Origin of the sequence: Burkholderia sp. Bp9016 (assembly GCF_003857765.1) — a bacterium.
Classification (GTDB): domain Bacteria; phylum Pseudomonadota; class Gammaproteobacteria; order Burkholderiales; family Burkholderiaceae; genus Burkholderia.
Window position 1 is genome coordinate 1 of record NZ_QTPY01000024.1, and the last position, 93,710, is coordinate 93,710.

General features: G+C 69.0%; 89 protein-coding genes and 1 pseudogene. 37 read left to right on the top strand and 53 right to left on the bottom strand.

Annotation, left to right across the window (positions count from 1 at the left end):
• Positions 1-201 precede the first annotated feature (201 nt).
• From DIE13_RS25410 to DIE13_RS25430, 5 genes are all read right to left on the bottom strand, one after another.
• Positions 202-924 (bottom strand): HAD family hydrolase, encoded by a 723-nt coding sequence (locus DIE13_RS25410; protein ID WP_124829849.1) that lies wholly within the window; start codon positions 922-924, stop codon positions 202-204.
• A 29-nt stretch (positions 925-953) separates the two neighbouring features.
• Positions 954-1,925 (bottom strand): ornithine cyclodeaminase family protein, encoded by a 972-nt coding sequence (locus DIE13_RS25415; RefSeq protein ID WP_124829933.1) that lies wholly within the window; start codon positions 1,923-1,925, stop codon positions 954-956.
• A 155-nt stretch (positions 1,926-2,080) separates the two neighbouring features.
• Positions 2,081-3,211 carry a DSD1 family PLP-dependent enzyme gene (locus tag DIE13_RS25420; RefSeq protein ID WP_124829850.1) on the bottom strand — a complete coding sequence of 377 codons (1,131 nt, stop codon included), beginning with the start codon at positions 3,209-3,211 and terminating at the stop codon, positions 2,081-2,083.
• A gap of 111 nt (positions 3,212-3,322) precedes the next feature.
• Positions 3,323-4,282, bottom strand: coding sequence for a LysR family transcriptional regulator (locus tag DIE13_RS25425; protein WP_124829851.1), 960 nt, complete (start codon positions 4,280-4,282; stop codon positions 3,323-3,325).
• 142 nt (positions 4,283-4,424) lie between these two features.
• Positions 4,425-5,348, bottom strand: a complete 924-nt coding sequence (locus DIE13_RS25430; protein ID WP_124829852.1) for an NAD(P)/FAD-dependent oxidoreductase — start codon at positions 5,346-5,348, stop codon at positions 4,425-4,427.
• A 149-nt stretch (positions 5,349-5,497) separates the two neighbouring features.
• Here DIE13_RS25430 and DIE13_RS25435 point away from each other — a divergent pair, with 149 nt between their 5' ends.
• The 4 genes from DIE13_RS25435 to DIE13_RS25450 all read left to right on the top strand — a co-directional run bounded on the left by DIE13_RS25435 (position 5,498) and on the right by DIE13_RS25450 (position 11,391).
• Positions 5,498-5,938, top strand: coding sequence for an Rrf2 family transcriptional regulator (locus tag DIE13_RS25435; RefSeq protein ID WP_124829853.1), 441 nt, complete (start codon positions 5,498-5,500; stop codon positions 5,936-5,938).
• Positions 5,939-6,197: 259 nt separating this feature from the next.
• A complete protein-coding gene (locus DIE13_RS25440; RefSeq protein ID WP_124829854.1) occupies positions 6,198-6,791 on the top strand; it encodes a DUF2760 domain-containing protein in 594 nt (197 codons plus the stop codon).
• Positions 6,788-8,629 (top strand): Hsp70 family protein, encoded by a 1,842-nt coding sequence (locus DIE13_RS25445; protein ID WP_124829855.1) that lies wholly within the window; start codon positions 6,788-6,790, stop codon positions 8,627-8,629. Before DIE13_RS25440 ends, DIE13_RS25445 begins: the two co-directional genes overlap by 4 nt.
• Positions 8,630-8,634: 5 nt before the next feature.
• Positions 8,635-11,391, top strand: coding sequence for an Hsp70 family protein (locus DIE13_RS25450; RefSeq protein ID WP_124829856.1), 2,757 nt, complete (start codon positions 8,635-8,637; stop codon positions 11,389-11,391).
• A gap of 87 nt (positions 11,392-11,478) precedes the next feature.
• Here DIE13_RS25450 and ctlX read toward each other — a convergent pair whose 3' ends face one another.
• Together ctlX and DIE13_RS25460 are read right to left on the bottom strand one after the other, a co-directional pair.
• Entirely contained in the window at positions 11,479-12,486 is a 1,008-nt protein-coding gene (gene ctlX / locus DIE13_RS25455; protein WP_124829857.1) for a citrulline utilization hydrolase CtlX, read from the bottom strand.
• A 59-nt stretch (positions 12,487-12,545) separates the two neighbouring features.
• Positions 12,546-13,625: an ornithine cyclodeaminase gene (locus DIE13_RS25460; protein WP_124829858.1), complete on the bottom strand. Its 1,080-nt coding sequence runs from the start codon at positions 13,623-13,625 to the stop codon at positions 12,546-12,548.
• 295 nt (positions 13,626-13,920) lie between these two features.
• Here DIE13_RS25460 and DIE13_RS25465 point away from each other — a divergent pair, with 295 nt between their 5' ends.
• Positions 13,921-14,352, top strand: coding sequence for an Lrp/AsnC family transcriptional regulator (locus tag DIE13_RS25465; protein ID WP_059237585.1), 432 nt, complete (start codon positions 13,921-13,923; stop codon positions 14,350-14,352).
• Positions 14,353-14,523: 171 nt separating this feature from the next.
• Here DIE13_RS25465 and DIE13_RS25470 read toward each other — a convergent pair whose 3' ends face one another.
• The 7 genes from DIE13_RS25470 to DIE13_RS25500 all read right to left on the bottom strand — a co-directional run bounded on the left by DIE13_RS25470 (position 14,524) and on the right by DIE13_RS25500 (position 20,981).
• Positions 14,524-15,405: an NAD(P)-dependent oxidoreductase gene (locus tag DIE13_RS25470; protein ID WP_124829859.1), complete on the bottom strand. Its 882-nt coding sequence runs from the start codon at positions 15,403-15,405 to the stop codon at positions 14,524-14,526.
• Entirely contained in the window at positions 15,402-16,628 is a 1,227-nt protein-coding gene (locus DIE13_RS25475; RefSeq protein WP_124829860.1) for an MFS transporter, read from the bottom strand. The genes DIE13_RS25470 and DIE13_RS25475 overlap by 4 nt, the downstream gene beginning before the upstream one ends.
• A 52-nt stretch (positions 16,629-16,680) precedes the next feature.
• Entirely contained in the window at positions 16,681-17,265 is a 585-nt protein-coding gene (locus DIE13_RS25480; protein ID WP_175752039.1) for a TetR/AcrR family transcriptional regulator, read from the bottom strand.
• A 117-nt stretch (positions 17,266-17,382) separates the two neighbouring features.
• Positions 17,383-17,979, bottom strand: a complete 597-nt coding sequence (locus DIE13_RS25485; protein WP_124829862.1) for a peroxidase-related enzyme — start codon at positions 17,977-17,979, stop codon at positions 17,383-17,385.
• Positions 17,976-18,506, bottom strand: coding sequence for a CMD domain-containing protein (locus DIE13_RS25490; RefSeq protein WP_124829863.1), 531 nt, complete (start codon positions 18,504-18,506; stop codon positions 17,976-17,978). Before DIE13_RS25490 ends, DIE13_RS25485 begins: the two co-directional genes overlap by 4 nt.
• A 43-nt stretch (positions 18,507-18,549) precedes the next feature.
• Positions 18,550-19,980 carry an NAD(P)-binding domain-containing protein gene (locus DIE13_RS25495; RefSeq protein WP_124829864.1) on the bottom strand — a complete coding sequence of 477 codons (1,431 nt, stop codon included), beginning with the start codon at positions 19,978-19,980 and terminating at the stop codon, positions 18,550-18,552.
• Positions 19,977-20,981, bottom strand: coding sequence for a LysR family transcriptional regulator (locus DIE13_RS25500; RefSeq protein WP_124829865.1), 1,005 nt, complete (start codon positions 20,979-20,981; stop codon positions 19,977-19,979). Before DIE13_RS25500 ends, DIE13_RS25495 begins: the two co-directional genes overlap by 4 nt.
• A gap of 354 nt (positions 20,982-21,335) precedes the next feature.
• Between DIE13_RS25500 and DIE13_RS25510 the strand changes: the two genes are divergently transcribed.
• From DIE13_RS25510 to DIE13_RS25530, 5 genes are all read left to right on the top strand, one after another.
• On the top strand, positions 21,336-22,529 hold the full coding sequence (locus DIE13_RS25510) for an ABC transporter substrate-binding protein (RefSeq protein WP_124829866.1): 1,194 nt from the start codon (positions 21,336-21,338) through the stop codon (positions 22,527-22,529).
• Positions 22,530-22,581: 52 nt separating this feature from the next.
• A complete protein-coding gene (locus DIE13_RS25515; protein WP_124829867.1) occupies positions 22,582-24,393 on the top strand; it encodes an ABC transporter permease in 1,812 nt (603 codons plus the stop codon).
• Positions 24,394-24,403: 10 nt separating this feature from the next.
• Entirely contained in the window at positions 24,404-25,261 is an 858-nt protein-coding gene (locus DIE13_RS25520; protein WP_124829868.1) for an ABC transporter ATP-binding protein, read from the top strand.
• Positions 25,258-26,022 carry an ABC transporter ATP-binding protein gene (locus DIE13_RS25525; RefSeq protein ID WP_124829869.1) on the top strand — a complete coding sequence of 255 codons (765 nt, stop codon included), beginning with the start codon at positions 25,258-25,260 and terminating at the stop codon, positions 26,020-26,022. Before DIE13_RS25520 ends, DIE13_RS25525 begins: the two co-directional genes overlap by 4 nt.
• An 87-nt stretch (positions 26,023-26,109) precedes the next feature.
• Entirely contained in the window at positions 26,110-26,556 is a 447-nt protein-coding gene (locus tag DIE13_RS25530; protein WP_124829870.1) for a hypothetical protein, read from the top strand.
• Between the two features lie 36 nt (positions 26,557-26,592).
• Here the strand turns inward: DIE13_RS25530 and DIE13_RS25535 are convergent, their stop codons facing one another.
• Together DIE13_RS25535 and DIE13_RS25540 are read right to left on the bottom strand one after the other, a co-directional pair.
• Positions 26,593-28,032, bottom strand: coding sequence for a sensor histidine kinase (locus DIE13_RS25535; RefSeq protein ID WP_124829871.1), 1,440 nt, complete (start codon positions 28,030-28,032; stop codon positions 26,593-26,595).
• Positions 28,019-28,684: a response regulator transcription factor gene (locus DIE13_RS25540; protein WP_059532061.1), complete on the bottom strand. Its 666-nt coding sequence runs from the start codon at positions 28,682-28,684 to the stop codon at positions 28,019-28,021. Before DIE13_RS25540 ends, DIE13_RS25535 begins: the two co-directional genes overlap by 14 nt.
• Before the next feature lie 237 nt (positions 28,685-28,921).
• Between DIE13_RS25540 and DIE13_RS25545 the strand changes: the two genes are divergently transcribed.
• The 4 genes and pseudogenes from DIE13_RS25545 (at position 28,922) to DIE13_RS25560 (ending at position 32,035) form a co-directional block, all read left to right on the top strand.
• Complete coding sequence (locus DIE13_RS25545) at positions 28,922-29,938, top strand: ABC transporter substrate-binding protein (protein WP_124829872.1); 1,017 nt, start codon at positions 28,922-28,924, stop codon at positions 29,936-29,938.
• Between the two features lie 119 nt (positions 29,939-30,057).
• Positions 30,058-31,368 (top strand): MFS transporter, encoded by a 1,311-nt coding sequence (locus DIE13_RS25550; protein WP_124829873.1) that lies wholly within the window; start codon positions 30,058-30,060, stop codon positions 31,366-31,368.
• 97 nt (positions 31,369-31,465) lie between these two features.
• Positions 31,466-31,741 (top strand): YlcI/YnfO family protein, encoded by a 276-nt coding sequence (locus DIE13_RS25555; RefSeq protein WP_124829874.1) that lies wholly within the window; start codon positions 31,466-31,468, stop codon positions 31,739-31,741.
• Positions 31,738-32,035 (top strand): annotated as a pseudogene (locus DIE13_RS25560) (type II toxin-antitoxin system RelE/ParE family toxin). The gene DIE13_RS25555 and the pseudogene DIE13_RS25560 overlap by 4 nt, the downstream one beginning before the upstream one ends.
• Positions 32,036-32,079: 44 nt before the next feature.
• On the opposite strand, the gene DIE13_RS25565 reads toward DIE13_RS25560, so the two are convergent.
• Positions 32,080-33,879, bottom strand: coding sequence for a sensor histidine kinase (locus DIE13_RS25565; RefSeq protein WP_124829876.1), 1,800 nt, complete (start codon positions 33,877-33,879; stop codon positions 32,080-32,082).
• Complete coding sequence (locus DIE13_RS25570; RefSeq protein ID WP_124829877.1) at positions 33,876-34,523, bottom strand: response regulator transcription factor; 648 nt, start codon at positions 34,521-34,523, stop codon at positions 33,876-33,878. Before DIE13_RS25570 ends, DIE13_RS25565 begins: the two co-directional genes overlap by 4 nt.
• Positions 34,524-34,829: 306 nt before the next feature.
• On the opposite strand from DIE13_RS25570, the gene DIE13_RS25575 reads away from it, so the two are divergent.
• Both DIE13_RS25575 and DIE13_RS25580 read left to right on the top strand, forming a co-directional pair.
• Positions 34,830-35,282, top strand: coding sequence for a hypothetical protein (locus DIE13_RS25575; protein WP_124829878.1), 453 nt, complete (start codon positions 34,830-34,832; stop codon positions 35,280-35,282).
• Positions 35,283-35,383: 101 nt separating this feature from the next.
• On the top strand, positions 35,384-37,399 hold the full coding sequence (locus tag DIE13_RS25580) for a VTT domain-containing protein (RefSeq protein WP_124829879.1): 2,016 nt from the start codon (positions 35,384-35,386) through the stop codon (positions 37,397-37,399).
• Positions 37,400-37,414: 15 nt separating this feature from the next.
• Here DIE13_RS25580 and DIE13_RS25585 read toward each other — a convergent pair whose 3' ends face one another.
• From DIE13_RS25585 to DIE13_RS25595, 3 genes are all read right to left on the bottom strand, one after another.
• On the bottom strand, positions 37,415-37,744 hold the full coding sequence (locus tag DIE13_RS25585) for a DNA-binding protein (RefSeq protein WP_124829880.1): 330 nt from the start codon (positions 37,742-37,744) through the stop codon (positions 37,415-37,417).
• Entirely contained in the window at positions 37,741-38,073 is a 333-nt protein-coding gene (locus tag DIE13_RS25590) for a type II toxin-antitoxin system RelE/ParE family toxin (RefSeq protein ID WP_124829881.1), read from the bottom strand. Before DIE13_RS25590 ends, DIE13_RS25585 begins: the two co-directional genes overlap by 4 nt.
• Positions 38,074-38,444: 371 nt before the next feature.
• A complete protein-coding gene (locus DIE13_RS25595) occupies positions 38,445-38,999 on the bottom strand; it encodes a protein tyrosine phosphatase (RefSeq protein WP_124829882.1) in 555 nt (184 codons plus the stop codon).
• Between the two features lie 598 nt (positions 39,000-39,597).
• On the opposite strand from DIE13_RS25595, the gene DIE13_RS25605 reads away from it, so the two are divergent.
• Positions 39,598-40,848, top strand: a complete 1,251-nt coding sequence (locus DIE13_RS25605; protein ID WP_124829883.1) for a YbfB/YjiJ family MFS transporter — start codon at positions 39,598-39,600, stop codon at positions 40,846-40,848.
• Positions 40,849-40,890: 42 nt separating this feature from the next.
• Here the strand turns inward: DIE13_RS25605 and hpaC are convergent, their stop codons facing one another.
• The gene (hpaC, locus tag DIE13_RS25610) at positions 40,891-41,436 is read right to left on the bottom strand and encodes a 4-hydroxyphenylacetate 3-monooxygenase, reductase component (RefSeq protein WP_124829884.1); all 546 of its coding nucleotides are present in this window, start codon (positions 41,434-41,436) and stop codon (positions 40,891-40,893) included.
• 332 nt (positions 41,437-41,768) lie between these two features.
• Here hpaC and DIE13_RS25615 point away from each other — a divergent pair, with 332 nt between their 5' ends.
• A complete protein-coding gene (locus DIE13_RS25615) occupies positions 41,769-42,401 on the top strand; it encodes a response regulator transcription factor (RefSeq protein ID WP_124829885.1) in 633 nt (210 codons plus the stop codon).
• Between the two features lie 69 nt (positions 42,402-42,470).
• Here the strand turns inward: DIE13_RS25615 and DIE13_RS25620 are convergent, their stop codons facing one another.
• The 5 genes from DIE13_RS25620 to DIE13_RS25640 are packed head-to-tail and all read right to left on the bottom strand — an operon-like array spanning position 42,471 to position 46,597.
• Positions 42,471-43,214 carry an SDR family NAD(P)-dependent oxidoreductase gene (locus DIE13_RS25620; RefSeq protein ID WP_124829886.1) on the bottom strand — a complete coding sequence of 248 codons (744 nt, stop codon included), beginning with the start codon at positions 43,212-43,214 and terminating at the stop codon, positions 42,471-42,473.
• A gap of 56 nt (positions 43,215-43,270) precedes the next feature.
• Complete coding sequence (locus DIE13_RS25625; protein ID WP_124829887.1) at positions 43,271-44,395, bottom strand: amidase; 1,125 nt, start codon at positions 44,393-44,395, stop codon at positions 43,271-43,273.
• Positions 44,396-44,427: 32 nt separating this feature from the next.
• Entirely contained in the window at positions 44,428-44,961 is a 534-nt protein-coding gene (locus tag DIE13_RS25630; protein WP_124829888.1) for a nuclear transport factor 2 family protein, read from the bottom strand.
• Positions 44,962-44,969: 8 nt separating this feature from the next.
• Positions 44,970-45,347, bottom strand: a complete 378-nt coding sequence (locus DIE13_RS25635; RefSeq protein WP_124829889.1) for a hypothetical protein — start codon at positions 45,345-45,347, stop codon at positions 44,970-44,972.
• 56 nt (positions 45,348-45,403) lie between these two features.
• Positions 45,404-46,597, bottom strand: a complete 1,194-nt coding sequence (locus DIE13_RS25640) for an acyl-CoA dehydrogenase family protein (protein WP_124829890.1) — start codon at positions 46,595-46,597, stop codon at positions 45,404-45,406.
• 136 nt (positions 46,598-46,733) lie between these two features.
• Here DIE13_RS25640 and DIE13_RS25645 point away from each other — a divergent pair, with 136 nt between their 5' ends.
• The gene (locus DIE13_RS25645) at positions 46,734-48,290 is read left to right on the top strand and encodes an ATP-binding protein (RefSeq protein WP_124829891.1); all 1,557 of its coding nucleotides are present in this window, start codon (positions 46,734-46,736) and stop codon (positions 48,288-48,290) included.
• Between the two features lie 86 nt (positions 48,291-48,376).
• Here the strand turns inward: DIE13_RS25645 and DIE13_RS25650 are convergent, their stop codons facing one another.
• The 3 genes from DIE13_RS25650 to DIE13_RS25660 all read right to left on the bottom strand — a co-directional run bounded on the left by DIE13_RS25650 (position 48,377) and on the right by DIE13_RS25660 (position 50,612).
• Positions 48,377-48,763, bottom strand: coding sequence for a tautomerase family protein (locus DIE13_RS25650; protein WP_124829892.1), 387 nt, complete (start codon positions 48,761-48,763; stop codon positions 48,377-48,379).
• A gap of 65 nt (positions 48,764-48,828) precedes the next feature.
• Positions 48,829-49,332, bottom strand: a complete 504-nt coding sequence (locus tag DIE13_RS25655) for an aromatic-ring-hydroxylating dioxygenase subunit beta (RefSeq protein WP_124829934.1) — start codon at positions 49,330-49,332, stop codon at positions 48,829-48,831.
• Complete coding sequence (locus tag DIE13_RS25660; RefSeq protein WP_124829893.1) at positions 49,329-50,612, bottom strand: Rieske 2Fe-2S domain-containing protein; 1,284 nt, start codon at positions 50,610-50,612, stop codon at positions 49,329-49,331. The genes DIE13_RS25655 and DIE13_RS25660 overlap by 4 nt, the downstream gene beginning before the upstream one ends.
• A gap of 139 nt (positions 50,613-50,751) precedes the next feature.
• Here DIE13_RS25660 and DIE13_RS25665 point away from each other — a divergent pair, with 139 nt between their 5' ends.
• On the top strand, positions 50,752-51,669 hold the full coding sequence (locus tag DIE13_RS25665) for a LysR family transcriptional regulator (RefSeq protein WP_124829894.1): 918 nt from the start codon (positions 50,752-50,754) through the stop codon (positions 51,667-51,669).
• Positions 51,670-51,772: 103 nt separating this feature from the next.
• On the opposite strand, the gene DIE13_RS25670 is transcribed toward DIE13_RS25665, so the two are convergent.
• Both DIE13_RS25670 and DIE13_RS25675 read right to left on the bottom strand, forming a co-directional pair.
• Complete coding sequence (locus tag DIE13_RS25670; protein ID WP_124829895.1) at positions 51,773-52,753, bottom strand: PDR/VanB family oxidoreductase; 981 nt, start codon at positions 52,751-52,753, stop codon at positions 51,773-51,775.
• 155 nt (positions 52,754-52,908) lie between these two features.
• Complete coding sequence (locus tag DIE13_RS25675) at positions 52,909-54,306, bottom strand: MFS transporter (protein ID WP_124829896.1); 1,398 nt, start codon at positions 54,304-54,306, stop codon at positions 52,909-52,911.
• A gap of 406 nt (positions 54,307-54,712) precedes the next feature.
• On the opposite strand from DIE13_RS25675, the gene DIE13_RS25680 reads away from it, so the two are divergent.
• The gene (locus DIE13_RS25680; RefSeq protein ID WP_124829897.1) at positions 54,713-55,843 is read left to right on the top strand and encodes a porin; all 1,131 of its coding nucleotides are present in this window, start codon (positions 54,713-54,715) and stop codon (positions 55,841-55,843) included.
• A 32-nt stretch (positions 55,844-55,875) separates the two neighbouring features.
• Here DIE13_RS25680 and DIE13_RS25685 read toward each other — a convergent pair whose 3' ends face one another.
• Both DIE13_RS25685 and DIE13_RS25690 read right to left on the bottom strand, forming a co-directional pair.
• Positions 55,876-56,907 carry a LysR family transcriptional regulator gene (locus tag DIE13_RS25685; protein ID WP_124829898.1) on the bottom strand — a complete coding sequence of 344 codons (1,032 nt, stop codon included), beginning with the start codon at positions 56,905-56,907 and terminating at the stop codon, positions 55,876-55,878.
• On the bottom strand, positions 56,904-57,878 hold the full coding sequence (locus DIE13_RS25690) for an AraC family transcriptional regulator (RefSeq protein WP_124829899.1): 975 nt from the start codon (positions 57,876-57,878) through the stop codon (positions 56,904-56,906). The genes DIE13_RS25685 and DIE13_RS25690 overlap by 4 nt, the downstream gene beginning before the upstream one ends.
• Positions 57,879-58,027: 149 nt before the next feature.
• Between DIE13_RS25690 and DIE13_RS25695 the strand changes: the two genes are divergently transcribed.
• Together DIE13_RS25695 and DIE13_RS25700 are read left to right on the top strand one after the other, a co-directional pair.
• Complete coding sequence (locus DIE13_RS25695) at positions 58,028-59,134, top strand: NAD/NADP-dependent octopine/nopaline dehydrogenase family protein (protein WP_124829900.1); 1,107 nt, start codon at positions 58,028-58,030, stop codon at positions 59,132-59,134.
• Positions 59,131-60,144 (top strand): 3-hydroxybutyryl-CoA dehydrogenase, encoded by a 1,014-nt coding sequence (locus DIE13_RS25700; RefSeq protein ID WP_124829901.1) that lies wholly within the window; start codon positions 59,131-59,133, stop codon positions 60,142-60,144. Before DIE13_RS25695 ends, DIE13_RS25700 begins: the two co-directional genes overlap by 4 nt.
• A 101-nt stretch (positions 60,145-60,245) precedes the next feature.
• On the opposite strand, the gene DIE13_RS25705 is transcribed toward DIE13_RS25700, so the two are convergent.
• The 8 genes from DIE13_RS25705 to DIE13_RS25740 all read right to left on the bottom strand — a co-directional run bounded on the left by DIE13_RS25705 (position 60,246) and on the right by DIE13_RS25740 (position 68,573).
• Positions 60,246-61,583 carry an MFS transporter gene (locus DIE13_RS25705; RefSeq protein ID WP_124829902.1) on the bottom strand — a complete coding sequence of 446 codons (1,338 nt, stop codon included), beginning with the start codon at positions 61,581-61,583 and terminating at the stop codon, positions 60,246-60,248.
• A gap of 174 nt (positions 61,584-61,757) precedes the next feature.
• Positions 61,758-62,804, bottom strand: a complete 1,047-nt coding sequence (locus DIE13_RS25710) for an ABC transporter substrate-binding protein (RefSeq protein ID WP_124829903.1) — start codon at positions 62,802-62,804, stop codon at positions 61,758-61,760.
• Positions 62,801-63,952, bottom strand: a complete 1,152-nt coding sequence (locus DIE13_RS25715) for an FAD-binding oxidoreductase (protein ID WP_124829904.1) — start codon at positions 63,950-63,952, stop codon at positions 62,801-62,803. Before DIE13_RS25715 ends, DIE13_RS25710 begins: the two co-directional genes overlap by 4 nt.
• On the bottom strand, positions 63,945-65,378 hold the full coding sequence (locus tag DIE13_RS25720; protein WP_124829905.1) for an NAD(P)/FAD-dependent oxidoreductase: 1,434 nt from the start codon (positions 65,376-65,378) through the stop codon (positions 63,945-63,947). Before DIE13_RS25720 ends, DIE13_RS25715 begins: the two co-directional genes overlap by 8 nt.
• On the bottom strand, positions 65,375-65,719 hold the full coding sequence (locus DIE13_RS25725) for a (2Fe-2S)-binding protein (protein WP_124829906.1): 345 nt from the start codon (positions 65,717-65,719) through the stop codon (positions 65,375-65,377). Before DIE13_RS25725 ends, DIE13_RS25720 begins: the two co-directional genes overlap by 4 nt.
• A 2-nt stretch (positions 65,720-65,721) precedes the next feature.
• Positions 65,722-66,516: an ABC transporter permease gene (locus DIE13_RS25730; RefSeq protein ID WP_124829907.1), complete on the bottom strand. Its 795-nt coding sequence runs from the start codon at positions 66,514-66,516 to the stop codon at positions 65,722-65,724.
• Positions 66,513-67,490 (bottom strand): ABC transporter permease, encoded by a 978-nt coding sequence (locus DIE13_RS25735; protein WP_124829908.1) that lies wholly within the window; start codon positions 67,488-67,490, stop codon positions 66,513-66,515. The genes DIE13_RS25730 and DIE13_RS25735 overlap by 4 nt, the downstream gene beginning before the upstream one ends.
• Entirely contained in the window at positions 67,491-68,573 is a 1,083-nt protein-coding gene (locus tag DIE13_RS25740; protein ID WP_124829909.1) for an ABC transporter ATP-binding protein, read from the bottom strand.
• Positions 68,574-68,867: 294 nt separating this feature from the next.
• Here DIE13_RS25740 and DIE13_RS25750 point away from each other — a divergent pair, with 294 nt between their 5' ends.
• The 5 genes from DIE13_RS25750 to DIE13_RS25770 all read left to right on the top strand — a co-directional run bounded on the left by DIE13_RS25750 (position 68,868) and on the right by DIE13_RS25770 (position 74,491).
• Positions 68,868-69,755 carry an IclR family transcriptional regulator gene (locus tag DIE13_RS25750; RefSeq protein ID WP_124829911.1) on the top strand — a complete coding sequence of 296 codons (888 nt, stop codon included), beginning with the start codon at positions 68,868-68,870 and terminating at the stop codon, positions 69,753-69,755.
• A gap of 317 nt (positions 69,756-70,072) precedes the next feature.
• Positions 70,073-71,200: a porin gene (locus DIE13_RS25755; RefSeq protein WP_124829912.1), complete on the top strand. Its 1,128-nt coding sequence runs from the start codon at positions 70,073-70,075 to the stop codon at positions 71,198-71,200.
• A gap of 39 nt (positions 71,201-71,239) precedes the next feature.
• Positions 71,240-71,452 (top strand): DUF3311 domain-containing protein, encoded by a 213-nt coding sequence (locus tag DIE13_RS25760; protein ID WP_124829913.1) that lies wholly within the window; start codon positions 71,240-71,242, stop codon positions 71,450-71,452.
• Entirely contained in the window at positions 71,449-72,927 is a 1,479-nt protein-coding gene (locus DIE13_RS25765; protein ID WP_124829914.1) for a sodium:solute symporter, read from the top strand. Before DIE13_RS25760 ends, DIE13_RS25765 begins: the two co-directional genes overlap by 4 nt.
• 103 nt (positions 72,928-73,030) lie before the next feature.
• Entirely contained in the window at positions 73,031-74,491 is a 1,461-nt protein-coding gene (locus DIE13_RS25770) for an amidohydrolase family protein (protein ID WP_124829915.1), read from the top strand.
• Between the two features lie 356 nt (positions 74,492-74,847).
• On the opposite strand, the gene DIE13_RS25775 is transcribed toward DIE13_RS25770, so the two are convergent.
• Positions 74,848-75,123 (bottom strand): hypothetical protein, encoded by a 276-nt coding sequence (locus DIE13_RS25775; protein ID WP_175752004.1) that lies wholly within the window; start codon positions 75,121-75,123, stop codon positions 74,848-74,850.
• Between DIE13_RS25775 and DIE13_RS25780 the strand changes: the two genes are divergently transcribed.
• Positions 75,116-75,667: a GNAT family N-acetyltransferase gene (locus DIE13_RS25780; RefSeq protein WP_175752003.1), complete on the top strand. Its 552-nt coding sequence runs from the start codon at positions 75,116-75,118 to the stop codon at positions 75,665-75,667. The genes DIE13_RS25775 and DIE13_RS25780 overlap by 8 nt on opposite strands.
• 57 nt (positions 75,668-75,724) lie before the next feature.
• On the opposite strand, the gene DIE13_RS25785 is transcribed toward DIE13_RS25780, so the two are convergent.
• Positions 75,725-76,135, bottom strand: coding sequence for a VOC family protein (locus tag DIE13_RS25785; RefSeq protein WP_124829918.1), 411 nt, complete (start codon positions 76,133-76,135; stop codon positions 75,725-75,727).
• A gap of 150 nt (positions 76,136-76,285) precedes the next feature.
• On the opposite strand from DIE13_RS25785, the gene DIE13_RS33030 reads away from it, so the two are divergent.
• Together DIE13_RS33030 and DIE13_RS25790 are read left to right on the top strand one after the other, a co-directional pair.
• Complete coding sequence (locus DIE13_RS33030; RefSeq protein WP_175751999.1) at positions 76,286-76,453, top strand: hypothetical protein; 168 nt, start codon at positions 76,286-76,288, stop codon at positions 76,451-76,453.
• Positions 76,454-76,614: 161 nt separating this feature from the next.
• Positions 76,615-76,998 (top strand): hypothetical protein, encoded by a 384-nt coding sequence (locus tag DIE13_RS25790; RefSeq protein ID WP_124829919.1) that lies wholly within the window; start codon positions 76,615-76,617, stop codon positions 76,996-76,998.
• 106 nt (positions 76,999-77,104) lie between these two features.
• Here DIE13_RS25790 and DIE13_RS25795 read toward each other — a convergent pair whose 3' ends face one another.
• From DIE13_RS25795 to DIE13_RS25805, 3 genes are all read right to left on the bottom strand, one after another.
• Positions 77,105-77,875 (bottom strand): ABC transporter substrate-binding protein, encoded by a 771-nt coding sequence (locus DIE13_RS25795; protein ID WP_124829920.1) that lies wholly within the window; start codon positions 77,873-77,875, stop codon positions 77,105-77,107.
• A 143-nt stretch (positions 77,876-78,018) separates the two neighbouring features.
• Positions 78,019-79,248 carry a cyanate transporter gene (locus tag DIE13_RS25800; protein ID WP_124829921.1) on the bottom strand — a complete coding sequence of 410 codons (1,230 nt, stop codon included), beginning with the start codon at positions 79,246-79,248 and terminating at the stop codon, positions 78,019-78,021.
• A 176-nt stretch (positions 79,249-79,424) separates the two neighbouring features.
• Positions 79,425-80,267: a helix-turn-helix transcriptional regulator gene (locus tag DIE13_RS25805; protein ID WP_124829922.1), complete on the bottom strand. Its 843-nt coding sequence runs from the start codon at positions 80,265-80,267 to the stop codon at positions 79,425-79,427.
• Between the two features lie 96 nt (positions 80,268-80,363).
• Here DIE13_RS25805 and DIE13_RS25810 point away from each other — a divergent pair, with 96 nt between their 5' ends.
• Positions 80,364-81,257 carry an SDR family oxidoreductase gene (locus DIE13_RS25810; RefSeq protein WP_124829923.1) on the top strand — a complete coding sequence of 298 codons (894 nt, stop codon included), beginning with the start codon at positions 80,364-80,366 and terminating at the stop codon, positions 81,255-81,257.
• 31 nt (positions 81,258-81,288) lie between these two features.
• Here the strand turns inward: DIE13_RS25810 and DIE13_RS25815 are convergent, their stop codons facing one another.
• The 3 genes from DIE13_RS25815 to DIE13_RS25825 all read right to left on the bottom strand — a co-directional run bounded on the left by DIE13_RS25815 (position 81,289) and on the right by DIE13_RS25825 (position 83,913).
• The gene (locus DIE13_RS25815; RefSeq protein ID WP_124829924.1) at positions 81,289-82,665 is read right to left on the bottom strand and encodes an FAD-containing oxidoreductase; all 1,377 of its coding nucleotides are present in this window, start codon (positions 82,663-82,665) and stop codon (positions 81,289-81,291) included.
• 184 nt (positions 82,666-82,849) lie between these two features.
• Entirely contained in the window at positions 82,850-83,449 is a 600-nt protein-coding gene (locus tag DIE13_RS25820; protein WP_261323825.1) for a hypothetical protein, read from the bottom strand.
• Positions 83,449-83,913 (bottom strand): GNAT family N-acetyltransferase, encoded by a 465-nt coding sequence (locus tag DIE13_RS25825; protein WP_124829925.1) that lies wholly within the window; start codon positions 83,911-83,913, stop codon positions 83,449-83,451. The genes DIE13_RS25820 and DIE13_RS25825 overlap by 1 nt, the downstream gene beginning before the upstream one ends.
• A 152-nt stretch (positions 83,914-84,065) precedes the next feature.
• Here DIE13_RS25825 and DIE13_RS25830 point away from each other — a divergent pair, with 152 nt between their 5' ends.
• The 5 genes from DIE13_RS25830 (at position 84,066) to DIE13_RS25850 (ending at position 89,965) form a co-directional block, all read left to right on the top strand.
• Positions 84,066-84,704 (top strand): LysE family translocator, encoded by a 639-nt coding sequence (locus tag DIE13_RS25830; RefSeq protein ID WP_096500028.1) that lies wholly within the window; start codon positions 84,066-84,068, stop codon positions 84,702-84,704.
• A 398-nt stretch (positions 84,705-85,102) separates the two neighbouring features.
• Positions 85,103-85,858, top strand: coding sequence for a DUF3348 domain-containing protein (locus tag DIE13_RS25835; protein ID WP_124829926.1), 756 nt, complete (start codon positions 85,103-85,105; stop codon positions 85,856-85,858).
• 10 nt (positions 85,859-85,868) lie between these two features.
• A complete protein-coding gene (locus tag DIE13_RS25840; protein ID WP_124829927.1) occupies positions 85,869-88,676 on the top strand; it encodes a DUF802 domain-containing protein in 2,808 nt (935 codons plus the stop codon).
• A 3-nt stretch (positions 88,677-88,679) separates the two neighbouring features.
• Positions 88,680-89,324 carry an OmpA family protein gene (locus DIE13_RS25845; protein ID WP_124829928.1) on the top strand — a complete coding sequence of 215 codons (645 nt, stop codon included), beginning with the start codon at positions 88,680-88,682 and terminating at the stop codon, positions 89,322-89,324.
• The gene (locus tag DIE13_RS25850) at positions 89,321-89,965 is read left to right on the top strand and encodes a DUF2894 domain-containing protein (RefSeq protein ID WP_124829929.1); all 645 of its coding nucleotides are present in this window, start codon (positions 89,321-89,323) and stop codon (positions 89,963-89,965) included. Before DIE13_RS25845 ends, DIE13_RS25850 begins: the two co-directional genes overlap by 4 nt.
• Positions 89,966-89,974: 9 nt before the next feature.
• On the opposite strand, the gene DIE13_RS25855 is transcribed toward DIE13_RS25850, so the two are convergent.
• The 3 genes from DIE13_RS25855 to DIE13_RS25865 form a co-directional block, all read right to left on the bottom strand.
• Positions 89,975-90,547: an NADPH-dependent FMN reductase gene (locus tag DIE13_RS25855; protein WP_124829930.1), complete on the bottom strand. Its 573-nt coding sequence runs from the start codon at positions 90,545-90,547 to the stop codon at positions 89,975-89,977.
• 284 nt (positions 90,548-90,831) lie between these two features.
• Positions 90,832-92,115, bottom strand: coding sequence for an isoprenylcysteine carboxylmethyltransferase family protein (locus DIE13_RS25860; protein WP_124829931.1), 1,284 nt, complete (start codon positions 92,113-92,115; stop codon positions 90,832-90,834).
• 123 nt (positions 92,116-92,238) lie between these two features.
• Positions 92,239-93,450, bottom strand: a complete 1,212-nt coding sequence (locus DIE13_RS25865) for a collagen-like triple helix repeat-containing protein (protein ID WP_124829932.1) — start codon at positions 93,448-93,450, stop codon at positions 92,239-92,241.
• Positions 93,451-93,710 lie beyond the last annotated feature (260 nt).

Here is a 93,710-nt window from a genome sequence, read left to right on the forward strand (position 1 = left end):
TCCCGGCACGATTGGAAGAGCGCGATGACCCAGTTTGCGCTGCTTTACCCGGAACGATTCAACATTGGAGTCTGAATCTCAACCCGCCTCACACACTAAATTCCGGATACCTCCACGTCCTCGGCCGCGTCAGGTTGTCGGCCCGGATTAAATATGCGTCGGCCTACGGCCGATCGACCACGCAATCTCGCCGGCCTGCGGCTACGCCCCCCCGACAGGCCCACCCAGCACACGACACAGCGCCGACAAGTCGTGAATCGTCAGATGCCGAGACGGGGTGCGATGCGCGGCGTGCTCCGCTCCCGGACGTTCATCGCGCACGATCCAGGCCGCCTGCAACCCCGCATCCAACGCACCGACGATATCGAGGTGAAAGTCGTCGCCGACGTGCAGCAGTTCCGCCGCATGCACGCCGAGCGCCGCGGCGGCCGCATGAAAGATCTCCGGCTCCGGTTTCGCGAACCCGAACGCCCGCGCGCTGAGCGTCTCACGAAAGAACTCGCCGCCGCCGGTCAGCCGCAAATCGGCATTGCCGTTGGTCACCGCGATCAACGGAAACCGCGCGCTCAACCATGCAAGCGCCGGCAACGCATCTTCGAAGAACTCGACCTGGTTCCGCGCGGAATAGAACACGTCGTATGCGCGGTCGGTCAGCGTGACGTCTTCGTTCGCGCGTTCCAGCGCAAGCCGGATCGATCCGATTCGCAACGCACGATAGTCGCTGACGAGATCCGGCCGCAGGCGCTCGTATTCGTCGCGCAACGCGCTCAACGCGTGCGACGTCGGCAGCACGCTCGCGGTGTTGGGCGCATGTTCGGTCAGCCACGCATGCAGCGACGCTTCGGCCCGTTGGACGGAAGGTCCGAACGGCCACAGCGTGTCATCGAGATCGAACGAGATGGCGGAAACGTTGGTGAGGCGCATGACGACGGAAGATACCACGCAACTGCCGCTCACCACGGCCATGGAATCGAGCGTCCCGTACCGTTGTCGACGGCCTGCCGATACAGGAAACGCGCAACGGTCAGATCCTGTAGCGCGAGGCCCGTCATGTCGAATACGGTGATGTCGTCAGGCGAGCGATCGACCGATACGGTCCCGGCGAGCACGTCGCCGATCTCGGTGCGCGGCAGTCCGGGCGCCCACTGGCACTCGCCGATACTGCGCGCCTGCTCGTGATCGTCCACGAAAATGCGCGCCCGTTCCAGTACGCCTTCCGGCAACTCGCGCTTGCCCGCGGTATCGGCGCCTACGCAGGTCAGATGCGTGCCGGGCCGAATCGCGTCGGCGTCGAACAGCGGGCCGCCGCCCGGCGTCGCCGTGATGACTATGTCGCTGTCGGTCACCGCATCGTTGCGGTCACGGGCGACGCGGATGTCGCAGCGTTCGCGCAACGCCGATTCGAACCCCGGATCCGTCTCGCCGCTGACACTCACGTACTGCACCGTGCACCTTTGCGGCAGCATCCTGATCGCATGGTCGAGCTGGGCGCGTGCCTGCACGCCGGTGCCGAACACGCAGATGCGCGAGCTGTCGGGCCGGGCGAGCGCCTGCAGCCCGAGGCCGCCCGCCGCGCCGGTGCGGGCGGTGGTGATCGCATTGCCGTCCATGATGCAGAGCGGGCGGCCGGTGGCGGGGTCGAACAGCGCGATCGTCGCCTGATGCGGCTCGCCGCCCCGGCTTCGATTGCCGGGCCAGAAGCCGGCCGCCTTGAAACCGAGCAGATCCTGGCGCGCGACATCGCCCGACTTGATGCCGAACACGCCGCCGGTATGCAGCTTCTCGCGCACGACCGGAAACACGCGTCCGGCACGTTGACTGTGCAGCACGAAGGCATCGCGGACCGCCGTCATCACTTGCTCGGCTTGAAGGGCCGGTGCGATCGCATCCCGATCGAGAAGAAGGAGCTGGGCGTCTGTCGGCATGGCGAGGAACCTGTCGTGTGCAATCCGGATCGCGGATTTTATGGGTTGTACAGATGTAGACAAACGGTCAATAACTATGGGGCGGCGATGCAGCGGCAGGTTTGACCGGGGAAACCGGCGCATCGCATCCGCGCGCCGGTCACCCCGCGCGATCCTTACCACCCATAGAAGCGCGGCCAGGTCTGTACGGCACCGTCGTCGCTCAGCGCGTGGTATTCCGGATGCTGCGCGCCGGTCGCGCACGCGTGGTTCGGCAGGATCCGCAACCGGGTACCGATCGGAAACCGCTGCGCGATGTTCGTATCGGGCGCACCGAGGCGAGACACGATGCCGTGTTCCTGATTGGCTGCGCTTACCACGTACTCGCCGAGCACGTCGCCCGCTTCGGTACACACCTGGCCGTAGCCGAAATCCCGCGCCTGCCGCTGCGTGCCGCGATCGCGGCTCATCGCCATCCAGCCCGCGTCGACGATCGCCCAGCCTTTCTCTTCCTGGTGCCCGATGACGGTGGTCAGTACCGACAGCGCGATGTCTGACAGTGCGCACACGCCGATGTTGTGCATCACGAGGTCGAACATCACGTACACGCCTGCGCGGACTTCCGTCACGCCGTCGAGGTTTTCTGCCGACAGCGCGGTCGGCGTCGATCCGATACTCACGACCGGGCACGGCAGCCCGGCTGCCCGAAGTCGCTCGGCGGCGCGCACGGTGCGGCTGCGCTCCTGTTCCGCGATCGCGGCCAGCGCGTCGCGTGTGTCGTATTCGTAGCTGGAGCCGGCATGCGCGAGCACGCCGCCGAGCGTCATGCCGCCGTCGACCAGCGCGCAGCCGACGGCGATCAGCAGGTCGTCGTCGGGCACGATCCCCGAGCGGTGGCCGTCGACGTCGACTTCGATCCAGACTTCGAAGCGTTCGCCATGCTCGCGTCCGAATTCAGCGATGGCACGTGCGGTCTGTACGGTGTCGGCGACGATCTTCAGGTCGCAGCCCCGCCGGCGCAGCGCGAGCGCCTGACCGAGCTTCGCGGGGATCATCCCGACCGCGTAGACGATGTCGCGCACGCCGCCCTCGAAGAACTGTTCGGCTTCCTTCAGTGTGGACACCGTGATGCCTTGCGCGCCCGCCGCGATTTGCGCGTCGACGACCTGCCGGCACTTGGTGGTCTTCACGTGCGGCCGGAACGTGACGCCGAGCGCATCCAGATGCGCCTGCATGCGCGCGATGTTGTCACGCATGCGATCGACGTCGATCAATGCGGCGGGGGTGTTCAGGAGGGGGATGCCCATGATGCGTTGCCTCGAGGGTGACCGATGCGAGCACTGTAGGGCGTCTGGCATGCCGCGTGTTTAATGGGCGGAAAATCATCCATTAAGCAAGATTTAATGGCAGGACGGCGCTCAGGCCGGGCTGCGCCAGGGCGGCGGGTCGAGGAATTGCGTGGCGGCTTCGAGAAACACCCGTTGCCGCGCGGAGCGGCCGGTGCGCGAGGGCAGCAGCGCGGTAACGGGGGCTGGCGGGAGATGCCAGTCGGGCAGCAGCCTGACGAGCTTGCCGCTCGCGAGCTGCGGCGCGACGTCCCACTCCGAGCGCTCCACGATGCCGAGCCCTGCGAGCGCCCAGTCGGTGATGACGGTGCCGTCGTTCGACGACAGCGCGCCCGTGACGCGGATCACCGCGGATCGTCGGGATTCGCCTTTGCCGTCGCCGGGCTGCGAGAAGCGCCAGCGCGTAATGTCCTCGTCGTTCTCGCGCAGGCACAGGCAGTCGTAGTGCGCCAGGTCGGACGGATGGTTCAGCGCCTTGATGCGACGCGCGTAACCGGGGCTTGCGCACAGGAAGCGCTCGTTGGGCGCGAGCGGATAGCCTATCCACGACGACGATTTCAGGCTGCCGACGTGGATGACCACGTCCGCGCCGGCCGCGCTGGTCAGCGGACTCTCCGACAGATGCAGCGAGATGTCGAGCTTCGGATGCGCGCGCTGCACGTCGCGCACGATCCGCGCGACGTACTTACGTCCGAAGCCGAACGGCGCAACGACGCGCAGCGAGCCCTGCACGTCGCCGTGACCGCCCGCAATGCTGCCGGGCAGCGCGTCCACACGCTGGAGAATCTCGACGGCTTCCTGATAGAGCCGCTGCCCTTCGTCGGTCAGCTCGATCCCTTTCGGCTGCCGCACGGCGAGCCTGACGTCGAGTCGCGATTCCATCCGCTGCAGGCGGATCGTGACGGCGGGCGGCGTGAGATCGAGCAGCCGCGCTGCGGATGCCAGCGAGCGCGACGCGCCGATCGCGCGAACGAGTCGAAGGTCTTCAAGGTCGAGCATGGGATGTCTCTTGATGCCGGTGTGGCCGAGCATTGATTAAACATCACATCGCTCGTCGAATCCATCGATGCGGCCATGGATTCCGCGAGCACGCGCGCAGCTCGACGTGAGCGCGTGCGTTGCAGGTTCCACGAGCATGGCCCTTCGTCGTGTGACGGCCATGCCGCGCGCGGCTTCATCCATTGCACGCGTCGAGCCCGAAAATCAACGACCGATGCGCACCGACCCCGGCCGCGACGCCCGACGCCGACGCGAACGTCGCATTCGTCATCAGGCTCGAGGCATCGCCGGCCGCGAACACGCCGGGCACGCTCGTCTGCTTCCACGTATCGACGCGAATCGCCGCACCGAGCGGCCCTTCGTCGAACGCGCAGCCAAGCTGTTGCGCGAGATCGCTGGCCATCTCCGTACGCGCGCCGATGAACAACGCATCGATGGACACGACTCGCCCGTCCGCGAGCCGCAACGCTTCGATTCGCGGCGCCTCGCCCAGAATTTCGACGACAGGCGAGCGCTCGATGCGCACGCCGCGCGCGCCGAGCAGCGCCGCCTCCTGCTCATTCGCTTCGACCACGCCCTGCGTGAACCACGTCGTCGGCCCCCAGTCCGGAATCAGGATCGCCTGATGCACGGACAGCGGATGCGTCGCCAGCACGCCGAGTTGCCGGCCCGCCACCTCGTAGCCATGGCAATACGGACAGTGCAGCACGCTGATGCCCCAGCGTTGCGCGAGCCCCGGCAACGCGGGCAGTTCGTCGCGAATGCCGGTTGCGAGGATCAGCCGGTCGGCGCTCGCACGGCTGCCGTCCGAGAGCGTTACGTGAAAGCCGCCGCTCGCGTCGCGCTCGGCGGTGCGCGCTTCGCCCGCGATCCGCCGCACGGTCGGATAGGCCGCCAGTTGCGCGGCGGCTTGCGCGACGATCTCCGCAGGCGGCTTGCCGTCCTGCCCGAAAAAACCGTGCGCATGTTCGGCGAATCGATTGCGCGGCCGGCCCACGTCGATCACGAGCACGCGGCGTCGCGCCCGCGCGAGCTGCATTGCGGCCGACAGCCCGGCGAAGCTGCCGCCGACCACGATCACGTCATGATGCATCTGCATGTGTCCACTCCTTTCCCGATTCCTGAGTTCATACGAGCGAAAGACGTGCTTCGATGGCGGCCAACTCATGAAACACGAGAAGTTGCATGATAGGCTGGTGATATCATTCATGCAACTTCAGAAGTTTCGAGAGTGGGAGCCGCCCGTCCGTGAGAACCGATAGCCGTTTATCGCGCATGCTGCATGCGCTGATCCACATGGACCAGGCCGATGGCCCGCTGACGTCGGAGGCGATCGCGACGATGCTGTGCACGAACCCGGTCGTCGTGCGACGCCTGCTCGGCGGGCTGCGCGACTGCGGCTACGTGCAGTCGGAGAAAGGCCACGGCGGCGGCTGGGCGCTCAGCGTCCCGCTCGACGGCATCACGCTGCTCGACGTCTATCGCGCGGTGGGCGAGCCGCCGGTGTTTTCCGATCTGGTGACCGAGGACACGCCCGAATGCCTGGTCGAACAGGCGGTCAACGCGCATCTGTCGGCGGCGCTGAAGGAGGCCGAGACGGCGCTGCTCGCCCGCTTCGGCGAAGTCACGCTCGGCATGCTGTCGCGCGAATTCGAAGCGAAGGCGGCGCGCCGCCGCAAGCCGCGCTGATGCGCCGCAACATCGCCTTCGACCCGCGATAACGTGTAGTCCGACGCAATCCGGCGCGGCGCGAAATGCGTGCGCCGCCGTGATCTGTCCCCCAACTTCTGCCCGGTTTGCCCGTCACAGGGCAAAATACGGGTTTTCCGCACCCGCGAGGGTGCGTCCGAATCACGCGTCGGGCGGCGGCAGTGCGCAATCGCACGCCGCCGCCCGGCGCTCAAGCAAGATGCTCGCCGTGTCGCGAGCCCACAGGAGTCCAGACCCCATGCCCGAATCGAATCTGTCCTTCTTCGGCCGGCTATCGCTGGCCGTCGGCACATTCTTCTCCGTGATCGGCAACCGCGAATTCGCGGCCGGCGTGCTGCGCGTGCGCGACGGCGCCCCGGCACCCGCGCCGGTTGCACCCGCACCCGCTCCGGCCCCCGCCGCGGCCCCGGCGCCTGAGCCCGTGAAGGCGCCGGCCCCCGAACTGCGCGAAGCGAGCCCGCAAGCGGCGCTGCAACTGCTCGGCCTGCTGCAGCGTGACGCCCGCTTCATCGACTTCGTCGAGGAAGACATCGCCGGCTACGGCGACGCCGACATCGGCGCCGCCGCACGCCTCGTGCACGACGGCTGCCGCGCCGCGCTGCGCGAACACTTCACGATCGTGCCGGTGCGCGACGAAGCCGAAGGCAGCCGCGTGACGCTGCCGGCGGGCTTCGACGCGACGGCCGTGCGCGTGACGGGCAACGTGGTCGGCGCCGCGCCGTTCACCGGCACGGTCAGCCATCGCGGCTGGCGGGTTGCCGACGTGCGCCTGCCGAAGCTGACGGGCAGCCACGACGCATCGGTCATCGCACCGGCGGAGGTGGAACTGTGAGCGATCCGCGCTATTCGATCGGTATCGACCTCGGGACGACCCACTGCGCGTTGTCGTACGTCGACAGCGCCGCGAGCGACGGCGAAAAAATCACGCAGCAGGTGCTGCCGATCGCGCAGCTGACCGCGCCGGGCGCGCTGGAGTCGCGCGACCTGCTGCCGTCGTTCCTTTATCTTCCGCATGAAAGCGAGCTGACGCAGGGCGACCTGACGCTGCCGTGGACGGCCTCGCGCGGCTTCGCGGTCGGCGAGATGGCGCGCACCCGCGGCGCGGGCACGCCGATCCGCCTCGTGTCGAGCGCGAAGAGCTGGCTGTGCCACCCGGGCGTCGATCGCCGCGCGGCGATCCTGCCGAGCGATGCGCCGCCCGAAGTGTCGCGCGTGTCGCCGCTGGAAAGCTCGATCCGCTACCTGACGCACCTGCGCGAAGCGTGGGACCACACCCATCCCGATGCGCCGTTCGCGGACCAGGACGTGACGGTCACGATCCCCGCGTCGTTCGACCCGGCCGCGCGCGAACTGACGGCGGAAGCCGCCCGCGCCGCCGGCTACTCGCGGATGACGCTGCTCGAGGAGCCGCAAGCGGCGCTCTACAGCTGGATCCAGAAGAGCGAAGGGGGCTGGCGCAAGCAGGTGCGGGTCGGCGACCTGATCCTGTGCGTCGACGTCGGCGGCGGCACGACCGACCTGTCGCTGATCGCGGTGGTCGAGCGCGACGGCAATCTCGAACTGCATCGCGTGGCGGTCGGCGAGCACATCCTGCTCGGCGGCGACAACATGGACCTCGCGCTCGCGCACGTGGTCGCGCGCAAGCTCGCGCAGCAGGGTACGCAGGCCGATCCGTGGCAACTGCGCGCACTGACCTACGCGTGCCGCTCCGCGAAGGAAACGCTGCTGTCCGACCCGACGATCGACGCGGTGCCGCTCGTCGTGCCGAGCCGCGGCTCGAAGCTGATCGGCGGCTCGATCCGCACGGAGCTCACGCGCGCGGAACTCACGCAGACGATCCTCGAAGGCTTCTTCCCGCAAGTCGATGCAGCGGCGCGCCCCGTGAGCCGCGCGCGTGTCGGCCTTACGCAGCTCGGCCTGCCGTATGCGCAGGACGCGGGCATCACGCGCCATCTCGCGGCGTTCCTCGGCCGCCAGGTCGCGGCGCTGGACGCGCTCGAAGGCGTGCAGCGCACGCTGCCGCAAGGCGCGACGTTCCTGCATCCGACCGCGGTGCTGTTCAACGGCGGCGTGTTCAAGTCGACGCTGCTCACGCAGCGCGTGCTCGATACGCTCAACGGCTGGCTTGCCGCCGAAGGTGCGCCGCCCGCGCGCCTGCTCGAAGGCGCGGATCTCGATCTCGCGGTCGCGCGCGGCGCGGCGTACTACGGCTTCGTGAAGCGCGGCCGTGGCGTGCGCATTCGCGGCGGCACGGCGCGTGCGTACTACGTCGCGATCGAGTCTGCGATGCCGGCGGTGCCGGGGCTCGAGCCGCCGGTGCAGGCGCTGTGCGTCGCGCCGTTCGGGATGGAGGAGGGCACCGACGCGGCGCTGCCGCCGCAGGAGTTCGGCCTCGTTGTCGGCGAACCGGTGCAGTTCCGCTTCTTCGGCTCGTCGGTGCGACGCCAGGACCAGGTCGGCACGCTGCTCGACTACTGGTCGCCGGAAGAGCTGCAGGAGCTCGAGGAAATCCAGGCGACGCTGCCCGCCGAAGGGCGTACGGTCGGCGAGATCGTGCCGGTGAAGCTGCATGCGCGCGTGACCGAAGCCGGCACGCTCGAACTCGAGGCGATCCCGAGCGGCACGGACGAGCGCTGGAAGGTCGAGTTCGACGTGCGCGGCGCCGCCTGAGCGAGATGAAGCGCTATACGGTCGGCATCGACCTCGGCACGAGCAACACGGTCGTCGCGTACGTCGAGGCCGGCTCCGACGCAATCCGCGTGTTCGACGTCGAGCAGCTGGTCGGCCCCGGCGCGGTGGCGGCGCAGCCGCTGCTGCCGTCGGTGCGCTATCACCCGGCGGCGGGCGAACTGCCGCCGGACGCGCTGCGCCTGCCGTGGGCGGACGCTCCGAAGGCCAGCGCGCAATCGGCCGCGGCCAACGCGCTGCCGGCCGTGATCGGCCGCTATGCGCGCACGCTCGGCGCGCAGGTGCCGGGGCGGCTCGTGACCAGCGCGAAGAGCTGGTTGTCGCACGCATCGGTCGACCGGCTCGCGGCGATCCTGCCGTGGGGCGCGGCCGACGGCGTCGACAAGGTGTCGCCGGTCGATGCGAGCGCGAGCTATCTCGCGCACGTGCGTGCCGCATGGGACGCACATTTTCCCGATGCACCGCTCGCGAAGCAGGACGTGATCCTCACGGTGCCTGCGTCGTTCGACGACGGCGCGCGCGCATTGACGGTCGAGGCCGCCAGGCGCGCGAAACTGCCGGCGCTGCGGCTGCTGGAAGAGCCGCAGGCCGCGTTCTACGACTGGCTGTACGGCCAGCGCGCGACGTTGCGCGATACGTTCGCCTCGGCGCGGCGCGTGCTGATCTGCGACGTCGGCGGCGGCACGACCGACCTCACGCTCGTCGACGTCGCGCCGGGCGACGACGGCGAGCCCACCTTCACGCGCGTCGGCGTCGGCAATCACCTGATGCTCGGCGGCGACAACATGGACCTCGCGCTCGCGCGCCTGGTCGAGACGCGGCTGACCGAGCCCGGCACGCGGCTGTCGGCCGCGAGCCTGTCGCAGCTCGTCGAGCGCTGCCGCGCGGCGAAGGAGCGGCTGCTCGGCGACGACGCGCCCGCGTCCGTCACCGTGACGCTGCTCGGCGCGGGCAGCAAGCTGGTCGGCGGTGCGCGCTCGGCGGAGCTCACGCGGCAGGAAGTCGAGCAGATCGTCGTCGACGGTTTCTTTCCGCAGGTCGCGGCCGGCGAACTGCCGCGCCGTGCGCGGGCCGCGATCGTCGAATTCGGGTTGCCGTACGCGAGCGACCCGGCCGTCACGCGGCACGTCGCCGCGTTCCTGAACCGTCATGCGGAAGGCCCGCTGCCCGACACGCTGCTGCTCAACGGCGGTGTGTTCCGCGCGGGCGCGCTCGCCGGCCGTCTTGCGCAGACGCTCGGCGCGTGGCGCGGCGCGCCGCTCGACGTGCTGCACAACGCGCATCCGGACGTCGCGGTCGCGCGCGGCGCGGTGGCCTACGGGCTGGCGCGGGCAGGGCATGCGCCACGCATCGGCGGCGGATCGGCGCGCAGCTACTTCCTGGTTCTCGACGATGGCGCCGGCGACGCGGTGGCGCGCGGCGTCTGCCTGCTGCCGCGCGGTTCGGAAGAAGGCCGCGAGATCCGGCTCGAGGATCGCACGTTCGCGCTGCAGCTCGGGCAGCCGGTGCGTTTCCACCTCGTGTCGACGGTGGCCGACACCGTGTACCAGCCCGGCGATCTCGTCGACCTGGACGGCGGCGATTTCGTGCGGCTGCCGCCGATCGCGACGGTCGTCGACCGCAAGGCCGGCAGCGATGCGCGCGAAACGCCGGTGAAACTCACCGCGTCGCTGACCGAGGTCGGCACGCTCGAAATGCACTGCATCGCGACCGACGATGCGTCGCGCCGCTGGCGGCTCGAATTCCAGCTGCGCGGCGATGCGCCCGCGCAGGGCGGCGACGCTGCACTCGCGCGCCATCCGCGTCTGGACCACGCGATCGAGTTGATCGACCGTTCGTTCGGCGGCAAGGCGGCGGACGTCACGCCGAAGGACACGCGACGGTTGCGCGCGCAACTGGAGCAGGTGCTCGGCCCGCGCGACGAGTGGGACGTCGCGCTCGCGCGCGAACTGTTCGACGCATTGCTCGCGCGTGCGCGTCGGCGCCGGCGTTCGGCCGATCACGAACGCGCGTGGCTGAATCTCGCCGGCTATTGCCTGCGCCCGGGCTTCGGTCATCCGCTCGACGCGTGGCGCATCGAGCAGCTCTGGCCGCTGTTCGACGACGGAATCCAGTACGTGAACGACGCGCAGGTGTGGTCCGAGTGGTGGACGCTGTGGCGTCGCGCGGCCGGCGGCCTCGACGACGATGCGCAGACGCAGGTGCGCGACGCGATCGCGTTCCTCGAACCGTCCGACGACAAGCGCCGCAAGCTGCCGTTCGACCCGGCCAAGGTCGGCCCCGCCGACATGACGCGCTTGTCGGCGTCGCTCGAGCGGCTGCCGGTCGAGCGCAAGGTGGAATTGGCCGAGCGTTTGATCGGGCAATTGCAGAAGCCGTCCGAGCGCACGCTGTGCGCGTGGGCGCTCGGGCGGATCGGTGCGCGCCGGCCGTTCTACGGCAGCGCGCACAGTGTCGTGCCGGCCGACGTGGCGAACCGCTGGCTCGACGCGCTGTTCGCGCTCGACTGGAAACAGGTCGAACCCGCGGCGTTCGCGGTGGCGCAAATCGCGCGCATGACCGGCGACCGCGAACGCGATTTGCCGGACGACACGCGCGAAGCGGTGATCAAGCGTTTGTCGGCGGCCAACGCATCGGCGGCGTGGATCGACATGGTGCGCGAAGCGATCGCGTTCGACGAAGCCGACACGGCACGCGTGTTCGGCGAAACGCTGCCGGCCGGGCTGAAGCTGTTGGCGGGTTGAGTGATGAACGGATGCATCGATCCGGTTCGGAGATCGATGCATCCAGTTGTGTCGGACAGTCCGCTGCAATGGCGGACATGGGTTCTCTCAGGCGACGGCGACCGTTACCGCTTCACGTTGCTGCTCTACCGATTCGCTTTCCTTCACGTCATGCATCGACGCGCGCCGCGCGAGATGAATGCCCGCGAGCATGCAGCGCACCGAGCCGCCGGCCAGTTCGATCGTCGGCACATCGAGCGGCAGCAGCCGCGCCGAGCGCTCGATCGCGGCGCGCTGTTCGCCGCTCAGGCAGTCGAATGCGCGCCGCGACAGCGCGAGCACGCGCCCGTCCTTGCCCGACAGCTCCAGCGTATTACCCGCGAAATTCGCGATCTGCGCGTAGTCGAGCGCGATCACCGTGCGGCCGGTTTCGGTCAGGCGTTGCGCGATTTCGTCGCGGCGCCGGCGGTCGGCGATCAGGTCGAGGCCGACCATCGCGAACTCGGTCGCGACGCTCATCATCACGTTCGTGTGATAGATCGGCCGCCCGTTCGCGTCGGCCGTGTCGAAGCAGATCGGCTCGAAGTTGAAGTGCGTGCAGAAGCGTTCGAGCGCAACCGGATCGGCGCGGCGCGAGCGGGCGGTGTACGCGATCCGCGCGACGTGATCGAGCACCATCGCGCCGGTGCCTTCGAGGAACACGTCGTCGTATTCGAGCCCCGAGTAGTCGATCACGTCCTGCACGCGGTAGTCGGCCTTCAGCATCTCGACGATGTCCATGCGCCGTTCACGTCGGCGGTTCGGGCTGACCATCGGGTACAGCGCAACGTGGCCGCCCGGATGCGTGGAGAACCAGTTGTTCGGGAACACGGAGTCGGGCGTGTCGCGCTCGCCGTGGTCGTCGAATACGTGCACGCGCACGCCTGCTTCGGCGAGCGTGTGTGCGGCGGCCGTGACTTCGTCGCGCGCGGCGGCGGACACCGACGCGGTGTCGCGTGCGCCGGCGGCGGCCGTGCGCTGGAACGCGTTGTCGGCCGCGGTCTGCGGGTTGGGCAGGAAGCGGTGCGGCCGGATCATCACGACGGCGGCCGGCGCCTGGATCGATACGAGATTCATGAACGGTAGTGGCGAGAGACGAGGAACCGGGCGGCACGCACGCCGCCCGGCAATGACGGTCAGCGGGCGAAGGCGGCGACGGCTTCGGCGACGAACGTCGCGTGAGCCTGGGAGATCGCGGCCGGATCGTCGATCAGTGCGAACAGGTTCTTCGGATCGACAGCCGGCGGGATCAGCGCGATCTCGATGCCGGCGTTGTGCTGCTGCGCGAGCGCGTAGAGGTAGCGCAGCGCCGAATAGTCCTCGAGCGCGAAGCCGACCGAGTCGAACACCGTGACTTCGTCCGCGCGTTCGCGGCCGGTCGTCTCGCCTTGCAGCACGCGCCACAGTTCGGTGACGGGGAAGTCGGCCGGCATCTGCTGGATCTCGCCTTCGATGCGCGACTGCGGCTCGAATTCGACGAACACGCGGCCCGCATGCAGCACGCCGGCGTCGAGCTCGGTCTTGCCTGGGCAATCGCCGCCGACCGCGTTCAGGTGCATGCCGGGCTCGATCATGTCGGCCGTGACGATCGTCGCGTAGGCCTTGTCGGCGGTGACGGTCGTGACGATGTCGGCGCCGCGCACGGCATCGGCGGTCGACGCGGCGCGCACGACGCGCAGCGCCGGATAGGCGGCGAGGTTCTTCACGAGCTTGTCGGTGGCGAGCGGATCGACGTCGAACACGCGGATCTCTTCGATGCCGAGCAGCGTGTGGAACGCGATCGCCTGGAATTCGCTTTGCGCGCCGTTGCCGATCAGCGCCATCGTGCGCGAGTCGGGGCGTGCGAGAGCCTGCGCGGCGAGCACCGACGTTGCGGCGGTGCGCAGCGCGGTGGTCAGCGTGAGCTCGGCGAGCAGCAGCGGGTAGCCGGTATCGACTTCGGCGAGCGCGCCGAACGCCATCACGGTGTGCATGCCGCGCGCGGCGTTCACGGGGTGGCCGTTCACGTACTTGAACGCGAAGAGCGAGTCGTTCGCGACGGGCATGAGTTCGATCACGCCGTTGCGCGAGTGGCAGGCCACGCGCGGCGACTTGTCGAAGTCGGCCCAGTGCAGGTAATCGGCGCGCAGCGTGTCGACGAGTTCGCGCAGGAACGGCGTGACGCCGGTTTTGGCGATCAGTCGGGCGGTGGCGGGAACGTCGAGGAAGCGGGTCATCGGTCAGTCTCCATTTTTTTGCCGGACCGGATGTCCGGCGTTCCGGTCGGCCGGGGCGGGCGCTGCGGCCCGGGCCCCGGCTCCATGAAAAGCGGCGTCGCGGCGGGTTTGGCCGGTCGATGGAGTCATTATTTCCGGGAGTCGAGCCAACAAAAAGACGGCAAAAGTGGCAGATTTATCGATAGACTTGGCAAATTGCTTGCCACATCCGGCAGTTTGTTCAAGCGCTGCTGGTCGGAATGCGCAATGTCCGGCAAGCTTGCGGCCGGTTCACGCTCAACAGGAAGGGTCGTTCATGATTACGCTCGACGACGTCGACCGGCAGCTTATCGCGCTGCTGCGCGACAACGCGCGGCTGCCGGTCGTCGCGCTCGCGAAGGCGCTGCGCGTCGCGCGCGCGACCGTGCAGAACCGGCTGACGCGGCTGGAGAAGAACGGCGTGATCGTCGGCTATACGGTGCGGCTCAAGCCGGCAGCGGAGCGGCACCGGATCCGCGCGCTGATGTCGATCGCGGTGCAGGGCAATCGCGGCGCGGAAGTGGTGAAGGTGCTGCGCGGGCATCCGAACGTCGCGTCGATCCACAGTACCAACGGACGCTGGGATCTGGTCGCCGAGTTGCATGCCGATTCGCTCGAGCATTTCGATCGCGTGCTCGGCGCGATCCGGCTGATCGACGGGATCGCGAATACCGAGACGAGTATTTTGCTGTCGACGCACAAGGCGTGAGGCGGCGACCCGGCGTTTCCGGCGATGCCGGCCAGCGGTGCCCGCGGGCACATGGCCGGGCCGATCGTAACGGGCAGCGTCGGACGCCGCGTTTAGCCGTGGGGCCGCGAGCCGGTTGCGGCAGCGCTTCGACTCAGGCTCGGACAACGCAGCGCCGCCACCGCCGCCGTTTCATGCAAGAAACGACGCGGCCATGTCCTTGTCACCGTGCCCCGCGTTGGCCGCTCGCTGAAAGCGCGCGAGGCTCGCATTCGCGATGTCGGCCTGCATGCCCGCGTCCCGGGCGGCCTGCGCGATCAGCGTCGCGTCCTTTACCGCGTTGACGATCGTGAACGCGGGGCGGAAGTCGTGGTTCAGGATCAGCGCGCCCTTCGCCTGGAAGTACGCGTTGTCCATCGGGCCGCCCGACACGACGTCGATCACGTGGCGCGGGTCCGCGCCGAGCGAACCGGCCAGCTTCAGGCTCTCCGCCACCGCGTGCGTCAGCGCGAACGCGTAGTGATTGAGTGCGAGCTTCAGCCGACTGCTTGCGCCCGTCGAACCGTCGTCGGCGACCCAGACCGTGCGCCGGCCGATCGCGTCGAACACCGGCTGCACCTGCGCGCGCGCCGACGCCGGGCCGGACGCGAGCACCACGAGCTGAGCCTGCTCGGCCGGCTGTCGCGATCCCTGCACGGGCGCATCGTAGAACACGAGCCCTTGTGCCTGCGCAAACGTGGCGAGCGACGCGATGCCGCGCACGCCGACCGTGCTGATCTGCACCCACGGCGTGCCGCGCACGAGTGCCGGCGCGGCGGCCTGCATGGCCTGCAACACGCTGTTGGCGTCGTTCAGCACGGTGACGACGACGTGTGCGCCGTCAACGGCCCCGGCCGGCGTGTCGAAGGCCGCGACGCCGTCGATTGCGAGCGCGTCGGCCTTCGCGCGCGTGCGGTTCCACGCGCGGACGACGAAGCCCTTGCGGGCGAGGTTGCGGGCGATGGGCGTGCCCATCACGCCGATGCCGAGAACGGCGACCTGCGTGCGGTTTTGCTGCGTTGTGGAAGTGCTCATGAGGTTGCTCCTGTCGGGCCTGTGGGTGAATCGGAAGCGGAAGAAGCGTCCGGGCGTGTGGACGCGAGTGCGAGGATCAGGGCCAGCGCGGCGAGCGCGACGCCGACCCAGACCGACGACACAAAGCCGAGCCCGGCATTGATCGCCACGCCGCCGAGCCACGGGCCGACGGTGTTGCCGACATTGAAGGCGGACGTGTTCGCCGTCGTCGCGAGCGTCGGCGCATGCGGCGCTTCCGCGATCGCGCGGGCCTGCAGCGCGGGATTGATCGAGAATGCCGCCACGCCGAACGCGGCCAGCGCGGCGATCGCGCCGATCGGGCAGTGCGCCAGGATGCCGAACGCGGCCATCGTGACGGTCAGGGCCGCGAGGCCCGCGCAGAGGATGCCGCGCGGATGGCGATCGGTATGGCGGCCGCCGACGAGGGTGCCCACGAAACAGCCGATGCCGAACAGCGCCTGCAAGGCCGGCACGCTCGCGCGGGAGAAGCCGCCGACCTCGGTGAGGATCGGTGAGAAGTAGCTGTACGCGGCGAACAGCCCGGCCTGGCTCAGCGCCGAGATGCCGAGCGCGAGCCACAGCCTTGTCCGCCGGAACGACGCGAATTCGCGCGCGACGCCGTGATAGGGCGGGCGCGCCTGGGCGGGCACGACCCACGCGGTCGCCACGAGGCTCAGCACGGCCAGCACCGTGACGGCCCAGAAGCTCGCGCGCCAGCCGTACTGCTCGCCGATCAGCGTGCCGAACGGCGCGCCCGCGATGTTGGCGATCGTCAGGCCGCCGAACATCACTGCGAGCGCACGGCCTTTCGCGCGGGGGCCGGCGAGATCGATCGCGAGCAGCGAGCCGATCCCGAAGAACGAGCCCTGCGCAAACGCTGCGACGACGCGCGAGATCATCAGCAATGCATAGCTCGTCGCGACCGCGCCGAGCGCCTGGCCGGCCACGAACACACCGAGCAGCAGGAGCAGCGCTGTCTTGCGGCGCACACGCAGAAGCGCGAGCGTCATCGCCGGGCCGCCGACGACTACGCCGGCTGCGTAACCGGAGATCAGCAGGCCGGCTGTCGGAATCGACGTGCCGAATTCATGCGCGAGCAGCGGCAGCAGCCCCGACACCATTACTTCGGTGGTGCCGATGCAGAACACGGTGAGACCGAGCACGACGACCGCGAACGGCAGCCGTGCCGCGGGATGTGAAACGGAAGAAAGCGAGGTATCCATCGGATTTCCTTTTTGTGGAACGGTCATTCCATAACTGGGCAAAATTTTTTGCTCAGCCAAGCACGCGCAGTGTCCGGTCCACGATGGCGACGAGCCGCTTCCGGTCCTTGTCGGTCGAGGTTTTCGCGAGCACACGCAGCCCCTGCATCGCGTTGAACACGAACCACGCGAGATCCTCGGCGTGGCCGGCAGCGTCGATTTCGCCGGTTGCCTGTCCGCGCTCGATGGCTTCCTGGATGCCCGTGCGCATGATCCGGAAGTTCTCGCGCACGAGTTCCGCCACATGCGCGTCGCGGCTCGCGCGTTCGATGGCCGTATTCGTCGCGAGGCAGCCGCGTTTTTGAGCTGCGTTCAGATCGTCGTCGACGACACCGACCAGCAGCGTACGCAAGCAGTCCAGCACGGGGCCCGGCCCGCGAAGCAGGTCGACGTTCTCGTGCGAGCGCCGGTTGTAGCGCAGCATAGCCTGCTCGAACAGGCCGTCCTTGTTCGTATACGCCGCATACAGGCTGCCGCGGCCGAGGCCGGTGGCTTGCACGAGATCCTGCGCGGACGTCGCCTCGTAGCCGTAGCGCCAGAAGGTGTCCATCACGGCGTCGAGCACCGCGTCTTCGTCGAATTCCCTGGGGCGCGCCATCGCATTTCCAGAATTATTGAATGATCGTACCATAATAGGTAGGCGCGCGGTCGTCAAGCGGGACAGCGGGGATCGCTGGAGAAGCGCGGGGTATCGGTGACACCGCGCATCGGTGCATCAGGTGCTGGCCGCCGGCTCCGGAAACACCGGCTCGCCCAGCGTCAGCATCAACCGGTTCGCCCACGCGAAGATCGCGATGGCGTGCGACAGGTCGAGAATTTCCTCATGGGTGAGCCCTTCGGCTTCGAGCGCGGCAATGTCGTGCTCGTCGACCTTGTCGGGCCGTTCGGTCAACGCGATCGCATAGCGGATGATCGCGCGTTCGCGCGTGGTCGTGCCCGCGGCGGCCGGATCGTCGAACACCTGTTCGATCGCATCGGTGCGCTTCGCGAGCTGCGTGAAGCGCTGCGCATGCACCGACGCGCAATACACGCAGCCGTTCACGCGCGACACGGCCGTGCTCGCCAGTTCGCGTTCCGCGCGCGACAGCCCGCCGGGGCCGTACATGATCGCGTTGAACACGCCCGAGCGCTGCCGCAGGATCTCGGGCAGATGGACGAGCAGCAGGTAATAGTCGGACGTTTTCGCCTGCGGGTGGCTCGCTTCGAGCACCGCGAGCTGGTCGGCCGTTGCGCCGTCGAGCGGCACGGTGTCGAGCCAGGCGCGCCAGCCGAGCGTGTCGGACGTGAAGCCGTGGGCGGTCGTGGTCGTCATGCGGCCTCCTTGACGGCGCGTGCCTGCAACGCGCGCGCGGCCGCCGCGACGCGCAATTGATAGGTAACGAACGCGACGAGCTGCGACAGCGCGACGATCGCCGGCGTCGTGAGGCCGGCCGACTTCAGCGCATCGAGATCGGACTGCCGCGCATCGACAGGAGACAGTGTCAGCCGGCGTGCATGCGCGAGCAGTGCGCCGATGCGTGGCGGCAGCGCGTCGAACGCATCGGCGTCCGCATGCGCGATGTCGTCCGGCGTGCCGCCCGCGTCGAGCAGTCGCGTGCGGTAGGTTGCGGCGAGCACATGCGCGTTCGAGCGCCACGCGACATACCGCGCCGCATGCAATCGTTCGGCTAGCGAAAGATCGGGCAGCGCCGGATCGAACAGTGCGGCTTCGCTCAATCGCGTATGCAGCAGCACCTTGTCGCGGGCACGGCGCAGGGCGGTTACCGCATCGCCGTCGCGCAAGCCGGCGACGGCGTCGATCGTATCCGGCGTGGCGGCCGGCGTGACGGGTTCGGTCATCGTGGTGGGTTCCTTTTTCGAGAGTCGTTGATCGCAGCGGCGCTCATGCGTCGGCGTCGTGCCATTCGTCGCCTTGCAGCTCGGCGTTCGCGAATTCGACGAGCGCGTCGTAGTGGCGCTCGCGATCGGCATCGAACAACCGGCTCGCGATGCCGCGCGCGAGCCGTTCGGCGCCGGCGCTGATCGCGGGAATGTCGCCGGACAGCTTGCCGTGGCTCAGGCTCGCCGCATGGTTGAAGCAATGAATGCGCGTGATGGCCGGGCATGCACCGGGCTCGCGCTCCTGGAACGCGAACGCGGGGCCGAGATCGGGCGACTCGGCGAGCTCGTCGAGCGACGTGCCCGGTTCAGGACGATAGCGATCCTTCCAGCGCCGCACGTGCGGCCCGAACGATGCGAATTCCGCGCGTGTCGTCCAGTCCGAATGAAAACCCGTCGCGAAGACCAGGAAGTCGACCGTGTAGCGGCCGCGCGGCGTGATCACGTCGAGGCCGTCCGCGTGTTCGACGAGCGTTTCGACCGGGCTGCCCGGATGGAAATACGCATGCGCATGCCGAGACACGCGCAGCACGCTGTCGCGCGGCGGCGGTGTCTGCGACGTCAGCGCGTAGTGCATGAAGCGCCACTTCGCCGCGTCGCCGAGACCGGCGTAGCCGTGCACGAGGCCCGGGCTGCCGATGCCCGTCAGCTTGTTGATGCGCGGAATGTCCGCACGGCGGAAGAACAGGTCGACGCGTGCGGCGCCGGCTTCGAGCGCCGTGCCCGCATTGTCGAACGCGGACGCACCCGCGCCGACCACGCCGACGCGCTTGCCGGCGAGCGCCGCGAAATCGATCGGCTCCGACGAGTGGGCCCAGCGCGTGCGCGGCGCACGTTGCGCGACGGGCGGCACGTACGGGCCGCCGAGTCCGTCGCGGCCGGTGGCCAGCACGACGTGCCGCGCGAGCAGCGTTTCGCCTTTGCCGTTTGCTAGGACGTCGAGCGCGAGCAGGCCGTCGTCGCGCGGACGCAGCGCGACGAGCGTGGTGTCGTTGCGCACCGGAAGGTCGAGCACGTGGCGATACCAGCGCAGGTAATCCATCCACTGCGTGCGCGGAATCTTGTAGAGCGCATCCCAAGCCTCGCGGCCGTATTGCGCTTCGAACCACGCGCGGAACGTCAGCGCGGGGAGTCCGAGCGCGGGGCCGGTGAGTTGCTTCGGCGAACGCAGTGTCTCCATGCGCGCGAACGTGATCCAGGGGCCTTCGTAGCCGGCCGGCGCGCGGTCGATCACGCACTGGTTGTCGATGCCGAGCAGACGCAGTTCGGCCGACGCGGCGAGCCCCGCCATTCCGCCGCCGACGATGGCGACGTCGAGCACGCGCGTGCCGTCGACGGTGCGCGGCGGCACCCACGGCGGGGCGGGCAAATCGAGCCAGCAAAGATCCTGCGCGAGCCGCGCTTCGAGGGCTGCGAGTGTGGCCGGCGTCGTCATGCGGCCTCCCGGCGCGTCCGGCGCGTGCGTGCGGCTCGGGTCGAGCGATCCGTGCGCAGCCGGTCGCCGCGCAGCAGTGCGTCGTGTGCCGCGGCATCGTGAAAGATCACGTCGTCGAGCAGCGTGTGCGTCGTGCGATGCAACGCGTCGAGCAATGCCTCGACGGCGGCCGTGCGGGCTTTGCCGGCCGGTGTCGCGACTCCGAACGCGAACGGGATGTCGACGTCGAGCGGGCGCGCGACCACGCCGTCCACCGGCAGCGCGACGCCGGTCGCGGGATCGACGATGCCGATCCCGACGCCCGCGCGCGCGGCCATCACGGCATTCAACGATGCATTGGTTTCGATGAATACGCGCGCCTCGACGCGTGCGGCGGCGAACGCGGCATCGATCCGCTGGCGCAACCGGTGCCGGTTCGCGACCGTCACGATGCGACGCCGCGCGAGATCGCGCAGCGCGATGCGCGGCTTCGTCGCGAGCGGATCGTCGGCAGGCAACACGGCGACGCATGGCGTCTGCGCGATCCAGTGCACGTCGAGCCCTGCATGCGCCATCGGCAGCGTGACGACGCCGATATCGGCGGTGCCGGCCAGCACCTCGTGCACGACGTGTTCGGCCGACTCGCTGCGCAACTGATAGTGCGGCGCATGGGCATCGTCGGGCAGCGCGGCAAGCGCGGCCGGCACGAGCGTGGCCGCGAGCGAAGGCGTCGCCGCGATGCGCACCGGTTCGGCCGTTTCGTCGCCGAGTGCACGGGCACGCGCTTCGATCGCGCGCAGCCCGACGAGCGAACGCTCGACTTCCTCGTAGAGCAGGAACGCGCGCCGCGTCGGCGTCACGCGCGGGCCATGCCGGTCGAACAGCGCGTAGCCGAGATCGGCTTCGAGCTCCTGGATCTGCCGCGTGACGGCAGGCTGCGAGCGGCCGAGCAGTTCGCCGGCGCCGGTCACGCTGCCGGCCGACATGACCGCGGAAAAGGCTTCGAGTTGATGCAGCTCCATGACGCGTTCCGATGATGCGATTTGCGCATTGTAGAAGTGTGAGCATGCGTGATTCATATAATGATTTTTGCTATCGACAGCGCGAAAAATGCGAAGCGCGTGCGTGCCGCGACGGCCGGAGATGCATGCACGCGCATCGGCGGCCATCGGCGCCGCGCGGGAAACGTCAATCGAATCAACGCGCTGCGCCGCGCACCGGTGCAATGCGCGAGGCGCGCTCCGCGGGTCACCGTCACGCGTTCGTTTCGCTTCGCGCCGTGCGCGATATCGATATGCGCAAAACTTCGTTGGAACGCCCTGAACCGGATGGTTACATGCCCTCACTCTTTTCGATCGACTGAAGCCGGGGGATGCATGAACGTTTCGGGGAACGACACACGCGGCGCATGGCGGCGCGTGCTGGGCACGGTGGCGGCGCTGGCTGCCGCATGGGGTTTGTCGACGGGCGGCGCGCTCGCGGCGGGCGTATCGGGCGAGCCGGTCGTGATCGGCGTGAGCGGGCCGCTTACCGGGCAGGACGCGCAATACGGCGAGCAGTGGAAGCGCGGTTTCGATCTCGCGCTCGATGAGATCAACGGCAGCGGCGGCATTCATGGCCGGCCGCTCGCGATCGACTTCCAGGACAGCCGCAGCGATCCGCGCCAGGCCGTGGCGATCGCGCAGAAATTCGTCGCGGACCCGCGCATCGTGATCGAGCTCGGCGACTTCTCCAGCGCGACGTCGATGGCCGCGTCGCCGATCTACCAGCGCGGGCAACTGATCCAGTTCGGCTTTACGAACTCGCATCCGGATTTCACGAAGGGCGGCGACTATCTGTGGAGCACCGCGTTGAGCCAGGCCGAAGAGCAGCCGCTGCTCGCGCGCTATGCGGTGAAGGAACTCGGTTTCAAGCGGATCGCGGTGCTGTACCTGAATACCGACTGGGGCCGCACCAGCAAGGACATCTTCGCGAAGGCGGCGACAGGGCTCGGCGCACAGGTCGTCGCGGCCGAGGGCTACCAGCCGACGGAGAAGGATTTCCGCTCGACGCTCGTGCGCATCGGTGAGTCGAAGCCCGATTCGATCGTGCTGATTTCGTACTACGCGGACGGCGCGCAGATCGCGCGGCAGGCGCGCACGTCGGGCGTCACGCTGCCGATCGCGGCGGTCGGCTCCGTGTATTCGCCGAAGTTCCTCGAACTCGGCGGCACGGCCGTCGACGGCGTCTATACGGAATCGAACTTTTTCCCGGCCGAGCCACGCCCCGAAGTGCAGGCGTTCGTGCAGCGTTATCGCGCGAAATTCCATACCGATCCGGATTCGTTCGTCGCGCGCGCGTACGACGCGCTGATCCTGTCGGCCGACGTGTTGCGCCGCTACGGCACGACGCGCCAGGCCGCGCACGACGGCTTCGCGAAGGTGAGCGACGTGCCGAGCGTGATCTTCGGCAAGGTGCGCTTCGATCCGCAGACGCGCCGCGTCGCGGGCGCGCGCACCGTGTATCTCGTCGTGAAGCAGGGGCAGTGGGCGCTGTGGGATGGCGCGAAGCCGCAGATCGCGGCGCGCTGAATCCGGACGTGACCCCGACTCTGACCCGCATGCTCAAGACGGACGCATCGTGATGGCTTCCTGGCTCGACTACACGCTCAACGGCCTCATCGTCGGCAACATCTACGCGTTGCTCGCGGTCGGGCTCGCGCTGATCTTCGGCGTGTCGCACCTGATCAACTTCGCGCATGGCTCGGTCTACATGGCCGGCGCGTTCATCGGCTGGCTATGCCTGACGCGCTTCGGGCTGCCGCTGCCGGTCGCGCTCGCGGCGGTCGTCGTCGGCTGCGGCGCGCTCGGCATCGCAATCGAGCGGATCGGGCTGCGGCCGCTGCGCCACGCGGCGCGCATCGCGCCGCTGCTCGCGACGATCGGCATCAGCTTCATCCTCGACCAGCTCGCGCAACTCGTGTTCGGCGCGGACCCGCGTGCGGTGCCCACGCCGTTGCCCGACTGGCACGTGCGGATCGCCGGCGCGACGCTCGGCTCGCTCGACCTGCTGATCGCCGGCATCGGCATCGCGGCGGCCGCGCTGCTGTACGGCTTCCTGCGCTTCACGCGGCTCGGCTGGGCCGTGCGCGCGACCGCGCAGGATCGCGACGCCGCGCTGCAGATGGGCGTCGACGTCGATCGCGTGAACCAGACGGTGTTCGCGATCGCGTGCGCGCTCGGCGGCGTGAGCGGGCTGCTGGTCGGCATGTACTACAACAGCATCGACCCTGCGATGGGTTTCCAGGCGACGCTGAAGGGCGTGGTCGCGTTGCTGATCGGCGGGCTCGGCAACGTGCCGGGCGCGATCGCGGGCAGCCTGCTGCTCGGTCTCGTCGAAAGCTACGGCGTCGCGCTGTTCGGCACGAGCTACCGCGACCTGTTCGCGTTCGGACTGCTGATCGTGTTCCTCGTGTGGCGGCCGAACGGGCTGTTCAGCGCGAACCGCGCGCTGCCGCCGGAGCCGATGACGGGCACCTTCCTCGCGGCCGCGAAGGCGGTGCGCGTGCCGCGTCCGCTGCTCGCGGTGCTGATTGCGCTGGCGGCCGTGCTGCCGTGGCTCGGCGCGTCGCCGTACGTGCTGCAGACGTTGACCAACGCGTGGCTGTACGGTCTGCTCGCGTTGAGCCTCACGCTCGTCGCGGGCACGGTCGGGCAGATCTCGCTCGGCCATGCGGCGCTGCTCGTGATCGGCGCGTACGCGTCGGCGCTGCTGTCGTCGGATCTCGGCTGGTCGCCCGCCGTGACGATTCCGTGCGCGGGCGCGATCACCGCCGTGCTCGGCACGCTGCTCGTCTACCCGGCGTTCCGGCTGCGCGGACACTACGTGTCGATCGCGACGCTCGGCATCGGCGAAGTGGTGAGCCTCGTGATCCTGAACTGGGACGGCCTCACGCGCGGCCCGCTCGGCATCACCGGCATCGCGCCGCTGCCGTGGGCGGCGACCGCGCGCGCCGCATACTGGTTCACGTTCGCGGTGCTCGTCGTGTTCGCGCTCGTGCAGGTGCGGCTGCTGCACTCGCATCTCGGCCGCACGCTGCGCGCGGTGCGCGAGGACGACGTCGCCGCCCGTGCGCACGGCATCGCGCCGAACCGCTACAAGGCGATCGCGTTCGCGGTCGGCGGGGTCGCGGCCGGCGTGAGCGGCGGCATCGCCGCTCATCTGTACAGCTACATCAATCACCAGACCTTCGATTCGCAGGTGTCGATTCTTGCGCTGACGATGGTGATCCTGGGCGGGCTGGGCAACGTGCTCGGCGGCATCGTCGGCGCGGTTGCACTGATCGGGTTGCCTGAACTGTTCCGCTGGGCGGCCGATTACCGGATGCTGATCTACGGGCTCGTGCTGCTGCTGCTCGTCCGGTTCCGGCCGCAGGGCCTGCTCGGCACGGTGTGAGGAAAACGCGATGACCATCCCCCGACCCTTGCTCGACGTGCAGGGCCTGACGCGTCGCTTCGACGGCGTGACCGCGCTCGACGGCGCCAGCCTCACGCTCGCCGACGGCGAACTGCTCAGCGTGATCGGCCCGAACGGCGCGGGCAAGTCGACGCTGTTCAACCTGATCGCGGGAGCCGACCGGCCCGATGCCGGCCGCGTGACGTTCGACGGCCGCGACATCACCGGCACCGCGCCGGAACGGCTCGCGGCGCTCGGCATCGCGCGCACGTTCCAGCACGGCCGCGTGTTCGGCAACCTGAGCGTGCTCGACAACGTGCTGATCGGCGCGCATGCGCGGCTGCGTGCGGCCCGGCCCGGCTGGCGCGCGCTCGGCGCCGCGGCCGAGGTATGGCGCGCGCTCGTGCGGCCCGCGTCGGTGCGCCGCGAGGAAGCGGCGCTGCGCGACGAGGCGCGCGACATCATCGCCGGCTTCGGCCAGCGGCTCACGCCGCGCATCGATCATCCGGCGCACAGCCTGTCGTACGCGAACCGGCGGCGCGTGGAGATCGGCCGCGCGCTCGCGCTGCATCCGCGCCTGCTGCTGCTCGACGAGCCGACGGCCGGGATGAACGAAACGGAGACGGCCGAGATGCTTCAACTGATTCAGTCGCTGAAGGCGCGCGGGCTGACGATCCTGCTGATCGAGCACAAGCTCGAACTCGTGATGCGCGTGTCCGACCGCGTGATGGTGCTCGACAACGGCGTGAAGATCGCCGAAGGCGTGCCACGCGACGTGCGGCGCGATCCGCGCGTGATCGAGGCCTACCTCGGCCGCCGTCACGCAGGCGGCGCGGCGGCCGAGCGTACCGTGCAGGCGGCGGCATGAGCACACTTTCATCCGGACCCGACACGACCATGACCGACGCGCTGCTGAAACTCGAACACCTCGACACGTTCTACGGGCCGGTGCAGGTGCACTTCGACGTGAATGTCGCAGTCGGCCGCGGGCAGATCGTCAGCCTGCTCGGCGGCAACGCGAGCGGCAAGTCGACGACGATGAAGCTCATTCTCGGGCTGATGCGGCCGCGTCGCGGCGTCGTGCGTTTCGACGGCGGCGACGTGACGGCGCTCGCGACGCCGCAGCGGGTGCGGCGCGGGATCGCGGCGGTGCCCGAAGCACGGCGTCTGTTCGGCGACATGAGCGTGCGCGAGAACCTGCTGATGGGGGCGTACACGCGTGGCGACCGCGCCGCGGTGGCGGACGACTGCGAGCGCGTGCTCGACTTGTTTCCCCGGGTGCGCGAGCGGCTCGCGCAGCGCGCGGGAACGTTGTCCGGCGGCGAGCAGCAGATGCTGGCGATGGCGCGTGCGCTGATGGCGCGGCCCAAGCTGATCTGCATGGACGAGCCGACGATGGGATTGTCGCCGCTGTACGTCGACAAGGTGCTGGAACTGATCGATACGATCAACCGGCAGGGCGTGACGGTGTTCATGGTCGAGCAGAACGCGAGCCTCGCGCTGGAGATCGCGCACTACGGATACGTGCTGCAGACGGGGCGCGTGGTGCTCGAAGGACCCGCGAAAACGCTGCTCGACGACGAGCGCGTGCGCGATGCGTATCTCGGCGGGGAGGCGGTGGCGGTGTAGGTCGCGCGGGCCGGCGCGGCCCCGCGCGGCGAAATGTGGAGTAGATTAGCGTTCTGTCGCGATCGACGCCACGGAGACCCCCGCGCCATGTTGACCTATTCCACGCAGAAAGTCGGCTACGACTACAACCAGCTGGATCCCGAGGGCGCGACGGACTACGCGTCGTTCACGCAGGCCTTCGATGCATTCCCGTGGGCCGCCCAGCATGCCGACTGGAACGCGTTGCAGGACGGCCCGTTGCCCGCGCTCGTGCTGCAGCATGCCGGCGATCAGCGCGAATTGTGGATCAGCGCGCTGAGCAACGCGCACGCGGACGGCTTCCAGTTGAATGTCGTTTCCATGCGGATGAAGAAGGGGCTGTTCGGCATGGGAAAGGCGAAGCTGGAGCAGCACGTCGAAACGATCGACGTCAGGAAACGCGTCGACGTCGACACGTTGTGCCGCCTCTTCTGCGACGGTCGCTATGACGAGCTGGACCAGCTGGTGGCGCGGCATGCGGCGCGCAACGCCGACGATCGCGACAGCGACGGTTGAGCGCCTGTCGCCCGCTGCCGTGCGACGGACGCTGCGTCAGGTCGTCCGGCGAAGCGGGGTCTTGCTTGCATGGGCCGTCACCGGCCGCGGAAACGTCAGCACCACTGCAAATCCGCCCGCATCGGGAAATGCGAACCCGACCCGCCCGCCATGCGCCTTCATCACTTCCTGCACGATCGCGAGCCCGAGGCCCGACCCGGTGCGACGCTCGGTGCCGTCCGGCGCGATCCGCACGAACGGCTGCAACGCCGCATCCCAATGCTCGCGCGCAATGCCTTGCCCGTTGTCGGTGACGGTCAGCGTCACCGTATCGTCCGCGTTGCCTGTGGCGGCGACCGACACGACGAGGTCGTCCGCATGCCCATGCAGCAGCGCGTTGTGCAGCACGTTCGACAGCGCCTCCTGCAAGCTGATCGCATCGCCGTCGATCCACGCATGCGGTGAATCGCTGGCGAATGCAACGGCCACATCGCGCTCGTCTGCCAGCGGAATCGCGCGGCCGAGCACGTCCTTCGCGAGCGCGACGAGTTCGACGGGTTGCAGCGGCACGGCCTCCGTGCGATGGATCACCATCGCATGATTGAGCAACTGCCCCGTGAGCCGTCCGACGTCCGAGCAGGTCGCACGCAGCGCATCGAGCCGCGCCGCGTGACGCGCGGGATCGGCCTCGCCGTCGAGCAGTTCGATCTGCGCGTCGAGTCGCGCGAGCGGCGTGCGCATCTGGTGCGCGGCGTCGGCGATGAAGCGCTGCATCGCGTTGATCCGTTCCGCGAGGCGGCGCATCAGTCCGTTGATCGAACCGATGATCGCATCGATCTCGCTCGGCGTGTCGACGGCCACCGGCCGCAGGTCGGCCGGGTCGCGCGCGGCGATGATCGCGCCGATCTGCGCGAGCGGGCGCAGCCCGCGCCGGATCGCGAGGCCGCTCGCACCGATCGCGAGCACGCTCATCAGCAGGATCAGCGTCCACACCTTGATGCTCATGTCGTTCGTCAGTTGCTGTCGCGCATTGGTTGTCTGCGCAACGGTGACGAGCGCCCAGCCCGGCGTGCTCTCTTCGGGCATGTAGCGTGCGATGGTCGCGGTGCGGATCCGATGCCCCTGGTACACCGCGTTCGCGAACGCCGGGCCCTGTTTCGCGGCGGCGAGCGCCACCGGACTCGAGAGATCGTTGTAGCCGGCCACCACGACGCCGCGCGAATCGACGACCTTGTAGTAGACGAGGTCGTAGCGCGACAGCGTCGACAGCGCGGCGACCGGCGGGTTCAGCGCGAGCACGCCGCCCTGGACGTACAGGTTCTCCGCGACCTGGATCGACGCGCCGGCGAGCAACTGGTCGTAAGCGCGTTCGGCCGCGACGCCCGCGTAGTAGCGCGCGATCGCGGCAAGCGCGAGCGCGCCGGTCGCGACGACGAGCGCGATGAACAGCAGCGTGCGCCCGAACAGCGTCTTCGGGAACCAGTCAATGCGCGGCAATCTGATACCCCATCCCGCGCGCGGTGCGGATTTCGACTGAACTGCCCTGCAGCTTCCTGCGTACGCGCGTCACGTATTGCTCGACCGCGTTCGCGGTCGGCTCGTTGCCGAAGCTGAACAACTGGTTCAGCAGCTCGTCCTTCGAGAAGATCCGCTGCGGGCGGCTCGCGAGAATCTCGAGCAGCGCGAACTCCTGGCGCGACAGCGACAGCGGCTGGCCGTCGAGTTCCGCGAGGCGGCTGCTGCGGTCGATCACGAGGCCGCCGAGCGTCAGCACGTCGTTCGCATGGCCGCTGTTGCGGCGCAGCAGCGCCTGCACGCGCGCGTCGAGCTCGCGGTAGTCGAACGGTTTCACCAGATAGTCGTCGGCGCCGAGGCCGAGGCCGCTCACGCGGTCGTCGATCGCCGAGCGTGCGGTGACGAGCAGCACCGGCGTCGTGCTGCCCGATGCGCGCAGGTTACGCAGCACCGCGAAACCGTCGAGGCCGGGCAGGTTGGCATCGAGCACGACGAGATCGAAGCGTTCGACGCGCAGCAGGCCGTTTGCGGTCGAGCCGTCGGTTTCCAGATCGACGGCATGGCCGAGCCGCGTCAGGCGGCTGCGGATCGCCGCGCCGATTTCGGCATCGTCCTCCACGACGAGAATGCGCATGGTGCCGGTTCGCAGGTAGATGGGTTAGGGGTTTTCCCGGGGCGGGGATGTCAGCATTTTCTCAGACTCGATCGATAACCTGTGTCGAGCCGGAACAAGCGAAGACGGCATTAATACCAGAGGAGACGGCAACATGCAGCATGTCACGGACACGACGACCACGCGGCCGGACGCGCACGCGAGCGCGACGCCGGCTGCCGGGTCGCAGTCCGCCGTCTTCGGCAGCCGGGCGCACGCATGACGACGTCGCTACGCCGCCGCGCGTTGATCGCAGCCGGCCTCGGCGTGCTCGGGGCGCCATCGCTCGTGCGTTCGACGCCGCGCACCGTGCGGATCTCGAAAGGCTATGGCGTGCTGTACCTGCCGCTGCTCGTGATGGAGAAGCAGCGGCTGTTCGAGCGGCACGCGGCGCGGCACGGCCTGCGCGAGATCGCGGTCGACTGGGTGCTGCTCGACGGCGGCAATTCCGTCAACGACGCGATGATGGCCGGCACGCTCGATTTCGCGGGCGCCGGCGCGCCCGGCTTCATCGAGCTGTGGGCGCGGGCGCGCGGCATTCCGAATGTCGAGGTGATCGGTATCAGCGGATTGTCGACGACGTCGCTGTCGCTCAATGCGAACCGTTCCGGCCTCGCATCGCTGCACGACTTCACGAGCGCCGACCGGATCGCGGTGCCGGGCATCCGCACGTCGCTGTCGGCGGTCGTGCTGCAGATGGTCGCCAGCCGGCAGCTCGGCGCGAAGCATTTCGCGCAGCTCGACTCGATCACCGTGAACCTGCCGCATCCGCAGGCGATGCAGGCGCTGATCCGTCGCGAGAACGGCATCACCGCGCACTTCACTTCGCCGCCGTTCTCGACGCTCGAGTTGCGGCAGCCGGGCATTCATCGCATCGTGAATTCGGTCGACGTGCTGGGCCCGATGACGCTCGACGTCGTGTTCGCGCCGAAGCGGCTCGTCGATGCGGAGCCCGCGCTGGCCGTGGCGTTTCTCGCCGCGCTCGATGAAGCGAATCGCCTGATCGCGCAGGATCCGCGCGCGGCCGCTGCGCTGTATGCGGCGTCGTCGGGCGTCGGCGTGTCGCATGACGACGTGATGCAGATGCTCGCCGCGCCCGATACGCGTTTCTCGGTGCGGCCGAACCAGCTGATGGACTACGTCGAATTCCTGTATCTCGCCGGCACGATCAAGGCGAAGCCGCGTGCGTGGCACGAGATGTTCGCGCCGATGCTCGACGACTACCGGCCGGGCTGAGCGCCGCAGCGGGGCGCCGCACGCCGCACACCATTCATCGAAATATTTCCGTGCCCGCGCGCCCGTCGCGCGCGGCGCCGATTCAACCGACAAGCAACCGATTCACGGAGGAGCCTGCAGTGAATGCCACCGAAACCCTGGACCCCGCGTCCGCCGAAGAGCAGCGCATCATGTCGAAGATGGCGCGACGCCTGTTGCCCATCCTCGTCGTGATGTTCCTGATTGCGTTCATCGACCGGCAGAACGTCGGTTTCGCGAAACTGCAGATGGTGCACAGCCTCGGGATGACCGAAGCCGCGTTCGGTCTCGCGTCGTCGCTGTTCTTTATCGGCTACCTGCTGTTCGAGGTGCCGAGCACGCTCGCGCTGCATCGCTTCGGCGCCCGCGTGTGGCTCGCGCGGATCATGCTGACGTGGGGCCTCATCACCGTGCTGATGGGCTTCACGACATCGATGCCCGCGTTCTGTTCGCTGCGTTTCCTGCTGGGGATCGCCGAGGCCGGCTTCTATCCGGGCGTGATCTATTACCTGACGCTGTGGTTCCCGCAGAGCTACCGCGCGAAGGTGCTGGGCATCTTCACGCTCGGCAGCGCGCTCGCGAACATGCTCGGCTCGCTGGTCGGCGGCGTGCTGCTGAGCCTGAACGGCGTGTGGGGGCTGGCGGGCTGGCAGTGGGTATTCGTGGCGACGGGCATCCCGGCGGTGATCGTCGCGATCGTCGTGTTCCGCGTGTTGCCCGCATCGTTCCGCGACGCGCCGTTTCTCGACGAACGCGAGAAGCAGATCGTCGCGGCCGCGCTCGAGCGCGAGAAGCCGGCGCAGGCCGAGCACGCGCAGCCGTGGAAGGCGCTGCTCGATCCGCGCGTGATGCTGTTCGCCGCGACCTACATGCTGATGTCGACGTCGCTGTACGGCGTCACGTACTGGCTGCCGACGATCGTGAAGTCATTCGGCGTGTCGAGCGGCACGAACGGGCTGCTGAGCATGCTGCCTTGGGCGCTCGCGGTGCTGCTGCTGCTGTGGCTGCCGTCGAAGCTGCGCCGTGCGAAGAGCATCCTGCGCACGATCGCGATCGTCGCGGCGCTCGGCGCGCTCGGCTTCCTGTTGAGCCTCGTGCTGCCGTCGACGCCGCTGCGCTTCATTGCGCTCGTGCTCGGCGGAGCGTGCATTCCGCTGCTGTATCCGTGCTTCTGGTCAATGCCGCCGCGTTACTTCACTGGCGCGCGTGCGGCGGCGAGCGTCGCGGCGATCAATTCGATCGGCAACCTGGGCGGCTTCTTCAGCCAGAACCTGATGCCGTTCGCGGGCAAGGTGACGGGCACCGCGTTCGGGCCGATGATCGTACCGATCGTGTGCCTCGCGCTGCTCGGCGTCGGCGCGCTGGTCGCGTGGACGCGCTCGGAGCGGGGGATGGCGGCGGCGCGGGCGTGAGCGCGCCCTTGACGGTTCGGCTATGACGAATGGCCGACTACCGTCGATTTGGGCGGTTTGCTGCCCTGCATTACATATGTAATGCAGGGAGAATGTAATGAAAACGGCTACGATGCCCGCGCTGCGAGTCGATCTGCGGTTGCGCGAGGAAGCGGAATCGGTCCTGGCGGAAAACGAGACGCTGTCTGCGTTCATGGAATCGGCGTTGCGCGATGGCATTGCCCGGCGGCGGCTGCAGCACGAATTCGTCGCACGAGGTTTGGCGTCGCATGACGAGGCGCGGCGCACGGGCGAATACGTCGATGCCGCGGATGTTCAGAGCGAGCTCGAGCGCATGCTGAAAGCCGCTCGTTCGAAGAAGGCGGCCGATTGAGCTACCAGATTCGATATACGCCGGCAGCGCGTGAAGACCTTGTAACTGTATCGATATCTGCTCGAACGTGATGTGGAAGCGGCAGCGAGGGCGTTGGAAGCAATCGAACGAGGCGTGGCCATGTTGCGATTGTTCCCGTTCACCTGCCGCAAGCTCGATGAGCGCAATCCGTTTCTGCGCGAACTGATCGTTTCCTTTCGTACGTCGGGCTATGTGCCGCTGTTTGAGATCGAAAGCGCAGAACAAGTCACGATCCTTTCCGTCCGGCATCAGCGGGAAGACGACTACCACTGATCGTCGCCGCAGCGGCAATCCCTCCCGCCGCCGCGCCAGCCGCGTCATGGCCTCGTCCGCGAAGCGCCATCCCCGCCATGCGCGATCGCCACATGCGCGGACGCCACCGGAATATCCACCTCCACCGTCGTCCCTTCGCCGAGCGTCGTATCGATGCGCAGCGTGCCGCCGACGAGATACGCGCGCTCGCGCAGCCCGACCAGCCCGAACGATCCCGACTTGCGCGGCGCACCTGGATCGAAGCCCGCACCGTCGTCGCGTATCGTCAGCGCGATCGTCTCGTCGCGATACAGGAGCGTCACGCTCGCGCTCGACGCGGCCGCATGCCGCGCGACGTTCGCGAGCGCTTCCTGCGCGATGCGGAACACCGCCGTCGCATACGGTTCGTCGAGCTGCAGCTCGCCCGGCTCGACCCGCAGCGTGCATGCCATCCCGCGACGGTGCCGGAAATCCTCGACGAGCCATTGCATTGCCGCGGCAAACCCGAGATCGTCGAGCATCAGCGGCCGCAGGTCCGATGCGATGCGCCGCGTGGCCGTCACCGCGTCGCGCGCGAGCGCATGCATCGACGCGATCTTGCGTGCCAGCGGCGCATCGTCCTGCGGCACGCGATCGAGCAGCCATTCGAGATCGTTCTTCAGCGTTGCGAGCATCTGCGCAAGTTCGTCGTGCAGTTCGCGTGCGATGCGGCGCTGTTCGGCCTCTCGGGCGGTCGCGCTGATCGCCGCGATCTCGCGCAGATCCTCGCGCGACGCCTGCAAGGCCCGCTCCGCACGCACGCGCTCCTCGACTTCGCGCCGCAGGTCGCGGTTCGACGCGCTCAACTGCGCGGTGCGCGCGGCGACGCGTTGCTCGAGCCGTTCGTTCGCGTCGTTGAGCTGCGCGCTCTTCTGCACGACCAGCAGATGCTGATAGCGCGCGCCGGCCAGCGCGCGCACCGTCTGCGCATGCAGCCGGCCGTTCTCGAACAGCAGCGCGAACAGCACGACACCCGACGCGACGAGGCCGTAGGTGCGCCCGGCGTAGAAGCCGAGATCGAAGCGTCCGTGATTCAGCATCGCCGACAGCGCGATGTCGAACAGCCACGCGACGAGCACGATCGTCACCCACAGGTCGAGCACGGAATGGGGGCGCCGCTGCCGCCACATCAGCACGAGCGCGGCGAGGTTCAGCGCCCAGACGGTCGTGATCGCGTACGCCATCGTCGCGGCCATCCGGTTGCCCTGCATGATGCGCGGCAGCAGATCGTGGCCGGTGGTCGCGAGCAGGGCGAGTGCGACGGTCGCGCTCGCGACCGATACGATGCAGAGCAGAATCGGGATCGCCGCGCTGCGCTGCGTCACCGACGGCTGGCGCGCGCGCGGCGTCTCGCGCAGCAGCACGTACGCGGCGACCGCCAGCGGAAAGCCGCCGTGCCAGAACAGGTACAGCCATGCGGTAGTCTGTTCGCCCGCGCCGAGCAGGCCCGACGGCGTGAACAGGCCGGGGAAGCTCAGCATGTGCGTGCCGGCCATGAAGGCCGTGAACAGATAGCCGCCCGCGAGCGCGAGCAGCGATTTCTCGCGCAGGATCGCGTACTGGCCGAGCAGGAGGCCGGCCGTCACCATGTCGTTGACGACGATCGCCGACTGGTACACGGGAATGAATCCCCAGACCCGAGCAAGCTGCGTATCCGCGAACGGTGCGAGCGCAACGAAGATCAGGGCCGACACGACGACCGTCGCGAGCGCGAGCCGCCGCTCGCGCCGGCCCGGCGGCAGCGACGACATGAACATCCGCGACGGCTCCGACGCGTCGTCTTCGTCGTCGGCAGCGGCGGGGCGGTAGCGGAAGGCGGGCATCATGCGTCGTCGAAGCCCATGTCGAGATCGTGCCGCACCGCGTAGCGCACCAGTGCGGCTTCGTGCGGCAGATCCATCTTCTCGAGAATGCGCGTCTTGTACGTGCTGACCGTCTTCGCGCTCAGCGTGAGCTCGGACGCGATCCGCGTGACGGTCTGGCCGGCGACGATGCGGCGCATCACGTCGAGTTCGCGCGCGGACAGCCGTTCGTGCGGCAGCATTTCGGTCGGCGCGCGCAGCGTGCGCGCCAGGCTTTCGGCCGCCGACGGGCTCACGTAGACGCCGCCCGCGGCCACCTTGCCGACGGCGTCGACGAGTTCGGCGGTCGCGCTGTCCTTCGTCAGATAGCCGGTGGCGCCGGCCTTGAACGCGCGGGCCGCGTACTGCGTCTCCGCATGCATCGTCAGCACGAGCGTGCGCAGCGACGGCGCGCGCGTCCTGACGAGCCGGATCAGCTCGATGCCGGTCGGTGCGGGCATCGACAGGTCGAGCAGCAGCACGTCGGCGGCGCGGTGTTCGGCCAGCTCGAGCGTGGCCGAGCCGTCGCTCGCCTCGCCGACGATTTCGAAGCCGCCGGCCGTTTCCAGGATGTGACGCAGTCCGTCGCGCATGACTGCGTGATCGTCAGCCAGAATTACCCTGATCATCTAGCGGTCCTCTTCGGGATGACACCGCGGGCTGTTCTGCCGGTCGCCGCTGCGGCTGTTCTTCTGACCAATATATTCCGCCGAAGCGGGAAATGGTGCACCGGCGGTAAATTTTTGAGACATCCTGGTGTGGATCGTATTCGGCTGCGAAATAATCCGCGGGAAATGGTACAGGCGATGGAGCCAGGCGGGGCGGGTATTCCCGAGGAATCGCCGGGGCCGGACCGATGCCGCACCTCGCGGATCGCCCTGATTCGGAGATAAACTGGTGCCCGATTGACCTGTCCGTCCCGAGGAGCCTCCACGATGATCGATCTCGCCGACATCCTGCCGTCCGCGCTGCCCGACGCCGTCGCGTGGGCCGCTGCGCAGGCGGCCCACGGGCTCGCCCGGGGCGTGCCGCTGACGCCTGCGCAGGCCGACGATGCGCGGGCCGTGGGCGTCGCGCAACCGGAGCGGATCCGGATCGTGGTCGCCGACCGGCTGCCGTTTCCCGACACGCCGGCGCTGGGCGCGATCGCGCGCGACACCGGACTGCTGTCGCCCGGGACGATCGGCCTCACGCTCGGCCATGCGGTGTTCGTGTTGCGCGGCCAGGAGACGCGACGCCTGCTCGCGCACGAATTCCGCCACGTGCATCAGTACGAGGCGGCCGGCTCGATCGGCGCGTTTCTCGCGCGCTATCTGCACGAGATCGCGACCGTCGGCTATCACGACGCACCGCTCGAGGTCGACGCGCGCCAGCACGAATTCGACTGACGCCCCCGCCGTCTCGAACGCGCGCACCCTCCGATGAACCCTCCCCACGCCACCGCGAGCCCGGCGCATGCACGTCGTGCCGCCACGCCGCGCGGCCCGCGATGAGCGGCACGATCCACGCGTGGCTCGGCGCGATCGGCGCGCATCCGGCGCTCGTGCTGGCGATCGTGTTCGTCACGGCCGGTGCCGAGGCGATCGCGCTGGTCGGCACGTTCGTGCCGGCCGGCGCCGTGATGTTCGCGGCCGGCACGCTGATCGGCGCGGGCGCGCTCGACGGCTGGACGACGATCGGTGTCGCGGCCGCCGGCGCGATCGTCGGCGACGCGGTCAGTTACGAGCTCGGGCGGCGCTACCGCAGCGCGGTGCGAAACAGGCTGGTGCGCGTCGGCTATGCGGACGCATATTCACGCGGCGAGCAGTTCGTGTTGCGGCACGGCATCAAGAGCATCGTGCTCGCGCGCTTCCTGGCGCCGGTGCGTGCGGTCGTGCCGGTCGTCGTCGGCTGCGCGACGCTGCCGCGGCGCTCGTTCTATCCCTTCAACGTCGTGTCGGCGCTGATCTGGGCGCCCGTGCACGTCGCACCGGGCATCCTGTTCGGTGCGTCGGCGGCCCTGGCCGCGGCGATCAGCGTGCGGGTCGCCGCGATCCTGCTGGTCGTCGCCGCGCTGGTCGCGCTTGTGTGGATCGGCGTGCGCATCGCGCTGCGCCGCGGCTGGCCGTTGCTGCACCGCGCGATCGCTGCGTCCGTGCACGCGTGTGCCCGCCGCTGGCCGCGCTTCGGCGCACGGCTGCACGACGGCATCGCGCGGGTACGCCGCCTGCCGGGCGCGGTGCCGGTGCTCGCGCTGCTGTTCGTCGGCTGCGTGTGGCTGTTCGCCGGCATCGTGCAGGACGTCGTCGCGAACGATCCGCTGATGCACGCCGACATCGCGCTATATGCGTTTCTGCAGAACCTGCGCACGCCGCCCGTGGACGCCGCGATGCGCGCGCTCGCCGTGCTGCACGGGCACGATACGGGGCTGATCGTCGCGGCCGGGTTTCTGGTGTGGCTGATGATCCATCGCTGCTGGCTGACCTCCGCCTGGTGGCTTGCGACGGTCGGCATCGCGGCCGTGCTCGTGCCGGTGTTCGGCGGCGTATCTGGCGCGACGCCCGCGAGCCTGCCGCCCGGCGCGCTGCACGTGCCGCTGCCCGACGCCGATGCGGCGTTCGCGATTCTTGCGAGCAGCGGCATCGGCTGGGTGCTGGCGCGTGAACGGCCCGCGTCGTGGCGCATTCCGGTCGCGACGGCTGTCGTGCTGTGGATCGTGCTCGGCGGCTTCGCGCGGCTGTACGTCGGCGATACGTGGTTGTCGGGCTTGCTCGGCGGCTGGAGTCTCGGGCTCGCCTGGTTCGCGCTGCTGGCCGGCGCCTATGCGTACTGGCAGGTGCGCGAGCACGTGCAGCCCCGGGGCGCGCTCGTCGCGGTGCTCGTCGTGCTCGCGACGGCGGGCGTGTGGACGGTGCCCGCGCAATGGCAGCTCGATCGCGCGGCGCGTCCGCATGTCGGCGACGTCGTGGCGATGACCGTCGATCAGTGGATGCGCGGCGGCTGGCAGCGCGTACCGATGCGGCGCACCGAGATCGGCGGCGACCGCGAGGAATATCTGCCGCTGCAATGGTGCGCGACGTCGGACACGCTCGATCGCCATCTGTCGCTGGCCGGCTGGCAGCGGGCGACGCCGTGGTCGCCGGCGACCGCGCTGCGTTGGCTGTTGCCGCAGGCGCCGGCCGGGATGCTGCCCGTGCTGCCGCGCTACACGCACGGCGAGAGCACGCGCCGCGTGTTCGTGCGCGTCGATCCGGCGCATCCCGACAGCCGCCTCGTGCTGCGGCTGTGGCGTTATCCCTATGTGCTGCAGGATGCGCTCGGGATGCGGCCGCTGTGGTACGGCGCGTTGTATCGGGAGACGCTGCATCGGCCCGCGCGGCTGATGACGATCGTGCGCACGACGACCATCGACGATACGGCGACGATCGCGCAGGCGCTCGCGATCGAGCCGACGATCACGCATCCGCCGGCGGGGATGCGTGCCGCGCCGGCGGACATGCTGCTCGTGTGGATGGTGCAGCCGTGAGCGAGCGGCGCGCGGTTACGCGTGCGCCGGCTGCGCGGGGACGACGGACAGGCGCAGGCCGACGGTCTTGAGCACCGCGAGCAGGGTTTTCAGTGTCGGGTTGCCGTTGGGCGACAGCGTGCGATACAGCGATTCGCGGCTGATGCCGGCTTCCGCGGCAACCGCGCCGAGGCCGCCGTACGCTTCGGCGACCGTGCGCAGTGCGAGCAGCCCGGCTGCGCGATTGTCGGGATCGTCGAGCGATTCCATCGCGACGCGCAGATAGGCGACCGCGAGCTCGCGATCGGCGCCGAGTTCGGCGACTTCAGCGTTGTGGTGCGATACCGCGCCTTTCAGCTTGTTCATGTTTGCCTCCGCTTCCAGTTCAACCAGTGTTCCTTTGCGCGCCTGATGTCGTCGGGTTGGTCGTGCTTGTCGCCACCGGACAGCAGTAGCACCAGTGCACTGCCGTATCGGCCGAAATACACGCGATATCCCGCGCCGACATGGATGCGCAGTTCGACCACGCCTTCGCCGCCAGCTTCGCAATCGCCGAAATTTCCGGTTTCCACGCGGCGCAGGCGTTCGCGGATCCGCGCTTGCGCGAGTTTGTCGCGCACGGTGTTCAGCCATTCGGTGAACGGCTCGCGACCGTCGTCGCGCTGATAGCGAAGCAGTTCGAATTTGGAGAGCATTGTAACTTATAAGCTACATGGAGGGTAGAGGTAGCAACGTGATCTCGCGGTTTGCCGGAAGAGGCGGAACCGGCGCGATGCAGCGGGACCGGCTCCGCCGAACGCGAGGCGGAACGCCGCGCACCGATGCCGTGGCAGGAACGCATGCAGCGCTTTCGTCGTTCGGGATGCCGGGTGATGAAGCCTGCTTCCCGAACGACGATCATTCTTTCATTCGGGGCGTGCGGCGACGATTCGGCCGAACGGCCGAACTCATTGGCGCGCGGAGAATACGCGCGGTGCGGGAGGGGACTGCGGGGACGATCGGCCTGCCGGGGCCGGGGCCGGGGCCGCCGCGCGACGCGACGGGCGACCCGGCAGGTACAACCGCGTTACGGCTTCGCGGGCGCGGCCGTCGCGACCTTGTCGAGCGCGGCCGGGATGAACGCGTCGAGCTGCGCGGTCACCGATTCGTAGAAGTCGATCGGCTTGCCCCACGCGTCGGGCACGTCCTTGTGCTCGCCGGTCGCGTATTCGGCGAGCGTGAACACTTTGCCGGCCGCCGACGGATAGAGCGCGAGCACCTTTTCCTTGTGCTTGTCGGTCATCGTCAGGATCACGTCGGAATGCCTGACGTCGTTGGCGCTCAGTTGCACCGAACGGTGCGCGGACGTGTCGATCCCGCGCCGCTTCATCAGGATCACGCCGTTGGCTTCGGGCTTTTCGTCGTAAGGATCTTCGTCGACCGCGCGCGAGATTACCGCGATATTCGCGTGGCGTTGCGCGATCAGTTGTCCTGCGATCGCTTCGGCCATCACGCTGCGCCCGGTATTGCCGGTGTCGACGAACGCGACCTTCTTCGGTTCGTCGGCGAATGCCGACGTCGCGCACTGGATGCCCAGGCAGCAGAGCAGGGCAAGCGTCTTGAGGGTGTGGCTTCTTTTCATTGGTGTCTCCGCCGGAGTGAGGTGATCGTCGCCGCAGCGGCGCGCCGAGGCTTGCGCAGATGATGCGCGGCCGCGCGCGCCGGAAAAAATAAACGGCTGGTTTTGGCAAGACGATGTCGCATTGCTGCAAGCGGGGCGATCGGGGCCACGGCGAACCGCTGCCCCGATCGCGCGGCATTGCCGGTGCATCGTCATGCCACCGCCGCCGCCAACCGTTCCGGCGCAAACCTCGCCAGCGTTCGCAACGCATCGCGCGCCGAGCGCAGGTAAAACGCCCGCAGACGGAACACGTGTCAGCGCGTGGCATGGCTTTCGAACCGGCACGGCTCGCCGCACGCAAGGGCGGCTTTCTCGCGATGCAGTTCAACTCGGTGGTCGCGACGAACGAGGTCGCGCTCGCGTTGCGCGGACGCTCGGCCTCGAGGCCGTCGGCCGCCGACGCTCGATGCGGCGTCGGGCGGCGAACGCGCCGTCGGTGTGCCTGCCCCGGCGATCCCGCCGATTTTCTGGCACCATCTGACGACTTCACGCGCCGGTTGCGGCCGCGCGCACACCGCCGTTCCGGCGGGACGATTCGAACCAGGATGGAGACACCCCGATGCGCGCAGCGTCGCAACCGGAGCACGCCGGCCAGGCAAGGCCGGACGCCGGCGCAAAAGACCCCGACCGCATGGCCGCGTGGCGGCTCGCGATCTGCCTGTCGCTCGGCAGCGCGATCGCACTCGGCCTCGCACGCTTTTCGTATGCGCTGCTGCTGCCGCCGATGAAGTCCGATCTCGGCTGGAGCTTCGCGCAGGCCGGCGCGCTGAACACGGCCAACGCAGCCGGCTACCTGATCGGCGCGCTCGCCTTCCCGTTCCTGTCGCGACGCTGGCGCACCGGCACGCTGCTGGCGGCCGGCTGCGCGCTCACGGCGGTGTTGATGGCCGCCTGCGGAATCACGTCCGGCACGAACGCGCTGCTGATCGAGCGGCTCGCGACCGGCATCGGCAGCGCGCTGATCTTCATCAGCGGCGGCTTGCTGGCCGCGCGGCTCGCGTCGGCGTCGCCGCGCGATGCGGGGCTGCTGCTCGGGCTTTATTACGGCGGCACCGGATGGGGAATCGTCGCGTCGTCGCTGCTCGTGCCGGCGACGCTCGCGCATGGCCTGCACGGCTGGCAGCCCGCGTGGTTCGCACTCGCGTTCGCGTGCGTGCTGTTCTCGATGCTGGCCGTGTCGGCCGCGCGCCGCATCGAGCGCGTGCATGCGGCGCCGGCTGCGCCGCGCGACGGCGCCGCGCCGGCCGCGACCGCGAGCCCGGCGCGCTTCGCGCTCGCGCTCGGGGGCTATGGCCTTTTCGGCGTGGGCTATATCGGCTACATGACGTTCATCGTCGCGCTGCTGCGCGGCGCGGGGATGAGCGGCACGGTCGTGTCCGCGTTCTACGTGATGCTCGGCGTCGCGACCGTCGTGTCGGCGCGGCTGTGGTCGGGGCTGCTCGACCGGATGCGCGGCGGCCAGGCGCTGGCCGTGCTCAATGCGCTGCTCGGCATCGCGACGCTGATGCCGGCGATCTTCGTGCATCCCGCGGCCGCGTTCGCATCGGGTGTGCTGTTCGGCGCGACGTTCCTGTCGGCGGTCGCGGCGACGACCGCGTTCGTGCGTCACAACCTGCCGCCGGAAGGCTGGGCGAAGGGGATCAGCGCGTTCACGACGATCTTCGCGTTCGGGCAGATCGCCGGGCCCGTTGCGATCGGTTGGGTGTCGGACAGCGCGGGGCTCGCGCGCGGGCTCGTGTATTCGGCGCTCACGCTGTTCGCGGGCGCCGCGCTCGCGGCCGGACAGCGCGCGTTGCGGGTGTCCGCGTAGCCGGCACGGGCCTGCATCCGGCGCCGCGATGCGCCGGCATCGTTACTGCACGCAGGCCGTGCGCGACACGCGATGGAACGCGCGGCTGAAGTAGATGAGGCTGTCGCCGTCGCGGCGCACGCGGATCGACGTCGCTTCGATGAACATCACCGAATGCGAGCCGACTTCCTTCATCTCGGCGATCGTGCCCTGCAGGCTCGCGAGCGCATCGCGCAGCACGGGCACGTCCTGTTCGCCGCGATCCCACACCGGCAGCGCGAAGCGCCGCTCCATCGGCAGCTCGGTCATCCCCGCGAAATGCCGCGCGAGCAGTTCATGCTCGGCCGGCAGCACGTTGATGCACACGTGACGATTGCGCTCGAAGATCGCATGCATCGCGCTTGACCGGTTCAGGCACACGAGCAGCGTCGGCGGCGCGTCGGTGACGGAACAGACCGCGCTCGCGGTGATCCCGCAGCGGCCGTGCGGCCCTGCGGTGGTGATGACATTGACGGCCGCGCCGAGGTGGGCCATTGCTTGCCGGAAGGCCTTTTGCACGTCGGTCGGTTCGGCGCGCGCCGGTTGCGGGGTATCGGTCGTTGCGGACATGGGCGCTCCTGGTTGGATGAGGGCGGCGATCGCGGGCGCTGTCGATGCAGCGTCGCATCGCCGACGATGACCCGAGCGTACGTCGAGAATATGCTGCCGACCATTCGCACGAACGATGACGAAGATGGCGTTCGCGCCAACGTATCTAAAGGTTCTACCTAGATGCGCGGCACGATGCGCGAAAAAAAGCGCGATTGTGCGTTCGCGCGGTACGTGAAGGGGTATTCAGCGGATTTTCGGCTCGCTATGATGTGCCGCATACCCCGACGAACGACGCCTGCCCCACCTGCATCGCGCGTGATACCGATACCGATATTTTGCGAGACACCCCGATGACGTCACCCGCTCCGATCGTATACATCGTCGACGACGACAGCGGCATGCGGACGTCGCTCGCGTGGCTGCTCGAATCGGTCGGCATCGCGTCCGAAGGGTTCGCGAACGCGGCCGACTTTCTTGCGCGCTTCGACGTGAACCAGCCCGCGTGCCTGGTGCTCGACGTGCGGATGCCGGAGAAAAGCGGTTTCGACGTGCAGGCGGAATTGAATGCGCGCGGCGCGACGCTGCCGGTGATCTTCGTCAGCGGACACGGCGACATCCCGATGTCGGTGCGCGCGCTGCAGAACGGCGCGATCGATTTCGTCGAGAAGCCGTACAACTCGCAGCAGATGCTCGAGCGCGTGCAGCGTGCGCTGCGGCTCGCGCAGCAGCGGCACGCGCTCGACCAGCGTCACCGCGAGTTGCGCCAGCGGCTCGATGCGCTGACCGCGCGCGAGAAGGAGGTGCTGCGCGGCGTCGTCGACGGCAAGGGCAGCAAGCAGATCGCGTCGGACCTGTCGATCAGCGTGAAGACCGTCGACGTGCATCGCGCGAGCATCAAGGAGAAGCTCGGCGCGACCTCGATCGCCGCACTGGTGCGCGACGTGATGGTCGTGTGGGGCGGCGACGGCGATACGCCGCGCTAGGCGGATTCACGCGCGCCGAAGCGCGCGTCGTGGTCGACGTAGCCGGCGCGCGCAAGCGACACGGCACACTCAACGCATGTACAACCCGCCGTTGATGTCCCAGCATGCGCCGTTCGCGAAATGCGCGTCGCCCGACGCGAGCAGCACCGCCGCATCCGCGACGAAGCCGGCCGATCCGAGCCTGCCGCCCGGCAGGCTCGCGAGCACCTGCCGCAGTTTGTCCGGCGCGACGCTCTCGTAGACGATCGGCAAATCGAGCGGACCCGGCGAGATCGCGTTGACGGTCACGCCCTGCGCGGCGAGATCGCGCGCGAACACCTTGGTCAGCGTCAGCGTGCCGCCTTTCGCCGCGGCGTAGTGCGCGCCCGTCGCCGAGCCGCCGTTCTGCCCGGCGAGCGACGCGATGTTGACGATGCGGCCCGCGCCGCGCGCCGCGAAGTACTGGCCGAACACCTGGCAGCCGAACAGCACGCTGCGCAGGTTCACGTCGATCACGTGGTCGAACTGCTCGGCCGTGATCTCCATCGCGGGCACGACCTTCGACGCGCCGGCATTGTTCACGAGCACGTCGATCGTGCCCCAGCGTGCGACGAGCGCATCGCGCGCCGCTTCGAAATCGCGTTTCGACGTGACATCGAGCGGCAGCGCGAGCGCGCGTTCGCCGCTCGCATCGAGTTCGCGTGCATGCGCGTGAATGGCGTCGGCGGCGATGTCGGCCAGCGCGACGCGATAGCCGGCCGCGTGAAAGCGCTCGGCGATGACGGCGCCGAGCCCGCGCGCGGCGCCGGTGACGAGAACGACTCGGTCTGACATGGTGCGTGATTCCCTGGTTCGCGGGCGCGCATCGGACGCGGTGCCCGCATCGTGGTTCATGCGGCGAGCGCCGCTTCGAAGTGCGCGGCCAGCGCGCACACCTGTTCGTCCGCGCCCTTGCGTCCGACGATCTGCAGTCCGGCCTTCAGTGGCGTCCCCGCGAGCGGCAGCGGCAGGCTGAGCGCCGGATGGCCGCTCAGGTTGAACGGCCGGATCAGCGACGACATCGCAATCACCGATACGCCGTCGCGTGCCTGCGCAAGCGTGATCGGCAGCGCGGGCAGCGTCGGCAGCACCAGCACGTCCGCGCGTTCGAGCGCGGCGTCGACTTGCGCGGTGAAGCGCGCGCGCACGGCTTCGGCTTCCGCGAGCGCGGCCGGTGTCGTCGTCGCGGCCGCGCGCAGCCGTGCATCGAGATCGGCGCCGAGCTTGCCGGTTGCCACGAGATGACCGAACGCGCGCGACGTTTCCGCGTTGATGACCGAGAGCCCGGCCGCGAACGCGGCGGGCATGTCGTCGAGCACGACGTCGTGCGAACGCAGCCCCGATGCGCGTACGGCCGCGTCGAGCGCGGCGGCGATGGCCGGATCGGCATCGACGATCGCGCGCGCGATCGTGCAGCCTGCAGCGGGCGCTGCCGCGCGCACCCGATCGAAGCCGGGCGCAATGGCGGCCATCACGGCCGCGAGTGTGTGGATGTCGCGTGCGAACGGCCCGACGCAATCGAGCGTGGTGTCGGCGGGCGCGACGCCGCGCCGCGACACGCGGCCGAACGTCGGCTTGAGGCCGGCCACGCCGCAGCAGGCGGCCGGCCCGCGAATCGAGCCGCCGGTGTCGGTGCCGAGCGCGGCGTCGACCATGCCGAGCCCGACGAGCGACGCCGACCCGCTCGACGAGCCGCCCGGAATGCGCGTCGCGTCCTGCGGATTGACCGGCGTGCCGGTGGCGTCGTTGATGCCGGTCATGCCGAACGCGAGCTCGTGCATGTTCGCCTTGCCGGCGATCTGCCAGCCGGCGTCGAGCAGCAGCCGGACCGCGTCCGCATGCCGCGCGGCGGGCGGCGCGTCGGCGAGCGCGCGGCTCGCCGCGCGGGTCGGATGGCCGGCGATGTCGATCGTGTCCTTGATCGCGATCGTCGGGCCCGGCCCGCCCAGCGTGAAGGTATCGATGAAGCCTGTCATGGTGCGATGGCCTGCGAAGACGGTGAAAGGGTTCAGGATCGCGGTGCGGCGGCGAGCGGCCACGGGCCGTCGAGCACGCGCTCGGTGCGGAAATGGCGAATCAGCCAGGTCGAGCCGTCGTCCGACGGAACGAAATCGATCGTCAGCCGGGCGGCGATCAGCTCGGCCGTGTCGTCAGCGTAGCGCGATGCCTGCAGCATGATCCAGCGGCCGCGCGCGCTCGCACGGTCGGGGTCGACATCGATCGACTCCGACGTCAGGAAATGCAGGTTCGCCGCGAAATGCGGATCGGGCGGCAGATAGCGGCGCAGCATCGCGACGATCGCATCCGTGCCTTCGAGTCGGCCGAACTTGCTTGCGTACTGCAGGCCGATGCCTTCCCATATCGCATCGGGCGTGAACAGCGCGGCGAGCGCCGGGCCGTCGCCGGCATCCTCGGGCACGTCGCACAGCGCCATGTAGCGCGTGATCGTCGCGCGCACCGCGCGTTCGGCATCGAGCGCCGCCACGCGCCGCGTGAGCGCGTCGAGCGCGTCGAGCGCGAGCGTCGAATCGGGTCCGGTCATCGCGCGTCTCACGCGGCGGCCTTCGCGGCCGGCGGCACGGTCAGCGCACGGCCGACGCGCGCCTCGATCTTGCCGTAGCGCCACAGGTTGTATTCGCCCACCGGCGTCGTGCGATACAGGTTGCACACGGCGACCGTCGTGTCGAAGTCGGCGACGTCGGCCATGATGTAGAACGTCCACGGCGCACCGTCGGCCTGGCCGACGACGAGACGATCGTCGTCCATCACGCCGAGCACGCGCACGCCGGGCATTGCCTCGACGGCGGCGAGCATCGCGCCGTACGCTTGCCATACTTCGCCGATCTTCTCGCGCGGCAGGTCGAAGAAGTTCTGCGACACGCCGCAGCAGAACAGGACGCGCAGCGGCAGCGGATTCGAATCGGACATGACAGGTTCTCCTGAAGAATGGGGTTCAACTCTGCGTCGAAGTCGATCGACGCGGATTAAAGATAGCCGGGGAACGGCGTGACGCCGGTGAACACGGCGCCGGCGCCGTCGAAGTTGCCTTCGCCGAGAAACGCGTGCTGCGTGACGACCATCGCATCGCGCAACAGCCGCTGCAGCGGATGCGCGCGGTAGATCGCGGCCGTGCCGCCGAGGCGGTACGCGCGCTCGACGACGCTCGCGCCTTCGCGGGCGATATGCGTGGCGGCGAGCCTCAGCAGGCTGACCTGCTCGGCCGTCACGGGGTTCCCGGAGAGGATCGATTGCCAGACGGAATCGGTCGCGTCGTAGAAGAACGCGCGCGCCGAGCGTAGTTGCGCCTCGGCCTTCGCGAGCTCAATGCGGTAGTACGCGCGATCGGCGAGGCGCGGTGCGCCGGTGGTCGTCTGGCGGCCGCCCGACATGCGGTTCACGACGTCGAGCGCCGCGCGCGCGAGCCCGAGGTTGACGACGGCGAGCACCTGCGCCGCATATGCGACGGTCGGATAGCGGTACAGCGGCTCGTCGACGGTCGGCTCGCCGCCGCGCACGAAGGTCCATGCTTCGGGCACGAAGCGGTCGTCGACGCGCAGGTCGTGGCTGCCGGTGCCCTGCATGCCGACCACGTTCCAGTTTTCGACGATGTGGACTTCGCTGGCGCGGAACACGGCCGTGCGCGGCTTGTTCGGCGCGGCGTCCTGCGCGCCGGGCACCGCGATGCCGACGCCGAGCCAGTCGGCGCCCTTGCAGCCGCTCGCGAATTTCCACGTGCCGTTCACGCGCCAGCCGCCGGGCGCCGGTTGCGCCGGCTGCACGGGGAACAGCCCGCCCGCGAACACCTGATCGGGGCCGCTTGCGTACAGCTCGGCCTGTGTATCGAGCGGCAACGCGGCGAGATAGACGTTCGCGGAACCGAAGCTGGCGACCCATGCCGCGGAACCGTCGGCGGTGGCGATTCGCTCGATCATGCCGAGGAACGCGGTCGGCGCGAGCGCATCGCCGCCGAAGCGGCGCGGCGTGCCCGCGCGATAGAGGCCGGCTTCCTTGAACAGCGCGATCACGTCACGCGGCACGTGCGACAGGCGGTCGAATTCGTCGCGACGCGCCGTGACGATTTCGAGCACCGCGTCGAGCGGCGACAGGCGCGCGGCCGCTTCGCGGACCGCATGCGGCGAGGGGGACGCGGCGTCGATGGCGAGGGCGGCGTTGGGCATGGCTGTCTCCTGGGGATAGGGTTCGATTGCGGGGCAAGACGATGGAGCCAGTCTAGAAACGCCTGAAAAGTGCGGCAATTGGTGCGTAGGGCCGCGCGACTGGTGGCGCTCCGTGCCGGACTAAAGAAATCTTCAGATGCGGGCCGTGCACGCCGGTGCTATGTTGAACATCCGGCCGCGCGACACCGCGCGCCTTCATCAGAATCCGATCATGAGCTTCCCCGACGAAGACGATTTCCACCGGCTGCTCGACGCGCTGACCACCTGCGTGCTGCTGCACGACGCGCAGACCAGGGCGATCGTGTGGGCGAATCGCGCCGCCTGCATCGCGCTCGGCTTTTCCGTCGAGGAACTGCTGCCGCTGAAGGCGCCGGACATGACCCGCCCAGAACCGAAATACCGGCGCGAGATCGCGGTGAGCGCATGGGATCGTGCGCTCGTCGACGGGCCGCAGGTGTACGAATGGTGCTATCGATCGCGCACCGGCGTCGACATGCTGTCCGAGGCCACCGCGACTTATGTGCCGCTGCGCGGGCGCGATGTCGTGATGGTGCAGTTCCGCGACATCAGCGCGGAAGAGGCGGTTCGCCGGCAACTGCGCCGCTACGAGGCGCGGCTGCGCGAATTCATGCAGGATCTCGACGAAGGCATCGCGGTCGTGACGCCGCGTGGCGGTGTGCAGTTCATCAGCGAGTCGGGCCGCCGCGTGCTCGGGCTCGCACCCGACGAAGCGCTCGGCGAGGTGCTCGACTACTGCTCCGAGGCCGATCGCGACCGCCTCGTCGCACAGCTGCGCGACGCACCGTCGGCGTACCCGTCCACGCCGCAGCGCTACCGGATCGTGCGGCGCGACGGCTCGCCATGCTGGCTGCGCATCCTGTGCCGGCAGGTCGAGATCGAAGGCGATCTCGACGGACTGCTCGTGCAGTTCCGCGACGTGAGCGACGAAGTCGCGATCGAGGAGGCCCGGCGCGCCGAGGCGCGGATGCTCGAACACGCGGGCCGCTACAACGCGATGGGCGAGATGGCGAGCGTGATCGCGCACGAGCTGAGCCAGCCGCTCGCGGCCGTGCGTAACTTCATCGAGGGCGCGGTGCGGCGGCTGAACACGCGCGGGGCCGTCGACGATGCGATCTGGGGGTTGCACAGTGCCGATCGGCAGGCCGAGCATGCGGCGCTGATCATCAAGAGCGTGCGTGAATTCATCGTCAAGCGCGAGCCGGTCGTCGCGCTCACCGACTTGCGCGAGATCCTCGCCGACGTCGCGTACTTCATCGAATTGCGCGCGAAGGAGGCGGGCGTGACGGTCGCGATCGTGCAGGCCGATGCACCGTTGCCGATCCGCTGCGAGCGCGTGCTGATCGGGCAGGTGATCCTCAACCTTGCATTCAACGCGATCGAGGCGTTCGCCGGCTGCGAGCGTGCGTCGCGCACGCTGACGCTCGGCACCGCGAATGTCGACGGGCACGCGGAACTGCGCGCGATCGACAACGGACCGGGCATCGCGGAAGGTGCGCACGACCGGCTGTTCGACGGCTTCTCGTCGTCGAAGGCGGGCGGCAACGGAATCGGCCTGTCGCTGTGCAAGAGCATCGTCACGCGTCACGGCGGGCGTATCGTCGCGAGCCCGGCCGCGGGCGGCGGGCTCGATTGCCGCGTGACGCTGCCGCTTGCCGGCGCAGCACACGCGTAGCCGCTGCGTTGCGTCACGGCCGCGAAGGACATCACGGATAGCGCGGCAGGGCGGCGGCGCACGATGGAGCGGCGCCCGGCCCATGATCAGCGTCCCAGCGCCCGCGCGGTCAGGCCGCCGATCCCGAAGTCGGTGTTCGGGATGTCCTTGACGATCACGCGCGTCGCCTGCAACGGCGCATCGAGCACGGCCGCGGCGGCGTCGGAAAGCGCCGCGATCAACGCGCGCTTCTGCTCGTCGGTGCGGCCGGCAATCAGGATCGCGACGATCACCGGCAGCGACGGCGGCGCACCGTCGGCCGCCGTGCGGCCGCCGAGGCCGATGTGCGAGGCCGGCAATTCGGTGAGCAGTACGCGCACCGATTCGAGCGGCGCGCCGATCGCGTCGACGGTCGCGTGGCTGAGCCGCGCGATCAGTTCGGCCTTGTGTGCGTCGTCGTGGCCGGCGGGCAGGAAAACTTCGAGTGTGGGCATGGTCGTCGGGAAAGGTGAAGGTGACCGGTTCACCGTTGCGCTGGCGACGGCGAACCGGCCGCCATTTACAGCAGGAAGCCGATCGCGCTGAGCGCTTCGGTCGAGTCGATCAGGCGAACGACCTTCTCCGCGATCCGCATCTCGCCGTCCGCATCGACCTGCAGCTTGTGCGTGACGTCGGCCGCGAACAGCGTCGCGACGCCGCGTTTGTACGCGACGACGACCTGCGCGGACTTCAGCTCGACGACGCCGGCGCTGCCGCTCTCCAGCGTGAAGCGCGACACTGTGCGCACCGTGCGCGCCGCGTCGGCCGCCGACGCCGAGTAACCCGACACCATGCGCTGCACGCGCTTCTCGCGCATGTCGCGATCGTCGAACACGTAGTTCAGCGTCGCCGCGAAGTCGGTCGCGTCGGGATCGATCGGCACCACGTAGTGGCCGGCCGGGTCCCACAGGTCGAGCCACGCGCGATAGTCGCGGCGGTCGAGCATCTCGGCTTCACGCCATACGAATTCCACCGCACGGGCGAAGGTCTGCTCGGAAAGGAGGGCGTTGCGGTTGTCCATTATTGTTGCTCCATCATTTTTCGCCATTGCTGGTAAGCCTCGCGCATGCCGGTCTCGTCGGTCGCATGCGCGGTCTTTTCGCCGTTCGCGGCAGTCGTCTCGCGGTTCAGCCCGCGGTTCACGAGGATCGGCACGTCCGGGCCCGCATGCGCGCCGCGCTGCACACGCTCCCACGCTTCCGCGTCGTCGGGGCTGCCGAAGCCGAACGGGCCCTGGAAATGCTCGTGGATGCGCAGCCGTTCGCGGTTCGCTTCGTCCGGGCCGCCGTCCATCGCGAGCGCGACGTGACGGATCTCGGTTTCGTTCGCTGAGATCGGCCGCAGCACGCGGAAGAACGCCATCGACAGCGCGAGGTTCGGGAACAGGTTCAGGTTGAAGCCGACGCCCATCAGCGAGCGCACGATGCGGCGCACCTCTTCCGGCGTATGGCGCTCGGCGAGCTTCGCCGCGAGCGGCGCGAAGCGCTCGGGCAGCGGCGCGCCGTCGTCTTCGTCGAGATCGACCAGCTCGGGCATCAGCACCGCGAGGCTGTGGCCGTTGCCGAGCGAGCGGCAGAACGCATCGTCGCTCGTCATGAAGCTCGTGATCGCGGCGGCCGTCTCGTCGTCGATCGACTTCATCCACGACTTGTGCACGACCGGGAAGTGATAGAGGTCCGTCGTGTTCTCGAGCTGGATCTTCCAGTTGCCCTTGAACTTGAACTTGTGCTCGCCGTTCGCCTTGATCGGGTAGCCGGCGCCCTGCTTCATGAACAGGTCGATCCACGGCTTCGCGCCGCCGAGGAAATCCTCGAGCGGCTCGATGTCGTCGTTGAAGCTCGCGAAGATCAGCCCCTGGTACACGCCCACGCGCAGCTTCACGAGCGGCAGGTCGCCTTTCTCGCACACACCTTCGTAACCGTCGCCGTACGGCAGCGCGCGCAGCGTGCCGTCGAGCGCATACGACCAGCTGTGGTACGGGCACGTGAAGCCCTTCGCGTTGCCCTTGTGCGATTCGCACACGGTCGCACCGCGATGGCGGCAGCGGTTCTGCAGCACGTTGATCTCGCCGGTCTTGTCACGCACGACGATCACCGGCTGGCGGCCGATCGTCGTCGTGACGAAGTCGCCCGGCTTCGGCAGTTCGCTCTCGTGCGCGACCCAGATCCAGGTACGGTAGAAGATGCGGTCGAGCTCGGCTTCGAACAGCGCCGGGTCGTGATACATCGCGGGCGCGATGCGGTCGGGCTGCGCGAAGCCATGCAACGCGCGGGTGTCGATCGTCTGGTAGGAAGTGTCGCTCATCGTCGTCGTGGGGAAAGAGTCGCGAAATCGGGCCGCGCTGTGCGCAGCGTCGGGAGACCAGTCTCGTCTTCTGCTACATATCCGTCAAATTGATCTAAAATTGCCAATCAAATAAATTCGGCAAATGATGGAGGTCACGATGACATCGGTCGATCATCTCGATCTGAACCTGTTGCGGGTGTTCCAGGCGATCGTCGAGGAACGCAGCCTGACCAAGGCCGGCGAGCGGCTCGCGCTGTCGCAACCCGCCGTCAGCTATTCGCTCGGGCGGCTGCGCACGCTGTTCGACGATCCGCTGTTCGTGCGCACGCGCGCGGGCATGCAGCCGACGCCGGTCGCGCTCGAACTCGCCGGCATCGTCGGCAAGGCGCTCGACATGGTGCGCCTGGCGCTGCGCTATGCGGAGCGGTTCGATCCGGCGACGAGCACGCGCACGTTCCGGCTGTCGCTGTCGGATGCGGGCGAGATGGCGTATTTGCCGGCGATCTGCCAGGCGTTGCGCGAGCGCGCGCCGCGCGTGACGCTGAGCGTGCAGCCGCTGCCGGTGGAGGAAATCGAGGAAGCGCTGCGCGCAAGCCGGCTCGACTTCGCGATCGGCAACCTGCCGGAGCTGATGCCGCGCACGCGCCACCAGGTGCTGTTCGAGGAAACCTACGTGTGCATGACGGGCCGCCGGCGCGGGGTGCCGGCCGGCACGTCGCTGAGTCTCGAACAGTTCGTGCGCGCCGCGCACGTCAACGTGAAATCGGTCGAGCACAGCCACCACGCGCTCGACGACGCGTTGCGCGCGCAGGGTGTGGGCCGCAACATCGCGCTCGAAGTGCCGCACTTCGTCGCGCTGCCGAGCGTGTTGTCGGTCACCGATCTCTATGCGACGCTGCCGAAGCGGCTTGCGCGGATCCTCAACCGCGACAACGCGTTCCGGCTGTACGACTTGCCGGTGACGCTGCCGCCCGCACCGGTGACGATGCACTGGCACGAACACTTTCACGAGGACGAGGGGATCGCGTGGATGCGCGCGCTGCTTGCCGAGATCGTCGAGCGGTTCGACGCGTGACGGCCGCGCGCGCCGCGCAGTGTCATCCGGGCGCGTGTGCCGGAACATCAGTACATCAACGCATCAACGCATCAACGCATCAACACATCAACACATCAACACATCAGAGATCGAGGACGAGCACCGGCGAGCGTGAGCGCGACACGCAGCAGCAGATCACCGTGTTGCTCGCGCGTTCGGCCTTGCTCAGGCAATGGTCACGATGATCGGGCTCGCCGTCGAGCACCGGCACCATGCAGGTGCCGCACACGCCTTCGCCGCATGACGTATCGACCTCGATGCCGATCTGCGCGAGCGCGTCGACGATCGACGTGCCGGGCGCGACACGCACCGACTGGCCGCTGCGCTGCAGGCGCACTTCGAAGCCTTCCGCCGGGGCGGCATCGGTCGCGGCGTCGGCCGCGGCCGGCTCCGCCGCGAAGCGTTCGAGATGTATCGCGTCTTCCGGAATCCGCGTGGCGGCCGCCGCGACGACCGTATCCATGAACGGGCCGGGGCCGCACGTGTACACATGGGCATGCGTGTCGATCGCTTCGATGCAGCGGCCGAGCTCGGCCGCGAGCGCGGCCGGCTCGATACCGTAGTGGAACGTCACGTGCGACGCGAACGGCCCGGCCGACAGTTCGTCGACGAAGGCCGCATGCTCGCGGCTGCGCGCGAAGTAGTGCAACCGGTAACGCGCGCCGCGCTGTTCGAGTGCGTATGCCATCGACAGCAGCGGCGTGATGCCGATCCCGGCCGCGATCAGCACGTGCTCGCTCGCCTGATCCGTCAGGCGAAACAGGTTGCGCGGCGCGCCGATCGACAGCTCGGCGCCGACGCGCACGTCGTCGTGCAGCGAGCGCGAGCCGCCGCGCGACTGTGCTTCCTTCTTCACCGCGAACAGGTAGCTGTCGCGCTCGTCGGGGCGGCCGCACAACGAGTATTGCCGCGTGACGCCGGACGGTGCGGTGACGTCGATATGAGCGCCGGGTTCGTACGGATCGAACGGCTGGCCGTCGACGCGCGAAACCCGGAAACAGCGTATGTCCTGCGCCGCGTCGATCAGCGCGTCGATCCGGACCTGGTGGCGATTCGCTTGCATGGGGTGTTCCGTGGGGAGGGTGAAAACCGGCGCGGCGGAGTCCGCGCCGTCATGCGATCGAGAATAGGGATGGGCATCGCATAAATCAAATCGATTAAAAAGCGATGCCGGAATCAGTGGGATGGATAATTCCTGGCGAGCGGAACGACGCACGCTCAGCGTGCGGCGATCGCGTCGCCGCGGTCGGCGACCGGCGCGACCGACGCCGATGCGTGACCGCGCTCGCGGTCGAGGCTGTGGCGATACTGCCGGCACCCGGCCGCCAGCAGCAGCGCCGCGAGCGTGGCCGCGGCGACGTTGACGATCGACATCGAATGCCCGACCGCCGCCGGTGTGCCGAACACGCGATCGGTGAACAGCGCGACGACGGTCGTGCCGATGCCGAGCGCGATCAGGTTCGAGACGAGCAGGAACAGCGCGGAGATCTGCGCGCGCATCTGGTTCGGCGCGAGCGTCTGCATTGCGGCGGTCGAGGTCGGCATTGGGAACGACGCGAAGAACATCGCGACGACGAGCATCGCGAGCGACGCCGGCAGGCTGTCGAGCTGCGTGAACAGCGTCGCGGGAATCACCATGCACGCGGCGCCGATCGCGCCGGCACGCATCGGCGCATCGGTGCGGCCGCGGCGCAACAGCCAGTCGTTGAGCCAGCCGCCGCAGAACACGCCGGCCGTATTCGCGACGAGCAGCACGACGCCGAGCGTGTAGCCGGCTTCGACGGCCGTCATCCCGAAGCGGCGGATATAGAACGCGGGCGTCCAGCTCAGCAGGCAGTACAGCGCCATCGCATAGAACGAGAAGCCGAGGTAGTGGCACGTGAAGGTCGCGCGATGCGTGCCGACGAAGCGCAGCGAATCGCGCATCGACACGCGTCGCACGGCGCCCGAGCGGTCTTGCGCGAGCCCCTTGCGCTGGGGATCGCGCACGGTCGCGGCGAACAGCAGCGCGACGAGCAGGCCCGGCAGCCCGACGATCAGGAACGTGACCTGCCACGCGTGCACCTGCCCGACGACCGGCAGCGTGAAGGCGCTCGCATGCTTGAGCAGCGCGATCACGTAGCCGCCGATCAGGAACGCGACGCCGCCGCCGATGAACGAACCGAGCGAATACACGGCGATCGCGCGGCCGAGTTTCTCCTTCGGAAAGTAGTCGGCGAGCATCGAATACGCGCCGGGCGACAGCGCGGCTTCGCCGACGCCGACGCCCATGCGCGCGATGAACATCTGCACGAAGTGCTGGCTCATCCCGCACGCGGCGGTCGCGACGCTCCACAGCGCGATGCCGATCGAGATGATGCGCGGTCGCGCGTAGCGGTCGGCGAGATACGCGACGGGTAGCCCCATCACGGCGTAGAACAACGAGAACGCGAAGCCGTTCAGCAGGCTGAACTGCGTGTCGGAGAGGTGCAGGTCGCGCTTGATCGGTTCGATCATCAGGACGAGCACCTGGCGATCGACGAACGAAAAGACGTACGCGAGCATGCAGATGACGACGACATACCATTCATACGTATAGCGCTTGCCGTCGGCAGCGCGGGCCGTGGATGCGGACATGCGGATTCTCCAGAAGCGGTGGGGAAGCGCGGCGCCGGCGTTGCGGGCCGGGCGCCGTCGCGGCGCGAAAGCGTGCGGGTGACACGATCGGAGACGCAGCGTAGTCGGCCAATTTCGGCCGCCATAGCCGGAGTGACAGCCGCGCCACACGGACCTTTACCGACCCGGGTAAAGAAAACACCGGGGCCGTGCGCGCGGGCCGCCGCGCAGCGCGCGTGCGGCGGGGCGCGCGCGCATCATGCGGCGCATCTATAAGCGTTATAGACCGGATTGCGTCGACGTCCGAAATTGTCGTTCCTAGACTCGGCCCGTTTTTGATCGGCAGCGTTCGCATCCGAAGGCGGACGCGCTTCATATCGAACGGCGCGTTGCCGACGGGCGCCGAAATTTCTACGGGACGACGCAGATGAACCATCCGAACGGGCGAGCCGACCGGCTTGCCGTACCGCTTGCCACACTGGCCGCCGCGCTGCTGGCGTGCGCATCGCAGCCTGCCTTCGCACAGTCGAGCGTGACGCTCTACGGCCGCATCGATACGTCGATCGAATACGCGAACGCCGGGCCGAACCATGTAACGCGCATGGGCAGCGGCAACCTGTGGGCGTCGCAGTGGGGGTTGAAGGGCGTCGAGGATCTCGGCGGCGGCTACGCGACGATCTTCAAGCTCGAGGACGGCTTCAACGCGGCGAGCGGCGCGCTGTCGAACAGCAGCGCGCTGTTCGGCCGCGAGGCGTGGGTCGGCATCACCGGCCCGTTCGGCGGCGTGCAGTTCGGCGAGCTCTACACGATCGTGCACACCACGCTCGTCACGTACAGCCTGCCCGGCCTCGGCGCGGGGCTCGCGTGGGGCAACGCGACGAACAACTTCGTCGGCCCCGCGTTCCTGCGCGTGCGCAACGCGATGCGCTACACGTCGCCGCGCTACGCGGGCTTCATGCTGCGCGCGATGGCCGCGCGCGGCACCAACGGCGCGGCGGGCCAGCCGTCGACGCTGGGCGATACGTACGGCGCGGGCCTCAACTATGCGCGCGGCGGCTTGTCGATCGACGTCGACACCATGCAGCAGAAGTTCAGCCCGGTCGCCGCCTCCGCGCTCGGCGACACGAGCCCGGCCGCGAACGGCAACTACACGGTCGGCGCGATCTCGTACGACTTCGACGTCGTGAAGGTCGCCGCGCTCTACATGCGGCATCGCGGCGGCCCGGACGTCGCGACCGCGATCGACAGCCAGAGCGCGTATCCGCACAGCGACACGATGGAGCTGAGCGCGACGGTGCCGATCGGGCGCGCATCGCTGCTGCTGAGCGTCGGCCACTACCGGAAGGTCGCCGACAGCGCCGGCAACGCCGATTCGTACGGCATCCGTCTCGACTATCCGTTGTCGAAACGCACGGTGCTGTACACCGGCGCCGCGATGGTGCGCAACGGCGCGCACGCGCGCTTCGTCGTGAATGGCGCGGCAGGCGGCGGCGTCGCGGTCGCGAACCCGGGCGCGACCGCCAGCTCGATCGTCGCCGGCATCCTCACGTCGTTCTGACCGGCTCGATTCGCCCGCGCCTGCCGGTGCCGTTACGCACAGGCGGCCGGGTGCGGCGCGAGCCATGCGTCGAACGGCGCCTGCCGGCCGATATCGAACAACTCCAGCAGCAGTGCGCGCAGCCACCGATGGCCCGGGTCCGCATCGAAGCGCCGGTGCCAGTACGCGTTCACGGGCCATTCGCCTGCGCCGGCGATCTCGTACAGCGCGCAAGGCTGCCGCGCCGCGAACGTGATCGCGACGGTTTCCGGCAGGATCAGCGCATAGTCGCCGTGCGCCAGCAGCGCCGGCACCACCATGAAATCGGGCAACGCCGCGCGCACGCGCGGCATCAGCCCGTGCCGCTCCAGCAACTGCATCGACTGCGGATGCGACGTCACGGCGACCAGGCGCAGCGTGTCCGGCGCGTCGCCGTCGAGCACGAAATCGTCGGGCAGTGCGACGCGCTCGGCGGTGCGGCGCGGCATCAGCAGCACGCAGCGTTCGTGCAGCAGCGCGGTGCGCTGGAAGTGACTCGACGCGTCCGCGAAATGCCCGAGCGCGAAATCGATGCGCCCTGATTCGAGTGCGACGTTGAGCTGGCATTCGTCGACGTGCAGCGTCTCGATCACCGCGCCCGGCGCACGCCGGTCGAATTCTGCGAGCAGCGTCGGCAGGAACGCGCTCGCCGCGAAATCGCTCATGTGCAGCCGAAACACGCGCTGCGAGCTGTCCGGCGCGAAGCGCGAGCCTTCGTCCAGCACATCCTGCAGGATCGCGAGCGCCTTGTCGACCGACCCCGCGAGCCGCTGCGCGCGCGGCGTAGGCTCGACGCCGGTGCCGGTGCGCACGAACAGCGCGTCGCGGAACATCAGCCGCAATCGGCCGAGCGCATGGCTGACCGACGGTTGCGTGACGCCGAGCCGCAGCGCCGCACGGCCGACGTGCCGTTCCTCGTAGACCGCACGAAACGTCTTCAGCAGGTTCAGGTCGAGGTCCTGCACGCGCAGGCCGTCGGGCGCGTCGGCGTCGGGCGGCGGAGATTCGGAGCGGGCCGGCGGCCGGCCCGTTGCAGCGTGCGTCATGGTGCTTGCCTCGCGGTGACGGAAGGCGCGTGGCCGTAACGGCGCGCATACGCCTTCGCGAAATGGCCGAAGCCGTGGATGCCGTGCGCGATCAGCACGTCGGTCACGCTGCGCGCGTCGCCGCGTTGCAGCGCCGCGTGCACGGCGGCGAGCCGTCGGTCGCGCACGTACGCGGCCGGCGTGGTGTGAAGGAACGTGCGGAATGCATGCTGCAGCGTGCGCGGCGCGACGCCCGCGACGGCCGCCAGCGCGGCGAGCGCGAGCGGCTCGTCCAGGTGCGCGTCGACGTGGTCGCAGGCGCGGCGCACGTGGGCCGGCAGCGGCGGCGTGCCGCGCGCCAGCGCGCCGCTGTGCGAATGCGGCAGGTGCGTGAGCAGCAGCGACATCAGCCATGCGGTGAGATCCGCGCCGAACGTCGCCGCCGAGGTGGCGATGCCCGGTTGCGCGCCGAGCCGGCACAGGTATTCGAAGGTCGGCGGCACGAGCGCGGCGCCCGTGCCCGTGCCGCCGGCCGCGAGATCGAATTGCAGCGGCTGCGAGAGCGTCATGTGCAGCATGTCCTGCAGCTTGCGTTCGAGCGCGCCGCGTTCGAGCCGCAGCACCAGGTTGCGGCAATCGGGGCTGGTGCTCAGGCGGCTCGCGAGCGCGGGCGACGACACGGTCAGCTCGCCCGGGCCGGCGCGCGCAACACGATGGCCCGAGCGCAGCTCGCACGTGCCCGACACGGTCAGCCGGAACAGGAAATGATCCGCATCGTCGCCGAAATCGATGTGCGTTTCGCGGCCATAGCAGAGTTCGAGCAGCGCGCCGTGATGCAGCGGCACCTCGTACAGCTCCGCCCGAAACGGATCGCGGCCGCGCGCGGCCATCCGGTGCGGCCCCAGCCGGTGCGCGACCGCGCGTTCGACTTCGTCGGGCGCATGCAGCGTGCCGAGCCGGTTCGGTGCATGTCGGGAAAGGTCGGTATCCATGCGCAGGCCTCGTGTCGGATGCGTTGGCGCGGCGATCCGGGCGTCGCCGCGATTGCGTTGCGCGAACGGGCGTGCCGTTGCGCGTTTTGAAGCGACGCGCCGGGGCTCGCCGCGTAGTCTCGGAAACATTCACTCACCGGGAGACAACGATGAAGGTATGTGTACTGGGCGGCGGTCACGGCTGCCATGCGGCGGCGATCGATCTGTTCGAGAAGGGGCACGACGTGACGTGGTGGCGGCGCGATCGCGAGCCGCATGCGCGGCTGCGCGAGCTCGGCGCGTTGCAGGTGACCGACTATCGCGGCAAGCGCGCCGTGCCGTTCGGCGATGCGCCCGGCGCGATTCGCCTGACCGACGATCTCGCGGCCGCGCTGCGCGGCGCGCGGCTCGTCGTGGTGCCGTTGCCGGCCACGTCGCACGATGCGCTCGCCGCGCAGGTCGCGCCGTTGCTCGAAGACGATCAGGTCGTCTTCCTGCCGCCCGGCACGTTCGGCAGCTTCGTGTTCGCACGTGCGGCCGCCGACGCAGGCAATCGCGCGCGCGTCGCGTTCGCCGAGACCGGCACGCTGCCTTACCTGGTGCGCAAGCACGGCGACAACGACGTCGTGATCAGCGCGTACGCGACGCGGCTGCCGACCGGCGTGTTTCCCGCGAATGCGGCCGGCTGGGCGTTCGACGTGCTGCGTGCCGGTTATCCGTCGGTCGAGCCGGTCGAGGACGCGCTGTCCGGCGCGCTGATGAACGCAGGCCCGGTGATCCATCCGCCGCTGATCCTGATGAACGCCGGCCCGCTCGAACACTTCGACGCATGGGACATCCACAACGAAGGTACGCAACCGTCGATCCGCCGCGTGACGAATGCGCTCGATGCCGAACGCATCGCCGTGCGCGAAGCGCTCGGCTACCGCGCGCCGCATTTCCCGCTGGCGGACCACTACGCGACCGACGGCGACGAATGGATGTACGGGCGCGGCGCGCACGGCAAGCTGACCGATAGCGGTGACTGGCGCGAGAAGATCGATTTGCGCACGCATCGCTACATGCTCGAGGACACCCGGCTCGGGCTGTCGTTCATCGTGTCGTGCGGGCGTTTCGCGAACGTGCCGACGCCGGTGGCACAGGGGCTGTTGAGCGTCGCGTCGGCGGTCACCGGTTGCGACTTGTACGCGCAAGGCCGCACGCTCGACGGGTTCGGTCTTGCCGCGCTGTCGCGCGATGCGATGCGCGCGCGGCTCGATGCGGGGTACGCCGCATGACGGCCGCCGCTGACGTGGCGCGCGTGCACGTGCTCGGCGCGGGACGCATGGGGCAGGGGATCGCGCTGGTGTTCGCGTTCGCGGGCCTGGACGTGACGCTGATCGACTTCAAGCCCCGCGACGCGCACGCGTGGCGCGCATTCGAGGACCGCACGCGTGCCGGGATCGGGCGTCCGCTGCATGCGCAGGTCGCGCTGGGGCGCATCGATGCGGCGCAGGCGGAGGCCGTCGTCGCGCGCATCGCACTGGTGGCGCGTGACGGCGCGGCGCAGGCCGTGCGCGACGCCGGCCTCGTGTTCGAGGCGCTGCCCGAAGTGCTCGACGCGAAGGCCGACGCGCTGCGCTGGCTCGGCGAGCATGTCGATGCGCGTGCAACGATCGCGTCGACGACGTCGACGTTCGTCGTCACCGAGCTGCAGCGCCATGTCGTGCATCCCGAACGCATGCTGAATGCGCACTGGCTGAATCCGGCGCTGCTGATGCCACTCGTCGAGATCAGCCGCAGCGACGCGACCGAACCGCGCGTCGTCGACGCACTGGCCGCGCTGCTCGAGCGCGTCGGCAAGAGGCCGGTGATCTGCGGGCCGGCGCCCGGCTACATCGTGCCGCGCATCCAGGCACTCGCGATGAACGAAGCCGCGCGGATGGTCGAGGAGGGCGTCGCGAGCGCCGCGGACATCGACATGGCGATTCGTACCGGCTTCGGCCCGCGTTTCGCGGTGCTCGGCCTGCTCGAATTCATCGACTGGGGCGGGTGCGACATCCTGTACTACGCATCGAAGTACCTGGCCGGCGAGATCGGCCCGCGCTTTGCGCCCGCCGACAGCGTCGTGCGCAACATGGAGGCCGGGCGCGACGGCGTGCGCACGGGCGCCGGGTTCCACGACTATGCGGATGTCGACGTCGCTGCGTACATGCGGCAGCGGCTCGGCGAGTTCGGGCGCCTGCTCGATCATCTGGGGCTGGCGCCGGTATTCGACGGCGCGCGGGAGAGGGCATCGGGTATGTAGCCGTCGCGGCAGGGAAGCGTGGGCGCCGCACGGCGCGCTGCTGCATCGGCCACGGCAGGCGGGCGGACGTGGCTCGGCCTGCGTGTGGGCGCGCCGCACGCTCACGCCCCGTCGCCGTGCGAATCGCCAGCCCGCACGACGCGCGTTTCGCGCATCGCGCACAGCGTGACGACGGTGACGAGGCCGAGCGCGACGAGGAACAGCGACACCGGCCACGACGCGTGGTAGCGCGCGAGCAGCGCGGTCGCGATCAGCGGCGACATCCCGCCCGCGAAGATCGACGCGACTTCGTGACCGAGCGCGACGCCCGAGTAGCGGACCTCGGTGCTGAACAGCTCGCCGACGAGCGCGGGCAGCGTGCCGATCATCGCGCCGTGGCTGACCGCCGTGCCGACCGTCAGCGCGAGCCACACGAGCGGCGTCGCCCGCGTGTCGAGCAGCCAGAAGAACGGGAACGCGCACGCGACGAGGCTCAGCGCGCCGATCAGGTACACGGGCTTGCGGCCGATCCGGTCGGACAGCCGGCCCCACGCGAGCATCGCGCCCATTTCGACGATCATCGCGATCATCACGCCGGTCAGCATCACGCCGTTCGGGATGCCGACGTACTTGCCGTAGACGAGCGAGAACGCGAGGAAGATGTAGGCGCCGCCGTTTTCGGCGACGCGCAGCCCCATCGCGAGCAGGATTTCCTTCGGATGGCGGCGAACGCACTCGACGATCGGCAGATGCGTATGCGCGCCGCGCTTGCCGGCCTGCTCGTAGTCGCGGCTTTCCGGCAGATGGCGGCGGATGTAGATGCCGATCGCGAAGATCGCGACGCTCGCGAGGAACGGCAGCCGCCAGCCCCACGCGCGGAACGCGTCGTCCGGCAGCGCCTGCGCGGCGAGAAACGCGGCCGACGACAGCACGAACCCGCCGCCGACGCCGAGCTGGCTCCATGCCGCGTAGTAGCCGCGCTGCTCGGGCGGCGCGTTCTCGCTGATCATCAGCACGCCGCCGCCCCATTCGCCGCCGGACGCGACGCCCTGCAGGAGCCGCAGCGCGACGAGCGCGGCCGGTGCCCACATGCCGATCTGCGCGTAGGTCGGCAGCAGGCCGATCGCGAACGTCGATGCGCCCATGATCAGCAGCGTCCACACGAGCGACGCCTTGCGCCCGTAGCGATCGCCGATGTGGCCGAACACGATCCCGCCGAGCGGCCGCGCGACGAAGCCGAGCGCGAACGCCGCGAACGCGGCGAGGCTGCCCGCGAGCGGCGATGCGCCGGGCGGAAAGAACACGTGGCCGAATACGAGCGCGGCGGCCGTGCCGTACACGAAGAAGTCGTACCACTCCATCGCGTTGCCGGCGACGGAGGCGATGACGATCCGGCGAAGCTGCCGATCGGCGAGCGGCCGGGCGGCGCTCGGGGACTGCACGGTGTCGGTCGGGTACATGGCGGACTCTGAAGGGGGCGGGCGCGTGCCGTCTTTCGGATCCATGCGGCACTGCGGGCTAGTGTTGTCGGCCCTGCCGGCCCCGGTCAAATCCGCAGAAAAAGGGGGGTGTCATCACTCCGGCTGATGATGGTCGCGGTGCGGCGCGGCCGTGCCCGCTCGCGCCGCACCGCGTCACCGCTCGATCTGCCGGTTCCAGCGCGTATCCCACTGCGCGCGGTGCGCATTGATCGCGGTCCAGTCGACCACCGTCACCTTGCGTACGAGATCGTCGACGTTGCCGAGGCTTTGCTGCATCGCGGCAGGCATCTTCGCGAGGCGGTTGGTCGGGATCTGCTTGCCGGCCTCGGCGGCCTTCGTCTGCGCGGGCGCGGACAGCAGGAACTGCGCGAGCTTTTGCGCCAGCTGCGGGTCCGGATTGTTCGCGACGACGCACAGGTCGACGAGCAGCAGCACCGGGCCTTCCTTCGGGTTCGCATACGCGACCGGGATGCCCTTGTCCTGCAGGTCGCCGACGCCGGTCGGCGTCAGCGGAAACAGGGCGGCCTCGCCGGTCTGCACCATCTCGGAAATCTTCGCCGAGTTCGGAATGTACTCGACGACGTTCGGCCCGACCGTGCTCGCCCACTTGCTGAAGCCGGGCTCGACGTTCTGTTCGTTGCCGCCGAGCAGCCGGTTGATCGCGAGGAACCCGTGCAGCCCGAACGTGCTGCTCGATGCCGACTGGAACACGACCTTGCCCTTGTATTTCGGATTGGCGAAATCCATCCACGACGTCGGCGGCGCCCAGCCTTTCTCCGCGAACAGCTTCTTGTTGTACGCGATGCCGGTCATTCCGAGCTGCACGCCCGCCCCGACGTCGTCCTTCATCCGCGCGAACGGGTACAGTTCCTTGAGCACCGGCGAATCGTCGAGCTTTTGGCACACGCCGAGACTGACCGCGCGCGCCATCACGCCGTCGTCGAGAAACGCGACGTGGATCTGCGGCTTGTTGCGGTTCGCGAGCAGCTTCGCGAGCACGTCCGACGACGTGCCGGGCACGACGACGACCTTCACGTCGTTCGCCTTCTCGAAGTCGGGCAGCACCTGGCTCGTGTAGGCCTTTTCCATCGGCCCGCCGTTCATGCCGACGTAGATCGTCTTCGTTTGCGCGAACGCGGGCGCGCCGGCGCCAGCGATGCAGAGGGCGGCAGCCGCCGCGATCGTTCCGAGCAGTTTCATCTTTGGGTCTCCTCTTGACGGAAGGGGGCGGTCGGCGCAGCTTGCGGCGCAAAGCGGCCGATCGAGAATGCATCGAGCGGGGTGGCGGTTTCGCCGGTCGTGACGAGATCGGCGAGCACGTCGCCGACGCCCGGCGCGAGCAGGAAGCCGCCGCCGGAAAAACCGAATGCATGCAGCAGGTTCGGCGTGGTCCGGCTCGCGCCGATGACCGGGTTGTGATCCGGCGTGCAGCCTTCGACGCCGCTCCACGTGCGGATCAGCAGCGCGTCGCGCAGCGCGGGCAGCAGCGCGCACGCGTCTCGCATCACCGCACGCGTCGTATCGACCGACGGCTGGCCGAACTCGCCGTCGCCGCGGCCGCGCCCGCCACCGATCACGCAGTTGCCGCGCGCGACCTGCCGCGCGTACACGCCGCCTCCGTACACGCCGAGGTTGTGCACGATGAATGGCGGCAGCGGTTCGGTCACCCACATGTTCGGGTAGATCGCCTCCATCGGCACGGCTTCGCCAAAGCGTTCGGCGATCGTGTTCGCCCATGCGCCGGCCGAGTTGATCAGCCAGGTCGCGGTGCAGGCGCGAGCGCCCGCCTGAACGTGAAAGCGCGTGCCGTCGTGGCGGACGTCGTCGACGGGGGTGTGTTCGAAGACCTCGGCGCCGGCCGCGCGGGCCGCGCGAGCGAACGCGGGCGACACGATGCGCGGGTTCGCGTGCCCGTCGCTCGCACACAGCGAGCCGCCGAGCGCGGCGGGGCCGAGCCACGGGTAGCGGCGGCGGAACGCGTCGCCGCGGATCACCTGCAACGGCAGGCCGTGCTCGCCGGCGAGCGTCGCGTATGCATCGAGCGCGTCGAGATCGGCATCGCTGCGGGCGAGCCGCAAATGACCCGACACGACGAATTCGCCGTCGATGCCGATCAGCTCGGGCAGGCGGTCCCAGATGCGCCGCGCACGCAGCGCGAGCGGCAACTGCTCGGCGGGGCGGCCCTGGCAGCGCACGCCGCCGTAATTCACGCCGCTCGCCTGCGCGCCGCAGTCGCGACGCTCGAACAACGCGACGCGCAGGCCGCGCCGCGTCAGCGCCAGCGCGGCCGATGCGCCGACGAGGCCGCCGCCGGCGATCGCGACGTCGTAATGGCGGATCTCACTCATCGCGCGCCTCGTCGGGAATCGCCGCGACATCGTCGCCCGCGAGCGCGGCGGAGATCGGGAAGGGCTTCACCGGCGGTTGCGCGCGCAACCGGCCCACGTCCGCGAGCGGGCGGCCCGTTTCGGCGGCCAGCACGAGCGCGGTCGCGTCGCCGCACATGCGGCCCTGGCAGCGGCCCATGCCGGCGCGTGTGAGCGCTTTCAGACGGTTGAGTTCGGTTGCTTCGCCGGCGCGGATGCAACGCCGCAGCGCGCCGGCGTCGATCTCTTCGCAGCGGCACACGATCGTGTCGTCCGGGCAGCGCGCGGCAAGCCCGGCCGGCGGCGCGAACGCCGCCTCGAGGCCCGCGCGGAACGCGCCGACCCGTGCGAGCGTGCGTTCCAGCGTGGCGGCGTCGGGTTTGCCGGCCGGCGCGGGCGCCGCGATGCCGGCATCGTCGAGCAGGGCGAGCGCCGCGCGTCGCCCGGACGCCTCCGCGGCATCGGCCCCGGCGATGCCGGCACCGTCGCCAGCGACGTAGACGCCGCGCACCGACGTGCGGCCGGCCGCGTCTCGTTCGGGCAACCATGCGCGGTTGAGCGGATCGAAGCTGAACCGGCAGCCGGCGAGATCTGCCAGCTGCGTTTCCGAGCGCAGTCCGAAGCCGAGCCCGAGCGCGTCGCATTCGATCATGCGCGGGGCCGCATCGCCGTCGGCCGTCCGCCACGCGAGCCCCGTCACGTGCCGCTCGCCGAGTACGCGTTCGAGCACGACGCCGGTTTCGATCGCGACGCCGTGCGCGCGCAGCCAGCCGATGTAGTAGAGCCCCTTCGCGAACGTCGACGGCATGCGCAGTAGCGCGGGTGCGGCGGCGGCCTGCTGGCGCAGCGGGCTCGTGTCGAGCACGGCCGCGACCTGCGCGCCGGCCTTGGCGTACTGATACGCGACGAGATACAGCAGCGGCCCGGTGCCCGCGAATACGATGCGCCGGCCGATTGCGCAGCCCTGCGCCTTCAATGCGACTTGCGCGCCGCCGAGCGTGTAGACGCCCGCGAGCGTCCATCCCGGCACCGGCAGCATGCGGTCGGTCGCGCCGCTCGCGACGATCAGGTGCGAGAACGGGACGGTTGTTTCGCGGCCGTCCTGCAGCGTGTCGACACGGCCCGCGCCGCATGCCCACGCGAGCGTGTTCGGCCGGTAGTCGACGTGCGGCAGCAGCGCGGCCATCGCCCGATGCACGGCGTCGGCCTTCGCCGCCTCGAAGCCGTACAGCGCGCGCTTGCCGCGCACGAACGCGCTGCCGGCGGGGGGCTGCCGGTAGATCTGGCCGCCCCAGCGTGCGTTTTCGTCGATCACGACGGGGCGCAGCCCCGCGTCGACGAGCGCTTCGGCCGCGCGCACGCCGGCCGGTCCCGCGCCGACGATCACCGGTTGCGCCGCGCCGCTCATGATGCGTCTCCGGTGACGGCGCACGGTGCGCCGGTGAGGATGCGCATGCCGTCGGCGATCGGCGTCGAGCATGCACGGACGCGGGCGCCGACTTCGGTGCGCACCCAGCAGTCCTGGCACGCGCCGATCAGGCAGAAGCCGGCGCGCGGCTGACCGCTGAATTCGCTGGCGCGCACGCGGCGTTGCGCGACGAGGATCGCGGTGAGCACGGTATCGCCGGCGAGCGCCTGCGCGGGACGCCCGTCGAGCACGAATGCGACGGCGGCGCGCTCGCGTTCGGCGACGCGCACGAATTGCGCGCCGTCGTCCACGGTATCGGTTGGGCGGGAAACGGAAGTCATCGTCAATGTTGGCCGATCAGGATGCGGTTCAGGCCGTACACGCGATCGAGCAGCAGCATCGCGCCGGCGGTGATGAAGATGACGAGCGCCGATACCGACGCCATCATCGGATCGATCGATTCGGTCGCGTACATGTACATGCGCACCGGCAGCGTGACCGTCTGCGGCGACGTGACGAAGATCGACATCGTCAGTTCGTCGAAGCTGTTGATGAACGCGAGCAGCCACCCGCCCGTGATGCCGGGCACGATCATCGGCAGCGTGATGCGGCGGAACGTCGTCCACGGGTCGGCGCCGAGCGAGCACGCGGCCTGCTCGACGCTGCGGTCGAGGCCGGCGACCGACGCGAGCACGAGCCGCATCACGAACGGTGTGATGACGACCATGTGCGCGGCCACCAGCCACGCGAACGAGCCGGTTGCGCCGATCAGCGCGAAGAAGCGCAGCAGTGCGATGCCGAGCACGAGGCCCGGGATCACGAGCGGCGACAGCAGCAGGCCGTTCAGGAACGCACGGCCGGGAAACGCCGCACGGCCGATCGCGAGGCCGGCGGGCAGCGCGATCGCGAGCGACAGCGTCGCCGACGCGAGCGCGAGCTTCACGCTGTTGAAGAACGCGGTGACGAAGTCGGGATAGTCGAGGATCGCGCGGAACCAGCGCAGCGACAGTCCGTGCGTCGGCAGCGTCAGCGTTTCGTCGGGCGTGAACGCGACGAGCACGACGATCACGAGCGGCGCGAGCACGAACAGGATCACGAGCGTGTGGAACGCGAGGGCGAAGGGGCCGTTCTTTCTCATCGGGAAGCGCCTCCGAGGCTGCGCGCGTAGCGGCGTTCAAGCACGCGGTAGTAGGTGAGCATGACGATCAGGTTCGCAACCAGCAGCAGCACCGCGATCGTCGCGCCGAGCGGCCAGTTCAACGAGCCGAGGAATTCGTCGTAGACGGCGGTTGCCGCGACCTTCAGGCGGCGTCCGCCGAGCAGGCCGGGAATCGCGAACGCGCTCGCCGACAGCCCGAACACCATCAGGCTGCCCGACAGCACGCCCGGCATCAGCTGCGGCACCACGATGCGGCGCAGCGTCGTGAACGGCGATGCGCCGAGCGACAGGGCCGCGTGCTCCGTTTGCGGATCGAGCCGCTGCAGCGCCGTCCATACGGGGATCACCATGAACGGCAGCATCACGTGCACGAGTGCGATCACGATCGCGAAAGTCGTGTATTCGAGCTTGTACGGGCCGAGGCCGACGAGCCCAAGCGCCTGGTTCACGAGTCCGCCCGTGTTCAGCAGCATGCTCCAGCCGAACGCGCGGACGACGACCGACACGAGCAGCGGCGCGAGAATCGCGAGCAGGAACAGCGAGCGCCACGGGTCGCGCATTTTCGACAGCACGTACGCTTCGGGCGTGCCGATCGCGACGCAGATCGCGGTGGTCAGCGCGGCGATGCCGAACGTGCGTGCGAAGATCGTGTGGAAGTACGACGAGCCGAGCACTTCCGCGTAGTTGCCGAACTGGAGCGCGGCGATCGGGCCGGTGGCCGGGTCGAAGCGATAGAACGTGAGCGCGAAGGTCATCGCGAGCGGCACGAGCACGAGCGCGGCGAACAGTGCGAAGGCGGGCGCGCACATCAGCCACAGCGGCGCATGTGCGCGCCACGTCGCGTTCGGCGCGCGGCGGCCCGCGGCGCGCGCCGGTGCGGCATCGGCCGCGGCCGGCTGCGCCAGGCTGCCCGGTGCGCCGTCGGTCGGAAGCGGGCTGGGAGGCGGTCGCATTCAGGCCTCCCGGCGCATCACGCGCACTGCGTCGCTGTGCCAGTCGACGCCGACCGGCATGCCTTCATCGAGCGGCTCCGCGCCTTCGTTCTGGCAGCACACGAGCACTTCGCCGAGCGGGCTGTCGACGCGATACAGCCACTGGCTGCCGAGGAAGAAGCGGCTCGAGACCGTCGCGGCGAAGCGGCCGGCGCCGGGGGCGCACAGCCGCAGCTTCTCGGGGCGGATGCACACCGACACGGCGTCGCCGACGCGCATGTCGCGCTCGTGCGCCGGCAGGTGCGCGGCGCGTCCCGTCTCGGCGAGATCATGGCCGAGGTCGATGCGGATCGTGTCGCCGTCGTGCGCGACGATCGTGCCGGGCAGCAGGTTCGCCTTGCCGATGAACTGCGACACGAAGCGGTTCCCGGGGCGTTCGTACGCGCGGTACGGCGTGTCGGTCTGCGTGATGCGGCCGGCTTCCATCACGACCACGCGGTCGCTGATCGACAGCGCCTCCGATTGATCGTGCGTGACCATGATTGTCGTCGTGCCGATCTTGCGCTGGATCGCGCGCAGTTCGAACTGCATCTCCTCGCGCAGCTTCGCATCGAGATTCGACATCGGCTCGTCGAGCAGCAACACCGGCGGCTCGATCACGACGGCGCGCGCAATGGCGACGCGCTGCCGCTGGCCGCCGGACAGCTCGCGCGGAAAGCGGTGCGCGAGCGCATCGAGGCGCACGAGCGACAGCGCCGCGCGGATGCGTTCCGCGCGTTCCGCCTTGTCGACGCCGCGCATGTCCAGGCCGAAGCCGACGTTCTCGGCGACGCTCATGTGCGGAAACAGCGCATAGCTCTGGAACACGATCCCGAGCCCTCGGCGGTTCGGCTTCATGTGCGTGATGTCCTGCCCGTCGAGCGCGATGCGGCCGCGCGTGACCTCGACGAAGCCGGCGATCATCTGCAGCGTCGTGGTTTTGCCGCAGCCCGACGGACCGAGCAGCGAGACGAATTCGCCTTGTTCGACCGACAGGTTGACGTCGGCGACGGCGGTGAGCCCGCCGAACGATTTCGTCAGATCCGTAAGCGTGAGAAACGACATGGGGAACTCCGGGTTCGCACACCGGATCGCCGGTGTGTCATTGGTGCGGACTCTAGCCAGCCATATTTCGGAGCGTCAATTTCGAATTCTGATCATCGGGATGAATTTTCAGAAAATTCCGATGAATGGAATTTATTGTCGGGACGCGTGGAAATCGTTCCGTTGGATGAGGGCCACCGAGGTTGCGAATTGCGCCCGTCAATCCCGTGGACACCCGGATGCCCGGCAGGCGCCGACGCGAGGACAATGGCGACTACCATATTCCGTTCAATGAAATCAGCGAGGAGCGCCAGCATGCAAGAATCCCGTTCGCGCGGAACGTCGCCGGCCGCGCACGCGCCGCACCCGGACGAGGACGCGGCCGAGACCGCCGGTGCGCCGGGCGCCGGCATGCTGCAGCGGGCGTTCGCGATCCTGCGCGCGCTGGCCGGCATGCAGCAGGACGGCGTGCGGGTCACGCATCTCGCGAAGGCCGTCGGCCTCACGCAGGGCACCGCGCACCGGATCCTGCAGTCGCTGATCGCGGAAGGGATGGTCGAGCAGGACGAGCAGTCGAAGCTGTACCGGCTGAGCGTCGACTTCTTCGCGCTGGCCGCGCTGGCGGGCAATCCGAGCAGCATGCGCACGCTGTGCCGCCCCGCGCTGCTGCGGCTGTGCGCGAGCCTTGGCGAGACGATCTTCCTGCTCGTCAAAAGCGGCTTCGACGCCGTGTGCCTCGACCTGTGCGAAGGGCCGTTCCCGATCAGGTCGTTTACCGGCGACATCGGCGGGCGCATTGCGCTGGGGGTCGGGCAGGGCAGCCTCGCGATCCTCGCGTTCCTGCCGGAAGCCGAGCGCGAGGAAGTGATCCGCTTCAACGTGCCGCGCATTCGCGGCTACGGCGTGCTCGACGAGGTGTACCTGCGCACCGAGATCGAACGCGTGCGGCAACTCGGCTACGCGGGCCGCAACAGCGGCGTGCTCGACGGAATGGCGGGCGTCGCGGTGCCGATCCTCGATCGCACCGGCTATCCGGTCGGCGCGTTGAGCGTCGGCACGCTGGCGTCGCGCCTCGGCGACGACCGGATGCCGATGGTCGTCGAACTGCTCAGGCGGCAGGCCGATGCGATCGGCCCGCGCACGAATCCGTTCGACGCCGCGCTGCGGCGCCCGATGCACGGTCTATCCGGGAAAACCGCATAGCCGTCGCGCGCATCGCCGCGCATTGCCAGTTCGTCAGCTTGCTTACGCGCGCCATTCACGTCGAAGCAAACGCGCCCCGTCCAGCCGGCCTGCCACCTTTCGTTTTTCTTGCGGTGCGCACTTGCCGCACTCGTCCCTCCGTCACGAATCTCCCATTCGATTTTCAACTGTCGACCAGTTGAACATTTCATTTCTTGATGCGGTTGTGGCTGGATAACATCCAGCGACTGTCTATACAAGCTGACCGGCGCGTATGAACAGGATCCACAAAACACAACACAACATCGACAGACAGGTTTGGAGAGGAGGTGACGGAGATGGTGCGAATGATGGGCAGGGACACGGGCGTCGCGTGCATGAGCGCGGCCATCGCGATGCTGTTGGCAGGCGCCGCGCATGCGCAGTCGTCGGTGACGCTGTACGGGATCGTCGACGCGGGCGTGACCTACACGAACAACGCGCAAGGCCACGCGCTGTGGCAGTTCACGGGCGGCAACGAATCGGGCCCGCGCTGGGGCCTGCTCGGTACCGAGGATCTCGGCGGCGGCCTGCAGGCGAACTTCCGGCTCGAGAACGGCTTCAACGTCGCGAACGGCGCGCTCGGCCAGGGCGGCCGGATGTTCGGCCGTTCCGCCTGGGTCGGCCTTAGCGGCGCGAACTGGGGCGCGGTGACGCTCGGCCGCCAGTACAACTCGACGCAGGACATCCTCGGCTCGCTGCAGATGAGCAGCTTCCTCGCGCAGTACTCGACGCACCCGTTCGACAACGACGACATCAACAACACGTTCCGCACCAACAACGCGGTCAAGTACGTGTCGCCGACGATCGCCGGCCTGCAGGCGAACCTGATGTACGGGTTCTCGAACTCGACGGGCTTCGCGAACGACAACAGCTGGAGCGCGGGCGTGACGTATGCGAACGGGCCGCTGAATGCGGGCGCCGCGTATGCGCGGATGAATCACCCGGCGGCGAGCGCTGCGGGTGCCGTTGCATCGGACAACTACTTTCCCGCCTCGGCGTCGGTGTTCGGCGCCGGCCTGTCGAGCGCGGTGCGCCAGCAGATCTGGGGCGCGGGCGGCAGCTACGCGATCGGGCCGGCGACGCTCGGGCTGCTGTACACGGGCTCGAACTTCGGCCAGGCGACGGGTGGCGCGCTGCGCTTCAACAACTATGAAGGCAGCCTGCGCTACATGATCACGCCCGCGCTGATGGCCGCGGCCGGCTACACGTACACGCAGGTCGCGCGCGGCGACGACGGCGGCCACTATCAGCAGGTGTCGGCCGGCGTGCAATACCTGCTGTCCAAGCGCACCGACGTGTACGTGAACGGCTTCTACCAGAAGGCGTCGTCGGGTGTCGGCAGCGCGTGGATCGACGGCACCGACAGCCCGTCGTCGACGACGTCGCAAGTGGCGGTGGTGGTCGGCATTCGCCAGAAGTTCTGATGTTCCGACGCGTTCGCGCGTCTTCCGGAGGAGACACACATGAAACTCAAACTGTTGCTGGCGGCGTTGCCGTTCGCCGGGATGTATGCGGGCGGCTCGATTGCCGAGGTGCGGCCGCTGCTGTTCGGGCTGCCGTTCCTGCTCGTCTGGAACCTGGCCTGGATGGCGGCGACCGCCGCGATCCTCGCGATCCTGTTCCACCTCGACGAGCGCGACACGGCGCGTGACGGCCGCACGGGAGACGCGCAATGAACGCATCGATCGTCATCATCGCGGCGTTCGCCGTGTTCGCGCTCGCGATCGGCGTGATGGCGCGGCGCGGCCGCAAGCTCACGCTCGAGCAATGGGCGGTCGGCGGACGCGGCTTCGGCTCGCTGCTCACGTTCCTGCTGATGGCCGGTGAGGCGTTCTCGACGTTCTCGTTCCTCGGCGCGAGCGGCTGGACTTACAGCAAGGGCGTGCCCGCGTTCTACATCCTGTCGTACGGCTGCCTCGCGTTCGTGATCGGCTACTGGATGCTGCCGGCGATCTGGCGCTACGCGAAGGCGCGCGGGCTCGTGTCGTTCGCCGACTACTTCGCGGCGAAGTACGACAGCCGCGCGATCGGCGTGCTGGTGTCGATCGTCGCGGTGTTCGCGATGGTGTCGCTGCTAATGATCCAGCTGCGCGGCCTCGGCGTGATCGTGTCGGAGATGTCGTACGGGCTGATTCCGCAAGCGGCCGCGATCTGGATCGCGGCGACGCTGATGGCGGTCTACATGGTCGTGTCGGGCATCCACGGCTCGGCGAGCATCGCGATTTTCAAGGACGTGCTGATCCTCGCGATCGCGATCTTTCTCGGCCTGTACCTGCCGATGCATTACTACGGCGGCCTCGGCGAGATGTTCGCGAAGATCGACGCCGCGCATCCGGAGCTGCTGCGCATGCCGGAGCACGGCTTCAACCTGAGCTGGTACAACTCGACGATCCTGCTCACGTCGCTCGGCTACTACCTGTATCCGCACGGCTTCACCGCGATCTACGTCGCGAAGGACGAACGCGCGCTGCGCCGCAACGTGATCCTGATGCCGCTGTACCAGGTGCTGATCGTGTTCCTGTTCCTCGTCGGCTTCGCGGCCGTGATGACGGTGCACGGGCTCGAAGGCGCGCAGACCGATCTCGCGCTGCTGCGTCTCGTGAAGCAGACGTTCCCCGCCTGGTTCGTCGGCATCGTCGGCGGAACGGGCCTGCTGACCGCGCTGGTGCCGGGCTCGCTGATCATGCTGAACGCATCGACGACGATCGCACGCAACATCTACCGCGAAGGCTTCGCGCCGCATGCGACCGACCGCGAGGTGACGCGCGTCGCGCGGATCGCACTGCCGATCTTCACGCTGGTGGTCGTGTACTTCGTGCTGCGCGGCGGAGCGACTTTCGTCACGCTCGCGATCTTCTCGTCGAGCCTGCTGACGCAGCTCGTGCCGATGCTCGCGTCGAGCTTCCTGAAGCGGCCGTTCGGCACGCGCGAAGGCGCGTTCGCGGGGATCGTCGCCGGCGCGATCGTGATCGCGATGACCAACTACTATGGCGTGACGCTCGCGTCGCTGTTCCCGGGCGCATCGAGCACGATCACGTCGATCAACCCCGGGCTCGTCGCGCTCGCCGTGAACGCGGTGGTATTCATCGCGATCAGCGCGGCGCAGCGCAAGCTGAAGGCGCGGATCGCCGCGCCGGCCCGCTCTGCGTAACAACCCGTGCGGCGTGCAGTCGCCAGGCCGCCGGGCTGCCGCACGGCGGTTTTTCCATGCGGCGGCACCCGCATCATTTCGAATCAGGACAGGACATCCAGCGATGACTACCGAGGACAAACGCGAAGCAATCGACACCCTGATCGCACACGGCTGCGTGATCACGATGGACCCGCAGCGGCGCGTGATCGAGAACGGCGCGGTGGCCGTCAACGGCGATCGCATCGTCGCCGTCGGCGACACCGCCGAATTGCAGGCACGCTACCGTGCCGCGCGCACGATCGATGCACGCCGCAAGGCCGTGCTGCCGGGCCTGATCGATTCCCACGCGCACGCGGGCCACGCGATGCTGCGCACGATCGGCGGCGCGGACGGCGATGCCTGGTCGGCCGCGGCCGAAACGATCTATACGCGCGCATCGGACGAAGCGTTCTGGGAAACCGAATCGCATCTCGCGGCGCTCGAACGGCTGAAGGCCGGCGTGACGACAGGCGTGTCGCTGCTCGGCGGCGGCAATTCGATCATGCGCGTCGACGATCCCGTCTACGCGCGACGCCATTGCGATGCGGTGGTGCGCACCGGCACGCGTTCGATCGTCGCGGTCGGCCCGTCGCGGCCGCCCGCACCGCGTGCGTACACGCGCCATGCGCCGGACGGCAGCGACACGCGCGACATCGATTTCGACACGATGTACGGCGTATGCGAAGACATCGTCGACGCGTGCCACGGCGATGCGGACGGCCGGATCCGGATCGCGCTGACGCTGCCCGTGTACGCGTCCGAGCACGACCCGGAGCTTGCGCAATACGAACGCGATTTCCGCGACCAGGCGGCCCGCTACGGCGCGCTGGCGCGCGAGCGCGGCCTGACCTTCACGCAGGATGGCCACCGCGCCGGCACGCTCGCGTTCGCGCATCGCGAGCTGGGGTTGCTCGGCCCGACGTCGTTCATGTCGCACAGCATCGACCTGACCGACGACGACATCGCCGCGTGCGTCGAAACCGGCACCGCGATCATCCACAACCCGAGCGCGATCATGTCGATCATCGGGCGCTGCCCGGTGCCCGAGCTGATCGATGCGGGCGTGACGGTGGCGATCGCGTCGGACGGCGCGGCACCCGATCGCGGCTACGACATGTTCCGTCACATGTGGCAGTGCATGCATTACCACCGCCGTCACTTCCGCGATCCGGACGTGCTGCCGCACGGCAAGGTGCTGGAGATGGTGACGATCGACGCGGCGAAGGCGCTGTCGCTCGATCGCGAGATCGGCTCGCTCGAAGTCGGCAAGCTCGCGGACGTCATTCTCGTCGACCTGTTCCGCCCGCACATGATGCCGATGAACATGCCCGTGTATCGCGTGACGTGTTTTGCGAACGCCGCCGACGTGTGCATGACGATGGTCGGCGGCCGGGTGCTGATGGAGGATCGACGCGTGTTGTCGGTCGACGAAGGGGAGATTCTCGAGCGCGTGAGCGAAGTGGCCGATCTGATGATCGAGCGCAGCGGGTTGCGTCATCTGCTCGACGAGCCGAAGACGCTGTGGGGGCGCAGTCGCTACTGAGCGACCGGCCGCGCGGTGAGGTATCGGCAGGCTTGATGCCCGACGATTGCTTGTCGAATGCGATGCTGGTTTCGTTCATGATCGTATTGACGCGCTCGACCGCGGTGACGAGTTTGCCGCGAACGCCGTGAAGTTCGCGACGGCAGTATGAACGAAGCCCGGTCTGGCGGCGGGCTTTTGATTTCCGGCCCGTAGCGCCGTTCGCGATTTGGATAAGCGGCCCCTCCCCAGCAGCCTGAAATTCCGAGTCGGCCATGTTCGCGCAGATCGGTCGCAGGTCAACATCCGCGAACGTCTGCGATTCCGCAATGGTGTTTGTCGTCGTCTCGGCGACGGTGGTTTGGTTTCCCATTTCCTCAAGATTCCAGCGCGTCGATCGCGTGCCGGTATGCGGGGAACAGCACGGCCGCCTTCGCGCGCAGTTCGGAGAAACAGCCGACCGCGGGATTCATCGCCATCCGCGATGGATCGATGCCGGACACCGGGCTGACCGTCGCCGGATCGGCGGCCGCGCGGTTGACACGCGCCGACGGATTGCCGACAGTGCTCGACAGCGTGGCTCGAGCATGAGCACGCTGCCGGATCTTCACGATGAAAACCGACAACAGGAACGGAGCGGTTGCAATGAGCAAGACAACAGGTTCGACCGATGCCGTCAACTACCGGCTCGCGACGCAACACGACGTCGATGCGCTGGTCGAACTGATCAACGCGGCCTACCGTCCCGCTGCCGGCGCGGCCGGATGGACGCACGAAGCGGCGCTCGTCGATGGCGCGCGCATCGGGCCGGTGCAACTTCTCGAAACGTTGCAGGCGCAGGATTCGGTATTGATCGTCGCGGCGACGCGCGGCGCGCTGGCCGGATGCATAGAAGTGCGCGCGAACGACGACACCGCGTATATCGGCACGCTGGCCGTATCGCCCTCCGCGCAGGATCGCGGGCTCGGCAAGGGGTTGTTGAACGAGGCCGAGCAATTCGCGAGTCGCCGCTGGCATCTCGCGAAGGCGGTCATGACAGTGTTGTCGGCGCGCCGTGAACTGATCGATTTCTACCTGCGACGAGGCTATGTGCGAACGGGGCACGTGACGGGGTACCCGATAAACGCAGGCGTCGGTATTCCACGCGACGCCGGCCTGACCATCGAGACGCTGACTAAAAGCATTCAGCCGGATTGATGAAACCCGGTGGCGACGTGGAGGTTGAAAGCTGTCCGCAGCTTGCCGGATCATCGACTACCCGCCGTCGGCCAGCCGCGCACGTATCTCGTCGACCGACAGATCGCGCCGGTGCGTCGCAATCTGCCAGATGTTCCCCCACGCATCCTTCACCATCGCTCGCCGGTCGCCGTACGGCATGTCGGCCGGCGCTTCGAGCGACACGGCGCTGGCCGCGACGGCACGCCGATAGGTCGCATCGACGTCCTCGACATAGACGTACAGAAACGCCGCCATCGGATCGCGGAGCCCGTCGCCGCCGCTGACCATCACGACCGAATCGCCGATCCTGATTTCGGCCGGCAGTCCCGCGCGGCATTCGCCCTGCGCCGGAAACACCGCTTTGATGAAGTCGACGAGATTTTTCGGATCGCTTACGACGATACGCGGCGTAACGGTATGCCACCCGTCGGGCTGGAACTTGATCATGGCGAACCCCCTCTGACGGATGTGCGCGAGGGTATTGTCCTCCGGGACCGGATAGCGCGCAGCGCGGCATCAGGCGCCACCGGCGTGGCTTGCCGAGGCAGGCCGCCGCCAACGTCGTGGCCCTCTCCGGTCCGGCCAGTCAGGAGCAACATGATGCTGATCGTTTTCTTTGTCGCCGCCTTTTTCGGGATCGTTGTGGCCATGTCCCGCGGCGTGTCCCGCAAGGCGGACGCGAGGCTGCGCGCGCAATACGATGCCGAGGGCGCGCGCGGCGACGTGTCGCGCCAGTTGATGCGCAATGCCGGCTACGACGTCTGAGCGCCCGTGTCCGGTCGAACGCGCCGCGTGGCGCAAGGCGATCGCAAGCTGCGACGATGCGCCGACCGGCATGCCGGGCCGACGCACCGGCACGGCCAATGCGGATGGTTGAGCGCCGACGGACATGCTAGGATTTCCGTCAAACAACTTCGGAGACTGCCATGCCGTTCATCTGCGAAAACGTTGAATGCCGTGCCGTGCTGGCTCGAGGGCAGGTCAGGTCCCGCCAGGAGGACCCGGGCTGGTGCTTCTACTGCCCGGACTGCAAGACGAGGAACGCGTTGAAGGATATCGGCGCAGTCGGCGGCCCTGTCGAGCTGGTCCAGCCCGAGGGCACCAGTCTGCCGCACCGGATCATCGCGGTGGCCCGACCGCTGGACGACGGCAGATATGCGGCGCAGCTGCGCGTGCAGCGCGCGCTCGCGGTGAAGGGAACCTACGCGGCCGAAGAGCACTGGGACGAGCTTGGCGTCTTCCCCGATGCACAAGAGGCCGTCGCGCATGCGAAGTCGTTTGCAACGAATTTGCTGGCGACGGCGGCGTAATGCACGGCCGCACGGCCTCGACGGCTCGACTACCTGAAACGACGAACGAAGAAGCGGCGTCGTGCGTGCGCGCACGACGCCGCTCGGCGTCTTCCGCTCGCGTTCGTCAGTTGTAAATATCGAACGAGAAATACTTCTTCGCGATCCGCTGATACGTACCGTCCTGAATCAGGCTCGCGAGCGCCTGGTTGATTTGCATGCGCAGCGCATCGTCGTCCTTGCGCATGCCGATCGCCGAGCCGACGCCCAGCGTCTTCGGATCGTGCAGCGCAGGCCCCGCGAACGCGAAGTTCGCGCCCTTCGGCGTCTTCAGGAAACCGAGGTCCGCCTGTACCGACGATTGCAGCGATGCGTCGAGCCGCCCCGACAGCAGGTCCTGGTAGACGAGATCCTGCGTCTGGTACGTGCGCACGATCACGCCCTTCGGTTCCCAGTACGTGCGCGCATAGGTTTCCTGCGTCGTACCCTGCTCGACGCCGACGCTCTTGCCGGCCAGCGACGCGGGCGTCGGCTGCAGGTTCGAGCCGCGCCGCGCGACGAGCCGCGGCGGCACGTTGTTGATCTTGTCCGTGAACGCGATCTGCGCGAGGCGCTTCTCCGTCACGCTCATCGACGACAGCACGCCGTCGAACTTGCGCGCCTTCAGCGCGGGGATCATCCCGTCGAACGCATTCTCGACCCACACGCAGCGCACCTTCATGCGTTCGCAGATCGCGTTGCCCAGGTCGATGTCGAAGCCGACGAGCTTGCCGTCGGGCGCGAGCGATTCGAACGGCGCATAGCTGGGATCGACGCCGAGGCGCAGGACGGCAGGGTCCTTCGCGGCTGCGGCGCCTGCCGTCAGCGCGAGCGCGACGGCCATGACGAGCTTTTTCATGGTTGTCTCCATTTACCGGCTGGTTTTGTTTGAGGTGAAGCGATACTGCGGCCGATTGGCGTGACCGCCCGCGCCCGGCCGTGCAGCGGGCGGTGGCCGGTCGCCGGACGATGCCGGCGTCCGTCCGGGTCAGGGAATCCGGTTCAGTGCGAGGCGCCGGTGATGCGCGCCATGCTGCGCCGGTAGCCGGCAGGGGAGAACGTCGCGTTCAACGCGGCCATCGAGGCGATCACGCCGATGTGCATCCACCACGCGACCGCGAAGCCGCCGCCCGCGTCGCGCAGCCAGCCGATCAGCCAGGGGCTCGACGCGACGGTCAGGAAGCCGATGCCCTGCACGAACGCGGCGAGCGCACCAGCGAGCCGCGCATCCGGCAGGTGGTCGAGCGTGACGATCAGGCTCATCGAGAAGAAGCCGCCGAGCCCGAGGCCGGCGCTCGCGACCCACGCCCACGGCGCGAGTGCAGGCATCGTCGCGAAGCCGACGAAGCCGGCCGTCTGCAGCGCGAGCGTGAGCCACAGCACCGGGCGGCGATCGTGCGCCCGTTTCGCGAGCATCGGCATCGCGAGCGCGCCGGCCGCCTGGAACAGCGCCATCCACGCGAGCAGGTTGCCGCTCGCCTGCGGGCTCATGCCGACGTTGCGATAGAACGCGGGCAGCCACGCGACCAGGCTTGCGTAACCGCTGTTGCTGAGGCCGAAGAACAGCGCGAGCTGCCATGCGCGCGGAATCCGCGCGAACGCGGCGACGGGCGCCGATACCGCTGCCGCATGCGCGGTGTCGTGCGGCGCCTTCGCGCGCCACAGCGCGAGCGTGACGAGGGCGGGCACGGCCCACACGGCGAGCGACAGATGCCAGCCGCCGTGCGCGGCGAGCCAAGGGCTCGCGACCGCGCCGAATGCGCCGCCGCCGACCAGCGCGGCCGAATAGAGGCCCATCGCGAGCGGCAGCCGGTCGACGAACCAGCGTTTCGCGAGGCCCGGCGCGAGCGACTGGACCACCGCGACGCCCGCGCCGGCGGCGATCGCCGTGACGATCAGCCCGGTGCTGCTGCCCGTCCACAGGCGGGCGGTGCAACCGGCGGCGATCAGCGCCAGCGCGCCGGTCAGCGCGCGCTGTTCGCCGATGCGGCGCGCCAGCCCGACGCCGATGCCGGCCACGACGCCCATCAGCACGAACGGCAGCGTGGTCAGCAGCGCGGCCGCGCGAAAGCCGAGGCCCGTGTCGGCGCGCACGAGGTCGAGCACGGGGCCGAACGCGGTCAGGAACGGACGCAGGTTGAGGCCGGCCAGCACCAGCAGCGCGAGCGCGCCATAGGACGCGGAAGCTGCGTGCGGGCGGGGAACGGCTTGGGCGGTGCCAGGGTCGGTCAACGGAATGCTCCAGGGTGGGCCGCAGGCCCTGTGATGCGATGCCGAAAGGGTAAAGGCGCGCCCCGCCAGGGGAAAATTAAATATTCGACTGGGTATCAGTGCGGAATGCGATGGATTGGCGCGGTGTTACGGGGCCGGATGGAAGCGGCCCGCGGGGCGTGCGGTTTCGCGCGGCGCTATGCGGCAGGGGCCTGCTTCCGCGCCGCGACGAGCGTCTGGATCCGCGCACGATCGGCCGCCGACGCGGGCGTGAAGATCACGAGGCTCAGGTCCGGGCGGCCGGTCACCGAGAATGCGGAGTATTCGAGCGCGATCCGGCCGGCCTGCGGATGACGGATTTCCTTCGTGCCTTCGTCGTGCGAACGGATGTCGTGGTCGCGCCACATCGCGTCGAATTCGGCGCTCGTCGCGCGCATCTCGTCGACGAACGCCTGCACGGTCCGCGTCGCGCCGCCGCGTGCGATGTCGGCGCGAAACGCGCCCACCGCGAACCGCGCGACGCGCTCCCAGTTCGGCTGCGCGTCGCGCACGCCGGCGTCGACGAAGATCAGCCGCAGGATGTTGCGCGCGGGCGGCGGCAGCGTCGCGTAGTCGGTCAGCGTCGCGGCTGCCGCGTCGTTCCATGCGACGACGTCCCACGTCGCGGTACGCATGATCGCGGGGCTCGCGTCGAGCGAATCGAGCACGTGCTGCAGGCGCGGCGTCACGCTGCTGCTCGCGTGATAGCGCACCTCGGGCGGATGGCCGAGGCCGATCAGGAACAGATGCTCGCGCTCCGCGTCGTTGAGCAGCAGCGCGCGGGCGAGCCGGTCGAGCACGTCGGCGGACGGCGCGCCGCCGCGCCCCTGTTCGAGCCACGTGTACCACGCGGCGCTCACGTGCGCGCGCTGCGCGACTTCCTCGCGCCGCAGGCCCGGCGTGCGGCGGCGCGCGGCCGGCAGCCCGAGCGCCGCCGGGTCGAGTTTCTCGCGGCGGTCCCGAAGGTACGCGCCGAGCAGGTTGTCGGGTGCGTCTGCCATAGCCTGTTGGTTCGTTTACCGGTAAACCGTCACGTCTTCACTGCGCGCGGCGGTCGACAGATAGTAAGCCCTCCATTTCATCCGGAGGTGCTGAACATGCGTGTCTTTGTTACGGGGGCATCGGGGTTCGTCGGTTCCGCGGTCGTCGCCGAGTTGCTGGCGGCCGGGCATTCGGTGCTCGGCCTCGCGCGTTCCGACGCGGCCGCCGCGTCGGTCGCGGCCGCGGGCGCCGAAGTCCAGCGCGGATCGCTGGAAGATCACGACAGCCTGACGCGCGGTGCGCAAGCCGCCGACGCGGTCATCCACACGGGATTCAATCACGACTTCTCGCGCTTCGCGGAAAACTGCGAACTCGACCGCCGCGCGATCGAAACGATCGGCGACGTGCTCGCGGGCTCGGCGCGTCCGTTGATCGTGACGTCGGGTCTCGCGCTCGTCGCGCCCGGCCGCGCGGCGACCGAGGACGATCCGCACGTGCCGGTGTCGGCGGTCTATCCGCGGGCGTCGGAGGCGACGGCGGTCGCGCTGCACGCGCGCGGCGTGCATGCGTCGGTCGTGCGGCTGCCGCCGTCCGTGCATGGCGACGGCGATCACGGCTTCGTGCCGCGCCTGATTGCTTTCGCGCGGGAAAAGGGCGCATCGGTCTACGTCGGCGACGGCGGCAACCGCTGGCCGGCCGTGCATCGGCTCGATGCGGCGCGCGTGTACCGGCTCGCGGTCGAACGCGGTGCGGCCGGTGCGCGCTATCACGCGGTCGACGATACGGGGGTGCCGTTCCGCGAGATCGCGGCAGTGATCGGCCGCAGGCTCGACGTCCCGGTGGTCGCGAAATCGGCGGAGCAGGCCGGCGAACACTTCGGCTGGTTCGCGATGTTCGCGGGGATGGATGCGCCCGCAACGAGCGAGCGCACGCGTGCGTGGCTCGACTGGGCACCGCGGCAGCCGGGCCTGGTCGCCGACATCGACCGGCCGCGGTATTTCGAAGGCTGACGGGGCGCGCGCGAGCCGCCTGTCGCTGTCGTCACCCGACCGGATGCAGATCCTGCAGCAACGTCGGCACGAGCTCCGACACGGTCGGGTGGATGTGCATCGCGCGGCTGATCGTCGTATACGGCGCGCCCGCGGCCGTCACGTCGAGCATCCCGTGGATGACTTCGTCGCCCGTCACGCCGAGGATCGCCGCGCCGAGAATCGCGTGACTGTCCGCGTCGACGATCACCTTCATGAAGCCCTGGCTCTCGCCTTTTTCGACGGCACGGCCCACGCGCGTCATCGGGCGCGTGCCGGCCAGCAGCCGACGGCCGGTCTGCCTCGCTTCCGCAAGTGTCATGCCGATGCGGGCGAGCGGCGGATCGATGTACATCGCGTACGCGGCGATGCGATCGGATACCTTGCGCGGATCGCCGTCGAGCAGGTTGGCCGCGACGATCTCGTAGTCGTTGTACGCGGTGTGCGTGAACGCGCCGCGCCCGTTGCAGTCGCCGAGCGCCCAGATGCCGGGCACGCTGGTGCGCAATTGTTCGTCGACTGTGATGTAGCCGCGCGCATCGGTCGCGACACCGGCCCGCTCGAGCCCGAGATCGTCGGTGTTCGGCACGCGGCCGACCGCGAGCAGCAGATGCGAGCCCGCGACTTCGCGGCCGCCGCCCGTGCAGTCGAGACCGACCACGATGCCGTCGCCGTCACGCCGCGCGTTCAGGCAGTTCGCGTCGAGCTGCACGTCGATGCCTTCGTTCGCGAGAATCTCGCGCACCGCTTGCGATACGTCCTCGTCCTCGCGATGGATCAGCCGCGCGCCCTTCTCGACGATCGTGACCTGCGAGCCGAAGCGGCGATACATCTGGCCGAATTCGAGCCCGACGTAGCTGCCGCCGATGATCACGAGATGCTCGGGCAGGAAGTCGACGTCCATCATCGTCGAGTTGGTCAGGTACGGCACCGAGTCGAGCCCCGGCATCTGCGGAATCTGCGCGCGCCCGCCGACGTTGACGAAGATGCGGTTCGCCTCGAGCAGCGCGTCGCCCACGCGCACCGCGTCGGCGCGCTCGAAGCGGGCATGGCCCTGAAATACGGTCGTGTTGTCGAGCCCGCGTACCCATTGCTCGACGCCGTGGTTCGAGCGGCCGGAAATCCGGTCCTTGCGCGCCTTCACGGCTTTCATGTCGACGCTCACGGGGCCGGCCGACACGCCGTATTCTTCGGCGCGCCGGGCGAGCTGCGCGGCGTAAGCGCTCGCGATCAGCGTCTTGGTCGGGATGCAGCCGGTGTTGACGCAGGTGCCGCCGAAGCGGCCGCGCTCGACGATCGCGACTTTCATGCCGGCGCCGGCGAGCCGCGCGGCGAGCGGCGGCCCGGCCTGCCCGGTGCCGATGACGATCGCGTCGAAGTGTTGCGTCATGACGTCCTCCTGCGCGGGTTCAACGTGGGAAGGGGGCGTGCGCAAGCCGCATGCCGCGCCGGCGCGCCCGAACGGCGACGAGCGCCTATGGTAGACCCGTTGGCGTGCGCTCGCGAGTGCGGCGCGGCGGGGACGTATCGCGTTGAAGGAAGGCGCCGGCATTACAACGCGCCGCGCGCAGTCTTCATTCCTTGCGTTGCCACTGGCTGAACGACACCGGCCGGTGCGCATCGGCGCGCACCGAGCTGACGAAATCGGGCTTGTCGGGCTCGAGCGGGAACGATTCGGTGTAGATCTGGCTGGCGAACACCCAACCATGCGTGCGCGGGTCGTAGCGGAACGTCACGTAGTCGCTCCAGTGCTGCCCGCACGCGACGTCGTTCTGCACCGTGAAATAGCGCCCCTTCACCGCGATCCCGCCGTCGGCGGCGTCTTCCGGATCGAACGGGTCGCACTGCAGCGCGTCGTTCGCGTGGAGCACGACGCTGTCGTTGCGCGCGGTGAGCCGGTACGTGTGGTCGGCCTGTTCCTCGTAGATGAGCAACGGGCGCGGCGACGGCCGCTCGCGCGTATCCACCGCGCGATGCACGACGACGAGCAGGCTGTGCCGCCCGTCGGCGAGCGCCGGCCCCGTCTGCGCGACGAACGGCAGGTAGCCGGCCGGCAGTTGCGCGGCGACCGACGGCGGCAGTGGCGGGGCCGCGTGTGCATGGCAGCACCACGCGGCGAAAAACGGAACGAGAGCCCGGCGAACCGCCGCGGCCGGCGCGCGCACCGCACCCATCACAGAGCCTTGCCGAGAAATTCGGTGCCCGGCACCGGATTGAACGCGACGGGCGGCGCGGGCGTGAAGCCGAGCGATGCATACAGTTGCCTTGCAGCGACGAACTCGGGCAGCACGTCGAGACACATCCGCGCATAGCCGGCCGCCTTCGCATCGTGCAGCAGCCGTTCGACGAGCTGGCGGCCGACGTTCAGTCCGCGCGCTTCGGGACGCACGTACACGCGCTTCATCTCGCACGTTGCCGCGTCGATTTCGCGAAACGCCGCGCAACCGACCGCGCGCTCGCCGTGCCACGCGAGCAGCAGTTGCCCGCGCGGCGTCGCGTATTTGCCCGGCAGCGCGGCGAGCTCGGGCTCGTAGTCCTGGAACGCGAGGCTGACGGCGGGGCTTGCGATGTACTCGCGGAAGATCGCTTCGACGGCGGCGGCATCGTCCGGATAGCGGGCGGCGCGGATCTCGATCATGGCGGCGGTGCGGGAGGGCGGGAACGGCAGCCAGCATAACAGCGCGCGGACGCTTTCGGTGGTCCGCGAAGCGTGCCAGAATCATCGGCCTCACCGTCGGGAAACGACGCGCAGGCGCCGGCGCATCGGCGTCACTGTTCCAGGAGACTTCGATGACTGCATCGGCTGCCGTACTCGCCATTCTGGCCGCGCTGTGGCTTGGCGCGATGATTCCGGGCCCGAGCTTCGTGCTGGTGGCCCGCAACTCGATCGGGCTGTCGCGCCGCGACGGGCTTGCCACCGCGCTCGGCATGGGCGTCGGCGGGATCGCGTTTGGCGGCGTCGCGCTGGCCGGGCTCTACACGCTGCTGCAGGCGGTCGAATGGCTGTACGTGGGGCTCAAGCTGGCGGGCGGCGCGTATCTGATCTACATGGCGTCGAAGATCTGGCGCGGCGCCGACCGGCCGATCGCGATGGACGATCCGCAGGCCGGCGTCGCCGGCAGCGCGCGCAAGTCGTTCTGGACGGGCCTCACGACCCAGCTGAGCAACCCGAAGACGGCCATCTGGTACGGCAGCATCTTCGCCGCGCTCCTGCCGCAGCATCCGCCGCTGTGGTGCTACCTGGCGCTGCCGCCGCTCGTGTTCGGCGTCGAATTCGGCTGGTACACGATCGTCGCGCTGTGCTTCTCCACGCGCCGTCCGCGCGAGCTCTACCTGCGCGCGAAGAAGTGGGTCGACCGCGTCGCGGCCGGCGCGATCACGTTGCTCGGGTTGCGGCTGATCCTGAACGCGCCGAAGGCGGGCATCTGACGGACGGCGACGGCGGTATCGCCGGGCGGATGCCCGGTTTGTTTCATGGCCGATGACGTGCCCGGCAAGCCCCCCGCCGCGGCGGCCTGCCTCGGGCACGCATCTCCCCGGCGGGTGCCGCGCGGGCGTCGCACGCGGGTGACCGAATCCTGATTCAGCGAACGTCGCCGGCCATGCCGACCGTGGGCCGCGGCGATAGCGGAGCAGTTTCGGCAGGCGGCCATCGGCGTCGCCTGCATCGCACCGGCACACTCCACACCCCCACCGTCGACCCGCGAGCCTTGTGCGGCGGGCATTCGCGCCCGTTGCGCGGTATGCCGAATCCGGCCGCTTCCCCGATTCTGGCGGTCGACCTCCCGACGACGTGTAAACTGCTGCCTTTTTTGACGGTTTGCAGCATGGTGCAAGCTCCCCCGCGCCCGGCGCTGAGCGGTCCGACGCTCGTCCGGCTGCTCGCGCGCCTGACCGATGCCGACGTCGCGGAATCACGGCAGACGCTGTCGGACCGCCTGAGCCAGTGGCTTGGCTGGACCGACGCGATCACGTTGTCGTCCGCGCTCAGTGCGAGCCCGCCCGGCGTCGCGGCCGGCGTGCGTGGTTACGACGCCGAGCGCGACTGCGCGCGCGTGCGCCACGAACTCGCGCAGGCGATCACGACCGCCAATCGCCCGCGCACGCGGCGGCGCCCCGGCGAGATGCCGCCGCCACCTGCCGACACGGCCGATTTCGCGGACTTCCGTCAACGCTGTCTGTCCCTGCAACAGGAGATGGAGACCGCGATCGGCCAGTTGCGCGGCCGCCTGCGGGTCGCGCTCGCCGCGCGCTCGTCCGGAATGGCGCGGCTCGCGGCGCTCGACGCGATCATGGAACGCGTGCTCGGCGCCCGCGAGCGCAGCTTGCTGTCCGCCGTGGCCGCGCTGCTCGGCACGCGTTTCGAGCGGCTGCGCGACGCGGAGCGGCAGGCGCTCGCCGCTGCGCAGGCAGCGGCCGATGGCGATGGTGCGGCCGCGGCCGATGTGCCGTCCGCCGCGGCGATCGTGCCCGGCACGTGGCTCGACACGTTCCGCGACGAGATGCAAGGCATCCTGCTCGCCGAACTCGAAGTCCGGTTTCAAACGGTAGACGGGCTGCTCGCGGCCCTTCGTACCTGCTAATCAATACGCTATGTCCAGAATTCGTCTCGATCTCGTTGTCTTCATCGCCGGCTTGCTCGCAGTGTGCTGGATCGGCGCCGGCTATGCCGCGTCGAACCCGCTCGCGGCGGCCGTCACGCTGCTGATCGGCGCGTGCTACGTCGCCGGTGCGTGGGAGCTGCAACGCTACCGCCAGGCGACCGCCACGCTGTCGCACGCGGTGGCCGGCCTGACCGAGCCGCCCGCCAGGCTCGACACGTGGCTCGATACGCTGCACCCGGGCCTGCGCGGCGCCGTGCGTGCACGTGTCGAGGGCGCGCGCGTCGCGCTGCCCGGCCCGGCGCTCACGCCGTATCTCGTCGGCCTGCTCGTGCTGCTCGGCATGCTCGGCACGCTGCTCGGGATGGTCGTCACGCTGAAGGGCACGGGCGCCGCGCTCGAAAGCGCGACCGATCTCGACGCGATCCGCGCATCGCTGATCGCGCCGGTGAAGGGGCTCGGGTTTGCGTTCGGCACGTCGATCGCCGGCGTGGCGACATCCGCGATGCTCGGCCTGTTGTCCGCGCTCGTGCGCCGCGAGCGGATCGACGCGGGCCAGCAGCTCGACGCGAAGATCGCGACGACGCTGCGCGTGCATTCGTCCGCGCACCAGCGCGACGAATCGTTCCGGCTGCTGCAGCGCCAGGCCGACGTGATGCCGGCGCTGGTCGACCGGCTGCAGACGATGATGGCGACGCTCGAGGCGCGCAGCGTTGCGCTGCACGACCGCCAGATCGAAAGCCAGCAGGCGTTCTTCGAGCGCACCGAGCGTGCGTATGCGGGCCTCGCGTCGAACGTCGGCGACGCATTGAAGGAGAGCGCGGCCGAAAGCGCGCGCGTGGCCGGGGCCGCGTTGCAGCCGGTCGTCGCGGCGACGATGACCGGGCTCGCGCAGGAGATGGCCGCGCTGCGCGACACCGTGACGGGCGCCGTGCAGCGCCAGCTCGACGGGCTGACCGACGGCTTCGAGAAGACCACCGGCGACGTGACGGCCGTCTGGAACCGCGCGATCGACGCGCAGCGCCGGGCCGGCGACGCCGTCGCGCAGCAGTTGCAGACGACGCTCGGCCAGTTCACCGACACTTTTGCACAGCGCTCGACGGACCTGCTCGACGGCGTCGCGACGCGCCTCGAATCGACCGAAACCCGCTTGTCCGATGCGTGGCGCGACGCGCTTGCACGTCAGGAGCAGGTCGGCGAGACGCTGGCCGGCCAGCATGCACGCGCGCTGGGCGAAGCCGCCGCGACGTTCGAGCGGCACTCGGGCGCGACGCTTGCGTCGATGCGCGAGTCGCATGCGGACCTGCAGACGCAACTGGCCGCACGCGACGAAGCGCGTCTGTCCGCGTGGAACGCTTCGCTTGCCGCGATGGCCGCGAAGCTCGGCGATGAGTGGCAGCGCGCCGGCGCGCATAGCGCAAGCCGTCAGCAGGAAATCTGCGACGCCCTCGCACAGACCACCCGCGAGCTGACCGCACAGGCGGCGACGTTCGAGCAACGCTCGAACGATTTGCTGTCGACGATCCGCGATTCGCATACGGGCCTGCAAACGCAACTCGCGGCGCGCGACGAAGAACGTCTGTCGACGTGGAACGCCTCGCTCGCGGAAATGGCGACAAAGCTTGGCGACGAATGGCAACGCGCAGGCGTGCATAGCGCAGGCCGTCAGCAGGAAATCTGCGACGCCCTCGCACAGACCACCCGCGAGCTGACCGCACAGGCCGCGACGTTCGAACAACGCTCGAACGACCTGCTGTCGACGATTCGCGATTCGCACACGGGCCTGCAAGCGCAACTGGCCGCACGCGACGAAGAACGTCTGTCGACGTGGAACGCCTCGCTCGCGGAAATGGCGACGAAGCTTGGCGACGAATGGCAACGCGCAGGCGTGCATAGCGCAGGCCGTCAGCAGGAAATCTGCGACGCCCTCGCGCAGACCACCCGCGAGCTGACCGCACAGGCGGCGACCTTCGAGCAACGCTCGAACGATTTGCTGTCGACGATCCGCGATTCGCACACGGGCCTGCAAGCGCAACTGGCCGCACGCGACGAAGAACGTCTGTCCGCCTGGAACGCCTCGCTCGCCGCGATGGCTGCCGCGCTGCGCGACGAATGGGCGCGGACGAGCGCGCAGGCCGAAACGCGCCAGCAGGACATCTGCGACACGCTGACCCGCACCGCGAACGACATCACCGCGCAGGCGCAGGTGCATGCGAGCGATACGATCAACGAAATCTCGCGCCTCGTGCAGGCTGCGTCGGAAGCACCGAAGGCCGCGGCCGACGTCGTCGCCGAGCTGCGCCAGCGCCTGTCCGACAGCATGGTGCGCGACACCGAGATGCTCGAGGAGCGCGGCCGCCTGCTCGCGACGCTCGAAACGCTGCTCGGCGCGGTCAACCACGCGTCGACCGAGCAACGCACCGCGATCGACGCACTCGTCAGCACGTCGGCCGATTTGCTCGATCGCGTCGGCGCGCGCTTCAACGACACCGTCGATGCCGAAACGCGCAAGCTCGATTCGGTCGCCGCGCAGGTGACGGCGGGCGCCGTCGAGGTCGCGAGCCTAGGCGATGCGTTCGGCGCGGCCGTGCAGGTATTCGGCGAGTCGAACGACAAGCTGCTGACCCATCTGCAGCGCATCGAGGCCGCGCTCGAGAAATCGCTCGCGCGCAGCGACGAGCAGCTCGAGTACTACGTCGCGCAGGCGCGCGAGGTGATCGACCTGAGCATGATGTCGCAGAAGCAGATCGTCGAAGACCTGCAGCATCTCGCCGGGCGGCGGGCATCGGTCGGAGCGTAACGCATGCACGACGAAATCGACGACGGCGCGCCTTCCGCGCCGGTGTGGCCCGCGTTCGCCGACCTGATGTCGGTGCTGCTCGGTGCGTTCGTGCTGATCCTCGTCGGCGTGATCGGCATGCAGCTGCAGCTCACGTCGAAGCTCGAGGAGGCCGTGCGTGCGCGTCAGCAGGAGGCGCAGCAGCGCAAGTCGCTCGAACAGGCGCTCGCCGGGCCGCTTGCGGCCGGCCGCGTGACGCTCGTGAACGGCCGCATCGGCATCAGCGGCAACGTGCTGTTCGCGCTGAATTCCGATCAGTTGCAGCCCGCGGGCAGCGATCTGCTGAAGACGCTGGCCGGCCCGCTGGCCGCGTACCTGAAGACGCGCGACGAGATCCTGATGATCAGCGGCTTCGCCGACGATCAGCAAGTGCGCGCCGGCAACCGCCAGTTCGCGGACAACTGGGAACTGTCGGCCAAGCGTGCGCTGACCGTCACGCGCGCGCTGATCGATGCGGGCGTGCCTGCATCGTCGGTGTTCGCGGCCGCGTTCGGTTCCGAACAGCCGGTCAGCTCGAACGCGGACGATGAAGGCCGCGCGAAGAACCGCCGCGTGGAAATCGCGCCGGTGCCGCGCAAGACCGCGTCGAACGGAGGGCGTGCGAAGTGACGGGCGACGCGACGCAGGTACGCGCAATGCTCGACGCCTGGCGCGAGCAGGGCGCCGATCGGCTCGACCCGGTGCGCTTCCATCGGCTCGACGCGCTCGAAAGGCGCGTGGCCGCGCTGGAAGGCGATGCGCGCGCGTTGCTCGATGCGCGTCTCGCGACGCTGCTGGACGGTTTTGCGGAGATCGTCGCGCGGGCCGACGACGCGGCGACTGCGTGCGAGAGTGTGCAAGCAACCGCGCAGATGCCCCCGCGCGGCGCGCTCGGCGGCCTCGTCGAGCGTCTCGCGCGCGATGCGCAGGCCGACCGGCGCGGACTCGATCCCGAACTGATCGACTACTTCCGCACGATATGGTCGAAGGTGCGCACCGAGCAGCAGTATCGCCAGTCGCTCGACCAGGTGCCGCGCAACGCGGGGCCGCTCAATTCGAACAGCCTCGTGCACCGGTCGCTCGCGACGATGCGCGAGCTGTCGCCGGAATACCTGCAGCAATTCCTGTCGTACATCGATGCGCTCGCGTGGCTCGAGGATCTGGCCGGCGGCGGCGCGCAACCCGAGAAGGAAGCGCCGCGCGCGAAGGCCGCGAAACCGGCGAAATCGCCGAAGCCGGCGCGCAAGACCACGCGCCCCAGGGCGCGATAACGCGCGTCGTCAGTTGCGTGGCGGCTGCATGTCGATCGCCGCGCGCAGCGCGTGCAACGCATCGGCCAGCGCCGATGCGAACGGCGGATGCGCGGCGATACCGGCCGCATCGAGCTGGCTGCCGAGGATCGGCAGCGCGATCGACGCAGGTTCGACGATGCGCGCCGACATCACCGACAGCGTCTCGCGCAGCGCCGCGTCCGCATGCGTTGCGCGCGGCGACGCATTCAATACCGCGACCGGCTTGTACACGACGGCTTCGCATCCGACGACCCAGTCCAGCGCATTCTTCATCACCCCCGTCACGCCGTGCGCGTATTCCGGGCTCGAGATCAGCACGCCGTCGGCGGCGTTCAGGCGCTCGATCAGGTCGCGGACCGCGGCCGGCGACGGAAATTCGGCATCGGGATTGAACAGCGGAAATTCGCCGAGGCGATCGAAGCGCGTGATGTGCATGCCGCGCGGTGCGACGCGCGCGGCCGCGTCGAGCAGCGCGGCGTTGTACGACTGCGCACGAAGGCTGCCGCACAACGCGACGATGTCGATGCGGCGCTCGGAATCGGTTCGGGGTTCGGTGGACATCGGAGAGCGTATCGGTTGGCGGAATGCGCGGCGGCGTCGCGCGGACCGGACGGATTATCGCATCGGTGCGCGCGCGGCGTGAGGCGCGGGGCGGGCTCGGGGCACGCGCTGTTCTACCGCGTCCGGAGCCCGAGCGTCGGCGGCACGGGTACGCTCGCGGTCCCTGCGTCGGCGTGGGCGTCGCAATCGCCGTGTCGAAGCGGCGCGACGGAGGGCGACGACGCGATGCCCAGCGTGTGTGTCGACCGTCCGGCCATTCGGTCATCCGGCCGCCCGTCGTCGCCTCACGCCGCCTGCCGCCCCCCGAACGCCTGCCTGATCCGCGCAAACAGCCCGTGCTGCGCGATCCATTCCGCATATGCGCGATAGTCCGGATCGCGCATCAGATGGCGTTCTTCCGTCTTCGCCCGCGTGTAGTAGATCAGGTTGATCGCGACGAGCCCCGCGCAGTGCATGAGCGCGACCTGCCAGCCGAGCGGCTCGACGAACGGCACCGATACCATCCAGTACGAAAGGTTCTTCGTGATGTACGCCGGATGCTTCGTGAAGCGGTACGGGCCCGACGTGATGATCCCGCGGTTCGTGAGGTTCGAGAAACGCAGCCCGAACGAGATCGTCGACAGCGCGTAGGTCATCAGCAGCAGGATGATCACCGCGCCCCAGATCACGCGCAGCGTCGGCGCGGACAGCAGCCAGTTGTCCCAGAACAGCGTGCCTTCGTAGCGGATGTAGTTGTTCGAGATCAGCGACCAGAACGGCTGATAGCACATCAGCGCGGCGACCCAACCGAGCGTGGTCGGCTCGACGGTGCGCACGTGGCTGTCGAGGATGCGGAACGTGCACAGGTAGCCGACGGTGCCGAACATCAGGTCCATCGTGAACGACAGGTCGTACAGGAACACGAAGGTCGCGAGCGTCATCGGCGCGTTCACCGCGTGCGCGAGCGAGGCGCTCAGGTGATCGGCGTCCTTCGACAGGTAGACGATCATCAGCGGCAGGAAGAACCCCTTCACGCCCCAGCCGGCGAGCATTTCGCGCACCGGCTGCCAGCTCGCGGGCTTCTCGCGGCGGAACAGGAAGCGGCCCCACAGCAGGTACGCGTCGTCGGTTTCGCGCTGGTGGCGATCCATCCACGCGAAATAGAACGGCGCGGCGACGATCACGTACGGCGCGAGCGAGCGCAGCAGCGACCAGAACGGCAGGTAGAACACGCCGTGATACTCGGGCAGCAGCCAGTAGATCGCGCCGATGCCGGCGTAGATCGACGCGAGCGCGCCGAGCCGCGTCGCGACGCGGGCCAGCGCGAGCGGGCGCACGGCCTGCCGCGACAGCCCGGCGCTCGGGCGCAGGTAGACGCGCGAGATGAAGATTTCGTGCAGCGCGATCGTGCCGATGATCGCGAGGCTCGCGATCACCGCGCGCGTGGCCGCGTCGAGCGTCGGGTGGTCGCGCGTGACCCACAGCGCGAAGAGCCCGGCCGTGATGCCGAGAAGGCCCGCGCGAAATGGCGTGGCGGAACGGGGCGGGCGGTCCTGGACCGCAGCGATGCCGTCGAGCGTGGAATTCATGATCGGATCCTCGTCGGGATATTGGCCGGCGTCCCCCGCTTCGGCGGGGTGACGCCGGCCGCTGGCCGGGCATTGGATTGGTATGCGCCCGGCCATTGGCCTGTGGTTCTGATACGTGAAGCGTTACTTCTTGGTGGTGCCGCCGAGCAGGCCGCCGAGCAGGTTCGTCACCGGCGACAGCAGGTTGGCCGCGCCGCCCGCAGCGCCGCCGTTCGAGCTGCCGGAGAGGCCGCCCGTGACGGTGCCGCTGCCGGCCGGCGTCGTCACCGTGCCGGTCGCGCCGCCGGGGCTGGCCGTCACGATGGCGCCCGCACCGCCGGCCGGCGTCGTGAGCGCACCGGTCAGCGTGCCGATCGGGCCGTTCGTCAGCGCGCCGCCGAGGCTGCCGGTCAGGCTGCCGCCCGGCGTCGTGACCGTGCCGGTGAGGCTTGCGCCGAGCGGCGTCAGCGCGTTGACGAGGTTGGTGACCGGCGCAAGCAGGCCGCCAACGCCCGAACCGCTGGTGCCGCTGCTTCCGCCCGTGCCGCTCGAACCGAGGCCGCCGAGCGCACCCGTCACCGAGCCGAGCAGGCCCGTAATCGGTGCGAGCGGGCCGCCGCTGGTGCCGCTCGTGCCGCCGGTGCCGCTCGAACCGAGGCCGCCGAGCCCGCCCGTCAGCGAACCGAGCAGGCCCGTGATTGGGGCGAGCGGGTTGGTGCCGCTGCTGGAACTGCCGCTGGTCAGCAGGCCGCCCGCCGACGTCACCGTGTTGCCGAGCTGGCCCACGTTGTTGCCGAGGCCGTCGCCTACCGGGTTGCCCGTGGCGCCGCCGATCTTCGAGCCGGCGAGGCCGAGGCCGCCGCCGAGCGCGCCCAGCAGGCCGCTGAGCGGGCCGCCGAGCATGGTCGCGTCGCCGAGCGTCTGCGTGACGCCAGGCGTCGTGACGCCGCCGGTCAGCGTGTTGGTGATCGGGTTGATCACCTTGCCGACCTGTGTCTCGAGTTGCTGGACCGGCGTGCTGTTCAGCGCGGTGTTCAGGCCCGATGCGGTCGAGTTGACCGCACCGCCGACCGTGTTGACGAGATCGCCGACGAGCGTCGTCACGGGCGAGAGCGGCGACAACGGGCCCGAGCCGAGGCTCTTCACTGCGTCGCCGAGGTTGTTGACGGCGCCGCCGGCGCCGGTCAGCAGGCCGGTGGTCGACGTCAGCGTCGGGCCGAGCGGGTTCGCCGACACGCCGATCGAGCCGAGGCCGGCCGCGACGCCGTTGCCGAGCGACTGCACGCCGTTGCCGAGGCTCGCGACCGCGTTGCCGACGCTGGTGGCCGTCGTCGGGTTCGTGCCGGGGATCTGCACGCCGCCGATTTGCGAGCCGCCGTTGACGACGGTCGTGCCCAGCGACGTGACGAGGTTGCCGGTTTTCTGGAGGACGTTGCCGAGCGGGGTGACGCCGGAGCCTGAAGTACCCGACGTGCCGGAAGTGCCGGAAGTACCCGAGGTGCCGGAAGTGCCCGACGTGCCGGAGGTGCCCGACGTTCCGGAGGTGCCCGAAGTGCCCGAAGTGCCCGAAGTGCCCGAAGTGCCGGAAGTGCCCGAAGTGCCCGAAGTGCCCGAAG

Bases quoted from the DNA above. Each gene is read 5' to 3' on its own strand.
- DIE13_RS25410 (WP_124829849.1), bottom strand. From the start codon at position 924: ATGCGCCTCACCAACGTTTCCGCCATCTCGTTCGATCTCGATGACACG.
- DIE13_RS25415 (WP_124829933.1), bottom strand. From the start codon at position 1,925: ATGCCGACAGACGCCCAGCTCCTTCTTCTCGATCGGGATGCGATCGCA.
- DIE13_RS25420 (WP_124829850.1), bottom strand. From the start codon at position 3,211: ATGGGCATCCCCCTCCTGAACACCCCCGCCGCATTGATCGACGTCGAT.
- DIE13_RS25425 (WP_124829851.1), bottom strand. From the start codon at position 4,282: ATGCTCGGCCACACCGGCATCAAGAGACATCCCATGCTCGACCTTGAA.
- DIE13_RS25430 (WP_124829852.1), bottom strand. From the start codon at position 5,348: ATGCAGATGCATCATGACGTGATCGTGGTCGGCGGCAGCTTCGCCGGG.
- DIE13_RS25440 (WP_124829854.1), top strand. From the start codon at position 6,198: ATGCCCGAATCGAATCTGTCCTTCTTCGGCCGGCTATCGCTGGCCGTC.
- DIE13_RS25450 (WP_124829856.1), top strand. From the start codon at position 8,635: ATGAAGCGCTATACGGTCGGCATCGACCTCGGCACGAGCAACACGGTC.
- ctlX (WP_124829857.1), bottom strand. From the start codon at position 12,486: ATGAATCTCGTATCGATCCAGGCGCCGGCCGCCGTCGTGATGATCCGG.
- DIE13_RS25460 (WP_124829858.1), bottom strand. From the start codon at position 13,625: ATGACCCGCTTCCTCGACGTTCCCGCCACCGCCCGACTGATCGCCAAA.
- DIE13_RS25465 (WP_059237585.1), top strand. From the start codon at position 13,921: ATGATTACGCTCGACGACGTCGACCGGCAGCTTATCGCGCTGCTGCGC.
- DIE13_RS25470 (WP_124829859.1), bottom strand. From the start codon at position 15,405: ATGAGCACTTCCACAACGCAGCAAAACCGCACGCAGGTCGCCGTTCTC.
- DIE13_RS25475 (WP_124829860.1), bottom strand. From the start codon at position 16,628: ATGGATACCTCGCTTTCTTCCGTTTCACATCCCGCGGCACGGCTGCCG.
- DIE13_RS25480 (WP_175752039.1), bottom strand. From the start codon at position 17,265: ATGGCGCGCCCCAGGGAATTCGACGAAGACGCGGTGCTCGACGCCGTG.
- DIE13_RS25485 (WP_124829862.1), bottom strand. From the start codon at position 17,979: ATGACGACCACGACCGCCCACGGCTTCACGTCCGACACGCTCGGCTGG.
- DIE13_RS25490 (WP_124829863.1), bottom strand. From the start codon at position 18,506: ATGACCGAACCCGTCACGCCGGCCGCCACGCCGGATACGATCGACGCC.
- DIE13_RS25495 (WP_124829864.1), bottom strand. From the start codon at position 19,980: ATGACGACGCCGGCCACACTCGCAGCCCTCGAAGCGCGGCTCGCGCAG.
- DIE13_RS25500 (WP_124829865.1), bottom strand. From the start codon at position 20,981: ATGGAGCTGCATCAACTCGAAGCCTTTTCCGCGGTCATGTCGGCCGGC.
- DIE13_RS25510 (WP_124829866.1), top strand. From the start codon at position 21,336: ATGAACGTTTCGGGGAACGACACACGCGGCGCATGGCGGCGCGTGCTG.
- DIE13_RS25515 (WP_124829867.1), top strand. From the start codon at position 22,582: ATGGCTTCCTGGCTCGACTACACGCTCAACGGCCTCATCGTCGGCAAC.
- DIE13_RS25520 (WP_124829868.1), top strand. From the start codon at position 24,404: ATGACCATCCCCCGACCCTTGCTCGACGTGCAGGGCCTGACGCGTCGC.
- DIE13_RS25525 (WP_124829869.1), top strand. From the start codon at position 25,258: ATGAGCACACTTTCATCCGGACCCGACACGACCATGACCGACGCGCTG.
- DIE13_RS25530 (WP_124829870.1), top strand. From the start codon at position 26,110: ATGTTGACCTATTCCACGCAGAAAGTCGGCTACGACTACAACCAGCTG.
- DIE13_RS25540 (WP_059532061.1), bottom strand. From the start codon at position 28,684: ATGCGCATTCTCGTCGTGGAGGACGATGCCGAAATCGGCGCGGCGATC.
- DIE13_RS25545 (WP_124829872.1), top strand. From the start codon at position 28,922: ATGACGACGTCGCTACGCCGCCGCGCGTTGATCGCAGCCGGCCTCGGC.
- DIE13_RS25555 (WP_124829874.1), top strand. From the start codon at position 31,466: ATGAAAACGGCTACGATGCCCGCGCTGCGAGTCGATCTGCGGTTGCGC.
- DIE13_RS25565 (WP_124829876.1), bottom strand. From the start codon at position 33,879: ATGATGCCCGCCTTCCGCTACCGCCCCGCCGCTGCCGACGACGAAGAC.
- DIE13_RS25570 (WP_124829877.1), bottom strand. From the start codon at position 34,523: ATGATCAGGGTAATTCTGGCTGACGATCACGCAGTCATGCGCGACGGA.
- DIE13_RS25575 (WP_124829878.1), top strand. From the start codon at position 34,830: ATGATCGATCTCGCCGACATCCTGCCGTCCGCGCTGCCCGACGCCGTC.
- DIE13_RS25580 (WP_124829879.1), top strand. From the start codon at position 35,384: ATGAGCGGCACGATCCACGCGTGGCTCGGCGCGATCGGCGCGCATCCG.
- DIE13_RS25585 (WP_124829880.1), bottom strand. From the start codon at position 37,744: ATGAACAAGCTGAAAGGCGCGGTATCGCACCACAACGCTGAAGTCGCC.
- DIE13_RS25590 (WP_124829881.1), bottom strand. From the start codon at position 38,073: ATGCTCTCCAAATTCGAACTGCTTCGCTATCAGCGCGACGACGGTCGC.
- DIE13_RS25595 (WP_124829882.1), bottom strand. From the start codon at position 38,999: ATGAAAAGAAGCCACACCCTCAAGACGCTTGCCCTGCTCTGCTGCCTG.
- DIE13_RS25605 (WP_124829883.1), top strand. From the start codon at position 39,598: ATGCGCGCAGCGTCGCAACCGGAGCACGCCGGCCAGGCAAGGCCGGAC.
- hpaC (WP_124829884.1), bottom strand. From the start codon at position 41,436: ATGTCCGCAACGACCGATACCCCGCAACCGGCGCGCGCCGAACCGACC.
- DIE13_RS25615 (WP_124829885.1), top strand. From the start codon at position 41,769: ATGACGTCACCCGCTCCGATCGTATACATCGTCGACGACGACAGCGGC.
- DIE13_RS25620 (WP_124829886.1), bottom strand. From the start codon at position 43,214: ATGTCAGACCGAGTCGTTCTCGTCACCGGCGCCGCGCGCGGGCTCGGC.
- DIE13_RS25625 (WP_124829887.1), bottom strand. From the start codon at position 44,395: ATGACAGGCTTCATCGATACCTTCACGCTGGGCGGGCCGGGCCCGACG.
- DIE13_RS25630 (WP_124829888.1), bottom strand. From the start codon at position 44,961: ATGACCGGACCCGATTCGACGCTCGCGCTCGACGCGCTCGACGCGCTC.
- DIE13_RS25635 (WP_124829889.1), bottom strand. From the start codon at position 45,347: ATGTCCGATTCGAATCCGCTGCCGCTGCGCGTCCTGTTCTGCTGCGGC.
- DIE13_RS25640 (WP_124829890.1), bottom strand. From the start codon at position 46,597: ATGCCCAACGCCGCCCTCGCCATCGACGCCGCGTCCCCCTCGCCGCAT.
- DIE13_RS25645 (WP_124829891.1), top strand. From the start codon at position 46,734: ATGCGGGCCGTGCACGCCGGTGCTATGTTGAACATCCGGCCGCGCGAC.
- DIE13_RS25650 (WP_124829892.1), bottom strand. From the start codon at position 48,763: ATGCCCACACTCGAAGTTTTCCTGCCCGCCGGCCACGACGACGCACAC.
- DIE13_RS25660 (WP_124829893.1), bottom strand. From the start codon at position 50,612: ATGAGCGACACTTCCTACCAGACGATCGACACCCGCGCGTTGCATGGC.
- DIE13_RS25665 (WP_124829894.1), top strand. From the start codon at position 50,752: ATGACATCGGTCGATCATCTCGATCTGAACCTGTTGCGGGTGTTCCAG.
- DIE13_RS25670 (WP_124829895.1), bottom strand. From the start codon at position 52,753: ATGCAAGCGAATCGCCACCAGGTCCGGATCGACGCGCTGATCGACGCG.
- DIE13_RS25675 (WP_124829896.1), bottom strand. From the start codon at position 54,306: ATGTCCGCATCCACGGCCCGCGCTGCCGACGGCAAGCGCTATACGTAT.
- DIE13_RS25680 (WP_124829897.1), top strand. From the start codon at position 54,713: ATGAACCATCCGAACGGGCGAGCCGACCGGCTTGCCGTACCGCTTGCC.
- DIE13_RS25685 (WP_124829898.1), bottom strand. From the start codon at position 56,907: ATGACGCACGCTGCAACGGGCCGGCCGCCGGCCCGCTCCGAATCTCCG.
- DIE13_RS25690 (WP_124829899.1), bottom strand. From the start codon at position 57,878: ATGGATACCGACCTTTCCCGACATGCACCGAACCGGCTCGGCACGCTG.
- DIE13_RS25695 (WP_124829900.1), top strand. From the start codon at position 58,028: ATGAAGGTATGTGTACTGGGCGGCGGTCACGGCTGCCATGCGGCGGCG.
- DIE13_RS25700 (WP_124829901.1), top strand. From the start codon at position 59,131: ATGACGGCCGCCGCTGACGTGGCGCGCGTGCACGTGCTCGGCGCGGGA.
- DIE13_RS25705 (WP_124829902.1), bottom strand. From the start codon at position 61,583: ATGTACCCGACCGACACCGTGCAGTCCCCGAGCGCCGCCCGGCCGCTC.
- DIE13_RS25710 (WP_124829903.1), bottom strand. From the start codon at position 62,804: ATGAAACTGCTCGGAACGATCGCGGCGGCTGCCGCCCTCTGCATCGCT.
- DIE13_RS25715 (WP_124829904.1), bottom strand. From the start codon at position 63,952: ATGAGTGAGATCCGCCATTACGACGTCGCGATCGCCGGCGGCGGCCTC.
- DIE13_RS25720 (WP_124829905.1), bottom strand. From the start codon at position 65,378: ATGAGCGGCGCGGCGCAACCGGTGATCGTCGGCGCGGGACCGGCCGGC.
- DIE13_RS25725 (WP_124829906.1), bottom strand. From the start codon at position 65,719: ATGACTTCCGTTTCCCGCCCAACCGATACCGTGGACGACGGCGCGCAA.
- DIE13_RS25730 (WP_124829907.1), bottom strand. From the start codon at position 66,516: ATGAGAAAGAACGGCCCCTTCGCCCTCGCGTTCCACACGCTCGTGATC.
- DIE13_RS25735 (WP_124829908.1), bottom strand. From the start codon at position 67,490: ATGCGACCGCCTCCCAGCCCGCTTCCGACCGACGGCGCACCGGGCAGC.
- DIE13_RS25740 (WP_124829909.1), bottom strand. From the start codon at position 68,573: ATGTCGTTTCTCACGCTTACGGATCTGACGAAATCGTTCGGCGGGCTC.
- DIE13_RS25750 (WP_124829911.1), top strand. From the start codon at position 68,868: ATGCAAGAATCCCGTTCGCGCGGAACGTCGCCGGCCGCGCACGCGCCG.
- DIE13_RS25755 (WP_124829912.1), top strand. From the start codon at position 70,073: ATGGTGCGAATGATGGGCAGGGACACGGGCGTCGCGTGCATGAGCGCG.
- DIE13_RS25760 (WP_124829913.1), top strand. From the start codon at position 71,240: ATGAAACTCAAACTGTTGCTGGCGGCGTTGCCGTTCGCCGGGATGTAT.
- DIE13_RS25765 (WP_124829914.1), top strand. From the start codon at position 71,449: ATGAACGCATCGATCGTCATCATCGCGGCGTTCGCCGTGTTCGCGCTC.
- DIE13_RS25770 (WP_124829915.1), top strand. From the start codon at position 73,031: ATGACTACCGAGGACAAACGCGAAGCAATCGACACCCTGATCGCACAC.
- DIE13_RS25780 (WP_175752003.1), top strand. From the start codon at position 75,116: ATGAGCAAGACAACAGGTTCGACCGATGCCGTCAACTACCGGCTCGCG.
- DIE13_RS25785 (WP_124829918.1), bottom strand. From the start codon at position 76,135: ATGATCAAGTTCCAGCCCGACGGGTGGCATACCGTTACGCCGCGTATC.
- DIE13_RS33030 (WP_175751999.1), top strand. From the start codon at position 76,286: ATGATGCTGATCGTTTTCTTTGTCGCCGCCTTTTTCGGGATCGTTGTG.
- DIE13_RS25790 (WP_124829919.1), top strand. From the start codon at position 76,615: ATGCCGTTCATCTGCGAAAACGTTGAATGCCGTGCCGTGCTGGCTCGA.
- DIE13_RS25795 (WP_124829920.1), bottom strand. From the start codon at position 77,875: ATGAAAAAGCTCGTCATGGCCGTCGCGCTCGCGCTGACGGCAGGCGCC.
- DIE13_RS25805 (WP_124829922.1), bottom strand. From the start codon at position 80,267: ATGGCAGACGCACCCGACAACCTGCTCGGCGCGTACCTTCGGGACCGC.
- DIE13_RS25810 (WP_124829923.1), top strand. From the start codon at position 80,364: ATGCGTGTCTTTGTTACGGGGGCATCGGGGTTCGTCGGTTCCGCGGTC.
- DIE13_RS25815 (WP_124829924.1), bottom strand. From the start codon at position 82,665: ATGACGCAACACTTCGACGCGATCGTCATCGGCACCGGGCAGGCCGGG.
- DIE13_RS25820 (WP_261323825.1), bottom strand. From the start codon at position 83,449: ATGGGTGCGGTGCGCGCGCCGGCCGCGGCGGTTCGCCGGGCTCTCGTT.
- DIE13_RS25825 (WP_124829925.1), bottom strand. From the start codon at position 83,913: ATGATCGAGATCCGCGCCGCCCGCTATCCGGACGATGCCGCCGCCGTC.
- DIE13_RS25830 (WP_096500028.1), top strand. From the start codon at position 84,066: ATGACTGCATCGGCTGCCGTACTCGCCATTCTGGCCGCGCTGTGGCTT.
- DIE13_RS25835 (WP_124829926.1), top strand. From the start codon at position 85,103: ATGGTGCAAGCTCCCCCGCGCCCGGCGCTGAGCGGTCCGACGCTCGTC.
- DIE13_RS25840 (WP_124829927.1), top strand. From the start codon at position 85,869: ATGTCCAGAATTCGTCTCGATCTCGTTGTCTTCATCGCCGGCTTGCTC.
- DIE13_RS25845 (WP_124829928.1), top strand. From the start codon at position 88,680: ATGCACGACGAAATCGACGACGGCGCGCCTTCCGCGCCGGTGTGGCCC.
- DIE13_RS25855 (WP_124829930.1), bottom strand. From the start codon at position 90,547: ATGTCCACCGAACCCCGAACCGATTCCGAGCGCCGCATCGACATCGTC.
- DIE13_RS25860 (WP_124829931.1), bottom strand. From the start codon at position 92,115: ATGAATTCCACGCTCGACGGCATCGCTGCGGTCCAGGACCGCCCGCCC.